The organism is Paraburkholderia sp. 40 (assembly GCF_050434105.1).
GTDB lineage: Bacteria > Pseudomonadota > Gammaproteobacteria > Burkholderiales > Burkholderiaceae > Paraburkholderia > Paraburkholderia tuberum.
In genome coordinates this window covers 1,153,057-1,268,399 of the sequence record NZ_JBNPVY010000002.1, presented here as the reverse complement: position 1 = coordinate 1,268,399, position 115,343 = coordinate 1,153,057, and the positions used below count along the sequence as shown (strand labels likewise).

Annotated in this window: 98 protein-coding genes and 11 pseudogenes (1 of these 109 running past the window's edge); 63 read left to right on the top strand and 46 right to left on the bottom strand. The window is 63.2% G+C overall.

The annotated features are described in order from the left end of the window. The 5 genes from OKW28_RS07060 to OKW28_RS07040 all read right to left on the bottom strand — a co-directional run. A protein-coding gene (locus tag OKW28_RS07060) for a M20 family metallopeptidase (protein ID WP_429444335.1) crosses the window boundary here: on the bottom strand, positions 1–1,188 show its 5' portion. It extends 81 nt beyond the left edge of the window; the window shows 1,188 of its 1,269 coding nt (coding positions 1–1,188); its start codon is at positions 1,186–1,188; the stop codon falls past the left edge of the window. A 56-nt stretch (positions 1,189–1,244) separates the two neighbouring features. Further along, positions 1,245–1,700, bottom strand: coding sequence for a MarR family winged helix-turn-helix transcriptional regulator (locus OKW28_RS07055; RefSeq protein WP_429444334.1), 456 nt, complete (start codon positions 1,698–1,700; stop codon positions 1,245–1,247). A 108-nt stretch (positions 1,701–1,808) separates the two neighbouring features. Continuing rightward, positions 1,809–3,143: an MFS transporter gene (locus OKW28_RS07050; protein ID WP_429446882.1), complete on the bottom strand. Its 1,335-nt coding sequence runs from the start codon at positions 3,141–3,143 to the stop codon at positions 1,809–1,811. A 57-nt stretch (positions 3,144–3,200) separates the two neighbouring features. After that, positions 3,201–4,685 (bottom strand): amidase, encoded by a 1,485-nt coding sequence (locus OKW28_RS07045; RefSeq protein ID WP_429444333.1) that lies wholly within the window; start codon positions 4,683–4,685, stop codon positions 3,201–3,203. 170 nt (positions 4,686–4,855) lie between these two features. Next, positions 4,856–5,551, bottom strand: coding sequence for a GntR family transcriptional regulator (locus OKW28_RS07040; protein WP_187610619.1), 696 nt, complete (start codon positions 5,549–5,551; stop codon positions 4,856–4,858). A 333-nt stretch (positions 5,552–5,884) separates the two neighbouring features. Here OKW28_RS07040 and OKW28_RS07035 point away from each other — a divergent pair, with 333 nt between their 5' ends. After that, the gene (locus tag OKW28_RS07035) at positions 5,885–7,438 is read left to right on the top strand and encodes a hypothetical protein (RefSeq protein WP_429444332.1); all 1,554 of its coding nucleotides are present in this window, start codon (positions 5,885–5,887) and stop codon (positions 7,436–7,438) included. Between the two features lie 212 nt (positions 7,439–7,650). Here OKW28_RS07035 and OKW28_RS07030 read toward each other — a convergent pair whose 3' ends face one another. From OKW28_RS07030 to OKW28_RS07020, 3 genes are read right to left on the bottom strand one after another with little or no spacing between them, the layout of a single operon-like run. Next, complete coding sequence (locus tag OKW28_RS07030; protein WP_429444331.1) at positions 7,651–7,929, bottom strand: 2Fe-2S iron-sulfur cluster-binding protein; 279 nt, start codon at positions 7,927–7,929, stop codon at positions 7,651–7,653. A 52-nt stretch (positions 7,930–7,981) separates the two neighbouring features. Continuing rightward, entirely contained in the window at positions 7,982–8,302 is a 321-nt protein-coding gene (locus OKW28_RS07025) for a hypothetical protein (RefSeq protein ID WP_187610618.1), read from the bottom strand. Further along, complete coding sequence (locus tag OKW28_RS07020) at positions 8,299–8,607, bottom strand: 2Fe-2S iron-sulfur cluster-binding protein (RefSeq protein ID WP_187627150.1); 309 nt, start codon at positions 8,605–8,607, stop codon at positions 8,299–8,301. Before OKW28_RS07020 ends, OKW28_RS07025 begins: the two co-directional genes overlap by 4 nt. A 328-nt stretch (positions 8,608–8,935) precedes the next feature. Between OKW28_RS07020 and OKW28_RS07015 the strand changes: the two genes are divergently transcribed. From OKW28_RS07015 to OKW28_RS06990, 6 genes are all read left to right on the top strand, one after another. Beyond that, positions 8,936–9,667, top strand: coding sequence for a TenA family transcriptional regulator (locus tag OKW28_RS07015; protein ID WP_429444330.1), 732 nt, complete (start codon positions 8,936–8,938; stop codon positions 9,665–9,667). A gap of 105 nt (positions 9,668–9,772) precedes the next feature. Continuing rightward, entirely contained in the window at positions 9,773–11,233 is a 1,461-nt protein-coding gene (locus OKW28_RS07010) for an aldehyde dehydrogenase family protein (protein WP_429444329.1), read from the top strand. 56 nt (positions 11,234–11,289) lie between these two features. Beyond that, positions 11,290–11,769, top strand: a complete 480-nt coding sequence (locus tag OKW28_RS07005; RefSeq protein ID WP_090807607.1) for a GlcG/HbpS family heme-binding protein — start codon at positions 11,290–11,292, stop codon at positions 11,767–11,769. Between the two features lie 66 nt (positions 11,770–11,835). Next, on the top strand, positions 11,836–12,852 hold the full coding sequence (locus OKW28_RS07000; RefSeq protein ID WP_429444328.1) for a 2Fe-2S iron-sulfur cluster-binding protein: 1,017 nt from the start codon (positions 11,836–11,838) through the stop codon (positions 12,850–12,852). Between the two features lie 52 nt (positions 12,853–12,904). After that, positions 12,905–13,849, top strand: coding sequence for an ornithine cyclodeaminase family protein (locus OKW28_RS06995; protein ID WP_429444327.1), 945 nt, complete (start codon positions 12,905–12,907; stop codon positions 13,847–13,849). A 6-nt stretch (positions 13,850–13,855) separates the two neighbouring features. Then, entirely contained in the window at positions 13,856–15,484 is a 1,629-nt protein-coding gene (locus OKW28_RS06990) for an MFS transporter (RefSeq protein ID WP_429444326.1), read from the top strand. 13 nt (positions 15,485–15,497) lie between these two features. Here OKW28_RS06990 and OKW28_RS06985 read toward each other — a convergent pair whose 3' ends face one another. Both OKW28_RS06985 and OKW28_RS06980 read right to left on the bottom strand, forming a co-directional pair. Continuing rightward, positions 15,498–16,025: an N-acetyltransferase family protein gene (locus OKW28_RS06985; RefSeq protein ID WP_429444325.1), complete on the bottom strand. Its 528-nt coding sequence runs from the start codon at positions 16,023–16,025 to the stop codon at positions 15,498–15,500. After that, a complete protein-coding gene (locus OKW28_RS06980; protein ID WP_429444324.1) occupies positions 16,022–16,609 on the bottom strand; it encodes a helix-turn-helix domain-containing protein in 588 nt (195 codons plus the stop codon). Before OKW28_RS06980 ends, OKW28_RS06985 begins: the two co-directional genes overlap by 4 nt. 398 nt (positions 16,610–17,007) lie before the next feature. On the opposite strand from OKW28_RS06980, the gene OKW28_RS06975 reads away from it, so the two are divergent. Then, complete coding sequence (locus tag OKW28_RS06975) at positions 17,008–19,224, top strand: beta-glucosidase (protein ID WP_429444323.1); 2,217 nt, start codon at positions 17,008–17,010, stop codon at positions 19,222–19,224. Between the two features lie 60 nt (positions 19,225–19,284). Here the strand turns inward: OKW28_RS06975 and OKW28_RS06970 are convergent, their stop codons facing one another. Continuing rightward, complete coding sequence (locus OKW28_RS06970) at positions 19,285–20,607, bottom strand: amidohydrolase family protein (RefSeq protein WP_429446881.1); 1,323 nt, start codon at positions 20,605–20,607, stop codon at positions 19,285–19,287. Between the two features lie 654 nt (positions 20,608–21,261). On the opposite strand from OKW28_RS06970, the gene OKW28_RS06965 reads away from it, so the two are divergent. Next, positions 21,262–22,128 (top strand): MipA/OmpV family protein, encoded by an 867-nt coding sequence (locus tag OKW28_RS06965; RefSeq protein ID WP_429444322.1) that lies wholly within the window; start codon positions 21,262–21,264, stop codon positions 22,126–22,128. A gap of 84 nt (positions 22,129–22,212) precedes the next feature. Here the strand turns inward: OKW28_RS06965 and OKW28_RS06960 are convergent, their stop codons facing one another. The 3 genes from OKW28_RS06960 to OKW28_RS06950 all read right to left on the bottom strand — a co-directional run bounded on the left by OKW28_RS06960 (position 22,213) and on the right by OKW28_RS06950 (position 24,615). Continuing rightward, entirely contained in the window at positions 22,213–22,752 is a 540-nt protein-coding gene (locus tag OKW28_RS06960; protein WP_429444321.1) for a thioredoxin family protein, read from the bottom strand. A gap of 1 nt (position 22,753) precedes the next feature. Then, positions 22,754–23,470 carry a cytochrome c biogenesis CcdA family protein gene (locus OKW28_RS06955; RefSeq protein WP_018423741.1) on the bottom strand — a complete coding sequence of 239 codons (717 nt, stop codon included), beginning with the start codon at positions 23,468–23,470 and terminating at the stop codon, positions 22,754–22,756. Positions 23,471–23,643: 173 nt separating this feature from the next. Beyond that, positions 23,644–24,615: a LysR family transcriptional regulator gene (locus OKW28_RS06950; RefSeq protein WP_429444320.1), complete on the bottom strand. Its 972-nt coding sequence runs from the start codon at positions 24,613–24,615 to the stop codon at positions 23,644–23,646. A 300-nt stretch (positions 24,616–24,915) separates the two neighbouring features. Between OKW28_RS06950 and OKW28_RS06945 the strand changes: the two genes are divergently transcribed. The 4 genes and pseudogenes from OKW28_RS06945 to OKW28_RS06930 form a co-directional block, all read left to right on the top strand. Then, on the top strand, positions 24,916–25,959 hold the full coding sequence (locus OKW28_RS06945; RefSeq protein ID WP_429444319.1) for an alpha/beta fold hydrolase: 1,044 nt from the start codon (positions 24,916–24,918) through the stop codon (positions 25,957–25,959). A gap of 377 nt (positions 25,960–26,336) precedes the next feature. Next, positions 26,337–26,684: a DUF4148 domain-containing protein gene (locus OKW28_RS06940; protein ID WP_429444318.1), complete on the top strand. Its 348-nt coding sequence runs from the start codon at positions 26,337–26,339 to the stop codon at positions 26,682–26,684. Between the two features lie 40 nt (positions 26,685–26,724). Continuing rightward, positions 26,725–27,072, top strand: a complete 348-nt coding sequence (locus tag OKW28_RS06935; RefSeq protein WP_429444317.1) for a DUF4148 domain-containing protein — start codon at positions 26,725–26,727, stop codon at positions 27,070–27,072. Positions 27,073–27,475: 403 nt separating this feature from the next. Then, positions 27,476–28,086 (top strand): annotated as a pseudogene (locus OKW28_RS06930) (LysE family translocator); the annotation flags it as partial. Positions 28,087–28,409: 323 nt separating this feature from the next. Here OKW28_RS06930 and OKW28_RS06925 read toward each other — a convergent pair. From OKW28_RS06925 to OKW28_RS06900, 6 genes and pseudogenes are all read right to left on the bottom strand, one after another. Further along, positions 28,410–28,634: pseudogene (locus tag OKW28_RS06925) on the bottom strand (SDR family NAD(P)-dependent oxidoreductase); the annotation flags it as partial. A 105-nt stretch (positions 28,635–28,739) separates the two neighbouring features. Next, positions 28,740–28,895 carry a DUF3309 family protein gene (locus OKW28_RS06920; RefSeq protein WP_429444316.1) on the bottom strand — a complete coding sequence of 52 codons (156 nt, stop codon included), beginning with the start codon at positions 28,893–28,895 and terminating at the stop codon, positions 28,740–28,742. A 224-nt stretch (positions 28,896–29,119) separates the two neighbouring features. Then, positions 29,120–29,326: a hypothetical protein gene (locus OKW28_RS06915; protein ID WP_429444315.1), complete on the bottom strand. Its 207-nt coding sequence runs from the start codon at positions 29,324–29,326 to the stop codon at positions 29,120–29,122. A gap of 346 nt (positions 29,327–29,672) precedes the next feature. Beyond that, positions 29,673–29,891, bottom strand: a complete 219-nt coding sequence (locus OKW28_RS06910; protein WP_429444314.1) for a hypothetical protein — start codon at positions 29,889–29,891, stop codon at positions 29,673–29,675. 195 nt (positions 29,892–30,086) lie between these two features. Further along, the gene (locus OKW28_RS06905) at positions 30,087–30,389 is read right to left on the bottom strand and encodes a hypothetical protein (protein ID WP_090807592.1); all 303 of its coding nucleotides are present in this window, start codon (positions 30,387–30,389) and stop codon (positions 30,087–30,089) included. 91 nt (positions 30,390–30,480) lie between these two features. Continuing rightward, positions 30,481–30,747, bottom strand: coding sequence for a hypothetical protein (locus tag OKW28_RS06900; RefSeq protein WP_429444313.1), 267 nt, complete (start codon positions 30,745–30,747; stop codon positions 30,481–30,483). Between the two features lie 433 nt (positions 30,748–31,180). Between OKW28_RS06900 and OKW28_RS06895 the strand changes: the two are divergent. After that, a pseudogene (locus OKW28_RS06895) lies at positions 31,181–33,371 on the top strand (protein kinase domain-containing protein). 28 nt (positions 33,372–33,399) lie between these two features. Here the strand turns inward: OKW28_RS06895 and OKW28_RS06890 are convergent. Continuing rightward, positions 33,400–35,442: an SUMF1/EgtB/PvdO family nonheme iron enzyme gene (locus tag OKW28_RS06890; protein ID WP_429444312.1), complete on the bottom strand. Its 2,043-nt coding sequence runs from the start codon at positions 35,440–35,442 to the stop codon at positions 33,400–33,402. 311 nt (positions 35,443–35,753) lie between these two features. On the opposite strand from OKW28_RS06890, the gene OKW28_RS06885 reads away from it, so the two are divergent. The 9 genes from OKW28_RS06885 (at position 35,754) to OKW28_RS06845 (ending at position 48,453) form a co-directional block, all read left to right on the top strand. Further along, the gene (locus OKW28_RS06885; protein WP_429444311.1) at positions 35,754–36,257 is read left to right on the top strand and encodes a DUF4399 domain-containing protein; all 504 of its coding nucleotides are present in this window, start codon (positions 35,754–35,756) and stop codon (positions 36,255–36,257) included. Positions 36,258–36,303: 46 nt separating this feature from the next. Continuing rightward, on the top strand, positions 36,304–36,741 hold the full coding sequence (locus OKW28_RS06880; protein ID WP_429444310.1) for a DUF4399 domain-containing protein: 438 nt from the start codon (positions 36,304–36,306) through the stop codon (positions 36,739–36,741). Positions 36,742–36,992: 251 nt separating this feature from the next. Continuing rightward, the gene (locus OKW28_RS06875; protein ID WP_429444309.1) at positions 36,993–37,274 is read left to right on the top strand and encodes a hypothetical protein; all 282 of its coding nucleotides are present in this window, start codon (positions 36,993–36,995) and stop codon (positions 37,272–37,274) included. A 313-nt stretch (positions 37,275–37,587) separates the two neighbouring features. After that, entirely contained in the window at positions 37,588–39,000 is a 1,413-nt protein-coding gene (locus OKW28_RS06870) for an efflux transporter outer membrane subunit (protein ID WP_429446880.1), read from the top strand. 239 nt (positions 39,001–39,239) lie between these two features. After that, on the top strand, positions 39,240–41,852 hold the full coding sequence (locus OKW28_RS06865; RefSeq protein ID WP_429444308.1) for an FHA domain-containing protein: 2,613 nt from the start codon (positions 39,240–39,242) through the stop codon (positions 41,850–41,852). Next, complete coding sequence (locus OKW28_RS06860) at positions 41,830–43,203, top strand: HlyD family efflux transporter periplasmic adaptor subunit (protein ID WP_429444307.1); 1,374 nt, start codon at positions 41,830–41,832, stop codon at positions 43,201–43,203. Before OKW28_RS06865 ends, OKW28_RS06860 begins: the two co-directional genes overlap by 23 nt. Before the next feature lie 37 nt (positions 43,204–43,240). Continuing rightward, complete coding sequence (locus OKW28_RS06855) at positions 43,241–43,993, top strand: peptidylprolyl isomerase (RefSeq protein ID WP_429444306.1); 753 nt, start codon at positions 43,241–43,243, stop codon at positions 43,991–43,993. 39 nt (positions 43,994–44,032) lie between these two features. Next, entirely contained in the window at positions 44,033–47,101 is a 3,069-nt protein-coding gene (locus tag OKW28_RS06850) for a peptidase domain-containing ABC transporter (RefSeq protein WP_429444305.1), read from the top strand. Beyond that, positions 47,098–48,453 carry a sigma-54 interaction domain-containing protein gene (locus tag OKW28_RS06845; RefSeq protein ID WP_429444304.1) on the top strand — a complete coding sequence of 452 codons (1,356 nt, stop codon included), beginning with the start codon at positions 47,098–47,100 and terminating at the stop codon, positions 48,451–48,453. Before OKW28_RS06850 ends, OKW28_RS06845 begins: the two co-directional genes overlap by 4 nt. 45 nt (positions 48,454–48,498) lie before the next feature. Here OKW28_RS06845 and OKW28_RS06840 read toward each other — a convergent pair whose 3' ends face one another. Together OKW28_RS06840 and OKW28_RS06835 are read right to left on the bottom strand one after the other, a co-directional pair. Next, positions 48,499–49,269: a PP2C family protein-serine/threonine phosphatase gene (locus OKW28_RS06840; protein ID WP_184005175.1), complete on the bottom strand. Its 771-nt coding sequence runs from the start codon at positions 49,267–49,269 to the stop codon at positions 48,499–48,501. A gap of 5 nt (positions 49,270–49,274) precedes the next feature. Continuing rightward, a complete protein-coding gene (locus OKW28_RS06835; protein WP_090807566.1) occupies positions 49,275–49,562 on the bottom strand; it encodes a hypothetical protein in 288 nt (95 codons plus the stop codon). 451 nt (positions 49,563–50,013) lie between these two features. On the opposite strand from OKW28_RS06835, the gene OKW28_RS06830 reads away from it, so the two are divergent. Together OKW28_RS06830 and OKW28_RS06825 are read left to right on the top strand one after the other, a co-directional pair. Then, entirely contained in the window at positions 50,014–50,535 is a 522-nt protein-coding gene (locus tag OKW28_RS06830; protein ID WP_429444303.1) for a lecithin retinol acyltransferase family protein, read from the top strand. A 40-nt stretch (positions 50,536–50,575) separates the two neighbouring features. Next, positions 50,576–50,827 carry a hypothetical protein gene (locus tag OKW28_RS06825; protein WP_429444302.1) on the top strand — a complete coding sequence of 84 codons (252 nt, stop codon included), beginning with the start codon at positions 50,576–50,578 and terminating at the stop codon, positions 50,825–50,827. Positions 50,828–50,831: 4 nt separating this feature from the next. Here the strand turns inward: OKW28_RS06825 and OKW28_RS06820 are convergent, their stop codons facing one another. Next, a complete protein-coding gene (locus tag OKW28_RS06820) occupies positions 50,832–51,710 on the bottom strand; it encodes a LysR family transcriptional regulator (protein ID WP_429444301.1) in 879 nt (292 codons plus the stop codon). Positions 51,711–52,050: 340 nt separating this feature from the next. On the opposite strand from OKW28_RS06820, the gene OKW28_RS06815 reads away from it, so the two are divergent. Further along, on the top strand, positions 52,051–52,542 hold the full coding sequence (locus OKW28_RS06815; RefSeq protein WP_429404199.1) for a DUF4126 domain-containing protein: 492 nt from the start codon (positions 52,051–52,053) through the stop codon (positions 52,540–52,542). Between the two features lie 65 nt (positions 52,543–52,607). Here the strand turns inward: OKW28_RS06815 and tehA are convergent, their stop codons facing one another. From tehA to OKW28_RS06795, 4 genes are all read right to left on the bottom strand, one after another. Further along, positions 52,608–53,630, bottom strand: a complete 1,023-nt coding sequence (gene tehA, locus OKW28_RS06810; RefSeq protein ID WP_429444300.1) for a dicarboxylate transporter/tellurite-resistance protein TehA — start codon at positions 53,628–53,630, stop codon at positions 52,608–52,610. Positions 53,631–53,809: 179 nt separating this feature from the next. After that, positions 53,810–54,160, bottom strand: a complete 351-nt coding sequence (locus OKW28_RS06805; RefSeq protein WP_429444299.1) for a response regulator — start codon at positions 54,158–54,160, stop codon at positions 53,810–53,812. A gap of 6 nt (positions 54,161–54,166) precedes the next feature. Continuing rightward, complete coding sequence (locus OKW28_RS06800) at positions 54,167–55,702, bottom strand: RAD55 family ATPase (protein WP_429444298.1); 1,536 nt, start codon at positions 55,700–55,702, stop codon at positions 54,167–54,169. Continuing rightward, complete coding sequence (locus OKW28_RS06795) at positions 55,650–56,117, bottom strand: hypothetical protein (RefSeq protein ID WP_429444297.1); 468 nt, start codon at positions 56,115–56,117, stop codon at positions 55,650–55,652. Before OKW28_RS06795 ends, OKW28_RS06800 begins: the two co-directional genes overlap by 53 nt. A gap of 92 nt (positions 56,118–56,209) precedes the next feature. Between OKW28_RS06795 and OKW28_RS06790 the strand changes: the two are divergent. Both OKW28_RS06790 and OKW28_RS06785 read left to right on the top strand, forming a co-directional pair. After that, a pseudogene (locus OKW28_RS06790) lies at positions 56,210–57,258 on the top strand (phytoene/squalene synthase family protein). 184 nt (positions 57,259–57,442) lie between these two features. Next, a complete protein-coding gene (locus tag OKW28_RS06785) occupies positions 57,443–57,691 on the top strand; it encodes a hypothetical protein (RefSeq protein WP_129961873.1) in 249 nt (82 codons plus the stop codon). A gap of 274 nt (positions 57,692–57,965) precedes the next feature. Here OKW28_RS06785 and OKW28_RS06780 read toward each other — a convergent pair whose 3' ends face one another. After that, positions 57,966–58,280: a DUF4148 domain-containing protein gene (locus OKW28_RS06780; RefSeq protein ID WP_184024579.1), complete on the bottom strand. Its 315-nt coding sequence runs from the start codon at positions 58,278–58,280 to the stop codon at positions 57,966–57,968. A 738-nt stretch (positions 58,281–59,018) separates the two neighbouring features. Between OKW28_RS06780 and OKW28_RS06775 the strand changes: the two genes are divergently transcribed. The 3 genes and pseudogenes from OKW28_RS06775 to OKW28_RS06765 all read left to right on the top strand — a co-directional run bounded on the left by OKW28_RS06775 (position 59,019) and on the right by OKW28_RS06765 (position 63,200). Continuing rightward, on the top strand, positions 59,019–60,254 hold the full coding sequence (locus tag OKW28_RS06775; protein ID WP_429446878.1) for an ABC transporter substrate-binding protein: 1,236 nt from the start codon (positions 59,019–59,021) through the stop codon (positions 60,252–60,254). Next, positions 60,251–62,848, top strand: a pseudogene (locus OKW28_RS06770) (bifunctional diguanylate cyclase/phosphodiesterase); the annotation flags it as partial. The gene OKW28_RS06775 and the pseudogene OKW28_RS06770, both read left to right, overlap by 4 nt. 52 nt (positions 62,849–62,900) lie before the next feature. Next, positions 62,901–63,200, top strand: a complete 300-nt coding sequence (locus OKW28_RS06765) for an EAL domain-containing protein (RefSeq protein WP_429446877.1) — start codon at positions 62,901–62,903, stop codon at positions 63,198–63,200. A 1,057-nt stretch (positions 63,201–64,257) separates the two neighbouring features. Here OKW28_RS06765 and OKW28_RS06760 read toward each other — a convergent pair. The 7 genes from OKW28_RS06760 to OKW28_RS06730 all read right to left on the bottom strand — a co-directional run bounded on the left by OKW28_RS06760 (position 64,258) and on the right by OKW28_RS06730 (position 71,676). After that, positions 64,258–65,802 (bottom strand): alkaline phosphatase family protein, encoded by a 1,545-nt coding sequence (locus OKW28_RS06760; protein WP_429444296.1) that lies wholly within the window; start codon positions 65,800–65,802, stop codon positions 64,258–64,260. A 151-nt stretch (positions 65,803–65,953) separates the two neighbouring features. Continuing rightward, the gene (locus tag OKW28_RS06755; RefSeq protein WP_090807513.1) at positions 65,954–66,646 is read right to left on the bottom strand and encodes a hypothetical protein; all 693 of its coding nucleotides are present in this window, start codon (positions 66,644–66,646) and stop codon (positions 65,954–65,956) included. Next, positions 66,646–67,128 (bottom strand): glycoside hydrolase family 108 protein, encoded by a 483-nt coding sequence (locus OKW28_RS06750; protein ID WP_429444295.1) that lies wholly within the window; start codon positions 67,126–67,128, stop codon positions 66,646–66,648. Before OKW28_RS06750 ends, OKW28_RS06755 begins: the two co-directional genes overlap by 1 nt. 54 nt (positions 67,129–67,182) lie before the next feature. Beyond that, positions 67,183–68,658 carry a tetratricopeptide repeat protein gene (locus tag OKW28_RS06745; protein WP_429444294.1) on the bottom strand — a complete coding sequence of 492 codons (1,476 nt, stop codon included), beginning with the start codon at positions 68,656–68,658 and terminating at the stop codon, positions 67,183–67,185. A gap of 284 nt (positions 68,659–68,942) precedes the next feature. Next, positions 68,943–69,806 carry an ABC transporter permease gene (locus OKW28_RS06740; protein WP_429444293.1) on the bottom strand — a complete coding sequence of 288 codons (864 nt, stop codon included), beginning with the start codon at positions 69,804–69,806 and terminating at the stop codon, positions 68,943–68,945. 16 nt (positions 69,807–69,822) lie between these two features. Continuing rightward, positions 69,823–70,617: an ABC transporter ATP-binding protein gene (locus OKW28_RS06735; protein WP_026226392.1), complete on the bottom strand. Its 795-nt coding sequence runs from the start codon at positions 70,615–70,617 to the stop codon at positions 69,823–69,825. 39 nt (positions 70,618–70,656) lie between these two features. After that, positions 70,657–71,676, bottom strand: coding sequence for an ABC transporter substrate-binding protein (locus OKW28_RS06730; protein WP_018423693.1), 1,020 nt, complete (start codon positions 71,674–71,676; stop codon positions 70,657–70,659). A gap of 268 nt (positions 71,677–71,944) precedes the next feature. On the opposite strand from OKW28_RS06730, the gene OKW28_RS06725 reads away from it, so the two are divergent. The 7 genes and pseudogenes from OKW28_RS06725 (at position 71,945) to OKW28_RS06695 (ending at position 78,174) form a co-directional block, all read left to right on the top strand. Continuing rightward, positions 71,945–72,622 (top strand): response regulator, encoded by a 678-nt coding sequence (locus OKW28_RS06725; RefSeq protein WP_018423692.1) that lies wholly within the window; start codon positions 71,945–71,947, stop codon positions 72,620–72,622. A gap of 2 nt (positions 72,623–72,624) precedes the next feature. Further along, positions 72,625–74,010, top strand: a complete 1,386-nt coding sequence (locus OKW28_RS06720) for a sensor histidine kinase (protein ID WP_429444292.1) — start codon at positions 72,625–72,627, stop codon at positions 74,008–74,010. A gap of 126 nt (positions 74,011–74,136) precedes the next feature. Beyond that, positions 74,137–75,177: an ABC transporter substrate-binding protein gene (locus OKW28_RS06715; RefSeq protein WP_429444291.1), complete on the top strand. Its 1,041-nt coding sequence runs from the start codon at positions 74,137–74,139 to the stop codon at positions 75,175–75,177. A 50-nt stretch (positions 75,178–75,227) separates the two neighbouring features. Beyond that, positions 75,228–76,610 (top strand): sensor histidine kinase, encoded by a 1,383-nt coding sequence (locus OKW28_RS06710; RefSeq protein WP_429444290.1) that lies wholly within the window; start codon positions 75,228–75,230, stop codon positions 76,608–76,610. A 32-nt stretch (positions 76,611–76,642) separates the two neighbouring features. Continuing rightward, positions 76,643–77,338: a response regulator gene (locus OKW28_RS06705; RefSeq protein ID WP_429444289.1), complete on the top strand. Its 696-nt coding sequence runs from the start codon at positions 76,643–76,645 to the stop codon at positions 77,336–77,338. A gap of 189 nt (positions 77,339–77,527) precedes the next feature. Continuing rightward, a pseudogene (locus OKW28_RS06700) lies at positions 77,528–77,845 on the top strand (porin); the annotation flags it as partial. A 182-nt stretch (positions 77,846–78,027) separates the two neighbouring features. Continuing rightward, positions 78,028–78,174 carry a hypothetical protein gene (locus OKW28_RS06695; RefSeq protein ID WP_429444288.1) on the top strand — a complete coding sequence of 49 codons (147 nt, stop codon included), beginning with the start codon at positions 78,028–78,030 and terminating at the stop codon, positions 78,172–78,174. Between the two features lie 196 nt (positions 78,175–78,370). On the opposite strand, the gene OKW28_RS06690 is transcribed toward OKW28_RS06695, so the two are convergent. Beyond that, on the bottom strand, positions 78,371–79,210 hold the full coding sequence (locus OKW28_RS06690) for a DNA-binding transcriptional regulator (RefSeq protein ID WP_429444287.1): 840 nt from the start codon (positions 79,208–79,210) through the stop codon (positions 78,371–78,373). A 220-nt stretch (positions 79,211–79,430) separates the two neighbouring features. On the opposite strand from OKW28_RS06690, the gene OKW28_RS06685 reads away from it, so the two are divergent. From OKW28_RS06685 to OKW28_RS06650, 8 genes and pseudogenes are all read left to right on the top strand, one after another. After that, positions 79,431–81,293, top strand: a complete 1,863-nt coding sequence (locus OKW28_RS06685) for a bifunctional 3-(3-hydroxy-phenyl)propionate/3-hydroxycinnamic acid hydroxylase (RefSeq protein ID WP_429444286.1) — start codon at positions 79,431–79,433, stop codon at positions 81,291–81,293. A gap of 1 nt (position 81,294) precedes the next feature. Beyond that, complete coding sequence (locus tag OKW28_RS06680; RefSeq protein WP_429444285.1) at positions 81,295–82,245, top strand: 3-carboxyethylcatechol 2,3-dioxygenase; 951 nt, start codon at positions 81,295–81,297, stop codon at positions 82,243–82,245. Between the two features lie 18 nt (positions 82,246–82,263). Next, positions 82,264–83,073, top strand: coding sequence for a 2-keto-4-pentenoate hydratase (locus tag OKW28_RS06675; protein WP_429444284.1), 810 nt, complete (start codon positions 82,264–82,266; stop codon positions 83,071–83,073). Positions 83,074–83,098: 25 nt separating this feature from the next. Then, a complete protein-coding gene (locus tag OKW28_RS06670) occupies positions 83,099–84,049 on the top strand; it encodes an acetaldehyde dehydrogenase (acetylating) (RefSeq protein ID WP_429444283.1) in 951 nt (316 codons plus the stop codon). A gap of 13 nt (positions 84,050–84,062) precedes the next feature. Further along, a complete protein-coding gene (gene dmpG, locus OKW28_RS06665; RefSeq protein ID WP_429444282.1) occupies positions 84,063–85,094 on the top strand; it encodes a 4-hydroxy-2-oxovalerate aldolase in 1,032 nt (343 codons plus the stop codon). A gap of 101 nt (positions 85,095–85,195) precedes the next feature. After that, on the top strand, positions 85,196–86,458 hold the full coding sequence (gene mhpT / locus OKW28_RS06660) for a 3-(3-hydroxy-phenyl)propionate transporter MhpT (RefSeq protein ID WP_429446875.1): 1,263 nt from the start codon (positions 85,196–85,198) through the stop codon (positions 86,456–86,458). Between the two features lie 81 nt (positions 86,459–86,539). Beyond that, the gene (locus OKW28_RS06655; protein WP_429444281.1) at positions 86,540–87,424 is read left to right on the top strand and encodes an alpha/beta fold hydrolase; all 885 of its coding nucleotides are present in this window, start codon (positions 86,540–86,542) and stop codon (positions 87,422–87,424) included. Between the two features lie 12 nt (positions 87,425–87,436). After that, positions 87,437–87,644, top strand: a pseudogene (locus OKW28_RS06650) (type II toxin-antitoxin system PemK/MazF family toxin); the annotation flags it as partial. 3 nt (positions 87,645–87,647) lie between these two features. On the opposite strand, the gene OKW28_RS06645 reads toward OKW28_RS06650, so the two are convergent. Then, a complete protein-coding gene (locus tag OKW28_RS06645) occupies positions 87,648–88,721 on the bottom strand; it encodes a LacI family DNA-binding transcriptional regulator (protein WP_429444280.1) in 1,074 nt (357 codons plus the stop codon). Between the two features lie 121 nt (positions 88,722–88,842). Between OKW28_RS06645 and OKW28_RS06640 the strand changes: the two genes are divergently transcribed. Further along, the gene (locus OKW28_RS06640; RefSeq protein ID WP_429444279.1) at positions 88,843–90,138 is read left to right on the top strand and encodes an MFS transporter; all 1,296 of its coding nucleotides are present in this window, start codon (positions 88,843–88,845) and stop codon (positions 90,136–90,138) included. Between the two features lie 400 nt (positions 90,139–90,538). Continuing rightward, a complete protein-coding gene (locus OKW28_RS06635) occupies positions 90,539–92,767 on the top strand; it encodes an NADP-dependent isocitrate dehydrogenase (protein WP_429444278.1) in 2,229 nt (742 codons plus the stop codon). 188 nt (positions 92,768–92,955) lie between these two features. Here OKW28_RS06635 and OKW28_RS06630 read toward each other — a convergent pair whose 3' ends face one another. After that, complete coding sequence (locus OKW28_RS06630) at positions 92,956–93,183, bottom strand: hypothetical protein (RefSeq protein WP_187634427.1); 228 nt, start codon at positions 93,181–93,183, stop codon at positions 92,956–92,958. Between the two features lie 360 nt (positions 93,184–93,543). Then, positions 93,544–94,356, bottom strand: a pseudogene (locus OKW28_RS06625) (LysR substrate-binding domain-containing protein); the annotation flags it as partial. On the opposite strand from OKW28_RS06625, the pseudogene OKW28_RS06620 reads away from it, so the two are divergent. The 3 genes and pseudogenes from OKW28_RS06620 to OKW28_RS06610 all read left to right on the top strand — a co-directional run. Further along, positions 94,357–95,544, top strand: a pseudogene (locus tag OKW28_RS06620) (CitMHS family transporter); the annotation flags it as partial. It lies immediately after the preceding pseudogene. Between the two features lie 25 nt (positions 95,545–95,569). Next, the gene (locus tag OKW28_RS06615) at positions 95,570–96,928 is read left to right on the top strand and encodes an acyclic terpene utilization AtuA family protein (protein ID WP_429444277.1); all 1,359 of its coding nucleotides are present in this window, start codon (positions 95,570–95,572) and stop codon (positions 96,926–96,928) included. A 1-nt stretch (position 96,929) separates the two neighbouring features. Beyond that, a complete protein-coding gene (locus OKW28_RS06610) occupies positions 96,930–97,235 on the top strand; it encodes an AtuA-related protein (protein WP_429444276.1) in 306 nt (101 codons plus the stop codon). Between the two features lie 55 nt (positions 97,236–97,290). Here OKW28_RS06610 and OKW28_RS06605 read toward each other — a convergent pair whose 3' ends face one another. Next, positions 97,291–98,001 (bottom strand): FadR/GntR family transcriptional regulator, encoded by a 711-nt coding sequence (locus tag OKW28_RS06605; protein ID WP_429444275.1) that lies wholly within the window; start codon positions 97,999–98,001, stop codon positions 97,291–97,293. A gap of 417 nt (positions 98,002–98,418) precedes the next feature. Between OKW28_RS06605 and OKW28_RS06600 the strand changes: the two genes are divergently transcribed. Beyond that, positions 98,419–99,750 (top strand): MFS transporter, encoded by a 1,332-nt coding sequence (locus OKW28_RS06600; protein ID WP_429444274.1) that lies wholly within the window; start codon positions 98,419–98,421, stop codon positions 99,748–99,750. A 130-nt stretch (positions 99,751–99,880) separates the two neighbouring features. After that, positions 99,881–101,230 (top strand): glucarate dehydratase, encoded by a 1,350-nt coding sequence (gudD, locus tag OKW28_RS06595; RefSeq protein ID WP_429444273.1) that lies wholly within the window; start codon positions 99,881–99,883, stop codon positions 101,228–101,230. A 136-nt stretch (positions 101,231–101,366) separates the two neighbouring features. Here gudD and OKW28_RS06590 read toward each other — a convergent pair whose 3' ends face one another. After that, complete coding sequence (locus OKW28_RS06590) at positions 101,367–102,875, bottom strand: MFS transporter (RefSeq protein ID WP_429446873.1); 1,509 nt, start codon at positions 102,873–102,875, stop codon at positions 101,367–101,369. Between the two features lie 286 nt (positions 102,876–103,161). On the opposite strand from OKW28_RS06590, the gene OKW28_RS06585 reads away from it, so the two are divergent. The 5 genes from OKW28_RS06585 to OKW28_RS06565 all read left to right on the top strand — a co-directional run bounded on the left by OKW28_RS06585 (position 103,162) and on the right by OKW28_RS06565 (position 107,127). Then, the gene (locus OKW28_RS06585; protein WP_429444272.1) at positions 103,162–104,334 is read left to right on the top strand and encodes a porin; all 1,173 of its coding nucleotides are present in this window, start codon (positions 103,162–103,164) and stop codon (positions 104,332–104,334) included. 292 nt (positions 104,335–104,626) lie between these two features. After that, on the top strand, positions 104,627–105,334 hold the full coding sequence (locus OKW28_RS06580; protein WP_429444271.1) for a dienelactone hydrolase family protein: 708 nt from the start codon (positions 104,627–104,629) through the stop codon (positions 105,332–105,334). A gap of 96 nt (positions 105,335–105,430) precedes the next feature. Continuing rightward, positions 105,431–105,727 (top strand): hypothetical protein, encoded by a 297-nt coding sequence (locus OKW28_RS06575; protein WP_429447004.1) that lies wholly within the window; start codon positions 105,431–105,433, stop codon positions 105,725–105,727. Further along, positions 105,660–105,881 carry a helix-turn-helix transcriptional regulator gene (locus OKW28_RS06570; protein ID WP_429444270.1) on the top strand — a complete coding sequence of 74 codons (222 nt, stop codon included), beginning with the start codon at positions 105,660–105,662 and terminating at the stop codon, positions 105,879–105,881. Before OKW28_RS06575 ends, OKW28_RS06570 begins: the two co-directional genes overlap by 68 nt. A 4-nt stretch (positions 105,882–105,885) precedes the next feature. After that, positions 105,886–107,127 carry a Zn-dependent hydrolase gene (locus tag OKW28_RS06565; RefSeq protein WP_429444269.1) on the top strand — a complete coding sequence of 414 codons (1,242 nt, stop codon included), beginning with the start codon at positions 105,886–105,888 and terminating at the stop codon, positions 107,125–107,127. Positions 107,128–107,135: 8 nt separating this feature from the next. Here OKW28_RS06565 and OKW28_RS06560 read toward each other — a convergent pair whose 3' ends face one another. Continuing rightward, entirely contained in the window at positions 107,136–107,441 is a 306-nt protein-coding gene (locus tag OKW28_RS06560; RefSeq protein ID WP_090807469.1) for a panthothenate synthetase, read from the bottom strand. Positions 107,442–107,575: 134 nt separating this feature from the next. Beyond that, on the bottom strand, positions 107,576–108,199 hold the full coding sequence (locus OKW28_RS06555; protein ID WP_429444268.1) for a methylated-DNA--[protein]-cysteine S-methyltransferase: 624 nt from the start codon (positions 108,197–108,199) through the stop codon (positions 107,576–107,578). Positions 108,200–108,498: 299 nt separating this feature from the next. Here OKW28_RS06555 and OKW28_RS06550 point away from each other — a divergent pair, with 299 nt between their 5' ends. From OKW28_RS06550 to OKW28_RS06535, 4 genes are all read left to right on the top strand, one after another. Further along, on the top strand, positions 108,499–109,878 hold the full coding sequence (locus OKW28_RS06550) for a leucine-rich repeat-containing protein kinase family protein (RefSeq protein ID WP_429444267.1): 1,380 nt from the start codon (positions 108,499–108,501) through the stop codon (positions 109,876–109,878). Further along, entirely contained in the window at positions 109,875–110,855 is a 981-nt protein-coding gene (locus tag OKW28_RS06545) for a substrate-binding domain-containing protein (protein WP_429444266.1), read from the top strand. The genes OKW28_RS06550 and OKW28_RS06545 overlap by 4 nt, the downstream gene beginning before the upstream one ends. A 275-nt stretch (positions 110,856–111,130) precedes the next feature. After that, positions 111,131–111,775, top strand: a complete 645-nt coding sequence (locus OKW28_RS06540; RefSeq protein WP_429444265.1) for a LysE family translocator — start codon at positions 111,131–111,133, stop codon at positions 111,773–111,775. Positions 111,776–111,798: 23 nt separating this feature from the next. Further along, positions 111,799–112,230, top strand: coding sequence for an NUDIX hydrolase (locus tag OKW28_RS06535; protein ID WP_429444264.1), 432 nt, complete (start codon positions 111,799–111,801; stop codon positions 112,228–112,230). A 24-nt stretch (positions 112,231–112,254) separates the two neighbouring features. Here the strand turns inward: OKW28_RS06535 and OKW28_RS06530 are convergent, their stop codons facing one another. Beyond that, positions 112,255–112,482 (bottom strand): hypothetical protein, encoded by a 228-nt coding sequence (locus tag OKW28_RS06530; RefSeq protein ID WP_429444263.1) that lies wholly within the window; start codon positions 112,480–112,482, stop codon positions 112,255–112,257. A gap of 56 nt (positions 112,483–112,538) precedes the next feature. Here OKW28_RS06530 and OKW28_RS06525 point away from each other — a divergent pair. Then, a pseudogene (locus tag OKW28_RS06525) lies at positions 112,539–113,685 on the top strand (branched-chain amino acid ABC transporter substrate-binding protein). A 102-nt stretch (positions 113,686–113,787) separates the two neighbouring features. Here OKW28_RS06525 and OKW28_RS06520 read toward each other — a convergent pair. Next, a pseudogene (locus OKW28_RS06520) lies at positions 113,788–115,180 on the bottom strand (short-chain fatty acid transporter). Positions 115,181–115,343: the final 163 nt, after the last annotated feature.

The window sequence follows — 115,343 nt, the reverse complement described above, 5'->3', positions numbered from 1 at the left end:
GAGCACCGGTGCAAACTTCGGGGAGTGATTGCTCGGAATCTCGTTGAGTTTTTTCGCGGCGAGCGCTTTGCGGAACACCTCGGGGTCCGTGCCGCCGACGAACCAGAACGAGTACGGCACGTTCCATTCGCGGCCGAACACGCTGAAGTCTTCGCTCGCGGCGGCCGGCGGCGATTCGTACGCGCGCTCGCCGAACTGCGCCTCGAACGCGCTGCGCACACGCTCGGTGGTCGCGGCGTCGTTGATCGTGAGCGGATAGCTCGATAGCGTCGTGAATTCGGGTTCGCGCGGCGCGTTCGACGCCGCGCACTCGGCGCAGCAGATGCGGCGGATCGCGCCGAGCATGTACTCGCGCACGTCTTCGTCGTAGGTGCGCATGTTGAGCTTCAGCGTCGCATCGTCGGGGATGATGTTTTCTTTCGTGCCGGCCTGCAGAGAGCCGATGGTCAGCACGGCGCTGTCGCTCGGCGCGATTTCGCGCGACACGATGGTTTGCAGACGCAAGGTCGTCGAGGCCGCCATGATGACCGGATCAATCGACGTCTGCGGTTGCGAGCCGTGCGCGCCGCGGCCGAACAGCTTCACCTTGATGCTGTCACCGGCCGACAGGATCGTGCCGCAGCGATAGCCGACCGTGCCCGCCGCGCCGACCATCACGTGCTGGCCGAGAATCACGTCGGGCTTCGGGAAGCGCGTGGTCATGCCGTCGTCGAGCATGCTGCGCGCGCCGCGGCCGACTTCCTCGCCGGGCTGGAACACGGCCATCAGCGTGCCGTGCCATGCGTCGCGATGCGCGGCCATCAAACGCGCGACGCCGAGCAGCCACGTGACGTGCATATCGTGACCGCATGAATGCGCGACGCCGACTTCGATGCCGTCTTCGTCTTTGGTCCTGACCGTGCTTGCGTAGGGCAGACCGGTCGCTTCGGCCATCGGCAGCGCGTCCATGTCGGCGCGCAGCATCACGGTGGGACCGTCGCCGTTGCGCAGCAGCGCGACGACGCCTGTCACGCCGACGTTGCGCGTCACGTCGTAACCCAGCTTTTCCACGTAGTCGGCGACGATGCCCGCTGTGCGCACCTCCTGCATCGACAGCTCGGGGTGCGCGTGCAGATCTTTGTAGATCACTTCGAGTTCAGGCAGCAACGCGTCGATCGCGGTCGCCATCGTTTCGATCAGCTTCGACATGGAGGGCTCCTTGTTAGCGCGAGCGCAAGGGAAAGCGGCGCAATGCGGATCGTCCGTCAGGATCTCGCAGGCGGCGCGCTTGCGGACCCGCTTTCGAGCAGGCTGTGCGAAAGCTTGCGGAGCAGACGCTCGAGCGTCTTGCGCTCGTTCTCGCTGAGCGCCTTCGTGAGTTCGACTTCAAGTTCGGTGCCGACCGTTTCGGATGCCTGCGCAACTTCGAGGCCTTGCGCCGTGGCGCGCAACGCGATGCTACGGCGGTCAGACGCATGCATGCCGCGCGCGATCAGTCCGCGCGTTTCAAGCTCGGCGAGGATCTTGGAAAGCAGCGTCTTTTCGATCAGCGCGCGTTGCGAAACGGACTTGGGGGTGATGTCGGGCTCCGCGCAGACGAGGCGCAGCACGCGCAGCGCACGCAGGTCGAGATCCCAGCGCTCGCGGTAGACCAGGTTCGCGCGGTTGATCAGCAACGCGCTGGTCAGATCGAGCCTGAAAGTCAGGAAGTCCGAATACAAGAATTTGCTCCGCTGTCTGCGTCATACGCAGTGCAGGCATTATAGGCAAGTAGTTGAAATTTTCAAATACTTGCGTGGACGCCGCCCTGGTGCGAGACAGGGGAAGTGTTAGCGAGCGTCGCGCCCGGAGCCGGATTGGGCCACGCGGGCGGCGACACCCATCGGTTCGATCGAAGCGCTTGAATCGGTCTGCTCGCCGCCGAGCGAATCGAGGCTGATGCCGTTGGTCTCGGGCAGAATCCACGCGGTGACGATCACGCATAGATAACCGACGCCCGCGACCAGCGGAATCGCGGAGTCGAGCGCCATATGACCGGTGCTGAGCCAGCCCACGCCAAGCGGGAACAGCGAGCCGATGACGCGCCCCATGTTGTAGGCCACGCCGTAGCCGGTCGCGCGGATTTCGTTTGGGTAGCTCTCCGAGATCGTCGCGGCGATGCCCGAGAACGTTCCCTGCATCAGCACGCCGAGCAGGAAGCCGAGCACGAGCATCGCGCCGTTCGACGCGGGAATCGCCATATAGGCGAGCGCCATGGAAAACGCGCCCGCCGCGAACACGATATACGTGAGGCGTCGGCCGATGCGGTCCGACGAAAACGCACCGAGCACGTAGCCGACGAACGAGCCGAGGATCATGATCGCGAGATAGGTGCTCGTGCCGAAGATCGACAGGCCGCGTTCGAGCTTCAGATAGGTCGGCATCCACGTCGCGATCGCATAGTAGCTGCCGAGCATGCCGCCCGACAGCAGACTGCACAGGATCGTCTTGCCGGCGAGCGGCCGCGCGCAGACACGGCGTAGTCCTTCCAGCGCGGCGGGCGAGTGCTGTCTTCCGAGCGCGCGCGAGAACGCTTTGGGCTCCTTCAGATCGCGCCGAAGATACACAACCAGCAGCGCCGGCACGATGCCGATAAAAAAGCAGCCGCGCCACGCCCACTCCGCCGGCAGCCACGAAAACAGCACGCTATAGACGATCGCCGCGGCGGCCCAGCCAAACGAATAACTGCTCGCCGCGAAGCCGGAGAATTTGCCGCGATGCGCGGGATTCCTGATGATCTCGGTCACGAGCACCATGCATAGCGACGATTCGCCACCGAAGCCGAGCCCCTGCAGCATGCGAAACAGCGCGAGCTGTAGTGGCGAGTTGGCGAAACCGCACGCGAAGCATGCGAGCGCGAATAGCACGATGGTCCAGCGCAGAATGCGCACGCGCCCGAAGCGGTCGGCGAGCAGGCCCGCGCCGATCGCACCGACGAGCGACGCGATCAGCGTGTAGGTGACGATGCTGCCCGCGACGGCCTTGTTCATGTGCCAGGTCGCGGCGAGCACGGGGATCAGGAACGAGTAGATCATGAAGTCGTACACATCGACGGCATGACCCATGAACGCGCCCGCAAAGGCTTTCTTCTCGTTCTTCGACAGCGATTCGAACCAGACCATGATGGAGGACTCCGGGCGAGGATGAGGTGGCGGCTGGCGCCTCGAGAATGCGAGTAGGTGTTATAGCGGTGGCGCGACGAACGACAGTCCCGCCTGCTCGAGCAGCGCGGCCACCCGCAGCGAACGCAGGTCGTGATAGAGCGGCCCGACGATCTGCACGCCGATCGGCAGGCCGTCCGCGGTCGTGCCGGCGCGGGCCACCGTCGATGGCAGGCCGCACAGACCCGAGTGGCCGGCCCAGAACAGCTGGGTCGTCATCGGCTGCGGGCGGCCGTTGACGTCGAGCGTGCGCTGCCACGGCGCCCCGGTTTCGTCGAGCGTGAAGGCGGCGGTCGCGGCGGCGGGGCACAGCAGCACGTCGATCGTGCCGAACAGCTCGCGCCATGCTTCGCAAAACGCGTCGCGCTGCTTTTGCAGCAGCAGCCAGTCGCGGTGACGCAACGCGGTGCCCGCGTATTGCAAGGCGGCGTACGACGACGCGTCGGCGGCCACGGCGGCGCTTGCTGTGAGCGCGGCGGCGAAGGCGTCGTCGTCGAGATAGTGCGAGGTCGACGCGCGCAGCAGCAGCACGTAGGCGCGCATCAGTTGCGCGGCGTCGAGCGCGGGGCGCGCGTCCCAAACCACCGTCGCACCGGCGTCTTCGAGCTGCCGGCCAAGACGCGTGAGGCACGCCTCTACCGGGCCGTCGACGTCGGCGAGCGGATGATTGGCCAGTACGCCGAAGCGGAATTCACGCAGGTCCGTGCGCTCGCAGGGTGGCAGTGCGAGCCTCAGCGCGCTCGCGGCTTCGCCGGCCGGACCGGCGATCGCGCCGAGCACGAGTTCGAGGTCGCGCGCCGAGCGCGCGAGCGGACCCGCGACGTTGATGTCGGGCTGCGCCATGCCGCCGCCGATGCCATGGCCTTTCAGCGACACGATGCCATGCGTGGTCTTGTGCGAGAAGACGCCGCAGAAATGCGCGGGGTTGCGGATCGATGAGCCGACATCCGAGCCGACGTCGAAGAATGACATGCCCGCGCAGACGGCCGCCGCGCTGCCACCCGACGAACCGCCCGGCGTGCGGGACGGATCGCGCGGATTGCGGGTCGTGCCGTAGAGGTCGTTATAGCTTTGCCAGTCGCGCAGAGAGATCGGCACGTTGGTCTTGCCGAGCAGCACCGCGCCCGCGTCGAGCAGGCGTTGCACGACGTCCGCATGGGCACTCGCGATGTTCTCGCGATGCGCGGGGTCGCCAAGGGTCGTCGGCCAGCCGCGGACGTCGAAAGATTCCTTGATCGTAAACGGAATGCCGTGCAAGGGGCCGCGCAGCCGCCCCGCGCGCCGTTCCTCGTCGCGTGCTTCGGCGGTGGCGTAGGCGGCGTCGAAATCGGATACGACGACCGCGTTCAGCAGGCCGTTGTCGACCTCGAATGCGGCTTCGCACGCGGCGACGAGCGAGACGGCGTCGATCTCGCCGGCGCGCATGTCGTGCGCGGCCTGCTGGACAGTGGCGTAACGGTAGCGCTCCGCCTGACTGGCGGCGGGTGGGGAGGAGCTTGGCGTCATGAAAGGCCTGAGAGGGCGATTGATGAGCGGTATGTTGTATACCGTCTATCGCCAAATTCAGCCTGTCAAGTGGCTTGCAGCGTAGTCGACGAAATTATCGGGTGGCGTGAGGCGAGCGCGGTGGCGTGTGCCGCGCCTCGCTTCCTATGCCGCGCGTTTCAAAGGCCGTTTCAACGCGCATTGTTCGCCAGATAGTGCTGGGCGGCGCGCATCACATGCCGCTCGGCGAGCAGCGCCGACAGCGTCGCATCGCCCGACTGCACCGCGCGCAGGATCGCGGCGTGTTCGTCCCAGGTCTGGCGGACTTCCGCATCGCTCGCGTTCGTGAACAGCATGCGCGTGCGGTCGCGCAACGAGCGCATCAGGTCGCTCAGAATCGTATTGGCCCCGGCCGCGTAGAGCAGGTCGTGAAAACGCGCGTTGAGTTCGAGCAGGCCGGCCGTCTCGCCGGCGTCGACTTTTGCCTTGCCTTCGGCGAGCACCTGTTCGATCTGGCCGACCAGCTCGGGCGTTCGATGTTCGGCGGCGAGCCGGGCGTTGAGTCCCTCGAGCGTCGCGCGGATCTGGATCATTTCGCGTGCCGCCGACGGCTGCAGCGACGCGACCACCGCGCCGTGCCGTGGCCGCACTTCGACGAGGCCTTCCGAGGCGAGCGCGCGCAGCGCTTCGCGTACCGGCACGCGCGAGACGTCGAGCTCCTGGGCGATGCGTCCTTCCACCAGCCGCTCGCCGGGCGCGTACGTGCCCGAGACGATTGCTTCGCGCAGCCGCGCGGTGACGAGATGCGACAGCTGCTGATGCATGATCGGCGCGCTCGATTGCCCCTGTGCGCCGCTTGCCGCGGTCGTGTCCGCTTCGGTCTTCATAAGGATCTCCAACCTGTGTTGCTGATGGCGTGTGATGCAAGCGATTTTACCTCAGTGCACGTGGCGAATACTGTAGACCTTATACGGAAATACCCGGCTCGGCCTTGTCTGGCGGGGCATTGAAGCACGCGCCGCGCTTCCTCGCGGCTACCGGGAAAGGCGGGATTTCTGCTGCCGCTCGATTCTTCTGCTTTGAAATGCCCCAGCGAATGCGGGTAAACGTCAAGCAAACAGCCGTTGATCCGGTTTTATTTCGTACATAGTATACCGAATGGTTATCTCAAATCAGCCGCATCCACCCGCGCTCGCAGGTCCGCGCAGTCAGGAGAAGCAATGGAATCTCACGTCGTTCTAACGTCGGCGCACTGGGTTTACCTGTGTGGTGTCGTCTCTATCATCGCGACGCTGGTGTTTCGCGCCAATGTCGTCGCGCCCGCGATTCTCGCGACCTTCGCCACCGTCTTCGCGTTTTCCGGCCAGGTGTCGACCGCGATCGAAGCGGTGTTCTTTGCGCCGCTTACGGCGGCGCGCGAGCTGTTCAATATCTTCCTCGTGATTTCGCTGATGACCGCGTTGCTCAACGCGCTGAAACGGATCAACGCGGATGTGCGCATGGTCCAGCCGTTTCGCGCGGTCATGGTCAACGGGCACGTCGGCTTCTTCGTGCTCGGCTTCGTGAGCTACGTGTTGTCGCTGTTCTTCTGGCCGACGCCGGCCGTGCCGTTGATCGCCGGCATTCTGCTGCCGGCCGCGATTTACGCGGGCGTGCCGCCGCTGGGCGCGGCGTTGTGCATCGGCATCGCGGGACTCGGCACGGCCTTGTCGTCGGATTACGTGATCAAGGTCGCGCCGGGCATCAGCGCGAAAGCGGCCGCGGTCGCGATGCCGGACGTTGCCGACAAGGCGCTGCTGCTGTCGCTGATCACGGGCGGCATCGCGTTCCTGATCGCCTATCTGCGTATCCGCAAGCAGATCCAGGCGCCCGATGCGCGCCATCTCGAACGCTGGGAAGCGACCCAGGTCACGGCCAATGCCGTTGTCACGCCCGCGGCCGGCACGGGTCGCGCGCGCATCCGGCGCGGCAAACCGCAGCATGCGTCGGTCGGCGACGGCGGCCAGGTCAGCGGCGCGAGCGGCTCGCGGGCGTTGTTGTCGTCGCGCGACCTGTTGACGCCGTGGCAGGAGCGCTGGTCCCGCTGCTTCGCGATCGTGATCCCCGTCGCCTTTCTCGCGATCGTCGCCTATATGGTGTTGCCGCATCTGATCCCCGGCTTCAAGGGCGCGAGCGGTGCAGCGGCCGCGGCGCTCGTCGGCGGCGTCTCCGCGTTGCTGATGGTGGCGGTAGCCGCTGCGCGCGACTATCGCGCGATCTGCCGCAGCACGGCCGAGCACGTCACCGAGGGCTTCGTGTTTTCGTTTCGCGCGATGAGCTCGGTGCTGCCGATTGCGGGCTTCTTCTTCATCGGCGTGGCCGGCACCGCGGCGCCGATCCTCGGCTTGCCCGCCGGTACCCATGCCCCCGGCCTGCTTGCCGATCTCGTGAAAGCGGGCGAGGTCTACATTCCGCACAATGCGTTCTTCGTCTCGTACGGCATTCTGCTGGCCGGCATGGTGACGGGCATCGACGGCTCGGGCTTCGCCGGTTTGCCGTTGACCGGTGCGCTGGCGGGCGCGCTCGGCCGCACGGTGGGCTTCGACGTGTCGACGCTCGCGGCGATCGGCCAGATGGGTTCGGTGTGGACCGGCAAGACGCTGACCGCATGGTCGGCGCTCGCGGCGGTGGCGAGCTTCGCGCGTGTGCCGGTGTTGCAGGCGGTGCGCTATCTGTTGCTGCCGGTGGTGTCCGGCCTGGTGGTGTCGACGTTGGTGGCGATTCTGATCTGGTGATGGGGGGCGGGACGCGCGTGTCGTCCGCGCGGTTTTTGCCGGGCCTTGCGCGTTGGTTTGCCGATGCGCAAGGCCTTGGCGGTTTGATCGCCGGCGCGCTTTGCCCGCGAGTTGCGGCCTACGTTTTACGCCTCGCAACGACAAGCAAAAACGCCGGCTTCAGTGCATCGAAGCCTGCGTCCCGGTTTGACTCACTACGTTGTGTTGCTAACTCACCATGACACGCTGACGTTGCCATTGACGAAAGTCTGACAGGCCATCCGATAGCCAGCTTTGATTTCGTCTTCGCTCAGATGGCGTTTTTCCTTGTCCTTCACGTTATCGGTATGTTCGATGCCGTGTTCGACCTTGCATTTGCAGGTGCCGCACAAGCCGCCGCCGCATTTGAACGGAATGCCGCCTTTTTCGCGCAGCGAGACGCGCAGCAGATTGCTGTTGGGCGGCGCGCTCACCGACTTGCCGTCGTTGCTGAGGAAAGTAATCTGGATCATTCGGAGGCTTACGTATTGGGTTCGGAGAGGAGGGGATGAAACGGCGCGGCAACTAGCGCGGGGTCAGTTGCGCGGCGCCGTTGCCGTGGCCCGCGAGCTGCCGCAGCGACTCGAGCGCGGCTTCAGGCGTCGCGAATTTTTCGAGGAACCTGGTGGGAACGAGATTGACCGCCGACGGTGTGGCTTCGTCGATCACCCTGATCTTCGTTTCTTTCATGAGCGCGGCGATGACGAACGTGGCGATATGCCGGCCGCCGTAGAGGTAGTCGAAGGTGGCGAGCGGCACGATGCCTTCGGTCGCCTCGGTGCGGTACTGGCCGGGCTTGCTCGTCAGGATCACGTGCGTGCCGGCCGCGACGGAGCGCGTATTCATGCTGCCTGCTCCAGATCGTCCTGCGCGAGTTCGATGTCGTGCTCGATCCATAGTTGGCACGCGAGGCGATAACCCTGCGCAAGCCGCTCGCCGAGCTGTTTTTTTTCCTTCCAGTTGGGCTCGGGCAGATACTGCGCGCCGGACATCACGCGGCACGCGCACTTCGAGCACTTGCCCATGCCGCATTCGTAGCGCAGATGCGGAAACGGGAATTGCTTGATGCCGGCGCGCACGACGAGGTTGGTGTTCTCCTTGACCTCGCCCTGATGGGTCGCGCCGTTTTTGTGAAATACCACTGTTGGCATAACGCTCTCCGTGATTCACTCGGATCTAGTGTAGTCGAAAAAAAGAGAATATAGTATACCGTATACTACCGGATGGTGCCTCGGCGAGTGCCGAAGACAGCGGCAGTTGGCGCGCATATAGGTCCGCTTTTCCCGGGTTTCCGCGGAAAGGCCGCAATGAAGCGGCGCGTAGACGGAGCGCTTTCCCTCGAACGATTTGCGCAATTCAGGCATTGTAGTATACAGTATTCATTAACCGAGCTACACTAGCTCAACTATTCCTTCCGTGCCCGACGGCATTCGGGCTTTCGACAACGCCAACCTTTTCCCTACCTGTCAGGAGCTTGAAATGGCTGAATTGATGAACCGTGATGACTTCCGCGCCGCGCTCGAGGAAGCCATCAAAGGCAAGAGTGCGAACAAGGCGCCGTTCAGCATCGCGTGGGCGAGCGGCAAGCTGAGCCGCGCGCATCTCGCGCGCTGGGCCGAGAACCACTATCACTACGTGGGCCCGTTCGCCGACTATCTGGCCTATATCTATGCGCGCACGCCGGACCGCTTCACCGAGGCTAAGGACTTTCTGCTCGCCAACATGTACGAAGAGGAAATCGGCGGTGACCGTCATACCGATCTGCTGATCCGTTTCGCCGAAGCGTGCGGCACGACGCGCGAGCGCGTGATAGATCCCGACAACATGTCGCCGACCACGCGAGGCCTGCAGGCATGGTGTTATTCGGTGGCGATGCGCGAGGACCCGATCGTCGCGGTCGCGGCGCTCGTCGTGGGTCTGGAATCGCAGGTGCCGTCGATCTATCGCAAGCAGACGCCGACGCTGCGCGACAAATACCAGTTCACCGACGAGGAAGTGGAGTTCTTCGATCTGCACATCGTGTCGGACGAGATTCATGGCGAGCGCGGCTATCAGATCGTGCTCGAACATGCCGACACGCCCGAGTTGCAGCAACGCTGCCTGAAGATCTGCGAGATCGGCGCGCAGATGCGTCTGCTTTATACGACCGCGCTCTATTACGACTACGTCGAGCAGGACCTGGCGCTGCCCGAACTCGAACTCGCGAGTTGAACCCGCGGCGGCGCGCGCAACGCGGCGCCGTCTTCCGTTGGCATCGCCGCGAGCCAGCCGGCCGGCATGGCGCCGGCCATTGCGGCAACAGCACAGGTACCCGTCATGAGCAATCCGGCAACACCAGAGTTCAAGAATCTCATCGCGGGCGAGTGGACCGCCAGCGTGAGCGGCGGCACGTTCGACAACGTGAATCCCGCCGATACGCGCGACATCGTCGGCCGCTTCCAGGCGTCTTCGGCCGAGGACGCGCGCGCCGCGCTGGCCGCGGCGGCTGGCGCGTTCGCCGCGTGGCGGCGCACGCCGGTCGCGCAGCGCGCGGCCGTTCTCCATCGCGCGGCGGCGTGGCTCGAACAGCATGCGGACGGATTCGCGAACGAACTCACGCGCGAAGAAGGCAAGCCGCTCGCGCAGAGCAGGGACGAAATTCTGCGCTCGGCGCAGGTGCTGCGTTTCTATGCGGTGGAAGGTCAGTCGTATTCCGGCGAGACGTTCCCGAGCGACGATCCCGACATGACCGTCCACACGCAGCGCGAACCCCTCGGCGTCGTCGCCGTGATTACACCGTGGAATTTTCCGATCTCGATCCCGGCGCGCAAGATCGCCCCGGCGCTGATCGCCGGCAATACGGTGATCTTCAAACCGTCGTCGGATGCGCCGCTGATCGGCTACCGGCTCGCCGAAGCATTCGCGCAGGCGGGAATTCCGTCGGGTGTACTGAATTTCATCACGGGACGCGCGTCGGAAATCGGCTCCGTCATTACCGCGTCGCCGGTCGTCAGGGCCGTGTCGTTCACCGGTTCGAGCGCCGCTGGCGAACAGATTCATCGCTCCCTACCGCTGACCACGCGCACGCAGATGGAACTCGGCGGCAAGAACCCGCTGATCGTGATGGACGACGCGGATCTCGACCGCGCCGTCGACCTGACGATCAAGGGCGGCTTCTCGCTGACGGGCCAGGCCTGCACCGGCACGAGCCGCGTGCTGGTCATGCAGAGCGTGCGCGATGCGTTCAGCGAGAAACTGCTCGCTAAAGTGAAGACGCTCAGGATCGGCAGCGGCCTCACGCCCGGCATGGACATCGGCCCGCTCGCGACCCGGACGCAGCTCGACACCGTGCTCGACTACGTGGCCTCCGGCAAGGCACAGGCCACGCATCTGTACGGCGGCGAGCGCCTGAGCGGCCCCGATTACGAGCACGGCTATTACGTCACGCCGGCGATCTTCACCGACGTGACGCAGGACATGCGTATCTGCCGCGAAGAAATCTTTGGGCCGGTGATCGCGATCGTCACCGTGACCAGCTACGAGGACGCGATCGCGAAGGCGAACGACACCGAGTACGGGCTCTGCGCCGCGATCGTCACGTCGAATCCCCGCCACATGCATCGCTTCGCGGACGACATCGAGGCGGGCACCGTGAAGATCAACCGCACGACGACGGGCAACGCGATCAACGCGCCGTTCGGGGGGCTCAAGCGTTCGAGCACGTCGACGTTTCGCGAATCGGGGCGTGGCGGTCTCGAGTTCTATACGCAGATCAAGACGGTCTATCGCGGCATCTGAGCGCGGCGAGATCAGCTGTCCGAATCAATGAATCAATCAACAATGAGGGGGTTGCAATGAAACAGATATTTCGCCTGGAACTGGCCGAAGCGCGCGAAATGATCCGCGCGGCCATCGGCCGGGCGCAGCAGATCGACGTGCTCGAATCGGTCTGCATCGTCGACGAGGGCGGCTATCCGCTCGCGCTCGAACGGATGGACGGCGCGCGCATCACTGGGCCGCAGATTGCGTGGAACAAGGCGTTCACGGCAGCCGGTCACAAGCGCTCGACGCATCTGTTCACCCAGCCGCCCAACGGTCCCGCGTTGCCGGGCAACGAAGCGTTCGGCATTCAATGGAGCTTCGAGGGTAAGTTCGCGGCATTCGTCGGCGGCTTTCCTGTTGTCGTCGATGGCCAAGTGGTGGGTGGTGTGGGCCTGAGCGGCGGCAACGGCGAGCAGGACACGCAGTGCGGCCTCGCCGCTTTGCAGGGGCTGCACGATCTGCTCGCGGCGCAAGGGCATAGCGTGCTCGTGGAAGCCGACATCAAGAAATGATGCCACGGGCCGCCGGTGCATGCCGGCGGTCCTGCCGTTCGCATCGCATCGTCATGAGGTGGCGTCATGTCATACCGGATTCAGGTGCTCGAAACAGGAGCGTGCTTCAGCGCCGAGCGCGACGAATCGCTGCTCGCCGCCGCGCTACGCGCGGACGTGCCGCTTGCGCACGATTGTCAGTTCGGCGGTTGCGGCACGTGCCGCGTGAAAGTGCACGAGGGGACGCTCGACTACGAGGAGTTTCCGCTCGGACTCACCGAGGAGGAGGCGCGGGCGGGATTTGCGCTCGCGTGTCAGGCGCGGCCGCGCAGCGACATTGTGATCGGCGCGGGCCATGCCGGTGCGCCGACATCGGAGCCGGCGCGTCATACGGTGCGCGTCGAAGCGGTACGCTTGCTGGCGCACGACGTCACGCACCTCACGCTCGCGCTTCCAGAGGACGCCGAAATGATTTACCGGCCCGGTCAGTACATGAACGTGATGCTCGAAGACGGTAGTCATCGCAGCTTTTCGATGGCATCCGCCGCGCGCGCGGGCGGCCTCGTCGACTTTCATGTGCGGAAGATCGCGGGCGGCCGGTTCACCGATCGAGTAGTGGCGCAGCTCAAACCGGGCGACCGCCTCGACGTGGAGCTGCCGCTCGGCGGATTCCGACTGCACGAAGAGGACTATCGTCCGTTGCTGATGGTCGCGACCGGCACCGGCCTGGCGCCGGTGAAAGCGATGCTCGAATCGCTGATGGATGATCCCGATTGCCCGCCCGTCACGCTGTACTGGGGCGCGAGAACGGCCGACGGCCTGTATCTGCATGACGAAATCGGCCGCTGGGCGGAGCGTCTCTACGAGTTCCGCTATGTGCCGGTGTTGTCGCGCGCGGACACAGCATGGAGCGGGCGGCGCGGCTATGTGCAGCATGCGGTGTGCGAGGACCATGCGGACCTGTCGGAGCACGCGGTCTATCTGTGCGGCTCGCCCGCGATGATCGCAGAGGCGAAGGCCGCCTTCATCGCGAAGGGCGCGAGCGTCGATCATCTGTACTCGGACAGCTTTACGTTCCAGCACGCCGCAGCGGCGCTCGTGTAGCGCGCGGCGGCGCGCCATCCAGTCATCAGATTCGCACAAGGAAGCATTCTCCATGATTCATCTGAACGACGCGCAGATCGATGCGCTCGTGGGTTTCGACGAAGCGATCCCGACGCTCGAGCAGGCGTTTCGCGCACTGTCGCGGGGACGCGCGGCGGTGCAGCGGCGCGTGCGCACCGAAGCGGGCGGCTTGAAGCTATCGACGCTCGGCGCCGTGTTGCCCGAAGCTGGCGTGACCGGCGCGAAGGTGTACACGACGATCAACGGCCGTTTCTCGTTCTCGATCGTGCTGTTTTCGACCGACGACGGCCGCCCGCTCGCCACGCTCGACGCGAACGCGCTCACGCGAATCCGCACGGCCGCGACCACGGTGCTCGCGGTGCGAGCGCTCGCCCGCGAAGATGCGCGCGCCGTCGCGATTTTCGGCACCGGCGTCCAGGGGCGCGCGCATGCACAGGCGCTCGCCGCGCATACCGGTTTGCAGTCGTTCAGAATCGTCGGCCTCGATAACGTGGTGCAGGTCGTCGACGAACTCAACGCGCGTCACCGTGCGCGCGGCGTGAAGGCCACCGCAGGCGAAGCCGCCGAGGCGGTGCGTGATGCCGACGTGATCGTCACCGCGACCCGCGCGACCGGTGCGCTGTTCGATGGCGCGACGCTTGCGCCCGGTGCGATGGTCGCGGCCATCGGGTCGAGCCTGCCCTACACGCGCGAGCTCGACGATACGACGCTCGCGCGCGCGTCGCGCATCGTGGTTGAACTGCATGAACAGGCAAGGGAAGAGGCCGGCGACCTGGTGCAGGCCGCGCCCGGCACGTTCGACTGGCGCAACGTAGTCGAACTCGGCGACGTGCTGGAAGGGCGCGCCAGCGGACGCGTGCGGTCCGAGGACATCGTCGTCTACAAGGCGGTCGGCATCGGCTTGCAGGACGTTGCGCTCGCCGGGCTCGCGTGGCGCAAGCATGTCGCTCGCGAAGCGGCCGCACAGCGCGCCTGAACGCCGATGAGCAACGGCACGCCACCCGGCGCCATACCGCACGGGACATCGCCGCCCACCACGGCCCGCTCGTTCCGTCAGTCGCTCTTTGCGATGCTTGGCTTGTCGAGCGTCGTGATGATGGTCGCGATCGATCAGACCGTGGTCGGCACCGCGTTGCCTACCATCGTCGCCGAGCTGAAGGGCTTTAATCTCTATGCGTGGGTCGCGACCGCGTATCTGCTCGCCTCGGTCATCACGGTGCCGATCTTCGGGCGGCTCGGCGACTGGTTCGGACGCAAGCCGTTGATCGTGATCGCGATCGTCGTGTTCACGGCCGCGTCGGTGCTGTGCGGTGCCGCGCACAGCATGCAGGCGCTGGTGCTGTTTCGCGCGTTGCAAGGGATCGGTGGCGGCATGCTGGTGGGCACCTGCTTCGCGTCGATTCCCGATCTGTTTCCCGATCCCGTCGTGCGTTTGCGCTGGCAGGTGCTGTTTTCGAGCGCGTTCGGCGTCGCGAATGCGGTAGGGCCTTCGCTGGGCGGCTTTCTGAGCGAGCACTACGGCTGGCGCTCCGCGTTTTTCGTCAACCTTCCGGTCGGCGTGCTCAGTCTTTATCTGACTGCCCGACATCTACCGAACATTCGCCATCAACTGCGCGGCAAGCTGAGCCCGGACTGGCGCGGCGCATTGTTGATCGCCGCCGGACTCGGTGCGTTGCAACTGCTCGTCGAATCGCTCGCGCAGCAGACGCTGAAGGTTTCGACGATCGCGTTCGGCGTGGTGGCATTGAGCGCGGGCGCGCTGCTCATGCGCGAGGAACTGCGCGCGGCCGATCCGATTCTGCCGCCGGCGTTGCTGCGCGAGCGGGCCATCATCGCGTTGCTCGCGTTGTCGATGCTGATGGGCTTGGCGATGTTCGCGCTGCTGTTCTATGTGCCGTTGCTGCTGCAAGGCGGCATGGGTCTCAACGCGGATCGCGCCGGGGTGATGGTGACGCCGCTCGTGCTATGCATCACCGTCGGCACGATCGCGAATACGCGCGTCGTCACGCGTCTGCGTAAGCCCAACTTGCTGCTGTACGTCGGCTTCGCGTTGCTGGGCGTGGCGTGTTGGGGCGTCGCGGCCGAACGCATGGAGACCAGTCATGCGTTGATGGCCGCATTGACTGCGGGCGGCGTAGGGATCGGTCTCGTGATGCCGAATCTGACCGTGTTTGCGCAGCAGGTGGCGGGCAAGCGTCAGCTTGGCATTGCGACCGCTATGATCCAGTCGGCGCGGATGGTGGGCGGCATGATTGGAACGGCCGTGGTCGGCACAATCGTGCACGTGCTGTATCGCCAACGCGTGGCCGATGTTTTGCAAGGGCACGGTATCGATACGGACGCGCCGTGGGTTGCGCCCGCCGCGCACAGCCCGCAACTACTGCTGACGTCTCGCGACGTCGCGACCTTCATTCGCGATGCTCACGCGGCAGGGTTCGACGGCGACGCGCTGATCGCCGCGGCGCGCGTCGCGCTCGTGCAGGCCATCGACCACGCGTTGCTCGCGGTGAGCGCGGCAATGGTGCTCGCATGCCTCGCCGTGTCGCTCGTGCCGCTGATTCGCGTGCAGCGATTGGGACGCGAGGTCGCGTCAGTCGCAGTAAGCGAATGAGCGCTGGTGCGGGTCAAAGTTGCTTGCAATAGAAGGTCGTGTCGCAGAACGCACCGTCGGGCATCAGCGCGTAATTCGGCACACTGCCGACGCGTTGCCAGCCGGCGCGCTGATAGAGCCGTTCGGCATCGCCACCGGTCACGGTGTCGAGCACCAGAACCGATTTCTTCTCTTGCCGCGCGAGCCGATCGAGCTCGCTCATCAAAGCGTGAGCGACGCCGCGCCGGCGTGCCTTTCTATGCACGAGCATCTTCGCGACATCGGCGCGATGCGGCTGATTTTCGGGCTGCGCGGTAATCAGCTGTACGGTGCCGACGATGCCGCCGCCGCGATCTTCGGCGATCAGCAATGCGCGCTCGCCGCGCGCCACGCCTTCCGCGATGTTGCGCCAGAACGCGAGCGCGGAGGCGCGCGAGATCGGCAGCATGAAGCTGACCGATGCTCCGCCTTCCACGCAGTCGATCAGCACGTCGGCGAGCGCTTCGACGCAGGCCGAAGCTTCGTTCGCGCCGACGCGCCGTATGGTCACGTTATCGCTCATCCGTTTCTCCGTTCGTTGACTGGCGATGTGGTCAGCGCGACGAGATAGCGCGCGCGTTTGCGAGTGGGGTTACGGAACACGATCGGGCTGTCGAGCCGCATTGCCAGGCAGTCGCCGGTCTTGAGCCGCCAGCTGGCGTCGCCGACCGTGATTTCCATCGACCCGTCGAGCATCCACACCTGTTGATGAATGTCCGCGTCGCGCGCGCCGGTTTCGTAACTGACGCGCTGACCGGCGGGAAAGTTGACCTCGACCAACTGGATCGCCGAGCGCGCGGTCGGCGACAGATGACGTCGCACATACCCCGAGCTCGGATCGGTCCACACCGCCTGCTCGGTTGCGCGACTGAGCGGCGATGGCTCGGCAGCCGGCGCGCCATCCTGCTCGAATAGCGACGCGAGCGGCACGTTCAACGCGGTCGCGAGTTTATCGAGCACGGTCGCGGTAGGGCTGCTCTGACCGCGCTCGATCAGCGAGATATTCGAGCGGCTGACCGTGCTGCGCTCGGCCAGTGCATCGAGCGACCAATTTTGAGCGTCGCGCAGTTCTTTGATCCGGCGCGCGATCAGGGCATTGATGTCCATGTAATCCAGTTTAAGGGATGCGGTTTCCAGTAAACTAGACGGCGACTGTTTTGTTGTCAATGCGCAAATGCCCACTCACCAATTTGAATAGAAACCCGCACAAAATTGCCGACTCTTTATTCGCCTTGAATCGATAACTTTCAATTAGCCTGTTCGGAAAAGCCTTACACCCCATTACGCATAAAATTACACGTATTGGTATAAATACCGATGCTGTAGTCAGACTACATTCCTACATTACTCACCACGGAGAGTCGCTACAGCCCATCCAGTTGCGCCGATTCTTCTTCCCACAGGCAAACGTTTGCAGTCATCGCTGCATGCCTGTTTTCGCGTCCGTTTCCCACCCCCCGACGCGCTCCGTTGCCCCAGAAAAGCACAATTTCGGAGAGACACCTATGCAGAAGAAACTATGGCCGGCCGTCGCGATTGCGGCGGCCGTGAGCGCCGCTGCGCACGCGGAAATACCCACTCCCGGTCTCGACTTCGCGCCCATGTCGACGGTGCTGAACGCGTTCGCGTCGGCTGCGGCGCATCGGCGCGCGGAAACGCTCGTCAACCAGATGACGATCGACGAAAAGCTGCAGTTCATTCACTCGCAGTACGCGATGTCCGCCGTGCCGGGCGGCGGCGCGGGCTACATTCAGGGCGTGCCGCGTCTCGGCATTCCCGACCTGAACATGGTCGACTCGGCCACGGGTTCGGGCAGCACCAACCAGCCATCGACGACCTTCCCGGCGACGCTCGCGGTAGCGGCGAGCTGGGACCGCGCGCTGTCGTGGAACTTCGGCAAGCAGATCGCGATCCAGTTGCGTCAGCAGGGCTTCGGCATGGGGCTCGGCGGTGGCACCAACCTCGCGCGTGAGCCACGCGGTGGCCGGCTCTTCGAGTATCTCGGCGAAGATCCGGTGCTTGCCGGCGAGATGCTCGCCGAGCGCACCGACGGCACGCAAAGCCAGAAGGTCATCGCGACGATCAAGCACTACATGGGCAACGAGCAGGAACATAACCGCGGCGGCGGCAATAGCCAGATCGACGAGCGCACGATGCGCGAGCTCTATCTGCTGCCGTTCGAAATCGCCGCGCGCCGCGCGCAGCCCGGCAGCGTGATGTGCAGCTACAACGAGGTCAACGGCATCCAGGCCTGCGAGAACCCGCACATTCTCAACGACGTGCTGAAGAACGACTGGCACTTCGAAGGTCAGGTGCAGTCGGACTGGGGCGCGACGCATAGCACGGCACCGGCGATCAATGCGGGTCTCGACGAGGAGGAAGACGTCGGTTCGACCGTCTATCTGACGCCCACGCTGGTCAAACAGGCGATCGCGAACGGCTCGGTGTCGACCGCGCGCCTCGACGACATGGTCGAGCGCAAGCTGTATGTGATGATCCGCACGGGCGTGATGGACGATCCGCCGAAGGGTGGCGCGACCATCGACTTCTCGGCCGCGAGAGCCTTCACGCAGTCGGTCGAAGAGCAATCGATGGTACTGCTGAAGAACGCCAGCAATCAGCTGCCGCTCGCCGCTGGTTCGCTGTCGCGTATCGCGGTGATCGGCGGCCATGCCGATGCGGCGGTGCTGACGGGCGGCGGTTCGGGCAACACGCGCGATCCGGTGACGGGCGCGTTCGCCGGTTGCGGCGGCTTGACGTTCGGCACGGAGACGGGCTGCAGCTGGTGGACCAACCCGTGGCTGAAATTGAATACGCCGATCGTGTCGGCGATCAAGGCGCTCGCGCCGCAGGCCACCGTGACCTTCGCCGGCAACAGCGATCAGCAGTCGCCGTTTGCCGCCTACACGCAGCAGCAGATCACCCAGGCGGCCACGCTGGCGGCCAACTCCGACGTCGCGATCGTCGTGGTCGCGCAGCCGGCCGGTGAGGACATCGGCGATCTGCCGAGCCTGGGCCTCGCGAATCCGACCAACCAGGATGCACTCGTCGAAGCGGTTGCGGCGGCCAATCCGCACACGATCGTCGTCGTCGAAAGCGGCAACCCGGTGCTGATGCCGTGGAAGGATAGCGTGTCGGCGATCATCGAAGCATGGTATCCGGGCGAAGGCGGCGGCAACGCGATTGCGAACGTGCTGTTCGGCAAGGTCAATCCTTCCGGCAAGCTGCCCGTCACGTTCCCGGTGCGCGACCAGGATACGCCGACGTGGGGCACGAATGGCGCGTTTGCGGCGAACCCGGTGTACGCCGAGAAGCTCGATATGGGCTATCGCTGGTACGACTCGCAGAACATCACGCCGATGTTCGAGTTTGGCTATGGCCTGTCGTACACGCACTTCGCATACTCGGGTCTGTCGGTTCAGCATCTGCCGGGCGGCCTGATCGACGTGTCGTTCAACGTGCGTAACGATGGTCGCGTCGCCGGTGCGGAAGTGCCGCAGGTGTACCTCGGCGTGCCGTATCAGGGTGAACCGCCGCGGCGTCTCGTCGGCTGGGACAAGGTGGGTCTGAACCCGGGCGAATCGCGTCGTGTGCACGTTGTCGTGACGCAGCGCATGCAGAGCGTGTGGGATACGACGAGCAACCGTTGGCTCTATGTGCCGGGCAGCTCGGTGTACGTCGGCGCATCGTCGCGCGACATCCGTCTGCAGGGGCACGGCTAAATAGTGTGACGGTGTAGCGAATGCGGGCGCGCCAGGTTGCGCGCCCGCCTGTATTGCTGATTACGCTTTCAGCGTGTTCTTGTAGAACTTTCCATCCTTCATCACGATGCGCAGGTTCTGCTCCGGGTTCGCGATCAGGTCGAGATTCTCGAGCGGATTGCCGTCGACGAGCAGCAGATCGGCGTACGCACCTTCCTCGAGTACACCGAGCTTGCGCGGGTACGGATTGCGGTGCCCGGACAGCGCGAGTAGTTGGCCATTGGTGCCCGTTGCGATGCCCAATGCTTCGGCTGCGCTATACCACCCCTTCATATGCGTGAGCATCGTGCCTTGCCGTGCGGCCACGGCCTGCGAAAAGATCAGGTCCGTGCCGAACGCGACCTTGATGCCATGCTTGCGCGCGAGTTTGAAAACCCTGTCGGTGCCCGCGATCACTTGAAGAAATTTTTCGCGGATCGGTGGGGCGAGCGGACCCACGTCGTCTTCGTTGACGAACGGCTGCGTGCTCAACCACGTGCCGTTCTTCGCCATCAACGCCGCGGTCCTGTCGTCCATCAGATGACCGTGCTCGATGCACTGCACGCCTGCCGCAACGGAGCGCTGAACCGCTTCGGGCGTGTACGCATGCGAGAGGATATAGGTGCCCCAGTCGGCCGCTGTTTCGACGGCCGCGCGCAACTGCTTTTCGGTAAACGTGAGCATGTCGAGCGGGCTGCGCGGCGTCGATACCCCACCGGCTCCGACCAGCTTGATCTGCGTCGCGCCCTGAATGAACTGCTCGCGCACCCGCAAGCGGATTTCGTCTTCGGTGTCGGCGATCGCGAAGCCACCGTCCCGTTCCAGTTGGGTGACCTGGCTGCCGGTGCGCGGCAGATCGCTCAGCGCACGAAAATCGCCGTGACCGCCGGTGGTCGTGATCATCGCGCCGGACGGATAGATTCGTGGCCCGGAAATCATGCCGCTATCGATCGCCTGCTTCAGGGCGAATGACGGGCCGCCCGCGTCGCGTATCGTTGTGAAGCCGCGCAGTAGTGTACGTTCGGCTTCAGCGCTTGCCGCAAGATGAACGAATGCAATGTCGGATTGAAGGATGACCTGAATCGGCACTGCCGCGAGCAGCGCGTGCCAGTGCATGTCGATCATGCCGGGCATCATCACCTTGCCACCGCAATCGACGAGCGTTTTGCCGTCGATCGAAGCCGGTTGACCCCGACCCAACTGGCTGATGCTGTCACCCTCGACAACCACATAGAGACCGTCACGCAACGTCGACGATTTGCCATCGAACAAGCGGAAGTTCGTGAACAGCACCGGCTTGGCCGGCGGTGCTGGCGGTTGGGTGGTTTGAGCATTGCCAAGACCGGGCAGAACCAGGCTCAGCATCGAAGCGGCGAGACCGGTGACGAAGCCGCGCCGCGACAGATCGGCACTGATACGGCGGTTGGCATACTGCGCTTGAGACTTGTCACAAAGACATGAAAACGACGGACTGACTGTTTTATTGCCGATGTACTTTCCTGAAGGCATAGCTCACCCGTAACGTAGATCACCGTGCATCGAAAGCCGCCATCTAACTACATTTCACACTTGGCGACGCGAAAGTCAAGCCCGCACAGATTATCGCCTGCGAACGAGGATGGCAAATTCCGCGCCGCTTGATACAAGCATTGAAATTGCATCTATTACTCGATTACGCGGTCGCAGCATGTAATTAGAAAAATATGCTTGCGACGGGCGAAAAGAACGGGCTATGCTCACGCCACGTATTCTGTAAGTGAATCCCCCGAAATAAGGCGCGATTCCCTACCCTGCTTGGGGGGAGAGACGTGCCAAACCAACGTCCCAATAAAGCGGATGCATCGGCTATTACAAACGTATCTTCTATCATCGCCATTATCGAGCGAGGCGACCGGTCATTCTTTTAACGCCGCTGCAATTAGAAACTCAACTATTTCACAATTTCGTCGCCACTCCATGAATGCCGGGATCGGAAAAATCGCATTCAGTCTTTTTTAATTTTTTCACGGAGAAACAGAAATGATCGATGTGTCAAAGCCGCGTATGCTCAAGGTGCTGGCGGGGGCTGGTTTGTCGCTGTTTGCCGTCACCGCGATGGCCGACGATACGCTCGGTTTGTCGGAAAGCCTGTTCTCCATCGGCGCGCCGGAAGTGACGCAGGCGCCTGGCGCGAGCGCGAGCCCGTGGCGCTTTGCGGTTGGCGCAGGGGTCGTGAACATGCCGAAATTTCCGGGCGCGAGTGGCACGAAATGGGAGGTGGTGCCGTCGGTGAGCGTGAATTACGACCGCTTCTTTATCGGCGCGAATCCAGACGCGGGGTCGGTGCTATCGCTGGGCGCATATCTGTACCGTGATAGTAACTGGCGCGTCGGCGCGGCGGTGACCTACGATTTCATCGAACCGCGCAGCGAGTCCGACGACTCGCGGCTGCACGGACTCGGCGACGTCAAACGCACCGCGCACGCGGAGCTGTTCGGTGTTTATACGTGGGATTTCGTCACGGCACGCGCGAGCGTTTTGACCGATATTGCCGGCAACGATCGTGGCACCGTCGCGACTTTCGATCTGTTGGGACGCTATCAACCCATTCCGCAACTGACGCTCAGCGCAGGCCCGGGCCTGACGTGGGGAAGCGACAAGTACAACGAAACCTATTTTGGCGTGAATTCCGGGCAGAGCGCGCGCTCGGGATTGCCGACCTACTCGGCCAGCTCCGGTGTGAACCAGTTGCGCTTCTCAGTCAACGGGGCTTACCGGATCGCGACGCGTTGGAACGTCGGCGCGAGCGTGTCGTTCGCGTGGCTGCGCGGCGACGCGACCGACAGTCCCATCACCGAAAAGACGAGTCAGATTACGTACGGCCTTTTCGCCAATTACCTCTTTTAGTCGTCCGCCAAAAACGAAGACCCGCTGCACCCGATCGCGTGGGTGTAGCGGGCTCTCCCGTTCTACGAGTCAGCAAACGCTTCGTCAATTCTTCTGCGCGAGCAGCGCCTGAATCCTGGCTTCGGTCTGCGCATAGTCGCCTTCTCCAAAGTGTGTGTAGACGATATGACCTTGCTTGTCGATCAGATAGAACGCGGGCCAGTACTGATTGTTATAGGCATTCCAGGTGGCGTACTGGTTGTCCTGCGCAACCGGATAGCTGATACCGAGCCGTTTCAGGGCGGTCTTCACGTTGCCGGTGTCGCGTTCGAACGGATATTCCGGCGTATGCACGCCAATCACCGTGAGCCCCTGATCCTTGTACTTCTGGTTCCAGCTTTTCACGTAAGGCAGCGTGTTGGCGCAATTGATGCAGCTATAGGTCCAGAAGTCGACGAGTACCACTTTGCCGCGCAATTGCTGCAATTTGAGCGGCTCGCTATTGAGCCATTGCGTGATGCCTGTGAGCTCGGGTGCGGGCGAGCCGCTTTCCTGCGGCGCGGCGATGGCGACCGTACCCGTCGCGATCAACGCGCAGGCGGCAAACGCGGTGGACAGTGCGAAGGTTTTCAAGCGGGTAGTCATGTCAAAGTCCTTTGAGTGAGGGGAAAAGACCGGCGAGCCGCGCGTACAGCAGCACGTCGTACTGCAAATAGATGGCGAGGGCGGTCAGCATCACCAGTACGCCGAATACCTGTTGCAGGCGCTCCGCGTGACGTGAGACCACACGTACATGACGCGTCACGTAATGGCCGCCGTAGATGATCGCGAGCATCGGAATCGCCGCGCCGATCGCATACAGCGTGAGCAGCAGAGCCGACCAACCGAGATCCTGAGCCTTCACGACGAGCACCAGAATCGACGCGAGCACGGGGCCGGCGCAGGGCGTCCATACCGCGCCTAGCGACATGCCGAGCACGAAGCCGCCCGCGTTGCCGCTGCCGGGTTGCGTCCCTGGCGCAATGGCCGCGCCGATGCGGTCGAGCGGCCCTTGCAGTTGCGCGACGAGCCAGTCGTAAGGTCGCGGCCAGATACGCAGAAGCCCGGACAGTGCGAGCAACGCAATGCCGGTATTGCGCAGTACCTGTTGCGCGACGTGCACGGTGCTCGACACCGCGCCCAATAGCAGCGCGAAAGACGCGAAAGTCAGAATGAAGCCGGCGACGATGAACAGTGGCCGCGTGCGGCTCGGTCGTTCGACGGAAGTGCCGAGCAGGATCGGCATCACCGGCAGCACGCAGGGAGAGGCAATCGTCAGCAGCCCGGCGAGCAGGGCGAGCGGAGTTTCGAGAGTACTGTGCATGATGGGCGTTCCGTTGGCTGGGATGGCCGTATTGGAACGCCCGCACGTATCTGGTTTATGTCGGGATCAGGCGCGCTTGCAATGTAGTGTGTCTGCGTATGGCGCGGATACATTGCGACACAAATCGGTTGAGGAACCGATGCGCGCGGAGGCGGCGGTAGCCGAACGCCGGATCAGCGCGCCCTGCGCTTACGCACAGCGGTTCCGGTCGCGGCTGAGACGCTATTTGCGCTGGACGTGGAGAACATCGGCATACGCTCCTCGATCCAGCGCAGCAATTCGAGAGGTCCGGGTGCGAGCGGCCGGCCGGTCTTGACGAGCACACGCGCCTGCGCGCCGGAAAACAGCGGATGCGCGATCGGTATCGTCGTCAATTCGCCGCTCGCGATTTCGCGGTAGGCAGCGAATTCGCCGATCAGCGTCATGAAGTTGTCGACCGTGACGAAGCGCTTCAACGCGCTCAGTGAGTTGGTGGTCAGCGTCGCGGGAATCGACACGTTTTCGGCGAGTTCCGTCATCTTGACGACATGACCGATCCCAAAGGTCGGTGGCATCAACGCGAGCGGCCACGCGCGCAGGTCGTCGAGCGTCGCGGGTCGTTTGCGCTTCGCGAGCGGATGGTCGCTTCTTAGCAACAACACGACCGGCTGCGGCGAACTCGCGCGATGCTCGAGGCGCGCATGAGGCGGCGGATTGTACGCAAGCCCGATATGCGCACGACTTTCGGCGACTTCTTCCTGGATCGCGTCGACCGCGAGCATATCGAGGCCGATTTCGAGTTCTGGATATTGGACGCAGAATGGCGCGAGCACATCGTCGACCAGCATATCGACGAAGCCTTCGCTGACCGCGAGCCGGATCTGCCCTCGCTGCAGGCCTTTCAACGCATGCAATTGATCTTCGAGCTTCTCCTGCTGCGAACGGTAGCCGCGCCAGAATTCGAGCAGATGCGTGGCCGCTTCGGTCGGCCTGACTCCGCGCGGCTGCCGCTCGAACAGCACCGCGCCGAGTTCGTCCTCGAGCAGCTTGATCTGCCGCGTGATCACGGAGGGTGACGTATTGATGCTTTCGGCGGCGCCGCGGATGGTGCCGTGCGTGAGCACCTCGTTGAAGTAGCGAAGGCGTTGCTGGTTGATCTCGCGCATGTGATTTGTCGATTGCAATTAATGTGTTGCCTACAAGGCAACGATATGTGAACTTAGTTGCTCTTGCTGATGAAGGCTTGCGCTGTCACTATCTATCTCAAGCGGTGCGACAGCGGTAAGCCAGTGGTTCAGTCGTCAAGGCATCTTCGTTTTCAGATTCGTTCTACCCGTCTCGTTCGATTCGTTTCAGATTGCCATTGAAGTCTGCTCTCCCTGCGCGGCGCTCGCATGCGGCTGTGCGATATCGCGCGAGCGGACCCGATCAATTCCGTATCAAAGCCTTCTTGAAGGAGAACAACCATGTCGGATCAGATCAATAGTCGCCGCCGCCGCTTTCTCGGAACGGCGGTTGCCGGTATCAGCCTGCTCGAATTGGGACTGAGCGGGCTCGCGCATGCGCAATCGGCCGATGCGGCCGGCAATGCGAAAGCGGGCGCGCGCGTGGCGTCGTTCGAGAACATTCGCTCGATCAATGCGGGCACGCTGAACGTCAGCTACGCGGAAGCGGGCCCGCAGAACGGACCGGTGGTCATTCTGCTGCATGGCTGGCCTTACGACATCTACAGCTTCGCCGAAGTGACGCCGTTGCTGACGGCGGCCGGTTATCGCGTGATCGTGCCTTACCTGCGCGGCTACGGTGGCACGCGTTTTCTGTCGGCGGATACGCCGCGCAACGGTCAACAGGCGGTGGTCGCGGTCGACATCATCAACCTGATGGACGCGCTGAAAATCGACAAGGCCGTGCTCGGCGGCTTCGACTGGGGCGCGCGCACGGTGAACATCATCGCCGCGCAGTGGCCGCAACGCGTGAAGGCGATGGTGTCGGTGAGCGGCTATCTGATCGGCAGCCAGGACGCGAACCGCGCGCCGTTGCCGCCGAAGGCCGAGCTCGCGTGGTGGTATCAGTTCTATTTCGCCACGGAGCGCGGCCGCGCGGGCTATGAAGCGAACCGTCACGACTTCAACAAGCTGATCTGGCATACCGCCTCGCCGAAATGGAATTTCGACGACGCCACGTTCGAGCGCTCCGCCGAATCGTTCAATAACCCGGACCATGTTGCCGTGGTGATTCACAACTATCGCTGGCGTCTGGGACTCGCGCAGGGCGAGCCGCAATACGACGAACTCGAAAAGCGCCTCGCCTCCGGACCGACGATCGCGGTGCCGACCATCACACTCGAAGGCGATGCGAACGGCGCCGCGCATCCCGAGCCCGCAGCATACGCGAAGAAGTTTACCGGCAAGTATCAGCACCGCAATATCAGCGGCGGCATCGGCCATAACCTGCCGCAGGAAGCGCCGAAAGCCTTTGCGGATGCGATTCTCGACGTCACCCGCCTTTGATGGAGCCGGCGCGCGCCCGGCTTCTTCTGAACGGAACCCCAGCAGTCGAACGTACGGCTGCTGGGGTTTTTTCATGAGCGGGCCATTTGCAACACACCTGCAACCCGCACGACGCATGCGACGCCGGCCCTGCACGGCATGTTCGGAAGTGGGTTTTTGTATCGCAATGTATCAACGGCATACGCAGACAAACACGCTTGCAGAAATGGGGGGTGACGAAAACATTGCAGATACGTTGGAGCGTTCTAATGTCTTCACGCAAGGTTGATTCACAACGTTGCGTGTGAATCAGGCGGGACGTCACAGTGTATCTGCGTCGATGGCTTCGCGTCCCGCTCAATCCTCATCCCTGATGGTTCGATACCCGGAGAAGACTCATGAAACTCGTTCAATCGCTGATCGTCGCCGCACTCGTTGCCGTTCCCGTCGTTTCGTTCGCGCAATCGCAACCGCAACAGGGGCTCACGCGTTCCGAAGTCCGCGCGGAGGTGGTCCAGTTGCAGAAGGCCGGCTATAGCCCGGCCAGCGACAACGCGCAATACCCGCGGAACATCGAAGCGGCAGAAGCGCGCGTCAGCGCCGGCAGCGACGCTACCGCCTACGGCGGTGTCGCGAATGGCAGCTCGGCTTCCAGCTCGCGTGTGCCGATGAAGCATGCGGCCGCGAATGGCGCCAACGACGGCTCGAACGTCGTCGGCCTCGGCGCGATCTACGCGCACTCCTGATTCGTTGATCCCTGAATGTTTTGATACCCGGAGAAGACTCATGAAACTCGTTCAATCGCTGATCGTCGCCGCACTCGTTGCCGTTCCCGTCGTTTCGTTCGCGCAATCGCAACCGCAACAGGCACTCACACGTGCTGAAGTCCGCGCGGAACTGGTCCAGTTGGAAAAGGCCGGCTACAACCCGGCCAGCGACAACACGCAATACCCGCAGAACATCGAAGCGGCCGAGGCGCGCATCAGCGCGGGCCATGACGCGGCCGCCTACGGTGGCGTCGCGGACGGCAGTTCCGCTTCGGGCTCGCACGTGCCGATGAAGCATGCGGCGGCGGATCGCGTGTACGACGGCTCCCGCATCGTCGGCCTCGGTTCCATCTACGCGCATTCGTGATCGATGCAAATGAGCAGGCGGTCCGCGTGCATCGGCTCACGTCGACGCGCGGACTCCTTATTTAACTCAACCTGTCGGGACAAAAACGATGACCACGCCAATTATAGGTGAAGAGCGTTCCGATAGAGCCGCATAAGATGGCACGTTTAAGAAGCCTATCCAGTGGGGCTCCCGGTATATTTTCAGCGTGCATTCATACCCGGGACAACCGCCCGGACCGCAGGCCTCGCGCCGGCGATCCTCCGTGGCCACAAGCCGCTTTTTCGGTGTCCCGCCGCCTTCACGGGAAGGCGGCAAGCGGGCGAATTCCGGCGTTACCCACGCCAGAAGGCGCGCTCGCCGGGCATGGACGCATGTCGCCACATGTGTCTATCGCAACCCTCTTTTGCCCGCTGATTTGCCGATGCCGATCCACTTGTACGTTTCGTTTTTTCTCGCTTCCGCCGTACTCGTTTATTCGCCCGGCCCGGTCAATGTTCTGACGATGAGCCGGGCGCTCAACGCCGGATGGCGCGCGGCATTGCCCAGCGTGTGGGGAGGCACCTGCCGGTATTGCTGCAACTCGCCTTTATGGCGTTGTGTCTCAATTCGTTGTTGCTGATCGATGAGCGCGCGCTAATCGTATTGCGCTGGGCCGGCGCGATTTATCTGGCTTATCTGGGCTTCAGACAATGGAGATGCGGCACGTTTGCGGCTTCACCGGTTCTGTCCGATAGCGCCGGACAACGCGGTTTGTTTTGGCGCGGCTTCGCGACGTCGGGCGTGAATCCGAAAACGCTATTGTTCTTTCCGTCTTTCTTTCCACAGTTCATCAGTACCTCGTCGAATGAAGCGCATTGGTCGGCCAATCATCAGTACCTTTTGCTGGGCAGTACTTTTGCGCTGATATTCGCGTCGGGCGTGGCATCGGCGGCAATCTTCCCGCACCGTCTGCGTACGGCTCTACAGCGGCCGACGCGGCTGCGCATCGTGAACCGTCTGATGGGGAACTTGCTGGTAGGGATGGGCACGCTGGAACAACGTCATCCTTATCGTCTGTACCCCGCGCGATATCAATGGAAAATGAGGTACAGGATGATCAGTACGATCACTGGAACGCCGAGCAGCCAGCCAAGTAGGTAAGGCATGATGTCATCTCCTTTCGTATTGAAGTTCGAATACGCAGGAGTTTCAGCAGGCAGCGTGCCTGGCTCGAAGATGTCGTTCTATTCGAGCAATCGATCGACGGCAACGCCGATGGTCGGCGTATCGGGCTTTAGCCATTGTTCGAAAATCCCAGAGACATGCGGCCGCCTTGCCGATATCTTCCACGGCGCCGACCCGTCCGTATGGAATCGACTCGTCGGCCTGCGTCGGCGGAATTCCTTTACCGGGGCCTGGCAGGTCAGAAACTGGCCCGTCAGATTCGTCGACAGTACGTGCTGCCAATCGTCGAGCGTCATGTCGGCGAATTTGCCGTCCTTCTGTAGCCCGGCATTCGCGACCACGATATCGATGCCATAGCCGATTCCCGAACTTGCGCCGGTAACCAGCGCGACCTGATTGGCCAGTAGCTTTTCCATCGAGTGCTCCGGCAACGACGAAAAAGCGAAGCCGCCACCTACCGGCACGCGACATCGCGCGGATAGACGGCGGCCCGCCTCATGTTCCAGTCCACTACGCGTGGTCTATATCACACCGGCAACCAGCAGAACGATCACCACGATCAGTACGATGCCGAGTCCACCGGTCGGACCATAGCCCCACGATTGGCTATGTGGCCACGCTGGAAATGCGCCGATCAGCAGCAGAATCAGCACGATTAGAAGAATGGTTCCTAGCATGTTATGACCTCCGCCTGGTTGAGAGACCTGCTTATCTACGTTGGCCACAAGGCCGCAGGGTAATCCCCAAGGAGCAAACCTTGTGCCCAAGGTCGATCCTTTAATCAGATCACTGGGGCGGCGCGCGGCGCGCGCGGAAATTCTCGAGCCAATTGAAACGGCACCCGTCGCGCTCAAAACCTGAGCAGGGTGCCGTTTTTCCAATTGCGGACACGTCGCGCGTCCTATAGATAGGTTCCGCTGATGCGGCCTTCGAAGATCGCGGTGTTGATGTCCCAATTGTCGACGCTACCCGTGCCGCCGCCGTCCACCTTGACGACTACTGAGCGGCCGCCGCGCAGCATCTTCATCTGTTCGGCGGTCAGCGTTTTCTCGTCGGATGGCTCGTCCGCGCCGGGCGGCAGGTCTTTGATGATCACAGTGGCTTTCATGGCATTTCTCCTTGACGTGGAAAGGCGAGCACAGTGCGGTGCCCGCATAGATTTCTGCAAGGCCTATGCCAATGTGAGGGAACGTGCGCCGCAACATGGAGCGGAGGCCGCTATGCGAAGCCTGGCAAGGATCCGCGCGATAGCCGCGTTGAATCGCACTGAACACGAACGCGATTGCGCGTCGAAGTGTTTGCGCGCGTCCCTCGAGTCACGCGCGAATGGTTGGGGCGCAGCGCAGCGTCGCGCGTGGCGAACTCAGGCGTCCAACACTCAATCGCAAGCGCAAACAGAAACGGCACGCGCCATATGCGCGTGCCGTGATGGTGAAACGCCCCGGCGAGGAATGCTAGCGGCGCTGGCGTCTAAGCGGCGAGGCTGCTTCCGCGATACGCAGATGCGCGGCCGGAAAGCCCGGCGGGTATTCGACGACGCGCATCGCGGCCGGCACCAGCGGCGCGGCGAGACTCGAGCGCGCGCCGACATGGGCGCCGCCGACGATCGCGGCCATCGCCTCGCGGTCCAGTTCGACGCTTTCGGTCAGATCCTTGATGCTCAGCTTGGCCATGATGGCTCCAGAAAAACGCTCCGGCGGCCAGACCCGTTCGGGTGCCGGCCGCCGTGCCCGGAATGTGTTCGGCGTGTCATTCGTTGTACTGAGGTCTCAACGCACTATCAGTATAGGAAATCCATTCGCGGCGCGCATGGCCGTGGTGTTGCCGCGGCAGTGAAGGAACCCCCGGTCCCCCGCTGCTGCCCCGGCTTACACGGCGGAGTAATTGGCGCCAGACAGGATAGGGTCGACTTTCAGCTTCAGCGGCAGCACGACGCCCGGGCCGATCGAACCGATGTCATTGAGCGCTGCGACGTTGACGATTTGCTGCTGAGCCAGATTCTGAGTGACGTTGACGTTGACGTTGACGTTGGCGATGCCGGCAAGGCTGCCGAGACCACCAAGGCCCGATGGCATGGGCACGTTGCTGCCGGTGCCGCCGGCGATCCCGGACATGGCCCGGCGGTCGAGTTCGCGCGTGCCGGACAGATCGCGAATCATGAGGGATGACATGGCGTTTCTCCAAAGACGTACGGAAAGCGGACATGAATGGCAAGCGGCGAAGCGGCCCGCGGCTGCGGGCGCCTCGCCGCACCACGCACTATTAGTGGTTGCTGTTGCTCGAATTGATATACGGCGAGAAGTCCGACGTGATGCCGGTGGCGAGTGCAACATCGTTGCCGTTGGCGTTCTGGAAGTTCAGTTCGTTACTGATCAGTTGCGTGGTGGTGCTGTTCTTGACGCTGGTCGGCGCATAGACCGGGGCGAAGCTGTAGTACTTGCTCGCGCCGAAGCCGCCGCGTACGGCTTGCATGGCTTTGCTGTCGAGTTGTTCGGTGACGGACAGGTCTTTGATCATCAGCGTTTTCATGGTGAGTCTCCTGAAAGAAGTTTTCGCAGTGTTGCGAGTGGTTTCGAGCAATTCGTTTGCTCGGGCATCACTAATGCACAGGTTGTGCCAGTGTTAATCAAGGATCCTGAGGAAATCGGCGAAGCCCTATCGTATAAGGGTTTTGCGCGTGGAAGGACCATCGTGCCGGTCAGGTCGAAACACGCTGACGCGCTCGGAGCGGTGGCCGCCGTCCGACATCGCGGGGGACCCTGTTGGACGGCGCACGACATTGCGCGAGCCAGCACGCGGCGCGGCGCACGGCTCATGCCTGGTTTGCCTGGTTTGCGAAAGCGCGGACCGGGAGCTAGTATCGAAACGGCACATGTAACTGGATACGACAGGTTTTCTATCGACCCGCGTGGCGTCGGTCGCATGCGACACGGTCCAGCGGCAACGGCGGTGCTTCGCACAAATGGCTAGCCTTGCGCGTGTGATTCTCGACTTCCAGAGCGGCGAGCTATCGCGTGACGAGTTCGTCGCGCAGCTCGACAGCGCGTTGGCGACCGAGCAACTCGGTCCGACGCGGCTGCTGGAGATGCTGTACGCCGCGCATCATCGGTCGCCGTTGCCCGACGATCTCTATCTGGAAGTGCGGCGGCGCATCGAGCTGCTGCGCGTGTCGAACGTCGCGGCGGGTGGCGAGGAAACCGGCATCCAGACCACGGTCGATCCCCCGTCGCGGCGTTCGTCGAGCGCTGGCAGTGCGGGCGCCGCGAGTACTGCCGGAAGCGCCGCGCACGAGACCATCAAAGGCATCGGCGATACGCTGAACAACCGCTTCGTGCTCGAGGAGTGCCTCGGCGTGGGCGGCATGGGCACCGTGTACAAGGCGCTCGATCTGCGCAAGCTCGAAGCGTCGGATCGCAAGCCCTATCTCGCGATCAAGGTGCTGAACGTCCAGTTTCGCGGCAATCCGAATTCGCTCGTCGCGCTGCAGCGCGAGGCGCGCAAGGCGCAGGTACTCGCGCATCGCAACATCATCACCGTCTACGACTTCGACCGCGACGGACCGATCGTCTATCTGACGATGGAGTACCTGAGCGGCAAACCCTTGAGCCAGCTGCTGCGCACGCCGGGCTATCAGGGTATGCCGGTGCGGGCCGCGCTGCCGATCGTGCGCGGCATGTGCGCGGCGCTCGCGTACGCGCACGAGCGCGGCTTCGTCCATTGCGATTTCAAACCCGCGAACGTGTTTTTGACCACGAATGCCGAAGTGAAAGTGATCGACTTCGGCATCGCGCGCGTATTCCAGCGGCCTGAAGAGGAGAGCGACGCGACGGTGTTCGATCCCGGCAGTCTGGGCGCGTTGACGCCGGCCTATGCGAGCCCGGAGATGATCGAACATCGCGAGCCGGACCCGCGCGACGATATCTACGCGCTCGGCTGCATCACGTACGAGCTGTTGACGGGACATCATCCGTTCGATCGCCTGTCGGCCACGCAGGCGCGCAATGCCGATTTCAAGCCGCAGCGTCCGGCGAATCTCGATGCGCGACAGTGGCGCGCGTTGCGTGCCGCGTTGTCGTTCGATCGCAATACGCGGATACCGAGCGTCGTGCGCTTTATCGCCGAGTTCGACAATGAAGCGCGCGCGGAGAAGTCGGGGACGCTCGCGTGGGTCGGGCTCGCAGGCCTCGCCGTCGTGTGCGCGGTCATCGTGGGCGTGTTCGCTTTTCGCTCGGGGTCCAGCCGGCAGCAAGCCGCGCAAACCGAGGCGGCGGGATCGCAGGGCGATCAGGTCGATCGGGCGGCTGGGGCGTCCGCTGTCGCGCCCGCAACGAATGCCGCGCAGACAACGCCTTCTTCGGCTGGCGCGCATGAAGGAAGTACTACAACGGGTGGCGCGGCCGCAACCGCGACTCCGGCACCGCCGGTTTCGTCGCCGCAAGCGCCTCCTCCGGCGCCCGCGCCGAAGCCCGCGTTGACGCTCGCCGCGATCACGCCCACGCTTGCCCAGGTGCCTTGTTCGGCTTTATCGGGCGCGGTGCAGAACCACGCACTGACGGTACGCGGTTTCCTGTCGCAGCGATACGGTGCCGCGCATCTGAAGGAGACGTTGGCGGCGCTGCCTGGCGTCGATACGGTTTCGCTAGACGTGCGGCCGCTCGCGCGACGATAAATGCGACTTCGTCAAAACGCTCGCGCCGTTTCTGGTGCGCAACTGGCAGGCGGGGCGCGTGGCGTCGCTGCAGATGCGTCCGCCAAGCGGTTTTCTGACCGAGAACGACTCGCTGGTGGTCGACCTGAAAGCGCCGCCGTTCGATTCCTTTGCGACCGTCGACTACTACCAGCTAGACGGCCACGTCGTGCACATGGTGCCCAGTCGTCTGTGGCCGGACAATCAGATGCAGTCGAACGGCGGTCCGTACACGATCGGCAGCAATGCGGGCGATTGGACCGTATCGAAGCCGTTCGGCTCGGAAATGGTGGTGCTGATGGTGACGCCGGTGCCGCTGTTCGACAAGCTGCGCCCGGAAAGCGAAGCGCGCGCCGATTATCTGCGCGCGCTCGAGACCCGGCTCAAGCAGATTGGCGGTCAATACGGGCAGGATCGCCTGTTGGCGGACTTCGCCCCGATTACGACCAAGCCCGCGACGCGATGATCCGTCAGGGAGCCAATCGACACGGCTTTTAGTGCAGATCCTTGACGACGCGAAAACCGTTCTGCGATTGGCGCACGCCCGCGCTGTATTTGAAGCGCGTCGCGCTGAGCATGTAGTCGCCGCCTTCGCGCCATGAGCCGCCGCGAATCGCGCGCATCTCGCAGCCGGGCGAGTCCCACGCGTGGCCATCGACGGGCGCGCCCTGATAGGTGTTGTGCCAGCAGTCGGCGGTCCACTCCCAGACGCCGCCGTTCATGTCGTACAGACCCAGCGGATTCGCGGCGAACGTGCCGACGTTTTCCGGGCCTTCCTTGTGCCACGGGTCGCCGCAGTCCTTGCAATTAGCGTTGCCCTTGCGCATCTGCTCGCCCCACCAGTACGCGGTCGTGGTGCCGGCGCGGTCCGCGTATTCCCATTCGGCTTCGGTCGGCAGACGGTACGGTTTGCCGGTCGTTTTGGCGAGCCACTTGACGTACTGCTGCGCGTCGTCCCAACTGAGATCACGCGCGGGTGCGGTCTTGATGCTATTGCTCTCCGGCGTCAGCTTCTGGCAGGCGCCGGCGGCGACGCACGCATTCCATTGCTCGACTGTCACGGGGAATTTACCGATCGCGAAGGGCGCGCCAATGCTCACGTGATGCACGGGCTTTTCCGACGGATCGTCGGTATTGCTGCCCATTGCGAACGAGCCAGCGGGTACCGCGACCATGACCGGACAGGCCGCGCAGTCGCGGATTTCACCGGCCGTCGGTGGATGAGCGACGGTCTTTTCGGCGAATGGCGCCGCGGCGGCCGTGGCGGGCGGCGTTGGCGATGGCGCGGCAGCGGAGCGCGGTGGTGGCGGCGGCGCGGCTGCGCTGGCTTGCGTCGCGGGATGCGTGACCTGAGCAGGCGGCGTGGGTGGCGCGACGTGACTGCTCTGCGTCGCGGGCGCGGCTGGCGGTGCAGCCGGCGCGGCACTCACCGCGGGAGTCGATGCCGCCGCGCGCAATCGATCGATACGCGCATGCGCGAGTGTGGCGAAGCGGCCATTCGGATAGGCCTTCAGATAAGCCTCGTAATCGGCTGGGTAGTTGCTGTCCTTGATCGAATCCCAGAACGTGATTTCGTATTGTTCGCCGCTTTCCTTGGGCATGATGCCGCGACTGTGCGGCGTGATGGCGCGACGCTCTGACGTATTCGACGACTCGTTAGCGCTTTCGCCACTTGTGGGAATGGATGAACGCGCGACAGAGAGCCACGGTTGCTGCGTTCCGCGTGTAGCGGCGCGTACGTCGGCGCCGACGTGTCGGAACAGCGCGGCGAGCGATCGCGACGATGCGTCGGCGTCGTTGAGTGCTTGCAGCAAGGCATCGGTATAGACGCCATGCCGCGGACCGTCCGCCGCGAAACCGCCCGGTGCGGTTGCATAGGCAATCACGGTGTTGGCAGCGATCTTCGGTTTATCGATCGCAACCGCGGCGGGCGCAAATGGATTGTCGAGGCACGTATCGAGAATCACGAGATTGAGCCGGCCGGCACGGGCGGATTGCATCGCATGCAAAACGGTATTCAGATCGACGCCGTTATTCAGTAGCGACACCGGCGCGCGGATATCGCCTCGCGCATTGAGTCCCGCCGGCAAAAGCAGCGTTTGTGCGCCTACCTGAATGCCGTGTCCGGCGAAATAGAACAGTCCGATATCGCCTGTTCGCAATCGTCGTTGAAATTCGCCGATGGCCGCGCGCATTTGCGGGGGCGTAGCATTCGTGCGCATGATGACTTCGAAGCCACGCGCACGGAGCGCAGCGCCGATTGATTCGGCGTCGCGCGGCGCGTTGGCGCGGATCGGGTCAGTGGCGTCACCGTACTCGCCATTTCCGATCACGAGCGCGACACGCCGTAAATGCGTGTCGTCGCGTGACGAAGCAAAGGGTGAAAGGAGCAAAGCGGTGTCCGCCGGCTGCGCCGGATGACTCGCTACCCACGCCGGGCTCGGCTCGATGTTTTCACGTTGCGTCGCGGCACCGGCACTGTCCCACTGCGCCTGGATTGCCCCAACCATGCACACCAGCAGGAATCGTCTCCACATCTTTATATCCTGTTTGTACCGGACAGAGTTCAGGCATTCGTGAACCACGCTCGCCTGCCTGCGCTCTTTATTAACGATAGCACGCGCTTTGCGTCACAACTGTCCGGGAGTCCTTAACGCGTCATACGGTTAACGAGCATGGCGTATCTTTTTGGCAAGTTACGTCCTAAGCTGATTCACAAAGTCACGTCACACGGCCGTTTTAACCAGGTGGCTGCCTGCCGGTTTCGACCCGCGACATGCCGTTCGAACACCCGGAAGGTCATCGATAGCCGGGCCCCAGCCATGACTCCTGTTCGGGAGAGTGCGCTATGCGAAGAACCCGTGTTTCCTTTCTTTTCGGCAGTCGTGATCCGGCGCAAGCGCGTTGCGGCGGATTACGCGCGGCGGTGTGCGCGACGCTCGTCGCGGTCTGCCTCGGTATCGGCACTGGCGGCGTTGCGCGCGCCGAGCAGACGCCGTCACCGCCGGGGGCCGAGGAGTACATCATCTGGCCGTCGGATGGCGCGGTGATTCACGGCGGCAAGCTGTGGGTGCGCATGGGGCTGCGCAATATGGGCGTGTGTCCGAAGGGCGTCGCGTTTCCGAATACCGGCCACCATCATCTTCTGATCGACACGGATTTGCCCGCGCTCGATCAGGAGATTCCATCGGATCGCCAGCACCTGCATTTCGGCGCGGGCGAAACCGACGCGCGCATCGAGTTGCCGCCCGGCAAGCACACGCTGCAGCTGATTCTCGGCGACCATCATCACGTGCCGCACGTACCGCCCGTGTATTCGAAGAAGATCACCATCACCGTGCTAAAAGACTAACGCGATCCGTTCGTTAGAACTGGTCAAGCCGGAACGGAGAGTCCTGATGAACAAGATGATTGCGGCCGCGGCATTCGTCGCAGCGGCGTTGGCGACATCGACCGCGCCGCAGAGCGCGTGGGCAGCGACGCCGTCGCCGCCCGGCGCCTACGCGTACATCGGCTATCCGAATGATGGCCAGGTGGTGCCCGCCAATAAGCCGTTTCGCGTGTGGTTTGGTCTGCGTTTCATGGGTGTCGCGCCGAAAGGCGTCAAGTACCCGAACACCGGCCACCATCATCTTCTGATCGATAGCGATCTGCCGCCGATGGATCAGGAGATACCCTCGGATCGTCATCATCTGCATTTCGGCGCGGGCGAAACGGAAACGATGATTCAATTGCCGCCGGGCAAGCATACGTTGCAGCTGTTGATGGGCGACGACATGCATATGCCGCACAACCCGCCGGTATATTCGAAGAAGATCACGGTGATCGCGCGCTGACTGTTATCACGCAGCCAACAATGTCGCGTGCGCTGTTGGCTCCGATCCACCATTCACTGGTCTCGCTTCGCCGCTCGTCAGCGTCGGGACAGCGGGTGCGATCTTCCTGGCCTTTGCTAGAAGGCGTTCAGGACGCGAATGACAAAAGCAAGGCACTCCTGGCATAGCCCATGCATCAGTAGCGCCCGAGCAGACAAGTTGCTCGAACCCGACGCACCACGATGCGCTTTCCGATTCCCAGGAGATTTGCCATGAACACGCTGATGATCAAGGACCTGTCCAACACCGAACAACTCGACAGCAAGGCGATGAGCACCGTGCGCGGTGGCAACGGCTACTACTGCCCGATGCCGTCGTACCTCAGCTATGCGCCCGTCTATGCGCCGAGCAGCATCAAGAACGTCTCCACGACGCAGATGATCAACACGGAAATGAACATCCAGAGCGCGAACGGCAACAACTCGGCGCTGGTCAGCGGTACGACCACCTACATCCAACCGACCATTTACTCGAGCAACGTCAACAACGGGTAGTGAGCGGCGCACGCGCGGCCCGGGCGGCCGCGTGTGCGTGCCCCAACACGCGCGTCGCTCAAAAAGACCGCTAATCCAATCGTCCTTTCCACGCATCCTTCGCGTATCCGCCGCTCCCCGCTTCGACTTTTCCGCCGCTTCATTGCCGAAGCCGCGCGGAAGCGGCTCGGGCTGAAAAACCGGGCATCTCGCGCGAAACAGGCGGGTGCAACTGGAGACCACCGTGTCAGCATTGCCGGAATCAGCGTTCGCTTCGTCGTGCGATTCGCTGGACCTTCAGCGGGTTCCTGCTGAAGCCAGGACGCCTCGCCGCATAGCCCGTGTGCTAAGCGGGATCTGCGCGGCAACGCTGTGCGCTTTGGCAGTGAGCGCGTGCGTCGACGTCAGCATGCCGGCTTATCAACGCCCGGACACGCCGGCCAAGACATCGTGGTCGGATCGCAATGGCGCGCCGGTATCGGCCGCGGAGACGATCGAGCGCGACTGGTGGAAGGGCTTCCAGGACCCGTACCTCGATACGCTGATCGACAAGGCGATTGACGGCAACTTCGATATTCGGGTGCTGGCCGCGCGTATCGAAGTCGCGCACACGCAGATCAGCGAGACAGGCGCGGCCGCATTGCCGACGGTGGACCTCGGTGCCGGCGCCGACTACACGAAGACGACTGGCCAGCCTTTGACGAAGACGTACAACCTCGCGCTGCAGGTGAACTGGGACATCGACATCTGGGGCAAGGTCGAAAAAGGCGTGCAGGCGCAAAAGGCCGAATTCCACGCGAGCGAGGCGGATTGGCGCGCGGGGTATCTCGAACTCGTCGCGAATGTGGCCAGTATCTATTTTCAGATCCTGCAATTCGACGACCAGATCGCACAGCAGCAAAAGACCATCGCCACGAACCGGCAAATCCTGGCGATCTACGAAGGCCAGGCGCGCAATGGGCTCGTGCCGCAAACGCAGGTGTTGCGCCAGCAGGCGGAGATCAACCGGCTCACCAACGATCTCTATGATCTGCGCCGATCGCGGGCGGTCTCCGACAACGCGGTATGCACCTTGCTCGGCGTGCCGGCCGGCGAATTCCATGTGCCGCAGGGGCATTTACAGGAGCGCGTGAAATTGCCGAGCGTGCCCGATGGTTTGCCCGCGCAATTGCTGTCGCGCCGCCCCGACGTGGTGGCGGCCGAATTCAGGGTGCTCGAGGCCTATGACCTCGTCGGTCAGTCGAAGCTCGCGCAATTGCCGAGCATCGGCCTCACCGCGCAAGGCGGCACGGCAAGTTACGCGCTTAACCAGCTGCTGAAGTCGTTCACGTTCGGCCTGATGCCGAGCATCAATTTTCCGCTGTTCGATCCGGGCGTGCGCGCACATGTGAAGGTGACCGAGGCGCAATCGAAAGTCGCTGAGCAGCAATATAGCGTGGCCGTGATGGGCGCATTCGAGGAAGTGGAGAACGCGCTCGTCAATCTGAGTGCGCATAAGGCGCAGCACGCGGAATTGCAGCAGCAGGTGTCGCGCCTGCAGATCGTCGCTGATCAGATCCAGTCGCAACTGCGCCTTGGCGTCGTGTCGCAACTCGAAGTATTCGAAGACGAGCGGACCTTGCTAGAGGCGCAACAGGCGTTGCTGGAAAACCACCAATTGATTCTGTCCGACACGGTAACGCTGTATAAGGCGCTCGGCGGCGGATGGCCGGGTGTCGACGTGCAAGCGCAGGTCAAAGAGAAGTAACGAAACATTGAGCTAATCCACCGGTTGGCGTACCGCGCGGGTATTTCGTCGGCTGACGGCTTATCCGCGGTCTTCTCATCCGGCGATATCCAAATTGACACTCTCGATGCGTGACTTACAATCCTTTAGGGGTCAGCGTTTGCGTGGCTCTTCACGACAATATCGTTGCGCCGTTGTTCTTCGTCCAGTTCGCCCCGCGTTCCCGCCGCGGCAGGTAAACGCTTAGCGATCCAGATAAAATGGCCACCGGCGAAGCTCCGATTGCTGAAATGCGCGTGACAGTGGACGCTGCCTTCGACGTGGTGTTGTCACCGGTTGCCTGCGCGCAGCGCCCCGCGCTCGACACCATTCGCATCGTCGACAACCTGTTCGCCATCGGCCGCAGCGAAGCGCCGTTCAGCGACTATCCCGCACAATGGACCGCCGCTCTCTCGCGCCGACATGCGCGCATTTTCATCGAGCATGGCGCGATTTATGTTGCCGATCTCGGCAGCAAGAACGGCACGACGGTCAACGGCATCGCGGTGCGACAAACCCCCGCGCGGGTACGCGCCGGCGATGAACTCTGCTTTGGCGGTGAACTGCGCTATCGCGTCGGCATCGAGCCGCGCGCGCGCGTCGTCACGGGTGGAAGTGCTTCTCCCCTCATTCATCTATTGCTGGTGCCGCAACGCGATGACCTGGGTCTGCAACCGGTCGACGTGCTGGCTTTTCCATTTCTGGTCAGTAAGACGGACGAGGTCTTCTCGCGCTACAAAGACCGTTACCCGCACCAGGTCAATTACATTTCCCGGCGCCATGCGCACCTGTTTCTGAAGGGCGGCGAGCTCTATGTCGAGGATCTCGGCAGCACCAACGGCACGTTCGTGAATGGACAGCGGATCGGCGAATCGGCGCTTGCACTGGCGGACGGCGACGTCGTTGCATTTGGCGGCGACCACTTCGTCTACAGGGTGTCGCTACAGAACTCCGCCGACGTCGATCCCACCGTGACCCAACTCTCTCTTCAGCCCGCTGTCGACAGTGCCGCCGATGCCGACAAGACAACCTTCGTCGGCGCTGCGCATTCGTTTCTCGACATCTTTTGCGTCGATCCAGCGCTGCAACGCGAAGACGAAGTGAATGAAGCGGCGCAGCCGGGCTCCGCGCGCGCGAAGCGTGACGGAGTAGGGACGGCAAATGGCGCGCAAGGCGCCAAAGGTGCGCAGGCGGGGCATCCCGCCGATACGAGAGACGGCGCGAACGAAAGAAGCGGCAAAGCTAAAAGCGCGGCAAGAGGTAAGCCGCGTCGCTGGAAGATGGTCGCCGGCGAACTCCACAAGGCGTTAGCGGACGGCGAGCGCACCAATGTGCGGCGCGCGGCGGCATGGGGCGGAGCGGGTATCGCGATCCTGGTTGCGCTTGGCGTGGGCCTTTATCTGCACGGTTCATCGGAACGGGAGTTGAAGAGCCTGCTCGCGAGCGGTGATTACTCGAGCGCTCTCACGATGGCGCGCGGCTATCTGGCCACGCATCCAGCGGACACGAAAATCAGCGCGCTCGCGAGCGAGGCGTTGTTGAAAGCGAACTTGCCGGGCTGGATCGAAGCCGTGCAAAAAGCGCAGTTCGACCAGGCCGACATGCTGCTGAAGAACATGAGGGCGCTGAGCGGAAATGACGCCGATGCCGCGTCGCTGGTCGGCGAATTGCAATGGGTCGGCGATCTCGAACGCTTCGTCGCGGCGCGTGGCGGCGTCGACGCGCCGATCCGCATGTATACGGACGAAGCGACGATCAACGGGCTGCTGCACCGCTGGGACGACGACGCGACGAGTCACCAGCGCGCGCTCGATCGGATTGCGAGTTACGTGCCGGTCTTCGCGGAGCCCTACGCACACACGCTCAGCCATCTGCGCAAGCTCGAAAGCGATGATTCGGTGTACGTCGCCGCGATCGATCGGCTCAATGGCGTAATTCATACCGAACTTTCGCGCGACAAACCCGACGCGCTGCCGCCGGTACTCGACGATTACGCGCAGCGTTATCCGCGGCTCGCGGGGCTCGATAGAGTGCGCGACGATTTGCGCCAATACACCGGGTTGCTGAATGCCGCGTTGAGCCGTCAATTGACGTCATTGCTGGCCATGATGAAAACGGTGCGCTTCAGCACGCCGCCCTTTCAGGCGCAATTCCAGCAGCTTGCGTCTACACGCTTGCCGTCGGCGGACATCGTTCAACGGCAGGACGCGGTCGATGCCGCGTGGCAGCGCGGCGACGCGCAGCAGGCGCTGAACGATTTGCAGTCGATGCCGGCGAGCCCGTGGTCCGATGTGCTCGCGGCCGAAGCGACGCACAAGAAGGCGTTGTTCGATCAATACAACGATCTGCGGAAAACGCGTGGCGGGAAAGATTACGACCAGCGTCTGCTGTCGTTCTACGCGAGCCTCGATCCGCGGACCGACGAATGGTTCGTGCAGGCGATCCAGAAAGACGTGGCCGCATTGCATGACAAGGCACTCGCGCATGCGCAAGATCTGCTGGTGCGCGCGCAAAGCCTGTGGAAAGAGTACCGCGCGAACGGCCCGATCGGCGGCACGCAGCGGCTCGAAGCCGGCATCTCGCCGGGCTTTCGCAACGAGGCGCGTCTGCTGAGCGACGCGCAGACGGCGGCACGCCAGGGCATGCGCATCTATACGCAGTTGAAGGCCGATCATCCCGCCGACTTCGATCGCCTGCTCGCGGATATCGAAGCCGAAGCGGGTTTGCAGCGCCGCTCGTTGACCGAGTTGCGCATGGTGCTGGACCCTGGGCTGCTGAAAGCGAAGCTCGCGTTGATTGGAGGCGATCAGAGTGAAACGCGATCCTCACCCTAGACCATTGTCGGAGGCGCTCGAAGATCATAGCGTCGAAGGCATTGCGATTCTGACGTCCGAGCCGGTGCGGATTGCGCGCGCGCTGATCTGGGCGATGGTCGCGCTCGTCGTGTCGGGTTTGCTGTGGTCGTTCGTCGGCCGCGCGGATGTGATCGTTAGTGCGCCCGGCACCTTGTCGCCGGAATCGGAGGTGCGGCGCATCTATACGCCAATCGACGGCGAACTCGCGGATCTGTATATCGCCGAGGGGCAGCCGGTGTCGAAAGGCGACGTGCTCGCGCGGCTCAATGCGCGCGGTGTGATCGAGGCAGCGAGCAACGCGTTACAGGCACAACTGAAACTCGAAGACGCCGAACGCGAATGGAAGCAGTTCCCGGAGAAGAAGGAGTTGATGGAACGCAAGGCAGCGTCGTTGAAGGCGCAACTCGAAGTCGAGGAGCGCTTGCACGAGAATCGCGTTTCAGAAGGCACGACGAAGCTTGCCGAAGGGCAGAAGGCCGAACTCGACGAAGCGCGCAGCTCGCTCGACAACGCGCGCCGCACGCGCGAAGCGGCGAATCAGGAACTCGATCGCTATTCGCGGCTGTTCGCGCAGCCGGGCGGCGGTGGCATTGCCGAATTACAGGTCGAGCAGAAACGCACGGCCGCGCTCGAAGCGGATAACGCTTACCGTGTCGCGCAGTCGAAGCTGGCCGAGCTCGACTTTCGTCTGAGCCATGAATACGCGCAGGCCAATGCGCAACTGGCGACGAGCGGCCAGCAAAGCACCGATTTGCAGCTGCAATACGATCAGGCGGTGCGCGACATCACCGATGCGGAAGACAAACTGCGCGTGCAACTGCAAAGCGCGCGCCTCGAAGCCGATGCCGCCGCGCGGGTGCGTTTCGAGAACATCGATAAAGACAATTTTTTGCTGATTCTCGCGCCGGTTTCAGGCGTGATCACCGACGTCACGTCGACGCAGCGCGGCGACAAGATTCAGGCGAATGCACCGCTCGGCGGCATTGCGCCAAAAGACGCGCGGCCCGTGCTGAAGATCGAAATCTCCGAACACGACCGCGCCTTTCTGCACGTGGGCCTGCCCGTCAAATTGAAGTTCAACGCGTTTCCTTACCAGCGCTACGGGTTGATCAGCGGCACGCTCGCATATATCTCGCCGGCCACGAAGCCATCCGCGCAGGACAAGCAACCGGTCTACGAAGGCCGTGTCACGCTGGACAAGGACTACTACCAGGTGGCCGGCACGCGTTATCCGCTGCGTTACGGCATGACCGCCAATGCGGAAATCGTCGTGCGCGAGCGGCGCCTGATCGACCTCGGTCTCGATCCGTTCAGAGAGGTGGCGGGTTGAGCGCGCGAATCAAACATCCACGAAAGGAGCCGGGCAAATGACCGCGATAGTGCGTATCGATGACGAAGTCGTGGACGTGGACGAGTTCATTCGTCTTCTGAAACTGACCGGCCAGTTCGAGAGCCTGATCGAGCAGATCGTGCGCGACAAGCTTACCGTCCATGCGGCGAAGAAGCAGGGCGTCGCCGTCAGCGCCGACGAAATCCAGCAGCGCGCGGACCAGTTTCGCCGCGTGCGCGGGCTGCATCGCGCGGCGGACATGAATCATTATCTCGACGCGCTGCACGTGAGCCTCGACGAATTCGAGGCGTTCATTACCGACGGGCTTTATCAGGAGAAGATGCTCGACGACATCGGTAACGACGCGGCGATCCATGATTACTTCGCGCTGAATTCACCGAAGTTCGACGCGATCGAAGTCAGCCATATCGTGCTCGATAGCGAAGGCAAGGCGAAGGAAATGATCTCGTACCTGCACGACGACCCCGACGCCTTCGGCGAGATGGCGCGCGAGCATTCGATTGCCGATACGCGCGAGTCGGGCGGCGTGATCGGCAAAGTACTGCGCGGTTCGCTGAAGCCCGATATCGAGGCGAAGATCTTCAATGCGGCGGTGGGCGATCTGCTTGGGCCGTTTCCGTCGGCCGACCGTTCGTGTTTCGAGATCTTCGCTGTCACGGCCAAATATCCGGCCACGCTCGATGCCGACGTGGCCACCGAAATCCGCCGTTTGCTGCGCGAGAGCTGGCTCATTGCCCGCGCCCAGGAACACGTGATCGAAGCGCGCTAGTGCCCGACCAGCGCCCGATGAAGCGAGGCTCACCGATACATGGACGCCCTCCAGACCGCGCCATCCGCGCCTTCCACCGCCGAATTTCTCGCTTCGGTGGAGATCCTGTCGCCGTTCTCGCGCGACGAAATCGAGCGGCTTGCGGAGTACGCGCAGGCAAAGTTCTTTTCGTTTGGTGAAACGGTGTGCTCGGCCGGTGAAGTGGCCGAAGGTCTCTATGTGATCCGCTCGGGCACCGTACGTATCTTCACCGAGGAGCACGGCAAGGAAACCAGCATGGGCGTGCGCAAGTCGGGCGAGATCTTTGCCGACATTGCGATGTTGCGCTCGTACGTTCACGAAGCGTCGGTACGTTCGTCGGGCAAGACCGAAGTGCTGTTCATTCCGCGCAGCGCGATCGAACCGGTGATGGCGGGCAACGCCGCCGCGTTGGCGTTCGTCGCCAGCTATGTGGCGATCAATTCGGCCGGGGGCTTCGTCGCGCAATTGTTCGATCTGCGCGGCAAGCTGAACAAGGCGGAACTCGAAGAGTACGTGCGCAGCGTCGGCGCAAAACGGGTCGCTGCCGGCAAGGAGATTCTGAAACAGGACGGCCGCGACGACAGGCGGCTCTATGTGGTGCGGCAAGGCCAGGTGCGCATCGTGCGGCAGGAGGAGGGCCACGCCTATACGCTCGCGACGCTCGGCAAAGGGGAGATATTCGGCGAGAAGGCGTGCCTGATGCGCCAGGAACAGATGGCATCGGTCGTTGCGACCACCGACACGCGGCTGCTGGTCATCCCCGAGCGCACCGTTCATTTCATTCTCGAGCGCAATCCGAAACTGCGAGAAGTGCTCGACGAGCGCATCCGCTATGGCGACCGCGAATTGCAGCGGCAAAAGCGGCTCGAACAGCGGCGCAAGCTGCCGTTGATGCTCGACCTGCAGAGCAAGCCGGAACTCGGCGAGAAGATCATCCGGCGTTTCGCGCTCGTCGAGCAGGCCGAGGAGATGGATTGCGGCGCCGCGTGTCTCGCGATGATCTGCCGCCATTACGGCATTCCGATGACGCTCGGCAAATTGCGCGAACTCGCGAACGTGACGACGCAGGGTGCGACGCTCGACAGCCTCGCGCGCGCGGGCGAGTCGCTCGGCTTCACGACGCGCGGCGTGCAATGCACGTTCGATTCGCTGCGCGGCTTCGATCTGCCGTTCATCGTGCATTGGGAGGGCTATCACTATGTGGTCGTGTACGGGCTGTCGAAAGACTATGTCTGGGTGGCGGACCCGGCACTCGGTTTCAGAAAGCTGAGCGTCGAAGATTTCGAACGCGGGTGGAGCGGCACCTGCCTATTGTTTACCGGCGGATCGCAGCTGCTGCAGATGTCGGCCGAGCGCTCGCCGTGGATTCGCTTTGTCGGCTATCTGAAGCCGTACCGCACGATACTCGGCTATCTGTTTCTGGCCACCTTCGTGATTCAGGTGCTCGGCGTGATTCCACCGCTGATCATTCAGAACATTCTGGACGGCGTGATCGTGCATCAGAATGTCAGTCTGTTGCATATGCTGATCGGTGGGCTCATCATCTCCAATGTCTTCACGCAGTTGATGTCGACGATTCGCGCGTACCTGGCGAACTTCATGGTTCGCAACATGGACTTCGCGATGATGTCGCAGTTCTTCAAGCATACGTTGTCGCTGCCGTTCTCGTTCTTCGCGAAGCGCAAGACCGGCGATATCTTCGCGCGCTTTCAGGAAAACCAGACGATCCGCGCGTTCCTGACCGAATCCACCGTGACGACCGCGCTGAATCTGCTGATGATCTTCATCTACTTCACGATCATGTTCGTGTACAACGTGAAGATGACGCTGGTGTTGATCGCGTTCGTAATTCCGATCATGGGACTCACGGTGATCGCGACGCCGAAGATCAAGGGCTACGCACGCGAGGTGTTCACGGCGTCGACCGAGGCGAAGTCGTTCCTGATGGAAGCTCTGTCCGGCGTCGAGACCGTCAAGGGCATGGGCATCGAGCGGCCGGTACGGTTGCGCTGGGAGAAGAAATACGCAAAGGCGCTCGAATTGCAGTATCGCGCGCACGCATTCAATATTCTGGTCAGCTTCGGCAGTCAATTGCTGAATGCGGCAACGACGATTGCGATTCTTTGGGTCGGCGCGAATCTGGTACTTGCGCGTGAATTGACGATCGGTCAGCTGATCGCGTTCAATGCATTCATGGGCAGCGTATTGAGTCCGCTGATGGGTCTCGTCGGCTTGTGGAGCATGCTCAACGATGCGGGTGTCGCGATGGAACGGCTCGGCGATGTGCTCGATATCGAGCCCGAACAGAAGCCGCAGGATTTGCCCTCGCGCGTGATGCTGCCGGAGCTGCAAGGCGAAATCAGCCTGCAAGGCGTGTACTTCCGCTATGGCGAAGAGGATTCCGCTTATGTGCTGGAGAACATCAGCTTCGATATCAAGCCGGGTGAACTGGTCGCGATCGTCGGGCGCAGCGGGTCGGGAAAGACCACGCTCGCGAAGCTGCTGGTTGGCTTCTATCAACCGAGCGAAGGGAAAATAACGATCGATGGCTATGACTCCGGCGTGATCGACAAGACTTATTTCCGCGCGCAAATCGGCTACGTGATGCAAAGCAATCTGCTGTTCTCGGGCACGATCGCCGAGAACATCGCAAGCGGGGACGACGCGCCGGAGCGCCGCCGCATCGAGGAAGTCGCGAAAATGGCCGACGCGCACGGCTTCATCAGCAAGATGCCGCTCGGTTATGAGCAGATCGTCGGCGAGCGCGGCATCGGTTTGTCGGGAGGTCAAATCCAGCGGCTTTGCATTGCGCGTGCGCTGTATCACGATCCGCGTCTGCTCGTGTTCGACGAGGCGACGTCGGCGCTCGACTCGCAATCGGAAAGCAATATTCTCGGCAATATGCACGACATCCTGAAGGGCCGCACGGCGGTGATCATCGCGCATCGGCTCAGCACGATCATGCGCGCGGACAAGATTCTCGTGCTGTATGAAGGCGCGATCGTCGAACAGGGCCGTCACGAGGAGCTGATCCAGCGCGGCGGCATGTACTATCAGCTCGTGCAGAAACAGTTGAGTGCATCATGATGAAGATACTCGACCAGATTGAAGAGGCGAGCCCCGCGATATCGTACGCGGGACTGATCGAGCGGATCGAGATCCTGCGCTCCACGTTGCGCTGGTCGTCGCGGCTCGAACGCGCTGATATCGACAAGCTGCTGAGACAGGCCACGTCGTTGCGCGACGAAGTGATGCAGCTTTCGCACAAGGAGCGCTTCGTGCAGGCGGCCACCGCGGGCGAGCCGCAGACGAGCGCGGAGCAATCGCGCGGTGCGCGCCGCAAGGCACTACTCGAACGCAGCTTCATTTTCGAGGGCACGTTCGGCGACAACCCGCGTTTGCTCGAATCGCTCGAAATCGCGGAAAAAGCGGCGCCAACCGATTTGCCGGTGTTGATCGATGGAGAAAGCGGCACCGGCAAGGAGCTGATGGCGAAAGTGATTCACGCGAATGGCGCGCGTGCGGACAAGCCGTTCATTTCGGTGAACTGCGGCGCGATTCCGGAAAATCTGCTCGAATCCGAACTATTCGGGCATCGCAAGGGCGCATTCACCGGCGCGTCGAACGACCGCAAGGGCAAATTCGAAAGCGCGCATACGGGCACGATCTTTCTCGACGAAATCGGCGAGTTGCCGCTCGCGGGCCAGGTCAAGCTGCTGCGTGTGCTCGAGGCGCACGAGATTCAACGCGTCGGCTCCGACGAAACGATCGCGGTCGATACGCGCATCGTCGCGGCGACCAATCGCAATCTGCGCAAGCTCAGCGAGGAAGGCCGGTTTCGCGAGGATCTGTTCTACCGGCTTAGCGTGATTCACGTGACATTGCCGCCGCTGCGCGAACGGCGCGACGAAATTCCGTTGCTGATTGCGTGGTTCGGCGACGAAGCGGCGGGCACGCTGAAACGCCGGCCAGTCAGGTTGACGCCGCGTTTGCGGGACTTTCTATTGAGCTACGCGTATCCGGGCAACATTCGCGAATTGCGCAACGTGATGTACCGCATCTCATGTCTGGCTGCAGACATGGCCGACGTCGAGCATTTGCCGCTCGATATGCGACCCGCCGCACCCGGTTCGGCGGCGGTGCAGGCGGAGGGCGGACAGGCGAGCGGCGAGCAGCCGATCAGCGTCGCGAATCTGATGTCGTTGAGCGACGCGAAGCGGGCGGCCAGCGACGACGCCGAGAAAGCGTTCCTCGAACGCGGACTGCGTGAAGTCAGCGGAACCGTCGCCGAACTGGCGCGGCGCATCGATATGAATCGCTCGCACTTGCAGATGCTGCTGAAAAAGCACGGCCTGCACTCGAAGGATTTCCGCAATTGCAATGCGCCGCCCACGAAGAACGGCGCGAACGAGCGCGACGAGGAAGACGACGAAGGCTGAGTGAAGGACCACTGAACGCTCGGTGAAACGCGCGCCTGAAGATCATCAAGGCGCCGGGTTCAGCAAGGTCTTGTCCGCCGCATTCGGGTCCTGCGCTTCGACGACCACTGCGGTGATGTTGTCGCGCCCGCCGCGCGCGAGCGCGAGGTCGACGAGTTCGCAACATGCGTTTTCGCGCTCCGCCGTGGTTAGCACGTCGGCGATCTCGTCGTCGCTCAGTTCGTTGCTGAGACCGTCGCTGCACAACAGGAACACGTCGCCGTCGGCGACTTCGATCGCGTCGTCGTCGAGTTCGAGCGAATCCGTTGCCCCGACCGCGCGCGTGATCATGTGCTGCGCGGGATGATGGCGCGCCTCTTCGTCGGTGATGACGCCGAGAGAGCGGAGCTCCTCGACCTGGCTGTGATCGCGCGTCAGTTGGCGCAATTGCCCCGCGCGGTACAGGTAGATGCGGCTGTCGCCGGCCCACACGTAGCCGCAGAAGCGATCGCATGCAAGCAGCACGACCACGGTGCTGCCGATGCGCTGCACCTGGCGGCGCGCGGCTTCGTCGCGCAATTGACGGTTCGCGGTTTGCAGACGCGCGCGTACATCGGCGATCAGCATTCTGAGGCCGTGCGGCGCCGCCAGTTGAGTCAACGCGTCGATCACGGTGCGGCTGGCAACGTCGCCGACCGCGTGACCGCCCATCCCATCGGCGACAGCCCAGCGTCCCGCTTCGGGCTCGTCGAGGCAGGCATCTTCGTTGATTTCGCGGACCCGTCCCGTGTCGGAACGCGCGGACGACGTCCAGCGAAATTGGCTCTCGCATGTCACAACGGCTACACCATATCGTTTCGGTTGCGTGCGTCCGGAGACACGGTGAGGTTCGCGTTCGCGCCGGTGTTGCGTACGTCGACCGACTGGAACTGGTTGATCATCTGGTTAGCATAGAAGTTGTTGGAGACCTCGTACAAATTGACCACCGGCCCAATGCTCGGCGTTTGCGGCACGTACGGCTGAATCCAGCCATAGATCCATGGTGCGCCGCCGCCGCCGCGAATCGCCGCCATCGCTTTGCGATCGAGCGCGAGGTTCAGCGAGAGGTCGTTCAATTTGATGCAGGACATGTCGTTCTCCGGTTGGCCGCGTGCGCAATGCGCGCGGCTGAATGGACTCTGCACCACACGGTGCAAACGCCATGCCAATCGGGGGCGGATTCGACGCGGAGCCCGCGGCGCGTTGACTGGCGCGGCTTGTGCGGATTTAACCACGAACGCGGTCGATGCGATCGGTCGGCTCGCGGCCAACAAGCCCACGTTCGAACAGGTGTGAGACCCAACACATTCAGCGGCGTCCCACGAGTTCTCCATCCAGTTGAAATCAATGCGCGACACGGCTCGCAAATGAGCGTCGCACACCAACAGAGCTGCGCGATTTCTGTTGGTCGCGTCCTGACATCTACCTCTTCAGAAAACCGCTCGATCGGCCGACAATCCTGTAAACAGGGGTTTTCCGGCGCCTGGCCCGGATGATGCAAAAGCTGTCGCAACAGTGTTGGAAATGCGAACGAGGCCAGCCATGAACACCCAAACGCTCGATACACGCGACGACGACCCGCAATCCGCAGCCGCTTGCGACACCGCATCATCGACGATCGATCTGCCGATCGGCGCGCACCTGGTCACGCAACGCAACGGCTACGAACATCACGGCATCTATGTCGGCAACGGCCGCGTCGTGCACTACTCGGGCTTTGCGGTCTCCGCGCATCGCGGACCGGTCGAGGAAGTCGAACTCGCGCGCTTCGCCGCCGGCCATTCGCTGTCGGTTCGCGCGACGCCGAGCGCGATCTACGTCGGCACCGATGCGGTGCGCCGCGCGCGCTCCCGCCTCGGCGAAAACCGCTATCGCCTGCTGACCAACAACTGCGAACACTTCTGCGCGTGGTGTCTGCTCGGCGAAAGCCGCAGCGAACAGGTGCATTGCTGCTTGCGCCATCCGAGCACGGGCATGCGCGCACTGCTGTGCTTCGTGAAGGCGTTTGTCGAGAGCGGGGCGAGGAACGAACACCGCGTGGCGCAACTCGCGCAACTCGCGTGAACGCAGCGCGTCAGGAACGGGACGATTCGAGGAGAACATCATGGTAGCCGCAGAAAAAAGCTTGCACTGGGCCGTCGACAAATGGCTCGCGCCCACGCCGTCGATGCCCGCGCGCGTGGTGCGGTTCTGCCATCGCGCGTCGCAACAGCGACGCTATGTATGTGTGCAGGCGTTGAAGCCGGAAGGATTGCTGTCGATTTTCTTCTTCCGCCACGGCGACGGTTCGTGGAACGTGTTCCCGCCGCAAGCCGAGCGGCCCGCGATGAACGGGTATTGCCGCACAGCCGCGTAGGAACTCATGCGTGACCCGCCGCGGCCGCTTCCTTGGCGAGCCACTGACTGAACAGCAACATCGCCGGCGTCATCGGCTTGCCCTTCAGGCAGGTCAGCCAGTAACTGCCCGCCTTGACCTCGACGTCGAACGGGCGGACCAGACGCCCGGTATTGATCTCCCTTTCGAACATCAACGCAGGCACGAGCGCGATGCCCGCGCCCTGTATCGCCGCTTCCACCATCAACCGCGACGAATCGAACACCGGTCCGCGCACCGGCCGCGGCGCGATGCCCGCGGCCGCGAACCAGTTCATCCAGTCGTCCATGCGGTACGAGCGCAGCAGCGTTTCGTTGGCGAGATCGTCGGGCCGTGCGAGGCGCGCGGCGATCTCGGGCGTGCAGAGCAGCGCGAGCGGCGCGTCGAGCAGTTTGGTGGCGAGCGAGCCGGGCCACGTGCCGTCGCCGAAACGGATCGCGAAATCGAGGCCCTCGGTCGCGAGGTCGACGAGGTTGTTATTGGTCAGCAGCCGCAGCTCGACGAACGGATGCGCGTCGCGAAACGACTTCAGGCGCGGCATCAGCCAGCCGACCGCGAACGTGCCGACCACACCGACCGTCAGCACCTCGTGAAAATGGCCGCCGTCGAACTGCTTGAGCACCGCCTCGATACGATCGAACGCGTCGGACAGCACGGGGCGCAGCGCGAGCCCTTCGTCGGTCATCGCGAGGCCGCGCGGCAAGCGCTTGAATAGCGCGGTGCCGAGCCGCTCCTCCAGCGAGCGGACCTGCTGGCTGACCGCGGCTTGGGTCACGTTCAGCTCTTGCGCCGCGCGCGTGAAGCTCAGATGCCGCGCGGACGATTCGAACGCGCGCAGCGCGTTGAGCGGAAGATACGGTCTCATGGTGCAGATACAAGATTTTCTTGTGAGTGGGCTAACTTATCACCATCGGCCCACTTCGCCGACTCCCTGTCTGTTATTCGCCAGTCGAATTGTGCGACACTAGGGCCACATCGACGGGGGCAATCGTATGCCCGGCGCCGCGCCAGACGTGCGGTGGCGAGTCGGCAATGAAGAGCCGGCAATTGTGAGCAACGGTGAACGGCCGCCACGGATTGCCTCGATGTAGGTGGTGAGAAGTTGACTGTCCAGATGGAATGCTCGACATGTTCTGCCGACGTTCGTCCAGGTAAGCCGTCGGCTCGTGCAACCTTGCATCATTGCCCTCGATCGGGAGTCCGCTATGTCCGTGTATGTTCTGGCCTTGCTGATTGGCGTCGTCGCCGGCCTTCGCGCGATGATCGCCCCCACCGCCGTCAGTTGGGCCGCGCGTCTGGGATGGCTGCCGCTGCAAGGCACATCGCTCGCCTTCCTCGGCTTCGCGGCCACGCCGTATATCTTCACCGTGCTGGCGGTCATCGAACTGATCACGGATCAATTGCCCGAAACGCCGAGCCGCAAGGTGCCGCTGCAGTTCGGCGCGCGAATCGTGCTCGGTGCGCTGAGCGGCGCGGCGATCAGCGGCGCGCATGGCGGCCTGGCGGGCGGCATGATCGTCGGGGTGGTGGGCGCGGTGGTCGGCGCAGTAGGCGCGGTGATCGGCACGCTCGGCGGCGCGAAGGTGCGCAGTTCGCTCGCCAGCATGTTCGGGCGCGATGCGCCCGCGGCGTTGATCGAGGACGTGGTCGCAATCGTCGCGGCTGCGTTGATCGTCGTGTCGTTGCACGGGTTCTGACATAAACGCAAAAACGCGGCGGGACGCTTTGCGCGTCGCCGCCGCGTTCGGTCGCTGCCCGCAGCTTATCGAACCCGGGCGATTCGCGCGGCCGTCGTGACCTGCGCGACCGGCGCCGCCGCCGTCGAACTCGCCGCCACGGGCGGCATCAGCTTGCCTTGCACGAGCAGCTGAAGCGTCTTCACGACCAGAATCGCGATGATCGCGTTCGCCACCAGGAACAGAACCGGTGCCGCGAATTCGATCGGACCCGTCGCGCCGCGTTCGACGAGACGCAGCGCCATCGTCGGCAACGCCGCTACGCCGAAGCTGAACGCCCAGTAGCCGGCCACGAATGCCTGTTGGCGGATCCACGGCAGCAAACGCAGCAGCATCAGCGCCTGATAGAGACCGTAGCCGAGCAGCGCGTAGGCGAACAGATTGGGCGTGCCGCTGGTGAGGCTCAAATACGCGACACCACCGACGACTGGCGGCGCGAGTTGCACGCCGAGGGTCGGGCGCAGCGCTTCGGGCAGCGGTTCATGCACGGCGGCGCGATGCAGGATCATCGATTCGAGCGCGAGCCACGCCAGCATGCCGCCGCCGAAAAACAGCTCGCCCAGTTGATGGAAGCCGAATGCGGCCGAGCTCGTCGCCGCGACGAAGCCCGCTCCGACCGTCGGCAGATAGATCGCCGGCGTGGTCAGTTCGGGCTTGCGGCCGCCTTGCCACAGCTTGCCCTGTAGATAGGCGCCGAGCCCAAGTTGCGCGATCGCCGCGATGCCGTACAGCGTCAGCGCGAGGGTATGCGCGTACGGCTGCAGCAGTTGCGCGACAAGCAGCGTGGAGATCGGCGCGAGCGCGACGAACGAAGACTGCACCGGATGGTCCAGCTCGGCGCGTGCATCGGCGGTCCGTGCGAACCACTTGTGCGCGTAGGCGAACAGAATGATGACCCAGACGGCGAGCGCCGCGATCGTCACCACGCTGCCGGCGACGGCCGGCAAGTGCCACAGGCGGATTGCTACGCGCCACAGGTTGGCCAGCGCCAACGAACCCACCGCGATGCTCAAGAAGCCAGCGGGAACCGCACCACGATTGCTGTTCATGACGACCTCCGAAAGTTGCGTCGCGCTGCGGGTTGCTGGCCATGCGCGATCGATGGCCTACTGTAAAAGGCCACGGAGAATCGCAGAACGCTGCAAGCGCTCGACAAATGGCGCGAGCGTCTCAAGCTGTGTTTTAGCGGGGGGAAGGGGCAGAGAAGGCGGGGGAGGAAGGGCGGCCGTCAACCACCCATGCGCACCAGCATCGCCAGCAGCTGGTCGAACGAAAGCGGCTTGCGCGTGTAGGCAAAATGTGGATTCGGCTGCACCGGAATGTCCGATGCGGCACTGCACAGGATGATCGGAATGTCGCGCAGCTCTGGGTCCTTATACAGCGCCGCGCACAACTGGATGCCCGACATGACCGGCATCATGCAATCGGACACGATGATATCGGGCCGGCTCGAACGGACCAGTTCGAGCGCGACGGAGCCGTTCGACGCCGTCCGTACCGCATAGCCGTGTCGTTCCAGCAGCAGCCGCCACACCGTGAGGATGTCGAACTCGTCGTCCACCACCAGAATGGTTTTCATGGGCGGCTAGGTTTTTCGCCGCAATTGCAGCGTGGCCGACAGGCCCGGCGTCGATTGGATGCCCGCGGCGCCGGGCGAGCCGTCGATGACGTCGAGTCCTTGCGACGAAATCGACAGCTCGCGCAGTGACGTGTCGTGCGCGCTTTCGCGTTGCTTCACCACCGAAATCACGCGCCGCAGTCCGCCTTCGGTCTCGGCGTAGCGCAGCAGCACGAGGTTTTCGGTCAGCGCCGACACGCGCACGGCCTTCGCGTGACCCGGATCGCTGTACAGCGGCAGCTCCTCCGTGACGAGCGTCGTGATGGCCGCTTCGCGCAACTGATGCAGCAGTGCGTTCAGGAACAGGCCGAAGCGCTCGGTACGCAACGCCGAATCGCGAAAGCCCTCGACGCCGTCGATCACGATGCGCGTCGCGCCGGTCTGCTTGACGGTGGCGAGCACTTTCGACGCGATTTCATCGACCGCGAGTTCGATCGCCGGCTGCCAAAGCACCATCAGACGACCGTCCTGCCACGCATCGGCAAGCGCGATCGACACCGCTTCGGCCTTGCCGATGAGTCTCTGCGGACCCTCGTAGAAGCCGAGATACACGCAACGCTCGCCGCGTGCGAGACCGGCCGCGAGGAACCGCAGGCACAGCAGCGTCTTGCCGACGCCCGACGGGCCGATCAGCGTGGTCGTCGAGCCTTGCGCGAAGCCGCCGCCGAGCAGGTTGTCCAGATGCGGCAAGCCAAAGCCGAGCCGCGCTTTCAGATCGACGGGGCCCGCTTGCTCCGCGCACTGCGCTTCGAGGCGCGGGAACATCAGCAGCCCGCTGCTGGCGATGCGGAAGAAGTGCTTGCCCATCAGATGATCGCGCGCGCGCATCTTGTGCACTTCGATTTCGCGCGCGCGCCGCATGCCGTCGTGATAGCGGTTCAGCTCGATCAGACCGTCCACCAGCGTGTGCTCGGGATGCGACTCGTTGCCCGACAGCGGCGCGAGCAGCAGCGTCGTGCAGTCCATCGCGGCGACCAGCGCGTTCAGCTCGTGGATGAACTTCGACAGCGATAGCTCGGTTTCGCTGAATTCGCGCGCGCTGCGAAAGCCGTCGATGATCATCAGGCTCGGCCGGTAGTCGTAGATGCTCGACGCGATCAGCTTCAGGAAACCGTCGAGTCCGTCCTGCATCAGCTCGTGATAGCCGGACACGAACAGCATCTGCTGCGCGACCGCGGCTTCGTCGAAAAAGCTCAGGCCTTTCAGGTGACCGAGCAGCTTGTCGTGCGATTCGGCGATCAACGTCATGTACAGCACTTTCTCGCCTTGCCGCACCCGATGAAAACCGATCTGGCTCGACAGGATCGTCTTGCCGGCGCCGGCCCTGCCCTCCAGTAGATAGACGCCACCGCTCACCAGACCGCCGCCGAGGATCTCGTCGAAACCGGGCACGCCGGTTTCGACATTGCGTCGCGCCGCGTCAGGCCGGGCCGCGTCAGGCCGGGCCGCGTCAGGTCGCGCCGCGTCGGACGGGCGAGACGTGTTGGATGCGTCGGTAGTCATTGTCGATGTGTCGTTCAAAGTGCAAGCGACGGCCTGGTCGTAACCGTCCTGTGCTCAACCCCGTGGTGGCAGCAATCCCCATTCCCGATCGCGAGCGACAGTGTCCCGCGGCGTGAAATGCGGGGAGTCTATCCGGCAACGCGTGCCCGGCGAACGGCGTGTGCTCGACAGGGCCGCGTGAGAGGGCGAAAAAGGCCGGCGGTGAGGAGCCCGGTGGATGCGGTATGAGTGGGGAGTGAAGTGCGGTGGCCGGTCGAACTTGCAAACCGATGCAATGAAACGGAAAGGCGAGCGCTTCGCTCATACGGCGCCGCAGGATGCGGTCGAGGCTGCCGATCACATAGGTCAGGTGCAGGTTCGAACGGCGGCTGCGAATGGCGCCGGCTTCGGCGGACGGCTTCTGATGCTCGTTCATGGTGCACCGGGTGACGCGCCTCGCCGTATACAATTCGGCAGCGCCCGATCCCAGCGGGCTTTCACCCGCCTATTTGCCAACCGATCCAACCCATGCCGAATCCGACCCGGGCCTTTCTTCTCGGCCCGCTCCTGAAAGGCGTTTCACGCTCCTTCTATCTGACCCTGCGCGTGCTGCCCATCGGCATGCGCGATCCGATCGGCCTTGCGTATCTGCTCGCGCGCGCTGCCGATACGATTGCGGACACCTCGCTGATCGCGCGCCGGGCCAACGCCTCGAATTGCTTCTCGCGTTGCGCGATCAGGTCAATGGCGTGGCCGTCGACAGCGCGCCGTTCCAGCGCATCGCCGCGGAAGTCGCGGGTCAGCAGGCGCAGTCGGATGAAAAGCTGCTGCTCGAATCGTTGAGCCCCGCGCTCGACGTGCTCGCGCAACTGAGCGAGTCCGACCGCCACTCGGTGCGCGCGATCGTCACGACGCTGACCGAGGGCATGGAATTCGATCTGCGCACGTTCCCCGACGAACGCTCCGGCCAGATCGCGGCGCTGCGCGAATACGACGAACTCGATCGCTATACGTATCTGGTCGCGGGCTGCGTCGGCGAGTTCTGGACCACGATGACTTACGCGCACATGCCGGGCACGCTGAAAGAACAGCCCGACACGATGACGCAGCGTGGCGTGCGTTTCGGCAAGGCATTGCAGATGACCAACGTGCTGCGCGATTGCGGAAAAGATTTGCGCATCGGCCGCTGCTATCTGCCGCAGAGCATGCTCGAGCGCCACGGTCTGAGCGCGCGCGATCTGCTGCAACCGGCCAATTCGATGCGCGCGCGGCCGCTGCTCGTCGAACTGCTGCGCAAGACGCTCGATCATTTCCGCGCGGCGCTCGACTATACGCTCGCGATTTCGGTGAGCGCGGTGCGTTTGCGGCTCGCCTGCCTGTGGCCGATCCTCATCGGCCTCGACACCTTACTGCTGCTCGCGGATAACGACGCGTGGCTCGATCCGGCGAAAGTGTCGAAAGTGACGCGCCATGACGTGTATCGGATCATCGCGTCATCGTTGCTGCTGGTGCCGTCGAATGCGCTGGTGCGCCATGCGATCAATAGCCGCATCGCGCGGATCGAAACTCGGCTGTAGGCGTAAACGCCTACGGTTGCGCGCACAGTCACGCGCATCGAATAAAACTGAATCGCTTCAATGCACTACGAATCGCCCGCAGTAGCCGCGATTTATTCTGGATCATTGAATCTTCAACAATCGGGAAAGCCCCAGGCCACTGCATTCGCGCTTCACGTTAGTCTCTTCGAAAAGGAGGCGACCCATGCGACAAGCGTTCAATATTGCGTTGGTGCTTTTGCTTGGCTATCTGATGGCGGATCGCGCGTTGATGCGTGCGCAGGCGGGCGAGGTCGGCACGATTACGTGTCACCAGGGCGCGGCGCTCGTCAAATCGGACGCGTTGAAAAAGGGCTTTGGTGACGCTGGCGCGAGCGCGCAGAGCGAGAGCTTCCTGTCGAGTTGCCTCGTGACCGGGCGCGGCCAGGTCGGCAATCTGATCGCACGCGACTGAGCGCGGGCAGCTGAGAATTCATCGCGGCGCATGCAGAGCGGCGCGAAAAAGCGCCCAGACCGTGAAGGCCTGGGCGAAGTCATCGGGAGCCCGATGACGGAGGTAACCACATATGAACTGGCCCGCGCTCGGAGATACCCGAGTCGCGGGCCAGTTCATTTGAATCGGGGTGCGCGTCGCAAGGACGCGCTATTTGGAAGTGCTCGCGGTTCGTTTCGCCGCAGGGCTTCGTGGCCGCACAGCTGCGCTTGACGAACCGCCTGCCATCTACCGCTTACTGACCGAAGTAGACCGACTTCGGGCCACTCGTCGGAGCCGCATGGCTCGTTTGCGACGTACCGCTCACCACACCACCGAAGCCGGTAGCGGCCTGACCGACGCCGTTTTGCGCGTCGACGCGGGCTTGCGCAGCCTGGATGTCAGCCGGGTAGTGCGGGTCGGCGTGACCAGGTTGATAGCCGGCCTTTTCCAGTTGGATCAGCTCGGCGCGTACTTGAGCGCGGGTCACGGGCTGGTTGGCTTGCGCGAACGCGGCGACCGGAGCGGCGACAGCGACGGCGATGACAACGGCTTGAATCAGCGATTTCATGATACTTACCTCCAGTTCAGGGTTTTATCTTGCTGCGAACTTGCTTGTTCGTAGTCAGTGATTGCATTGTAATTTGGCGAACTGGACAGAGTAAGTCGTGAGATAGGTAATGTTTGTTGCGAAAATTGATATAAAGCGACGGAGCTTTTAGGGTTAACACGTAAACGTGTGTCCGGTGTCACAGGACATGAAAACTATGCGAGGTCGGTGAACGACTGCTGCCACAGTTCGTGATTGATCCGGGCGGTCGAGTACAGGGGCAAATCCAAATCGCGTCATCGACGACGTGACGTCTGAGCCGGTCCCCTCGTATCGGCGACTTCCCGTCATGCCGGCGAGATTCGGGCACCCTGCAGTTAAAGTATCTGCGTCTGTTGCCGATATGCCGTGTGAGTGCCGACCCGTCAAGAGCTCCAAGCAGCCCTGTTTTATATGCATTCCGGTGCCGATCGATAGGCGTCGTCGATGACAAAAGATTGGCCGGCAGCGAGAAAGATTTGTGATGAAATGCGCAGCGGCATGCCGGGCTTCGTCACAACTTACCGCTGCAGGGACGCCGCCATGGTTATGCAAGTGATTCGACCGCGATGAAAGTTTCACCGGTTTGCCATCGAATGCGCCCATAGCCTCTGCCGAGGGCCGCCCAATCCATGCCGAACCTGAAAAAGTGAACCCCACGTGCGACAAACCGAGTTTGGCTCCTTGCTGTCGGTCCTGGCCTGTTTCATTCTTTTCTCGTTGTGCGGTTGCCATCAGCGAGACCACAATTCTTCGAGCACGAGCGGGCCGGCCAGTACCACCATCACCGCCTTGGTCTGGGCTCCTGACTGGCCGGAAGAAATGCTTCAGATTGCTGCTGAATTCAGCAAGCTGAATCCGGACATACACGTGGATGTGCAGTTCATGATTGGCAATTCGGTGGAAGAAAATATCAAGCCGCGGATCGCCTCCGGCAACTTGCCCGATCTGGTGAGTATCAACCCGAATGCCTACGCGGCCGACCTGGCCGATCAAGGGCTCCTCGCCGACGTTAGCAGGACATCCGCCTGGAACAACATGCTCGATCCTCTCAAAAAGGACTGGACCAGTCGCCAATCCAGGCACTTTGGAATAGCGGGGGGAATGGCTACGACTTTGATCTATTACAACCAGGACATGTTTGCGAAGGCGGGGATCAGGGAACTGCCGACCAATTTCAACGAATTTCTGGCGGTTTGCGAAGAGCTCAAACGTGCGGGCTATACGCCAATAATGTGGAACGGCGGCTTCCCAAATATGCTCGGCAACGGCCCCTTCAGTTCAGGCTTTGCTAACAATGTGGTTGCGCGCGAGCCAGACTGGAAGGACAAAATCAGCGATGGCACGCTGGATTTGAACACCCCCCAGGTAGCGGATATTTTCGCCAGGATCAGGCTGATGCCGGAACGGGGTTTCGTACAGGAATCGTTCACGACAACTGGCTACGATGATGGCATACGGCTATTCAAGGAGGGCAAAGTCGCGATGGCTTTTCACGGTAGCTGGGCAGCCGGTCTGTTGCTGCACGGCAATCCGTTTGAAGTTGGCGTGCTCATCCCGCCTTGGAACGCGCCAGGCGAGCAGGTGGTGCCCGTGATCGGCAGCGAAACCGGGTTTGCGGTGTCGGAAACGCCCAACAAGGCCGCGGCAATGCGTTTTCTCGAGTTCGTCGCTGGGCAGGGGTTTTCCATCCTCCAGACTAAGCGCCAGAACATTTCCCCATTCAAGCAGTTCCCGGGGACGGTGGTGAGCGATCAGAAGATTGTTGACTACACAAACATGGTCAGTCGCTATGCTGTGACCGGCAGCCCGTACTATTCGTTTCTACCCTCCAATTCCATCGAGCGCTTGCATCGATTGATGCAGGATGTGCTGTTCAGGAAAATCACGCCAATGCAGGCTGCAAAACTCCTGGACGAGTCTGTTAAGAATGAAGCGAAGATGCACTACAAATGAGCCCACTGATCGCCTGGCTGCGAAGCGCATTCGCCTACTTCTCGTTGGATCTGCTGCGCCGGGTCGAAATTCGCTACCGGCTGGTAACCGCGTTTATCCTGCTTTCGCTGATACCGATACTTGTCTCCAGCTACATATCGTATGTGGAGTCAACAGCAGAGTTCAAGCAGAAAGCGGAGATATTTTCCAAAGAGGTAGTCAAACAGGTATCCAAAAACATCTCGTTGCGGATGGAGCAGATCGAGACGGAGAGCAGCCTTCTGGTGCTCTCCGATCAGGTTCAAGACGCGCTGACCCGCGTCGCACACGGCAATGAAAAGGAGCAGAGCGAAGCTCGCCAGGATCTGACCCGACTGCTCCTGGAGCACTACGGCGCGGTTGATTTCATCAACCAGAAATATTTGCTCGACAAGGACAACCGGATCACGGACACCCAGGCGTTCGCGCAATTGACGCGGAGTGTGGTGCATCTGGTCCAGCAGGCTCCCGATCGAAATGGCCGGCCTTACTGGGGTAGCTATGACAACGGGGCCGGTCAGCAAGATCTCGGGATGGTGCGCGCCATCATCGGCAAGAGCGACAATCGGCAGATCGGTAATCTGGTTCTAGTGATTCGCCCCGAGTATTTCTCAACGATTTTCAATGACGTCGCCGTGGGCAGTGGAACAGAGATCTATGTACTTGACGCCAGCAGCGACAAGCTGATTGTTCGTGCCGACGGCTCTTCAATGAGCACCGACGGAAAGGCTGAACCGGGTCTGCTCGAAAGAATCACAAACGCCGATCCGCACGGCGAGCCAAATGGCTTCGTCGACTTCCATGGCAAGAATGGCGGCCGATATCTCGCTGCATACACAGGTATCGCCGGCACAAAATGGTTTGTGGTCAGTACGATCCCGGAGAAGAAGTTGACGGCGGAGGCACAGTCCGTACGCGATCAGATCATACTGGTGGGCATTTCGGGGTTTCTGCTTTCGATCTTCCTCGCCAACTTCATTTCACACAGCATCTCTGTACCGCTCAAAGATCTGGTGCGAAGGATGGACGACACCGGTAGCGATGCGGGCGCAGAGGCGGAGGCATCGGTGGACACGCGCAGTGAGATTGGCGTAAAGGATGAATTGGGCAGATTGGCGCACAGGTTCGAACGAATGAGTGCGGCGATCGGGCAGAAGATCCAGAAGATCAACGAGATCAACGCTTCCTTGGAGCAGACGGTCATCGAGCGAACGGCCGAGCTCGTCGCCAAAGAGCAGGAGTCGCGCACGTTGATCGAGAATTCACCTGATACGATCACGCGCTACGACCGGGAGCTGCGCCGCACCTACGCCAATCCGGCTTTCTGTGTCTCGGCGGCCCGCAGCCTTCGCGAATCGCTCGGCAAACGGCCCTCAGAGATACCGGGCGGTGCTAACGCGCTGGCTTACGAGAAGAAGATCAGCGAAACCATTACAACCGGGAAAAGTCGCCAATTCGAACTGAGATGGCTCAGTAAGGACGGACAGGAACAGTGCAGCCATATCAGGCTCACTCCAGAGATCGACGCGTCGGGCGAGGTGAACTCCGTGTTGGCGGTCGGCCGTGATTTGTCGGACCGGATGGCATTCGAGGCGACGATATGGAAACAGGCTAATTACGATGCGCTGACCCATCTCCCGAACCGCCAGATGTTTCATGCCCGTCTCGAGCATGAAGCCGGCGTGTCCCATCGCTCCGGGCGGCCGGTGGCCTTGATGCTGATCGATCTCGACCGCTTCAAGGAGGTCAACGACTCGCTCGGACACGATATGGGCGACATCCTGCTGATCGAGGCCGCGAGGCGCATTACCTCGTGTGTGCGTGAATTCGACACGGTCGCTCGACTTGGCGGTGACGAGTTCACGGTGATTCTGCCCGAGTTGGACGACACCGGGAGCATCGAACAGATCGCGAAGACGATCATCGCCACGCTCGCCCAACCCTTCAAGCTTGGTCCGGACGAGGCTTTCATTTCTGCGAGTGTCGGAGTCACGCTTTACCCTAACGACGGGACAGAACTGGATGTTCTCTTCAAGAATGCCGACCAGGCCATGTACGCGGCCAAAGCCGCGGGGCGCAACTGTTTCCACTACTTTACGCCCGGGTTGCAAGTGGCGGCAGAAAAGCGCCGGCGTCTCACGAGCGATCTACGTACCGCCCTGCAAGCCGAACAGTTCCGTGTTTATTACCAGCCTATCGTCAATCTGGCGACTGGCGAAATTTACAAAGCTGAAGCGCTAATTCGCTGGCTGCACCCTGTGCGCGGCACGATCAGTCCATTGGATTTCATCGCATTGGCCGAAGACACGGGGCTCATCGTTCCGATCGGCGATTGGGTGTTCAAACAGGCCGTGCGTCAGGCGCATCAATGGCGCCGACGATTCCATCCATCGTTTCAGATCAGTGTCAACATTTCACCGGTGCAGATTCGCCAGGACAATCTGGTGTGTATCCAATGGTCGGAATACCTCATTCGGCAAGGCATGCCTAGACAGAGCGTGGCAATTGAAATAACCGAAGGGCTGTTACTGGACGCCGAATTGAACGAGAAGTTGCTGAGTTTCCGCGAGGCAGGAATCGGGATTTCGATCGACGACTTCGGGACCGGGTTACTCGTCCTTAGCCTATCTGAAGCGCTTCGACATCGATTATCTCAAGATCGACCGTTCATTCGTACAGAACCTCGGCTTCGACGGCGGCAATCAGGCGCTCTGCGAAGCAATGGTCATGCTCGCTCACAAGTTGGGATTGCAGGTTATTGCCGAGGGGGTCGAGACGACGGATCAACGTGATTTTCTCGCCGCCGTGGGTTGTGACTTTGCGCAAGGCTTTTTGTATTCGGAGCCGGTTCCGTCTGATCAATTTGAGGAGCGGGTGTGGCCGACAGCCAGGGAGGCGGCTCACCAGGAGGTGCGCGACGAATCGTGAGCTATCGCCGAACGAGTGTATGCCAGGTATCGAGAAACGAACCCCGGTCACGGTAGTCTCGAACGGTCGAAAACAGTTCGACCTCAGTCCTCCGAGTTTTCGGGAGCAGCCATTGGACAGGCTGCGATCGGACGGGGCGCCAACGGCCGCAAAGGCCGGGCGGAGCAGACAGTCGGAAAAGTCGTTCGGAGGGAGGCACGAGCGATGCGCTGGCGTGGGCGCTACACTCATATCTGTACTCCGACTGCGATGACGATGGAGACGGCGAGGACCCACAGCTCGATGGCGGTGAAGCGGGGGTATCCAAACTTTTTCATCGTATTCCTCTCCTTATGCCCCGCAGCTCGAACTTCATTGGGCAATCCTGGCCGGCCAGTACCTGGCTCTGGCCGTCGTCGATGTGCAACAAATCAATGGCTTGTACCTCAGCCGACGTTGAAACCTCGGCCCGAGGTCGAGGTCGACGCGCCGTACCTGGCCGGGGTCTGCGCCTGTCTACCGGTGGCAGGCGCTTTCCGCCGCTCGCTGACCGCTCGGTAAAAAAAGCCGGCGGAAGCCGGCTTCGAAGGAGGTTCCGTTTTTCCCAGGGGTGGGGAGGCAGGAACCTGAGGAGACTCATTGTGTCAACGCGTTGGCCGGGTGATGTCCTACAACAGTTCACAAGCGTCCAAACTAAGACCTGCCGATTCGATCCTCGCCTGCTAAATGACAATCGCACCGTCCATGGAACCATGATATGCGGATGGTCCCAAGACGGCCATTCTACGAACGGTTGCCGCAGTCGTACGTGAGCGTCGAGCTCTTATACTCGTGTATATCATCGAGACGATGAAGCGGGCCGGGCGTCGAACAAACATATCGCAGTACAACAAGACGGAGCCGGCCTGCCCGAGCGGCGGGTACTGCGGGCGGATTCAACCGTCCGCTTCACTGATACCGTCACTGCCAACCGGCCACTGCGTCAAGACTATTGAAATCGTCGAAGAAATCCAAGGTCCCCGATTTCACGAACTCTGGCATCCGGCAACGTTCCGCACTACCACCGCTTTGCGGCGTGCTATTTCTCCGAGACCGGATTGACGGACGAGGCCGTTTCTTCCGCATCGTTTCGCGCGATGCCCGGCGTCGCCTCACGGACCGATTGCCGCAAGCGCGTGAACGCCTGGCTCGTGCGTGCATCGCGTTGGTCGCGTGCGTCGTAGAAGTCCTTGCTGAGCCACTGGCCGAGACTCATCATCAGCGAGCCCAACGCGCTCTTGAAGCGCACCCATGCGTTGCCGGTGCGTGCCAGTTGCGCGGCCGCCTCGACCGCCTCGGCGGCGAGCCGGTCCAGTTCCGCGTGCAGATAGTCGGCGAAATGATGCAGGCCATGTTGATTGCCATTCGACGATTTGCGCTCCAGTTCGACGTGCTGCGCAATCAGCGATTGATTGGGCACGCGAATAAACGGCGGCGTATCGGTGCGCGCGGCGCCGCCACGGCGAATCGCCACACCGAGGTTCGCGGACGCCTCGGTGCGCTTGCCGAGCGGTGGCATTTGCCACTTGTCGCACAGGTACTTCAGCAGGCTGCAATGATCGAATCGTTCGTTGCACACGCCGGCTTCGCACCACGGTGACACCAGGATGGCGGGAACACGCACGCCGAGTCGTTTGAAATCGAAGCTCGCGGTGTGGTCGTCGGGTGCGAGCACGTCGGCCGGCGGCGATACGTGGTCGTAGAAACCGCCGTGCTCATCGTAGAGGACCACCAGTAACGTGCGCTCCCACAGCGCCTGATTCGAGCGCAGCGCATTGTAGGTATCCGCGATCAGCTTCTCTGCCTTCATGATGTTGTGCGGCGGATGATCGTCGTTCTGCGCTTCGCCGAAGTACTTCGGCTCGATCAGTACGAATTGCGGAAACTGACTGGCGGGTCCCGCTGCGTCCTCGAAGAATTTATCGAAAGAGCGGTAATTCGCGAGGTTTTCCGCGCGTCGCTGGTTCTTCAGCAGCAACGAGGCGGGGAAGTCGTAGAAATAGACGCTCCACGTTTTGCGCGCGGCGTTCAGCCGATCGAAAATCGTGTCCTGATCCTGCTCGGTGTACCAGTGCGGATTGAGCCCGTCGAGTCCCGAAGGCATTTCGATCTCGCCTTTCGACGTACCCGTCAGCGCGAAAAAACGGTTGGGCCACGTCGGCCCCGGCAATGACGAGAACCACCGGTCGCACACGGTGAATTGCGAACCGAGCGTGTGCAGCGCGGGCAGAAAGCCGAGCGGGTAATAGCCCATCACGTCTTGCCGCGCGGCGAGGCTACTCTTCGGGTAGTCGTTCACGAACGTACGCACGAAACCGCTGTTGTCGGCGGCGATCTGTTCCATCACGGCCTTGTGCTCGTGATTCGGATCTTGCTTCATCTGCCGCTCGCGCGTTTCACGCGGATAGAAGGTGTGGCCTTGACCGTCGGCGTTCGATTTGCCGGCCGCGTTGCGTACGCCGTCCAGTTTGTCGTGCACGGCGTCGAGGCAGCCGAGCATCTGGTCGAACGAATGATTCTCCATCAGCAGCAGCACGACGTGTTCGATCGGATCGTTCTGCGTGTTCTGCTTGACGTCACTCATCTTTTATCGCTCCACTCGGGATGGGATGGACTTCGCTTTGCCAACTTAGCGCAAAACGCGCGCTGGCGAAAGAGCCCTGCTTTGATGCGGACATGCACGCGACGGTCAATGTACTTCGTCGCGTGCATGATTCGCTTAACGTAGCATCGACTCAACTGCCGCCCGAGAAGATCGGACCTTGTCCGCCCGGCGCGAACGATGGGAAGTGGTCGCCGGACGGCGCGGCCGCCGCCGGTGCGTGCGCTCCCGACTGCGACGCCGGTTCGCGCAACGTCAACGCGCTATCGGCCGTGATCGGCACGCTCGGCTTCGCGAGCAGCTCGGTCTTGCGCATCGAGCCGACCGACGTGCCGAAGTAATAGCCGATGATGCTGATCCACGCGGTTCCCAACGCGCCGACGATCACGTTGACGAGATCCTTGTTGGTACCCGGCAAAGGCTGGAACGCCATCAGCAGCAAAATGCCGAAGAAGCCGGTGGTGACGGCCATCGCGAGCACCTTCGGGACCCAGTCGCGATTGGCGACACCCATCGCGCGTGCATTCGCGGTGTCGCTCGTGGCGATGCGGGCCATGTCGGCGTCGTGCGCGAGGCTCGACTGCGCGGCCGTCACCATCAACTGCTGCAATTGCAGCGAGTTCGCGCTTTCGGCCTGGCGAAGTTTTTCGAGTGCGCCGGGGTCGTTCAACGCGGGTTCCACGAAGGCCGGGTCGCTCGGCGTGCCGAGCGCGTGCGAGATGATCGCGGCGGCAGCGGTCACGCCGAGGCCGACCGGCCCCCCTACGAGCCCGGCGAGAAGCGGGGCGGTGCTGTTGATATTTTTGGCTACTTTAGACCAGTCCATCATGCTGCTCCCAGGAGAAGATTGGCTGCCATGCGTTCGGTCCAGCCGCGGCTGAAATTCGGCCACGAATGCAGGTTCCGCAGGTACCGCAGACGATACGCGGCGAAGCGCATCACGAACTTCATCGGATCGGCGTTCTTGACCGCATCGAGCGTGTCGGGGCCGAACTTGCCGTCTTCCCTGGCGCCGGCCGCTTTCTGCATCCACAGCACGACGAGGCCGCCGTTGTAGTTCGCATCGAAAATCTGGAAAGCCACGCGCGGATCGAGTTCGTCGAGATGCAACGGGTCCCAGTACCTGCGCTTGGCGATCTGATGGGCGGTATCGAGCGGCAGGTCTTTCATCGCGCCGTTATAGCCCTCACTGCGCGCGACGCGCGCTGTCACACCCCACATCGTTTCGCCGCCGGGATCGGCCGGATTGAAACTGTACCCGCCTTCGTTTCCGATCAAGGCTTTGAATGCATCTTCGAAGCTGTCCATCGAACTGTCTCCTGTTCGGCTGTGTTGCCAACTCAAATGGCGAATGCGCGCGGCTCAGGCCGCTCGCATCGCCCGCCCTACGGCGTCGCGTACCGTATCGAGCGATGCCCGAAGCGGGTACGACGTCATGGGATTCGAAACGGGCTTGACGCGCAGGTCAGGCCTCGATGTCCGGGTGTCGGCTTCGTCGGGCGATGCGTCCGTCGAGAGCGCCAGCTCGCGTTCGCGCGCCGACAACGTGCCGGCGTCAAGCTGCAATGCCTGTGCATACTTACGCGCGGCCTCGCGCAGCGCGCCTTTGTGTTCCAGCGCGTGGCCCCATTCCACATAGGACGGCGCGAGATCGGGACGCAACGCGACGGCGTGCGACAGCTTGTCGATCGCTTCGTCGTCGTGGCCGGTTTTGACGAGCGCCTCGGCCCAGTCGTGCAGCGTGTCGACGGAGTCGGGGTTCATCTTGGCAGCCTGCCTGAATGCTTCGAGTGCTTCGCGATCGTGCTTCTTCGAATGCAACAGCACGTCGCCGAGCAGTCGCAGGTTTTCAGCGGTGCGCGACTTTTCCTTCGCGCCGGCCCGCAGTTCCTTTAGCGCATCGTCGATGCGGTTCTGCTGTTCGAGCGCAATGCCGAGACTCGCGCGCAGCACCGCCGAGTGCTTGTATTGGGTCAATGCTTCACGGATCTGCTGCTCGGCTTCATTCGAGCGCTGCTGACTGTCGAGCAACCACGCCTTGCCCGCGACTGCCCATTGGGCTTGCTCGGATGAGGGCAACGCGAGGACTTCGTCATAGATCCCGACGATCTCGCGATAGTCGCATTGCGCGAGCGAGCATTTGGTCTTTTGCACCTGCGTGAACAGATGACTGGCGAGGATGTTAGGTTCGGCGAGGCGCATCGCCGTGATTGCGATGTCGCGCACGAGCTTTTCGAGGTCGCGCCCTTCGAACGGCACCGTGCTTTCGCGGCCGTTGAACGGTCCGTGTTCTATCTGCACGTGCGCGACGTATGAATCCGCGCTGCTATTCGTCTTCGTGATGCCGATGTGCACGGCGACATCGTCGCGTTGGAGCACGCCTTTGATGAAGCGCACCGTCGTCGCATACGACATTTCCTGACCCGGAATCTGGATGTCCTGCTGCGCGTCGTTGCTGGTCATCGTGTCGTGCGGAATCGATTCGGCATCCTGGCCGATTTCCTTCATCGCCGACATGATCCGCTCGGCGAGAAAGTTCGCCGTATAGCCGCGCTCGGTCAGCGTTTGCGGTGTCTCCACCGGCGGTACCAGCAATTGACGCGTGAGCACGCCGCGCACGACGAGGCAGATGGAACCGATCGTCAGTAGGAGAAACAACCAGGGCAGGACATACGGCCAGAGGCGTTTCGGTCCGCGGCCGATCACGCCGGCGGTGTGCAAGCCGAACAGCACGAATCCGCTCGAATGACGACGATCGCGGCGATTCGCGGTGTTGGCGCGCATGAACGGGCCGCCGTACCCGTTGGTTGACCGACGTTGACTCTGTGCACTCGACATGACTCACCTCGCTTCGATCCGCGTTCGATGTTGGCAATCGCCTGACTTGCGCGGTGGTACGCATCGAGCGTGCCATAGCGCATGGAACGGGCTGGCAGCCGGATGTTGGCTTCTGGTGGGGGATTGAAAGAAGAAAGTGTTGCGAGGTGGCCAACGTATTGCGAAAAACAGTTTGCTGGCGGGAGACAGGATGTGCGTTAGCAAATAAAAATGCCGCTCAGTCCAGAAGACTGAGCGGCATCGGTGAAGCGAACTACTGTTTGTGGTCTCTGCGCTGCCGTGGCTTAAACCGAACTCGGCCGCCACTTCAACAATCGATTCTCCACCGCGGTCAGCAGGTAGTCGGCGGCAAGCGCGACCACCGCCAGCACGATCATCGCCGCGAACACGCCGGCCGCATTGAACGCGCCCTGCGCGGTGGAGATCAGCAAGCCGATGCCCTGCTTCGAGCCGAGAAACTCGCCGACCACCGCACCGACCAGCGCAAAGCCGAAGCTCACGTGCAGGCTCGCGAGAATCCAGCTCAGCGCTGACGGAATCACGACCGAGGTCGTCACCTGACGGCGCGACGCGCCGAGAATCTGCGCATTCGCGATCATGTAGCGATCCGCTTCGCGCACGCCCTGGAACGCGTTGGCGAACACGACGAAAAACACCATCACGACCGCGAGCGCGACTTTCGATGCCATGCCGAGCCCGAGCGCGATCACGAACACCGAGCCGAGCACGACGCGCGGGATCGAGTTGGCGATCTTGATGTAGAGACTGAACACGTCGGAGAGCAGCTTGTTGCGGCCGAGCACGATGCCGCAGAAGATGCCCCCGATCGAACCGATGATGAAGCCGAGCCCCGTTTCCTCGAGCGTGACCCACACCTGCGTGAGCAGCGGTCCTTGCGAGGTACCGTTCACGAACCAGTCGACGATCTGCGCGAAGATCTCGCTCGGCATCGAGAAAAAGAAAGGGTCGATCCACTTCAGGCGCGCGGACAGTTCCCAGCCGCCGAGCACGACCACGAGCAGGAGAATGCGCAGCGAAATCACCAGAACCTGGCGCTGGCGGATCTTCTTCTGCGCAATACGCTCGACGTGAGCGAGCGACGCGGCGTCGATTCCCGAGGGCATCATCTGTTGAGAGGTTGTAGACATGTTTGCCGTTCCTTGATTAACCGATCTGCACTTCTTCGCGCAGGTCATGCCAGATATCGCGCGAAATTTCGATGAAGCGTGAGTCGTAGCGGACCTCCGATGTGACGCGCGGTCGCGGCAGATCGATTTCGTAGACTTTCTTCAGCGTGGCGGGGCGGGCAGTTAGCACGAACACGCGGTCGGCGAGCGCAATCGCTTCTTCGAGGTCGTGCGTGACGAACACGACCGAGCCGGCGCCGCCCCACAATTGCAGCAACTCGTCCTGCATCAATGTGCGCGTCTGCATGTCGAGCGCCGAGAACGGCTCGTCCATCAGCAGGATTTCCGGCTTGTTGATGAAAGTCTGTGCAAGCGCGACGCGCTTGCGCATGCCGCCGGACAGTTGATGCGGATAGTGCTTGCCGAACTTGTCGAGGCCCACGCGGCGCAGCCATTCGTTCGCTTCGTCGTAAGCGGCCGATTTCGAGCGGCCGCGATACAGCGGACCCGCCGCGACGTTGTCGAGCACCGAGCGCCACGGAAACACCGCATCGGCCTGAAACACGAAACCGATGCGCGGATCGATGCCGTCCACCGGCGCGCCCATCACGCGCACTTCGCCGGTGGTTGGCTTCAGCAAGCCGGTGATCATGCTGAGCGTGGTGGACTTGCCGCAGCCGGTCGGGCCGACCACCGCGACGAATTCGCCGCGTGCCACCGACATGCTGAAGTCGCGCAGCGCGATCGTGGCCTTGCCGTCCGGGGAAATGAAACGGCACGACACTTTGCGCATTTCGATCGCTGGCGTCTCGCGTGACATAGGTTGATTCATCGGCGGGTGCCTCGCAGTTCTGTGAATATGAAAGAAGCGTTACTTCGACGCGGTCTTGACCGGCGCCGACACGTAGTCGTTGGTGTAGGTCTTGGCGAGATCGATATGCTTGCCCTTCACCGACGGATTGAATGCTGACAGTACCTTCAGCACCGTATCCGGGCCGTCGGCGGGCATCTTGCCGTCCTTCGTGAACATCGGCAGCGACGCCTTCAGCGCGTTCACGTACAGGTCCTTGTTGTTGCCGTAGTAGTCTTTCGGCATCTGCGCGGCGATGTCCTCGGCGCTATGCGTCGCGATGTAGTTCAGCGTCTTCGCGAACGCATGCGAGAGCTTCGCGGCCTCGTCCTTGTGCGCTTCGGCCCACGCGCGCTGCACGTAGAAACTCGAAGCGGGGTAGGTGCCGCCGAGCGCGGCGCGCGTGCCGTCCACGTTGCGCATGTCGACCAGCACCTTCGCGTCGCCAGTCTTGAGCAGTTGCGAGACGGTCGGCTCGGTGGTCATGCCGGCGTCGATGCGGCCTTGCTTGACGGCGGCGATGAAGCTGTTGTCCGCGCCGACCGGCAACATCGTGTATTGCGTCGACGGCACGCCCGCGCGCTGCGCGAGGTACTGCGTGAGGAAGCTGGTCGACGAACCGAGGCCGGTCACGCCGAGCGTCTTGCCTTTGACGTCGGCCATGCTCTTCAGCGAATCGGCCGCCTTCGTCGAGACCATTTCTACTTCGCCCGGCACTTGCCCGAAGACGACGAGCGCCTGCACTTCCTTGCCCTTGCTCTGCAGGTCTATCGTATGATCGTAGAAGCCGACCACGCCTTGCACCGCGCCCGCGAGCAGTTCGTTCTCCGCATCGACACCGGCCGGCTGCGACAGGATCTCGACGTCGAGGCCTTCGTCCTTGAAGTAACCGAGCTGCTCGGTGAGCTTGGCCGGCAGATAGATGATCTTGGTGGCGCCGCCGACCATGATCGTGATCTTCTCGGCGTGAGCGGCGGCCGATGCGGCGGCAAGGGCGAACGCAACTCCTGATACAGCGGCAATCTGGCGCAAGGTACGCATGAAGCAGTCTCCTTAGGTGGGTCGCCGCGACCGTGGTGCGCGGCGCTTTTCTGGGTCAATGGGGGTGATTATAGAAACGCTAAACCTTCTGCCAGCTTTCGGGGTTTGGCGCAAAACATGGGTGTTAACCCGAAAATGCGCCGAAATTGCGCGCGGATCGGCACTGCGCTCGTGGCGGGCACTGGACGTATGCGGCAAACCACACGGTATGCGCGCAGCCCCCTTGTTTTAAGGCACAATCGACGACCTGACTCTTGCCGTTGCCGCCATGAAGCTGCTGCTGATCGAAGACAACCCCACGCTTGCGCACTGGCTCGCGAAGATGCTGGAGCAGGAAGCCTTCGCGCTCGACGCCGTGCAGGACGGCGATGAAGCCGACCGCCTGCTGCGCACCAATCACTACGACGTGATCCTGCTCGACCTGAACCTGCCGAAGCTGTCGGGCAAGAACGTGCTGCGCCGGCTGCGTCAGCGTGGCGACGCGACGCCGGTGCTGATCCTCACCGCGAGCGGCTCGATCGACGAGAAGGTGGAGCTGCTCGGCGCCGGCGCCGACGACTATCTGGTGAAGCCGTTCGAAGTGCGCGAGCTGATCGCGCGCATCAAGGTGGCGATTCGGCGGCAGTCGCCGTCGAAAGCGGGCGAGGTGGTGTGCGGCGATCTGTCGTTCGACATCGACACGCGCCAGTTCACGCTGAAGGGCGCGCCGCTGAACGTGACGCCGCGCGAGCGTTCGGTGCTCGAAGCGCTGATCCTGCGCCTCGGCAAGACGGTGACGAAGCCGGCGCTCGTCGATGCGATCTTCACGCTCGCCGACGAGCCGAGCGAGGATGCGGTCGAGATCTACATTTCGCGTCTGCGCAAGAAGCTCGATGGCAGCTCGGCCGCGATCGTCACGCTTCGCGGGCTCGGCTATCTGCTGCGCAAGCGGGAAGACGACCAGTAACGATGGCCAATAGCCTACGCATACGCCTGCTGTGGTGGCTGCTCGTACCGCTTGCGCTTTACGTGTTCGTGACCGGCAAAACCGAGTACGACAACGCGCGGCACACCGCGAATCTGGTGCAGGACAATCAGCTGGTCGCGTCGGCGCGGATGATCGCGGGCGAGGTCGAATGGAGCGACGGCTTTCTGCGTGTCGATGTGCCGCCCGCCGCGCTCGAGATCTTCGCATCGCCATATCGCGACCAGGTGTTCTATAGCGTGCGTGTCGACGATGGGCGGCTGCTCGCGGGTACGCCTGATTTTCCGCCGCGTCCGCTGCGGGCGCCCGACGTGCCGGATTCGTACTACACGCAGTTGCACGGCCAGCAGGTGCGCGCTGTCGACATCGTGCGGCTTATGTACGACAACGGCGCGACGCGGCCCGTGCGCGTGACGGTCGGCAAGACCGTGCGCTCGCGCGATGCGATGACGCAACAGCTGTGGCGGCCGCAACTCGTGCGCCAGCTCGAAATGATCGCGCTGGCGGTGGCGCTCGTTTGCATCGGGCTCACGTTCGAGTTGCGGCCGTTGATGAAGGTGAAAGACGAGGTGGCCGACCGCGATCCGATGCAGCTCGAACCGATTCGCGTCGAGCGTCTGCATACGGAACTGCGGCCCATCGTCGATGCGATCAACCAGTGCATCGCGCGGCTCGGCGTGCAGGTGGCGGCGCAGCGGCGCTTTATCGCCGACGCCGCGCATCAGTTGCGCACGCCGCTCACGCTGCTCGGCACGCAACTGCAATTCGCGCGGCAGCAGGAAGGCCTCAATCCCGCGCTCGACGAAGCGCTTGCCGCGATGCATCGAAGCAACCGCTCGATGGTCGGGCTCACCAACAAGCTGCTTTTGCTCGCGCAGGCCGAGGCCGCCGACAACTCGCAACTTGCAATGGAACGCGTCGATCTGGTGCCGCTCGCGATGGAGGTCGTCGAAGATCTCGGCCTGCTCGCGCAGGCACGTGAAATCGATCTGGGCGCGGAATTGCACGGCGCGGCGCCGGTGCTCGGACATCGCGGCTTGTTGCAGGCACTGATCGCGAATCTCGCCGAGAACGCGATTCGCTATACGGGCAGCGGTGGTCACGTGACGGTCGCCGTGAACGCTGATACCGCGGCCAATGCGGTGACGGTCAGCGTGACCGACAACGGCCCCGGCATTCCGGCCGAATCGCGCGGCCGCGTGTTCGAGCCGTTCTTTCGTGCGTCGACGGATACCGAGGGCACGGGCCTCGGTCTTGCGATCGTGCGCGAAATCGCGGACTCCCATCACGGCGAGATCACGCTGAAGGCGGGCGAGGGCGGCAAGGGTGTGCATATCGCCGTGACGTTTCCGCGCGCGACGCCGAAGTGATCGGGATAAACCCGAGGTTCGCGCAACATGCACAGCCGTGAAAGCATCGGGAAGGGTTCGCACCTTCAAAATCACGGGCAGGCGACCCGCGCGGCGCCCAGACACAAGATAACGGAGACACCCCCAATGAAGCTTTCCTTGACGCGTTTCTCGCGCGCGGCCTATGCCGCCGTCGCGGCGTCGCTCGCGCTGTGCACGCTCGCGAGACTCGCGACGCCTGCGCAAGCCGCCGCGCCGGAGAAACTCGCGATCATGGTGGGCGGTACCAACAAGCTCATCTATCTGCCCGCGCGTCTTGCCGAACAGCTCGGCTATTTCAAGGCCGAAGGGCTCGACGTCGAACTGCTGTCGCAGCCGACTGGAATAGACGGCGAAAACGAAATGCTCGCGGGCGCGGTGCAGGGCGTGGTCGGCTTCTACGATCACACGATCGATCTGCAGACACGCGGCAAGGAAGTGAAGACGATCGTCGTGTTCAGCCAGGTGCCCGGCGAAGTGCAACTGGTCGCGGCGAAATCGGCCGATTCGATCCGGAGCATGGCCGACGTGCGCGGTAAAACGCTCGGCGTGACGGGGCTCGGCTCCTCGACGAGTTTTCTCACGCAGTACCTCGCACAGCGCGCGGGCGTGCGGTCCACGCAATACACGCTGCTGCCGGTCGGCGCGGACAGCAGTTTCATCGCGGCGATGCGGCAAGGACGCATTCACGCGGGTATGACGACCGAGCCGACCGTCACTCAACTATTGAAAGCGGGCGACGCCAAAGTACTCGTCGACATGCGCAATGTCGATGGCACGCGCGCCGCGCTCGGAGGCATGTATCCGGCGTCGAGCCTCTACGTGCAAAGCACGTGGCTCGACGCGCATGCCGACGAAGCCGCGAAACTCGCGCGCGCATTCGTCAAGACGCTGCGCTATATGCACACCCACAGCGCGGAACAAATCGCCGCGCAGATGCCAAAAGAAGACATCGGCAACGACAGGGCGCTGTATATCAGCGCATTGCAGGCCTCGCTGCCGATGTACACCGTCGACGGCAAGATGCCAGCCGACGGTCCGCAGACGGTGCTGAAGGTACTGTCGAGCTTCAATCCGGCGGTGAAGGGGCGGCATATCGATCTGTCGCGCACGTTTACCAATCAGTTCGTCGATGACGTGAAGCCTTGAAAGCGGGCTGACCGCGTGGGTGGCTTCGAGCACAAGAGGATCGGCACATCGTGTTTTCAGGCAGTTTGCGCGGACGCTTGTTGTGGTGGCTGCTGTTGCCGTTGGCGGCATTCGTTTCCATTTCCGTCGTCATTTCATACCGGTTCGCGCAGAACACCGCGGACCTGGTTCAGGACAATGCGTTGCTGTCGTCGATGCGGATCATCGGCGAGGATATCGACTGGGACAACGGCTCCGTGACGATCCAGATTCCGCCGGCCGCGCTCGAACTGTTCGAATCGCCGGAACAGGACACGGTTTTCTATCGGGTCGAGGCAAGCGGCCATCGTCTGCTCGCGGGCATCCCCGACTTGCCGCTGCCGCCGCAGGTGAGCGACAAACCCACGCTTTATTCCACGCATTTCGCCGATGGCCGCGCGGCGCGCGCGGTCGCCTACGCGCGGCAGCTCTACGACTCGGGACATACCGAGGAGGTGATCGTTGCGGTCGCGAAGACGGAAGGCTCGCGCGATGCGATGGTGTGGCGTCTGCTGCGGCCGCAATTGTCCGGCGAAGTCCTGACGCTGGTACTGGCGATGGTGTTCGTCTACCTCGGCCTGACCTTCGAACTGCTGCCGCTGATGAAGGTGAAGGACGACGTCGCCGATCGCAATGCGTCGCAACTCGAACCGATTCGCGTCGCGCGTCTGCACGTCGAACTGAGGCCGATCGTCGAGGCGATCAACCAGTGCATCGCGCGAATGGGCCAGCAGGCCGCGACGCAGCGCCAATTCATCTCCGATGCCGCGCATCAGTTGCGCACGCCGCTCGCGCTGCTGGCCGCACAGATCCAGTTCGCGCGGCAACGCGATAGCCGCGACGCCCCGCTTGCCGAAGCGCTCGCGGGCATGCACAAGAGCAGCCGCAAGTTGACCACGCTGACCAACAAACTGTTGCTGCTGGCGCAGGCCGAGTCGGCCGCGCCGCTGAACGTGCGCGAGCGGATCGATCTGAGCGCGTCGATCGCGTGCGTGCTCGAGGAGCTGATCGCGTTTGCGCAGTCGCGAGAAATCGACCTGGGCGCGGAGCTGGAAGACGGCCTGTACGTGACCGGCGACGAGGCATTGACCGCTGCGCTGGTGACCAATCTGGTCGACAACGCGCTGCGCTATACGCAGGCGGGCGGTCGCGTCACGGTGCAGACGCAGCGGCGCAACGGGATGGCGATTGTGCGCGTGATCGACAACGGACCCGGCATCAAGGCCGATGCGCGCGAACGGGTGTTCGAGCGCTTCTATCGCGCGTCGAGTCATGCGGAAGGCACAGGGCTCGGCTTGCCGATCGTGCGCGAGATTGCGCATCGGCAGGGCGGCAGCGTGATGCTGGAATCGAATGAAGGCGGCGCAGGCCTCGTCGCGACCGTCGAGATGCGCCTATGGATCGGCGCAACCTGACGTCGCTCGACTCGCAAAAGAGGGAGACAAGAATGAAACTGCTGCTCGTGGAAGACGACGCGGACCTCGCGCGCTGGGTGATGAACCTGATGCAGGTCGAGCAATTCGCGATCGACTGGGCGCAGAACGGCGAATGCGCGGAAACGCTGCTCGGTCTGCAATGCTATGACGCGGTGCTGCTCGATCTGCGCCTGCCCGGCATGGGCGGCAAGGAGCTGCTCGCGAGGCTGCGCCGCAAGCGCGACAACGTGCCGGTGCTGATGCTGACCGCGAATGGCTCGACGGACGACAAGGTGGCCTGCTTTTCGGCCGGTGCCGACGACTATGTCGTCAAGCCTTTCGACGCGCGCGAACTGGTGGCGCGCATCAAGGCACTGATTCGCCGTCAGGCCGCGGGAGACAGAGGGCAGTCGATCGAGTGCGGCGATCTGCGGTATCTATTCGACTCACGCGAATTCGTGCTGCGGGACGAACGTCTGCCGCTGCGCCGCCGCGAACACGCGATCCTCGAAGCACTGATACTGAAGCAGGGCAAGACCGTATCCAAAGCAACGCTGATGGACAAGATCTTCACGCTCGACGAAGAGCCGAGCGCCGACGCGATCGATATCTATATTCACCGGCTGCGCAAGCATCTGTCGGCATCGACCGCGAATATCATGACGCTGCGCGGACTCGGTTATATCTTGCGCGAAGAAGAACCGCGCGAAGCGTTTGCGTCGACCTAAAAGTGACAGCTCCACAAAAACGCCTCTGATCGACTCGTGTTCCGTCGTCAATTTCACGCGGCTTCAGTGTTTTCACCGACTTCAACCGCTCTTTCGCGAATGAGGCGTGAAGGGTTGCTCTGACTATTCTTGGCTTCGCTATGCAAGCCGATGTCGGATCAATTCAACACAGAAGGAGCGGAGGAGAAGATGGGGGAAAAGACCAGGTGGTGGCTGGTGGCGGGTGGTAGTGCCTTGGCGATGAGCAGCGTTCACGCGCAGTCGAGCGTGCAGCTTTATGGCTTGATGGATCTGAGCGTGGTGACGTATCAGACCAATGCGAATGCCGACGGCAAGCACGCCATTTCGATGGGTATCAACGGCGAGCCGTGGTTCAGCGGCAGCCGCTTCGGCATGAAAGGCGCGGAAGATCTCGGCGGCGGACTGAAAGCGATCTTCCGCATCGAAGCGGAATTCCGGGTGAGCGACGGCGCGATGGAAGACCCGGGTCAGCTCTTCGACCGCGACCGCCGCCAGTTCAGCGGCGGTCACGCCTTGCGCGGGTCAATGGTTGGCGTAGTTAGCCGGCCTTGACCGCAGTCTCCCTGGCGAGCAGGTGTTGAGCCTGACGATCGCCCTTTGCCGCTTCCTGTGCGGTTTGAACCGAGGTCTCGCTGGATTCCGCGAGCAGGGCACGCGCCGCGCTACTGATGCTGACGGTGTATGACGACGAGGTGGTGCCGCTCGTCGATCCTGCTGACGATGAACCGCTCGTGCTGGATGTCGGCACCGTCGATGTCGCTGTCGAACCGGAACTCGACGTGACTGCCGCGCCCATGGCCCCTGCCGTGGTTTGAGCAACCGCCTGAATAGACATCTTTTCTCCTGGTAAAAGACGAGTACTGCGCTCTGTCTATCGGCGTCGTTCAAGAGTGCTTGAGAACTATATTTCTTCTATTTTTCGCGCGCCTTAAGTGGCTGTTAAGGTTTTGCCTCGCAGGATGCTTTAACGGATGAATCTCTTAAGATTTTGATAAGGTTGCGAATGCCGCCTCACGACTTCCGTTCGCGTCCCGCACGCGTCTTGCCCGCTCCGCTCCTCGCGCGGGTCTGCGTCGCGAGTTCCTCGACCATCTCCCGCGCGGCCGTCTGCAACTCGGGCACATAGCGCCGCTTCGCTTCCGCGAGCGACACCGCGCGCGACAGAAACACGACGTTCAAGCTCGCGAGCACGCGTTCCTCGAACACGATCGCGACGGCAACCGCGCCGATCTTCCCCTGGTCCGCCCAGTCGCCGTGATTCGAGCCGAACCCATCCGCGCGCACGCGTCGCACGAGGCTGCGGATCAACGCGTCGTTCGACGCGAGCGCCTTCTGCTCCTCGCCGCCGGCGCCCGCGCGCAGCAGATCGAGAATGTCCTCGCGCTCCTCGTCGGGGCACATCGCGAAGTACGCGCGACCCGCCGCGGTCAGCAGGATCGGCAAACGGCGGCCCACCATTGCGCGATGAAACGATAGCGGACTGAAGCGGTGCGTGGTCTCACGGACGATCATCGCGTCGCCGTCGGGCGTGGTCAGATCGGACGGCCACGCGACGCGTTGCAGCAGACGCCCCATCACCGGCGGCGCGATCGTCGCGATGCGTTCGTCGTCGGTGAAGCCTTCGCTCAGCGCGCGCACCTTCAGCGTGAGCCGGAAGCTGTCGTCCGACGCGCTGCGCCTCACGAAGCCTTCCTCCATCAACGTTTCGAGCAGCCGCCGCGCGGTGGTGCGATGCAGGCCGGTCAGCTCGCTGATCTGCTGGCTCGTCGCGCGGCCGCTGTCCATCGAGTTGAGCGCCTGCAGCACCTGCAAGCCGCGCGACAGACCTCGCACATTCGTGTATCTGGTCACTTAAAACCTCAATCAAATCAACTATGTGCATTCTATGCACAATTTCCAGATTTTGTTGAGCGGGCAGGTGGCCGGTCCTAGACTGCCAACAAATCAACGATTTCATGGAGACGCAAGCTGTTGCCCGCAGGCGATTTTTCGCCATGGCGACAGCCGGTTCCCGCCGCTGCGCTCCGTGAATATCTCGACCCGGTCACTCTGGTCGACATACGGAGACAACATGCCCCAACCGCTCGACCCGGTGGCCGCGCAAGGTCACAGTGGACCCGTCACCACCGACGTCGCGATCATCGGCGCCGGCCCGGTCGGTTTGATGATCGCCAACTATCTCGGCCTGCAGGGCGTGCGCGTCGTGCTGATCGAAAAGCTCGACAAGATCATCGACTATCCGCGCGCAATCGGCCTCGATGACGAAGCGCTGCGCGTGTTTCAGTCCGTCGGCCTCGCCGATGCATTGCTGCCGCACACGACCCCCGATCACTGGATGCGCTTCGTCACGAGCAACGGTCACTGCTTCGCATCGATCGAGCCGCGCACCGACGAATTCGGCTGGTCGCGCCGCAACGCGTTCATTCAGCCGCTGGCCGATCGCGTGTTGTGCGACGGCCTGCAACGCTTCCCGCACGTCGAGGTGCTGTTCGGCCACACGGTCAACTCGTTCACGCAGGACGGCAGCGGCGTCACGATCGAAGTGGAACACGCGCAGAGCGGCCGCCGCACGATCCGCGCGTCGTATATGGTCGGTGCGGACGGCGGCAACAGCTTCGTGCGCCGCATCCTCGACGTGCCGTTCGAGGGCCGCACGAAACCGAATCAGTGGATCGTCGTCGACGTGCGCAATGACCCGATCGGCTCGCCGCACGTGTACATGCATTGCGATCCGCGGCGCCCGTATGTGTCGGCCGCGCTGCCGCACGGGATTCGCCGCTTCGAATTCATGGTGATGCCCGGCGAGACCGAGGAAGAGCTGTCGAAGCCGGAGAACATGGCCGCGCTGATCCGCAAGGTCGTCGCCGAGCCGGAGAAGGTCGACTACATCCGCAAGCGCGTCTATACGCACAACGCGCGCCTCGCGAGCAGCTTCCGCGTGAAGCGCGTGCTGCTCGCCGGCGACGCCGCGCACATCATGCCGGTGTGGCAGGGCCAGGGCTACAACAGCGGTATTCGCGACGCGAGCAACCTCGGCTGGAAACTCGCGATGGTGGTCAAGGGCGTCGCCGGCGATGCGCTGCTCGATAGCTACACCGCCGAGCGCCGTTCGCATGCGCGCTCGATGATCCACCTCTCTGAGGTCGCGGGCGACATCTTCGCGCCGACGAGCCGCTTCGGCATCAAGTTTCGCGACGCGTTCGTGCGTACGTTCAACTGGTTCCCGGCGGTCAAGCGCTACTTCGTCGAAATGCGTTTCAAGCCGATGCCACGCTATGAGAGCGGCGTCGTATTGCTGGCGCGCACGCCGCGCAAGCGTGGCTGGCTCGCGCGCGCGCTCGAACGCTCGGGGCATTCGGCGCCGGGCCGCCTGCTCGGTCTGATGAGCGAGAAGCGCGAGTCGCGGCTCGGCCGTCTCGTGTATGGACGCGACCCGCATTGTCATTCGCCGGTCGGCCGCATGTTCATTCAACCGCGCGTGCGCACGGTGAGCGGCGAGGTCGTGCGACTCGACGATGTGCTCGGCAACCGCTTCGCGATCGTCGGCTGGGGCGCGGAACCGACCTTCGGTTTGTCGGAGCAGGCGCGTGCGATCTGGCAGCGGCTCGGCGGCTGCTTCGTGGTCGCGAAGCCGGACACGCAGCTGTCTTTCCATGACGACGTGCCAGAAGACGTCATCGCGATCGGCGATGTGAACACGCGGCTAAAGGACTGGTTCACGCGAGTGCCGGAATCGGTCGTGCTGTTGCGTCCCGATCGTTTCGTCGCGGGCATGGGCTCGCCGCAGCAGGTGTCGCAACTCGTCGTCGAACTCGCGCAGCAGCTGCATCTCGACGTGGCGGGGCGGGCCGACGTGACCGGTTCTCGCAACGAAGCAGCGTTCGCGCCCGATGCCGTCGCCACTTTCGTCACCGCAGCAACCGCCGGAGCCTGATATGCCGATGCTGCTCGAATGCCTTTCGCACACGCCGTTGCACGGCTATTACGATCCCGCGCCCGAAGTCGTCTCGGAAGTCGAGCGCGTGCATGCGGCAGCGCGTGCGCGCGTCGTCGAGTTCGATCCCGAACTGGTCGTCGTGTTCGCGCCCGATCATTACAACGGCTTCTTCTATGACGTGATGCCGCCATTTTGCATCGGCGCATCGGCGAGCGCGATCGGCGACTTCAAGAGCCTCGCCGGTCCGCTGGACGTGCCCGCCGATACCGCGCTCGACCTTGCCGAAGCGGTGCTCGCGAGCGACGTCGACGTCGCCATCTCGTACCGCATGCAGGTCGATCACGGTTGCGCGCAAGCGCTGGAGATTCTGACGGGCGGCCTCGATCGATATCCGGTCGTGCCGGTATTCATTAATTCGGTGGCCGCGCCGATGGCTTCATGCCGCCGCGCGCGTCTGCTCGGCGATGCGTTGGGTCGAGCGCTCGCACGCTCGAAGCAACGCGTGCTCGTGATCGGCTCGGGCGGCATCTCGCACGAGCCGCCGGTGCCGGAACTCGCGGGCGCGAGCGAGGAAGTCGCCGAGCGTCTGATCGCGGGCCGCAATCCGTCGGCCGAATCGCGTGCGGCGCGTGAGGCGCGCACGATCGCGGCGGCACGCGCGTTCGCCGCGGGCGACAGCCGTCTGCATCCGCTCAATCCGGAATGGGATCGCGCGTTCCTGAAGCTGCTCGAAGACGGCGAACTCACCGCGCTCGACGGTCTGACCAACCGCGCGATCACGCGCGAGGCCGGCAAGTCCGCGCACGAAATCCGCACGTGGATCGCCGCGTTCGGCGCACTGAACGCGAGCGGTCCGTATCGCGCGTCGCTCGATTACTACCGTCCGATCCCCGAATGGATCGCGGGCTTCGGCGCGATGCATGCCCGACCCGTGACTTCCCATGTCTAACCGAATCAGGAACCCGCTATGACCACTCAAAGCAATATAGACGCGCTGGCCCTGCGCCTGCGCGAATCGGAACGTACGCGCGCGACCATCGCGCCGTTGCGCGACGACCCGCGTTTCGTCGAACTGTCGAACCCGGCCGACGCCGAGGAGCTCGCGTACGCGGTGCAGCAGGCCAACGTGGCCGCGCGCATCGCGGCGGGCGAGCGCGTCGTTGGCCGCAAGATCGGACTCACGTCGCCGGCGGTGCAGCGTCAACTCGGTGTCGACCAGCCTGACTTCGGCGCGCTGTTCGCGTCGATGGCGTATGGCGACGGCCAGCCGATTCCTCTCGATCAGTTGATTCAGCCGAAGGTCGAAGCGGAGATCGCGCTCGTGCTCGAACACGATCTGCTGCACGAGCGCCACACGTACGCCGATCTGATGCGCGCAATCGCGTATGCGGTCGCGGCGATCGAAGTGGTGGACAGCCGCATCGAAGGCTGGAACATCCGTTTCGTCGATACGGTCGCGGACAACGCGTCGAGCGCGCGCTTCGTGCTCGGCAGCCGGCCGGTCCTGCTGCGCGATATCGATCTCGCGGCCTGCGCGATGACGCTATCGAAGGATGCGGAAGTCCTGTCGCGCGGCAATGGCGCCGCGTGTCTCGGCAATCCGCTGAATGCCGCCGCCTGGCTCGCGGATCGCATGGTCCGGCTCGGCACGCCGCTGCGTGCCGGCGACGTGCTGATGACGGGCGCTTTGGGCCCGATGGTCGCCGTCAAGGAGCCCGGCACCTACTGCGCGCAGATCGAAGGTCTCGGCAACGTCCGCGCGACTTTTTCCGCATAAAGCATGCACTCGATTGGGAACTCATATGGCAAGCGAAAAACTGAAGGCCGCGATCATCGGCTCCGGCAACATCGGCACCGATCTGATGATCAAGATCCTGCGTCACGGCAAGCATCTCGAAGTCGCGGCGATGGTCGGCATCGATCCGAACTCCGACGGCCTCGCGCGCGCCGCGCGGCTTGGCGTCGCGACCACGCATGATGGTGTCGAAGGTCTGACTCGTCTGCCCGTGTTCAACGACATCGACTTCGTGTTCGACGCGACCTCGGCGGGCGCACACGTCAAGAACGATGCGCTGTTGCGAAAGCTGAAGCCCTCGATTCGCGTGATCGATCTGACGCCGGCGGCGATCGGCCCGTACTGCGTGCCGGTGGTGAATCTCGACACGCATCTCGACGCGCCGAACGTGAACATGGTCACGTGCGGCGGACAGGCGACCATTCCGATGGTCGCGGCCGTGTCGCGCGTCGCGAAGGTCCATTACGGGGAGATCGTTGCGTCGATCAGCAGCAAGTCAGCGGGCCTAGGCACGCGCGCGAACATCGACGAGTTCACCGAGACGACTTCGAAGGCGATCGAAGTGGTCGGCGGCGCCGCGAAGGGCAAGGCGATCATCGTACTCAACCCGGCCGAGCCGCCGGTGATGATGCGCGACACCGTCTATACGCTGTCCGACCTCGCGGATCGCGCGAAGGTCGAGGCGTCGATCGAGCAGATGGCCGCCGCGGTGCAGGCGTACGTGCCCGGCTATCGCCTGAAGCAGAAGGTGCAGTTCGACGAAATCAGCGCGAGCGCGCCGCTGAACATTCCGGGCCTCGGCCGCTTCAGTGGTCTGAAGACCTCGATCTTCATCGAGGTCGAAGGCGCCGCGCACTATCTGCCCGCCTACGCGGGCAATCTCGACATCATGACTTCGGCCGCGCTCGCGACCGCCGAGCGCATGGCGCAGGCGCTCGTGCAGGCATCAGAGGCTTAAGGAGACTTCCCGCATGGACAAGAAACTCTATATCTCCGACGTGACGCTGCGCGACGGCAGTCACGCCATTCGTCACCAGTACTCGATCCAGAACGTGCAGGACATCGCACGCGCATTGGACCGCGCAAAGGTGGACAGCATCGAAGTTGCCCACGGCGATGGCCTGCAGGGTTCGAGCTTCAACTACGGCTTCGGCGCGCACAGCGACCTCGAATGGATCGAAGCAGTCGCCGACGTGGTCGAGCACGCTCGGATCGCGACCCTGCTGCTGCCTGGCATCGGCACGATTCACGATCTGAAGGCCGCATACAACGCGGGCGCTCGCGTGGTGCGCGTGGCCACGCATTGCACGGAAGCGGACATCTCGAAGCAGCACGTCGAATACGCGCGCGAACTCGGCATGGACACCGTCGGCTTCCTGATGATGAGCCACATGACCACGCCGGAGAGCCTCGCCATCGAAGCGAAGAAGATGGAGAGCTACGGCGCGACCTGCATCTATGTGGTCGACTCGGGCGGCGCGCTGACGATGAACGACGTGCGCGACCGCTTCCGCGCGGTGAAGGCGGTGCTGAAACCCGAAACGCAGACGGGCATGCACGCGCACCACAACCTGTCGCTGGGCGTGGCCAACTCGATGGTCGCGGTCGAAGAGGGCTGCGACCGTATCGATGCATCGCTGGCGGGCATGGGCGCCGGCGCGGGCAACGCGCCGCTCGAAGTGTTCATCGCGGCGGCCGAGCGCATGGGCTGGAATCACGGCACCGACCTCTACACGCTGATGGACGCCGCCGACGACATCGTGCGTCCGCTGCAGGACCGGCCGGTGCGCGTCGATCGCGAAACGCTCGCGCTCGGCTATGCGGGGGTGTATTCGAGCTTCCTGCGCCACTCGGAAGTGGCCGCGAAGAAATACGGTCTGAAGACCGTGGACATTCTCGTCGAGCTGGGCAAACGCCGCATGGTCGGCGGCCAGGAAGACATGATCGTCGACGTCGCACTGGATCTGAAGCGCGCGCACGCGACCGACGCAGTGGCTTCATGACCCGGACGCTGCGCGACGGCACCGCATGCCGCGCGCGCAGCGTTCATTTCATCCAGCAAGGTCGCCGCAAGAGCGACGCTGACTCAACATTGGAGACTTTTATGCGGCAGTCAACGCGAACAACGCAAACAACACGGTCGACGAAACCTCTTGCCGGCGGCGCGCTGACGATCGGGCTCTGCCTGATCGTCGCACTGCTCGAAGGCGTGGACCTGCAATCGACCGGCCTCGCGGCACCGCGCATGGCGCGCGAATTTCATCTCGCGGTCGCGCAGATGGGCTGGGCGTTCAGCATCGGCGCGTTCGGGCTGCTGCCAGGAGCCGCGATCGGCGGACGTCTCGCCGACCGGCTCGGGCGCAAGCGCGTGCTGATGTGGTCGGTCGCGCTATTCGGCATCTTCTCGCTCGCGACCGCGCAGGTGTGGGACCTGAACAGCCTGCTCGCCGCGCGCTTTCTGACCGGCCTCGGTCTTGGCGCAGCGATGCCGAATCTGATCGCGCTGTGCTCGGAAGCGGCGCCGCCCCATCAGCGCAACACCGCGGTCGGCGCCATGTATTGCGGCATGCCGTTCGGCGCGGCGCTCGCGGCGGTGGTCGGCATCATCAGTCCGGGCGACGCGGGCTGGCGGCATCTCTTCTACGTCGGCGGCTTCGGGCCGTTGCTGGTGCTGCCGCTGCTTGCGCTGTTCCTGCGCGAGTCGGCGCAGTTCGTCGCGGCGCGTGCAATCAAAGGCGCGCGACGCGATGCGTCGGCTAGCGTGACGCACGCGCTGTGGCGGGAAGGACGCGCGGGCACGACGATCGCGTTGTGGATCAGCTATCTCGGCACGCTGATCGTGCTGTATTTCCTGATCAACTGGCTGCCGTCGCTCGTCTTGACGCGCGGTCTGACGCGCGTGCAGTCCGGTGTCGTACAGATGATGTTCAACATCGGCGGCGGCATCGGCGCGATCGTGATCGCCGGCATGATGGACCGGATGGGCCGGCGCCGCACGGTCGCGGGCATGTATGTCGGCATCGTCGTTGCGCTTGGCGCGTTGCTGAGCGCGAATGGCGGTACGTCGATGGCGTGGGGCGGTCTGCTCGCGGGGCTGTTCCTGGTCGGCGGGCAGTCGGTGTTGTATGCGCTGGCAAGCAGCCTGTACCCGACCGACGTGCGTGGCACCGGCGTCGGCGCGGCCGTGGCGGTGGGCCGTCTCGGCTCGATCCTCGGACCGTTGATCGCGGGGCAACTGCTCGCGATCGGTCAGGGTGCGAGCGTGCTGCTCGGCGCGAGCATTCCGCTGATCGCGGTCGCCGCGATTGGCGCGTGGCTCGTCGTGAATCGCTCGACACTTCGTTATACCCCGGTGGCCGCGCAGTAGTTTGGCAGCTCGAAACACTGAGCGGGTCCGCCGTCAACGGCGACTCGCGGTCACTTAATCCGTGAAACAAAGGAATTCGACATGAGCAACACCAACACGCAAGTAGCGGCGATCACCGAGGAAGCGACCAGCCGATTCGTTCGCATCACCGAAGACGGCCGCGAGATGCAGCTCCACTACAACGACGTGGGGCAGGGTGCGAAAACGGTCGTGATGCTGCACGGCTCGGGACCGGGCGCGACCGGCTGGGCCAACTTCAATCGGAACGTCGAGCCGCTCGTCGCGGCGGGCTATCGCGTGATCCTGATGGACTGCCTCGGTTGGGGCAAGAGCGACCCGATCGTCTGCAAGGGCTCGCGCTCGGAACTGAACGCGCGCTGCCTGAAGGCGCTGCTCGATGCGCTCGATATCGAACGCGCGCATATCATCGGCAACTCGATGGGTGGGCATAGCGCGGTCGCGTTCGCGCTCGCCGAGCCGCAACGCGTCGGCAAGCTCGTGCTGATGGGCGGCGGCACCGGCGGCCCGAGCCAGTTCGTGCCGATGCCGACCGAAGGCATCAAGCTGCTGCAAGGGCTGTACCGCAACCCGACCATCGAGAACCTGCAGCGCATGATGAGCGTCTTCGTGTTCGACACGAAGGCGTTGACCGAAGACCTGATGCAGGCGCGGCTCGCGAACATGCTGGCGCGCCGCGATCACCTCGAGAACTTCGTCGCGAGCCTCGCCGCGAATCCGAAGCAGTTCAACGACTACGGGCCGCGCCTTGGCGAAGTAACCGCGCCGACGCTCGTGATCTGGGGCCGCGACGATCGTTTCGTGCCGATGGACATCGGCCTGCGGCTCGTTGCCGGGATGCCGAACGCCGATCTGCATGTGCTCGGCCGCTGCGGGCATTGGGCGCAGTGGGAGCATGCGGACAAGTTCAACCGGATGGTGGGGGAGTTTCTCGGACGCGGGTATTAAGCAGGGTTGTCGTTGTGGGCGACTGGTGCGTCGTTGCGGCGGCGGGCTGGTTGCCTCATCCCGGCGCCTGGCAAGGAGCAGCAAGGCGATTTCAGTCCCGCGCTGGTTTTGTCGCCTGCCGCATTCAATGCTCTTGGGGTCGCGCTCGGTGCGCCGATCACGCAGGGGGGAGTTCGCTCGATACGCTGGGTTCGCGGTACCGCTCTCGGGTTCGGGGACCCCATCACTCCGCCGCCGGCATCCGGGTCACACTCTTCGGCACCCGCCCATCACCACCCGCGGCGTCGTCCGCTGCCTCTCCCAACTCCCGCCTAACCGTCGACTCCCGCACCACCAGATGCGGATCAAGCATCGAATAACCCGCGCTTTCTTCGCCCTTACCATGCAGTTCGTCGATCAGCTTCATCATCGCGAGCTCACCCATCTTCTCGCTCTGAAAGTCTACCGAGGTCAGCGCCGGCGACGCGTACTCGCCATACGGCACGTTGTCGAATCCAGCGATGGAAACGTCGCGCGGCAACGAGAAGCCCAGCTCGCGCGCTTCCTTGATGAAGCCGAGCGCGATCAGATCGTTGTAGCAGATCACGGCGTCCGGTCGTTTCGGGCCGAGCATCAGGCCCGAGCAGGCGCGCTCGCCGGCCGCCGCCGACGGGCTTTGTGCGTCGTGAACGTGCAGCGACAGCCCGTATTCGTCGAGACAATTGCGAATGCCGCGAATCCGTTCGTCGTTCCAGCGTGAACGGCCAAAGCCGAGATACGCGATGCGCTTGTGACCGAGCTTGATCAGATGGTTCGCGAGCATATAGCCGGCGAGATTGCTGTCGGTGCCGACGCTCGAAATCTGAAAGCGCGAACTGCGCCCAAACAGCACGACCGGCTTGCCGAGATCGAGCAGCCATTGCACCGAATCGTCGGGCATGCGCGAGCTGACGATCATGCCGTCGACGCGTTGCGCGAGCGATTCGATCAGCGTCTTTTCGCGTTCCTGGCTCTCTTCGGTATCGACGAGCAGCAGCGTGTAGTCGTGCTGAAGCGCGACGCGATTGGCGCCCTTCACGATGTTGGTGAAATGCGGATTGCGGATGTCGAGAATCGCGAGACCGATAGCGTGTGTGCGCCCGGTGATCATCGAACGCGCGAGCGGATTCGAACGGTAGCCGAGCTGCTCGATCGCCTTCTTGAGACGCGCCTCAACGGCGGAGGTAAAGCGCTGGGTCCCATTCACGTACTTCGATACGGTTGCGACCGACACGCCGGAGGCGGCCGCGACGTCGCGAATGGTGGCACCCTTCTTCATCGGTAGGATAGCGTTTTCCAGTGAGTTTTTAATAGTATCGGGTATCGCAAAACGCGTAAAGGCGAAACGTCGCGCGCTATTCGCCTGACCCGGCGCGATCAACGCATACACATGGGGACACATGAGTATCAAGGTAAAAGGCCTGCGCTGGTGGATGATCGGGCTGCTCACGCTCGGCACGATCACCAACTATCTCGCGCGCAGTTCGCTGAGCGTCGCGGCGCCGACGGTGCTGCATCATCTGAACATTTCGACGCACGAATACGGCTGGATCACGGGCGCGTTTCTCGTCATGTATCCGGTCGGCGCGCCGCTGACCGGCTATCTGATGGATCGCGTGGGCTTGCGAACGGGCTTTCTGCTGTGCGGCGTCGCGTGGTCGCTGATCTGCATCGCGCATGGTTTCGCGTCGGGCTGGATCGGGCTGTTCGTGCTGCGCGGCATGCTCGGGCTGGTGGAAGCGGCGTTCATTCCCGGCGGCATGCGCGCGGCCGCGCACTGGTTTCCGTCGCACGAGCGCGGCACGGCCGCCGGCGTGTTCAACCTCGGCACCTCGACCGGCGCGATGCTCGCGCCGCCGCTGATCGCGTGGTCGATCCTGCACTACAGCTGGAACGTTGCGTTCATGATCGTCGGCGGGCTGGGGCTCGCGTGGGCCGTGCTGTGGTTGCTGCTTTATCGGCATCCGGACCGTCATCCGGCGCTGTCGCGCGAGGAGGCGGACTATATCGGCGCGACGCAGGAATCCGGTTTGCGCGCCGCGAAAGACTCCGGGCCGAGGGTGTTCGACATCCTGAAGCAGCGCAATTTCTGGGGCATCGCGCTGCCGCGTTTCTGCGCCGATCCGGTGTGGGGCACGCTGGTCTACTGGATGCCGCTCTACCTGTACCAGGCGCGCGGCTTCGATCTCAAGGCGATCGCGCTCACCGCGTGGCTGCCGTTCGTCGCGGCCGACCTCGGCTGCATGGTCGGCGGTCCGCTGTCGGCGTGGTTGAAGCGCCGCTTCGACGTGCCGATCGTCAACGGCAAGCGCATGGCGTTCACGATGGGCGCGTTCCTGATGATCGGCATGGCCGGCGTCGGCTTCGTCCACGATCCGGCGATGGCGGTGTTCCTGCTGTGCCTCGGCGGCTTCGCGCATCAGACGCTGTCGATCACCGTGATCTCGATGTCGGCCGACCTGTTCCCGCGCGTCGAAGTCGGCACGGTGACGGGACTCGCCGCGCTCGTCGCGGGGCTCGGCAATTTCGCGTTCACGATGACGATGGGCTGGTTCGTGAGCCGCGTCGGCTATACGCCGTTTTTCGTCGCGCTCGGCTTTGGCGATCTGATCGGCGCGAGCCTGCTATGGACGCTCGTGCGCCGCCCGTCGACGACGCCGGCGCAGGGCGTTGTGACGCGCGAAGCGCGGGCGTGAGGAGCCGGCGGCGGAAGCGCATCTTCGAGGCGCCCAATCGTCGGCAAGTGGAGGGCAGCAGTCACGGCTCGGTGGCGGCATTTGCGGCTCGTCAATGCGACCAATTCGCACTCGTCCAAAAATAATATTCCGCAAGTCATCTATAAGATATCTGTCTTAAGACCGGGGTAATCGGCCGCAAACCCTTGCCAGTCATGGATCGACTCGTTTGGGTAGGGTCTCGCGACCTGTTTGTTTAGTCACATTTAGTGGAAAACGCGCATATACTCTCGGTCGTATCGCAAAACGAAGGTCGCGGGGTTGCGTCGTGCCGAACTGACGCCGTCAGCCGTCGCGCTACGATTTGCGCTGGCTTCGACTGCCAACGCTCTGTCTATCACTTTCTAGCAAAGCATTAATCATGTCCACACCGCCGAAGATCATCTACACCCTGACCGACGAAGCGCCCGCACTGGCGACGTACTCGCTGCTGCCGATCGTCAAGGCGTTCACGCGCTCGTCCGACGTGCTCGTCGAAACGCGCGACATCTCGCTCGCCGGCCGGATCATTGCCGCATTTCCGGACTACCTGAGCGCGGAGCAGAAGGCTTCCGACGATCTGGCGGAGCTCGGTGGACTCACCATGCGCCCGGAAGCGAACATCATCAAGCTGCCGAACATCAGCGCGTCGGTGCCGCAGTTGAAGGCCGCGATCGCCGAGCTGCGCGACCAGGGCTATAAGCTGCCGTCGTACCCGGACGTCGCGACGACCGACGCCGAGAAGGACGTCAAGGCCCGCTACGACAAGATCAAGGGCAGCGCGGTGAACCCGGTGCTGCGCGAAGGCAATTCGGACCGCCGCGCGCCGTTGTCGGTGAAGAACTACGCGCGCAAGCATCCGCACAAGATGGGCGCATGGAGCGCGGACTCGAAGTCGCACGTCTCGCACATGAGCGATGGCGATTTCTACGGCAGCGAGAAGTCGGCGCTGGTCGCGCAGGCCGGTAGCGTGAAGATCGAACTGGCCGCCGCCGACGGCACGATCACGGTCCTGAAGGCGAAGACGCCGGTGCAGGCAGGCGAAATTATCGACGCGTCGGTGCTGGGCAAGAACGCGCTGCGCAGCTTCATCGAAGCGCAGATCGCCGAGGCGAAGGCGAACGGCGTGCTGTTCTCGGTGCACCTGAAGGCCACGATGATGAAGGTCTCGGACCCGATCATCTTCGGTCACGTGGTGTCGGTGTTCTACAAGGACGTGCTCGCGAAGCATGCGGAAGCACTGGCCAAGGTCGGCTTCAACCCGAACAACGGTATCGGCGACCTGTACGCGCGTCTGAAGGATCTGCCGGCTGAAACGGCCGCGGCGATCGAAGCCGACATCAAGGCGCAGTACGAACAGCGTCCGCCGCTCGCGATGGTCAACTCGGACAAGGGCATCACGAGCCTGCACGTGCCGAGCGACGTGATCGTCGACGCATCGATGCCGGCGATGATCCGCGAGTCGGGCAAGATGTGGGGCGCCGATGGCGCGCTGCACGACGCGAAGGCGGTGATTCCGGACCGTTGCTACGCCGGTGTGTACCAGGCGGTGATCGAAGACTGCAGGAAGCACGGTGCGTTCGACCCGGTCACGATGGGCACGGTGCCGAACGTCGGGCTGATGGCACAAGCCGCCGAAGAATACGGTTCACACGACAAGACGTTCCAGATCCTGGCGAACGGCGTGGTCCGCGTCACCGACGAAGCCGGCGCGGTGCTGCTCGAGCAGCCGGTGGAACAGGGCGACATCTTCCGTATGTGCCAGACCAAGGACGCGCCGGTCCGCGACTGGGTCAAACTCGCGGTGAACCGCGCCCGCGCTTCCAACACGCCGGCCGTATTCTGGCTCGACGCGGCGCGCGCGCACGATGCGCAGATCATCAAGAAGGTCGAGCAGTACCTGAAGGATCACGACACGAACGGTCTGGACATCCGCGTGATGACGCCGGTCGAAGCGACGAAGTTCTCGGTCGAGCGCATCCGCGCCGGCAAGGACACGATCTCGGTCACCGGCAACGTGCTGCGCGACTACCTGACCGACCTGTTCCCGATCATGGAACTGGGCACCAGCGCGAAGATGCTGTCGATCGTTCCGCTGATGGCCGGTGGGGGCATGTTCGAAACCGGCGCGGGCGGTTCGGCGCCGAAGCACGTGCAGCAGCTGGTCGAGGAAGGCTTCCTGCGCTGGGATTCGCTCGGTGAATTCCTCGCGCTGGCGGCATCGCTCGAGCATCTGGGCACCGCGTATCACAACCCGAAGGCGCAGATTCTTGCGAAGACGCTCGATCAGGCGACTGGCAAGTTCCTCGACAACGACAAGTCGCCGGCGCGCAAGGTCGGCGGTATCGACAATCGCGGCAGCCACTTCTACCTCGCGATGTACTGGGCCGAAGCACTGGCCGCGCAAACCGACGATGCCGCGCTGCAGGCGCAGTTCGCGGGCGTCGCGAAGGCGATGGCCGACAACGAGGCGAAGATCGTCGCGGAACTTGGCGCGGCCCAGGGCAAGCCGGTGGATATCGGCGGCTACTACCGTCCGAACGTCGAGCTGACTAGCAAGGCGATGCGCCCGAGCGCGACGCTGAACGCAATCGTCGATTCGGTGGCTTGAGCTCGCGCGGGCGACTGATGCGGTAAGCGCCGCGGCCGCACCTGCGCTGGCCCCGAAAGCCGCGCGGTAAGCACGCAGCACAACCGCGGACAAAGCCGCAAGCAGGACCGCAAATACGACAATGGCGCCTTCGGGCGCCATTGTCGTTTCTACTGTCACTGCTACGTCGCCGTCGGTCATACCCGTCCTTATACGTGAACGATTTCCCAATCGGCGAGCTTCTCCGGAATCTCGAGCGTCGACGTGTCGAGCTCCGACAGATGCTCGCAGCTCAGACCGCGCGCGAGGTCGTCGGCGGCCTGTTGCGCGCTCGAGAATTCTCCGAGCGTTTCGTTGCCGTAGGTGGCTTCCCAGCCGTCCTGACCCGGCAGAATGTAGAACGCTCCCTGCGTCGAACCAAAGCGAAAGCCTTTCATTTTTAGTCTCCCAGTTCCAATAAAAAAAGCCGCGATTCGTGACGGCTTCTTCGCAATCTGCGGGATTTGGGTGGCCGTGTCGTGAGGCCCCTCGAATCCGACTGCGTGAAGCGCGTGCTCTTGTGAAAGAGTCTACGTCAGCGAATCGGCGGGCAATTGGGCGTCGAATCGGTCTTTATATTAAAAATATGCATGTAAAAACAAAGGCTTGCGAGATCCGTTTTGCGATGTGCAACGCCGCCGGGCATCGTGAAATGGCCGCTTTGTGCCACGCAACATGATTTTTTACGACGCGCGGCATCGTTTCGTATCGTGAAAATTAGGGGCTGCGCGCGACGCGCAAAAGGACGCTGTGCGGACCTATGACGCGTCGAGCCGTTCGATCAGCATCGCGACGAAGGTCTCGGTCACCGGCGGCAAGGTTCGGCCGCGCTTTTTGATCAGCGCGATGCGCCGCGTGAACGCGGCTTCGTCGATCGGTCGCGCGACTAGCTCGGGCTCCGCGCGCACCTCGCGCGCCGACGCCGGCAGGATCGTGATGCCGAGCCCGGCGCGCGCCATCGCGACCGCGCTCATCATGTAGGTCGGCTCGCAGGCGATGCGCGGCTCACACTGCGCGTCGGCGAACGCGCTGTCGACGACCGCCCGCACGCTCGTGCCCTGCGCGGTCAGCACGAGCGGCTCGCTGGCGAGATCGGCGAGCGTGACGGGCCGGCGCCGCCGCGCGAGCGCGTGCTGCTTCGGCAGCACGGCGATGAGCCGGTCGATGCCCGCATGCAGTACCTCGAGCCCGCTGTCGTTCAACTCGCCGCCAGTCAGTCCGATATCGGCTTCCTCATTGCGCACCAACGTGTTGACCATGCTCGCGACGACATCGCGCACCTCGAAGCCGACGCGCGGCACGGCTTTTCTCAGCGCGTGCACGAGCTCGGGCAGCGCGCTCGCCGCGAAGGTCGGCAGACACGCGATGCGCACCGTGCCGCTCCCGCCTTCGCCGAGCGCGCGCGCATCGAGCAGCACGTGCTCCATGTCGTGCAGCGATTTCTGCAGCACGGGCAGCAGCTCGCGGCCGGTCGGCGTCAGGGCGACGTTGCGGCTGTTGCGATCGAACAGGCGCAGGCCGACCGTTTCCTCGAGCCGGCGAATCTGCACCGTCAATGCCGGCTGTGACAGGGCTTCGGCTTGCAGACGAGCAAGTTCGTCGTCGATGGCCTCAAGAGCCTCGCGCCCGTCGTCTGCATGTTCGTATTCGCGATCCTGTACTTCGGCACGATCACCGACGCCGGTACGCTCGACCCGATCATCGAGCGCATCCTGCGCGCGGTCGGCACACGGCCCACGCGCATCGTGATGGGCACCACGCTGCTCGCGCTGCTGATCCACCTCGACGGCTCCGGCGCCGTCTGCTTCCTCGTCACCATTCCGGCGATGCTGCCGCTCTACGACCGCCTGAAGATGGACCGGCGCGTGCTCGCCGCGGCGGTATCGATGGCGGCCGGCATCAATTTCCTGCCATGGACGGGGCCGATGATTCGCGCGTCCGCGTCGCTGCATCTGCCGATCTCGGCGTTGTTCAATCCGCTTATTCCGGTGCAGGCGATCGGCCTCGTATTTGTGTTCTCGATGGCGTACTGGCTCGGGCGGCGCGAGGAAAAGCGCCTCGGTCTCACCGCCGCGAGCGGTTCCGTGCCGATGCCCCAACGCGAACTGACACCGGAACAACAGGCGCTGCGCCGCCCGCAAAACTTCTGGTTCAACATCGTGCTGACGCTCGTCGTGCTCGGCACGATGGTCGTGATGGGCGAGAAGATTCCGCCGGCGATCATGTTCATGGTGGGCCTGTGCATCGCATTGATGGTCAACTATCCGAATGTGGACATGCAACGCAAACGGATCGACGCGCATGCGCGCGCCGCGCTGATGATGGCCGGCATCCTGCTCGCGGCCGGCGTGTTCACCGGCGTGATGCAGGGCAGCGGCATGCTGAAGGCGATGGCGCTGGCGGCCGTCGGCTTCGTGCCGCCGGCGATGGCGAGTCATATTCCGATCGTGCTCGGCCTGCTGTCGATGCCGCTCAGCATGCTGTTCGATCCCGATTCGTTTTATTTCGGTGTACTGCCGGTGATCGCGGAAGTGGCGGGCCAGCTCGGCGTGCCCGCGGTGCACGTCGGTCAGGCCGCGTTGCTTGGACAGATGACCACCGGTTTTCCGGTCAGTCCGCTCACGCCCGCGACGTTCCTCGTGGTCGGGCTGTGCGGTATCGATCTGGCCGATCATCAACGATTCACGTTTCCCCTGCTGTTCGGCGCGTCGGTCGTGATGACGATCGCGTGCGTCGTGCTCGGGATCTTTCCACTGTGAGCTTCACTGAAGGAACGGGAGCACCATGACAGCCACTGAACCTCGACGCGTCGTGCGCATCGGCGCGGGCGCGGGCTATTCGGGCGACCGCATCGAACCCGCGCTCGAACTCGCGGAACACGGCCAGCTCGACTATCTCGTGTTCGAATGCCTCGCCGAACGCACGATCGCGATCGCGCAGCAGGCGCGCAGCAAGGACCCGGAGCTCGGCTACGACCCGCTGCTCGAAGCGCGCATGCGCGCGGTGCTGCCCGTCGCGGCGCGCAACGGCGTGCGTATCGTGTCGAACATGGGCGCGGCCAATCCGCTCGCGGCAGCGCGCCGGACCGCGCAGATCGCGCGCGAGTTGGGTCTCGGCGACCTGAGGATTGCCGCAGTCACCGGCGACGACGTGCTCGACGTCGTGCGCGCGGGCGACTTCCATTTCGTCGAATCGGGCGAGGCGGTGGCCGCGTACGCGGACCGGCTGATATCGGCCAATGCGTACCTCGGCGCGAGCGGCATCGTCGAGGCGCTCTCGGCCGGCGCGCAGATCGTGCTGACCGGGCGCGTCGCCGATCCGTCGCTGTTCGTCGCGCCGCTGATCCACGAATTCGGCTGGCGCATGGACGACTGGCCGATGCTCGGCCAGGCGACGGTAATCGGTCATCTGCTCGAATGCGCGGGGCAGATCACCGGCGGCTATTTCGCGGACCCCGGTTTCAAGGACGTGCCGAATCTCGCGCGGCTCGGCTTTCCGATCGCCGAAGTTGCGCGGGACGGTTCAGTGGTGGTCACGAAGCTCGCGCAAAGTGGCGGGCTCGTGACCGAGGCGACCTGCAAGGAGCAGTTGCTCTACGAGATCCACGATCCGCGTCGTTATCTGCAGCCCGACGTGGTCGCCGATTTCTCGCAGGTGCGCGTCGAGCAGGATGCCGTGGACCGTGTGCGCGTCACCGGCGGTGGCGGCACGGAGCGCACCGCGACGTTGAAAGTGTCGGTTGCGTATTTCGACGGCTATATCGGCGAGGGGCAGATTTCGTACGGCGGACCCGGCGCGCTCGCGCGGGCGCGGCTCGCGCTCGATATCGTGCGCGAGCGTCTCGCGCTGACCGGCGTGCAGACGCGCGAGTTGCGCTTCGATCTGATCGGCGTGAACGCACTGCATGGTGACGCGGTGGCGGCCGGTCATGGCGAGCCGTACGAAGTGCGCGCCAGGGTGGCGGGACGCACGGCGTCGCTCGCGCAGGCGCTGAGCATCGGCAACGAGGTCGAGACGCTGTACACGAACGGACCGGCGGGCGGCGGCGGCGTGACGAAGGCGGCGCGCGAGGTGGTCGCGGTGCAATCGGTGCTGCTGCCGCGCGAGCATGCGGCGCCGGCTTTCTCGCTGATGGAGGCTTGAGATGAAACTACGAGAACTGGCCCACTCGCGCACCGGCGACAAGGGCAATACGCTCAATATCTCGGTGATCTGCTACGACGCGCTGCATTACGAGCGGTTGCGCGATGTGCTGACGCCAGAGCGCGTCAAGACGCATCTGCGCGATGTGGTGCGCGGCGAGGTGGTGCGCCATGAGTTGCCGTGCATTGCCGCATTCAACTTCGTGCTCGGCGACGCGCTCGGCGGCGGCGTTACGCGTTCGCTCGCGCTCGACGCGCATGGCAAATCGCTGAGCTCGGCGTTAATGGATCTCGACGTGGGGCAGTGAGGGCATTGCCGGCGGCGTGTCATATTGCGGAGCGGCCGCTCAGCCCCGCATGTGATCACACGCCAGCCTTCGTCAGGTCATGCGCGCGGCGCAGTCGCTCGCGGCTGTTGCTCAGATGCATGCGCATCGCGGCGCGCGCGTCGTCGGCATCCTGACGCTCGATCGCGCGATAGATCATCAGATGCTCGCCGAGCACGCTGCGCAACACCTCGATATGGTCTAGCTCCGCGATCTCGGCCGAACCGAGTCGGGTGCGCGGGCTGACCGAGCGGCCGAGCTGGCTCAGCACGTCGAAGAAATAGCGGTTGCCGCTCGCGCGCGCGATCTGCAAATGGAACTCGATGTCGTGTGCGAGCGTGTCGGTGCTGCCGCGCTCGAGTTCCGACTCGAATCGATCGAGCGCAGTGCGGATCTGCTTCAGGTTCTGCTCGGTGCGCCGCGATGCCGCGAGCGCGGCCGCGGCCGCTTCGACGTCGATCCGGAACTCGATGATCGCCATCACGTCGAGCATGCTGGTGAGATCGGCGGTGGGAAGCTGCATCGGCTTTTCGGCGGCGGGCGCGAGCACGAACGTGCCAATGCCATGGCGCGTCTCGACGATCCTCGCTGCCTGCAGACGCGAGATCGCCTCGCGGATCACGGAGCGGCTCACGGACAGCTGCTTCATCATCGCGACTTCGGTGGGGATGCGGTCGCCTGGCCTCAGCGCCCCGCGGCGAATCTCGTCGGAAAGGGTGGCCACCACCTTTTCAGTTAGGCTGCTCATTTTTGTGGCTGGTTGACTGATCCTGCAAAGTATCGCACAGGACTGTACTCGATTCTGCCGCGTTCGGCGGCATCGGCGCGGGCTATATTTTGTGTGCGGATGCGCGGTGGGGGCGGGGATGAGGCGGACATTTGCGCAAACGCGTGGGCTGCTGACGACAGTCGGTCAATTGGAGACATCAGACGTCTTAGTTCGAGGCGTATTCCGGGTTGGTCAACAGGGCTCTGAATCTTTGAATCTGCCGTTATTTCAAGGCGGTCTCTCTGGAACCACAGGGTAAACACCCCACTGGATTTGACAAAAGTAACGCGGTAGACTGTCGTCCGACAACATAACAGGCGTAGAGCAGGATCTTGCACCCACCGGGTGCGCCGCACTGCGTTCCACCAGGCCTCGTGGCCGACAGGGAGACACAACTTGACATCAGTTCTGACCACCGCGCTCGACCCGCTGGAATCGGCGGTCGCGAAGGTGAAGCGCAACGTGTTGCCGCTTTTCCTGATCATGTTCATCGCGAACTATATCGACCGCGTGAACATCGGCTTCGTCAACGCGCACATGAAGGCCGATCTCGGCATCGGCGCGGCCGCCTACGGGCTCGGCAGCGGGCTGTTCTTCATCGGCTACGCGCTGTTCGAAGTGCCGTCGAACGTGCTGATGCAGAAGTTCGGCGCGCGCGCCTGGCTCACGCGCATCATGGGCACGTGGGGGCTGGTGGCGGGCGCAATGGCGTTCGTCTGGAACGACACGTCGTTTTACGTGCTGCGGTTCCTGCTCGGCGTCGCCGAGGCGGGCTTCTTTCCCGGCGTCGTCTTTTACTTCACGCAGTGGCTGCCGCAAAAGGAACGCGGCAAGGCGATGGCGATCTTTCTGTCGGGCTCGGCGCTCGCGTCGGTGCTGTCCGGTCCGATCACCGGCTCGCTGCTGTCGATTCGTGGCCTCGGCCTGCAAGGCTGGCAGTGGATGTTCCTGATCGAAGGCGCGTTCTCGATCGCGCTGTGCGTCGTCAGCTGGTTGCTGTTGAAATCGCACATCCGCGACGCGCACTGGCTCACGGCCGAAGAACAGCGTGTGCTCGAACAATCGATCGCGGCCGAACAGGGCGAGCGCGAAGCGCAAGGCGGCGCGCATCTGCCGACGGTGAAGCTGCTGAAGGACCCGCAAATCGCGCTGTTCTGCTTCCTGTACTTCGCGATCCAGCTGACCATCTACGCGGCCACTTTCTGGCTGCCGACCATCATCCGCAAGATGGGCGGCCTTTCCGACTTCGAGGTCGGCATGTTCAACGCGATTCCGTGGCTGATCTCGATGGTCGCGATGTACGGCTTCGCGGTCGTATCGGCGAAATGGCGTCATCAGCAGGGCTGGCTCGCGGTCGCGCTCGTCATCGCGGCGGTCGGTCTGTTCGCGTCGACGTCGGGCAACCCGGTGTTCTCGTTCGTCGCGATCTGCTTCTCGGCGATCGGTTTCAAGGCGGCGTCGTCGCTGTTCTGGCCGATTCCGCAGGGCTACCTCGATGCGCGCGTCGCCGCCGGCGTGCTCGCGCTGATCAATTCGCTCGGCAACCTCGGCGGCTTCTTCGCGCCGGCCACCTTCGGCTATCTGCAGCAGCACACGGGCTCGATCGCGGGCGGGCTGTACGGTCTCGGCGTCGCGTCGCTGCTCGCGGCGGCGGCCGGCTTCCTGACGCGCAACAAGCCCGGCAATCGCGAGCCGTTGCCCGATTCGTTGCACGGCAATGCGCATTGACTACACTGACGGCTCGCATGCGGCCGTCAATTTTTCTGTATTCGAGTTCTCATCCGGTCCGGTCGAACACGCACGCAGCGCGCGGCGGCTTCCGCCGGCCGGCCTACTTCATCACACAGGTGCTTTTCCCATGTCCACCAAACCTACCGAATCGAACGCCACGCCGGTCGTCACCGAACTGCGCGTCGTGCCCGTCGCCGGTCGCGACAGCATGCTGATGAATCTGAGCGGCGCGCATGGTCCGTTCTTCACGCGCAACATCGTGATTCTGCGCGATAGCGCGGGCCATGCCGGCGTGGGCGAAGTGCCGGGCGGCGAGAACATCCGCAAGACGATCGACGACGCGCGGCCGTTCGTGGTCGGTCAGTCGATCGGCAATCTGCAGGCGATCCTGAACAAGGTGCGCACGCAGTTCGCCGATCGCGACGCTGGGGGGCGTGGCCTGCAGACCTTCGACCTGCGCACGACGATTCACGCGGTGACCGCGCTGGAAGCCGCGCTGCTCGACCTGCTCGGGCAGCATCTCGGCGTGCCGGTCGCGGCACTGCTCGGCGAAGGCCAGCAGCGCGACGAAGTGGAAATGCTCGGCTACCTGTTCTATATCGGCGATCGCAACAAGACCGATCTGCCGTACGCGAACAACGCCGGCGCGCGTGATGACTGGGAGCGCGTGCGCACCGAGGAAGCGATGACGCCGGAGATGGTCGTGCGTCTTGCCGAGGCCGCGAAGGCGCGCTATGGCTTCAACGACTTCAAGCTGAAGGGCGGCGTGCTGCCAGGCGACGCCGAGATCGAAGCGGTCACGGCACTCGCCGAGCGCTTCCCCGAAGCGCGCGTGACGCTCGATCCGAACGGCGCATGGTCGCTCGCGGACGCGGTGCGCCTGTGCCGTGACAAGCACGATGTTCTCGCCTACGCGGAAGATCCATGCGGCGCGGAGAACGGCTATTCGGGCCGCGAAGTGATGGCCGAGTTCCGTCGCGCAACCGGCCTGCCGACGGCGACCAACATGATCGCGACTGACTGGCGTCAGATGGGTCACGCCATCCAGCTGCAATCGGTCGATATTCCGCTCGCCGATCCGCATTTCTGGACCATGCAGGGCTCGGTGCGCGTCGCGCAGATGTGCAACGACTGGGGCCTCACGTGGGGTTCGCATTCGAACAACCACTTCGACATTTCGCTCGCGATGTTCACGCACGTCGCGGCCGCGGCGCCGGGCAAGATCACCGCGATCGATACGCACTGGATCTGGCAGGATGGTCAGTTCCTGACGCAAGATCCGCTGCAGATCGTCGGCGGTAAGGTCAAGGTGCCGCGGAAGCCGGGGCTCGGCATCGAACTCGATATGGATGCGCTCGAGAAGGCGCACGCGATGTATCAGCAGCACGGCCTCGGCGCGCGCGACGACGGCATTGCCATGCAATATCTGATTCCGAACTGGAAGTTCGACAACAAGCGGCCGTGTCTCGTGCGTTAAGGACGATTTAACTCAATCCAAAAGCCTGGCGGGCTGCACGAAAGATGCGGTTCACCAGGCTTTTTTGTTTCTTTTTGCATTGCACGGTGCGAGATAGCCGCACCGCGGATATCGGCGGCCATCATCGCGCCACTTGTCAGCTCTTGCGAAACACCACATGCGAAATCCGCTGCACCAGCAGCGCGGCCGCGAGCGATGCCACCGCCGTCAGCCACACACCGATATGAATCGACTGCACGAGCGCGTCGCGTGCGCTATCGATCAGCGTGAGCGTATCGAGTCCCGACTTCTTCATATCCGCAATCAGTTGTATGCGCGACGCGTCGTCGATCAGGATGCGCAGATCGACGAAACGCGGCCGCCATTGCGATGCGGCCGGCTCTCCGAGCACGCTCATCGTGCGCGTGACGACATTGCGATAGTGATGCTGCACGACAGTCGCGACGATGCTGGTGCCGAGCATGCCGCCGACCATGCGCGTCGATTGCAATAGCGCGGTCGTGATGCCGAAGCGCTCGCGTCCGGCGATCTCCTGGCCGAACACGTTCAGGTTGTTCAGGATGAAGCCGAGGCCGATGCCGACCGCGCCCATCGGCAGCACGATGCGCCAGTGCGGCGTGTCCGGATTGGCGAACGCGAGCGCGATCGACGCGAACATCAGCAGCCCGAAACCGATCGTCAGAATGCGGGTGGGCTTCTTCATGTGAATCACGATGCGCGTGTTCAGCACACTGCCGAGTGCGATGCACGCGGCGATCGGCGTCGCGAGCAGGCCGGCCTGCTGCGGCGAAAGACCGAAGCCGCCTTGCAGCAGCAAAGGCGCGAAGAAGATCAGCGAGAACATCACGAACCCGGACAGCATGCCGAGCGTGAATAGCGTGACGAGCTGCGCGTCCTTGAACAGATCGAGCGGAACGATCGGATGCGTGGCGCGCTTTTCGCACGTGAAGAGTGCGATGGCGCCGGCGATCACGCACGCGCCGAGCACGAGATTGCCCACGGTGAGGCCGTGCTTCGGCACCGCTTCGATAAACGCCTGCAAGCCGCCGAGCACGCACGCGACGAGCCCCGCGCCGAGCCAGTCGATCTTTACTTCGCCGTCATGCGGCCGCCGGAAATTCGGCAGATGCATCCAGATGAAATAGAGCGCCGCCGCGCCAACCGGCAGATTGACGAGAAACGTCGAGCGCCAGCCGAGGTGCTCGCTCATCCAGCCGCCGAGCGACGGGCCGGCCGCCGTACCGATGCCGTAGGCCGCGGCCAGCACGACCTGCCAGCGCACGCGGGTGCGCGGGTCGGGGAACAGATCGGGAATCGACGCAAACGCGGTGCCGACCATCATGCCGCCGCCAACGCCTTGCAGTCCGCGCGCGATCGCGAGAAACAGCATGCTGTTGGCGAGGCCGCACAACACGGACGCGACCGTGAACGTGATCACCGCGGCGATCACGAAGCGCTTGCGGCCGAAGTAGTCGCCGAGCCGCCCGAACACCGGCACCGTGACGACCGAGGCGAGCAGGTACGCGCTTGCGATCCACGCAAAATATTCGAAGCCGTGCAACTCGGCGACGATCGATGGCAGCGCGGTGCTGACGACGGTCTGGTCGAGCGCGACCAGCATGTTGACGAGGCCGATGCCGAGCATCGCGTAAAGCGCGTGGCGAAACGGCAGGGCGGGGGCGGCGGCGGCGGCGGAACTGGCGGGGGCGGTGGAATTCACGGATCGGGCAGAAGGCGGTTCGGGGTGGACGCTGCACGGCGGATCGCGGTCAGGCTCCCGGCGATTGTACGCAAGTTGTCTGACGTCCTGAGAATTATACGGGTTTCCCCTGATCAAAAGCATTCGTCGCACGAAAAACCACACGGCGCGGGAAAAAAGGTGGTGCCCCCGGGCACGGCGTCGCACACGGGCCGCGCGGGTACGCCCGAACGTGGTAAGTTCGCTCGCGGTATATCCGATCGATGTGTTCGAGGAGGAACTCATCCTGCGTCACGCCATGGCTTTCCTGCTGAACACAGTCCGCGAAGCCTTGACGATCAGCGTCGGCGTGAGAGCGGCTTGGGGAGGTGGCGCGCTTCTGCTCTATGCGCACGGCGCAGCCGCCGTCACCGACATTGATACCGGCACCGGCGCCGCCTCAGGAATCAACACCGGCTTCGTCTCGCTGTATGGCGTGATCGATACGAGCGTCGAAATCACCGACCCCGGTTCGGGCTGGGTCGCGCGCATGGACTCCGGCGCGTATCGCGGCTCTCGGGTCGGGCTGCATGGCGCGGAGCCGCTCGGGGGCGGCAACGCGATCGTGTTCACGCTCGAAAACGGCTTCAGCTCGACCGACGGCAGCTTGCAGGTGCCCGGCTCGATCTTCAATCGTCAGGCATGGATCGGCGCGAGCGGTAGCTGGGGCGAACTGCGCGTCGGCCGTCAGTATTCGCCGATCTATATCCCGTTCAAGGGCGATCTCGACGCGTTCGGCGCCGGCACGATCGCCTCGGGGCTCAACAATCTGTCGAAGATCACGCCGTATGCGAACAACGCGGTTGCGTATCTATCGCCGAGCATCGCCGGCTTCAGTGCGACGCTGATGATGGCGATGCGCGATCCGTCCGAGGCCGACGGCAACGGCATCGACGGGTATTACGTGACCGCGTCGTATCGGCTCGACCACCTGCATCTGCTGTACGCGCGCCAGCAGACGCACGGTGCCGGCGCGCTGCGCGCGAACCTCGGCGGCGCGAACTACGCCTTCGGCAAGCTGCGCGTGTGGCTGTCCTTTTTCAACGGCGATGGCGGCACACCGGTCTATCACGGCGCGGGCGGCTCGCTGTCGGCGCAGTACAGTTTTTCGACCAATGCGCGTGCCTCGCTCGGCTATGCGCACGTGCGCGACTACACGACGCCTGGCGGCAGCGCGGACCAGTTCAGCGCGGCGTTCGAATACAGCATGTCGCCGACGCTGCTGCTGTATTTCAGCGCCGCCTATCTCGCGAATCACGACGACTCGCGCTTCACGCTGCGCGGCGTCAACGTGACCGGGCTGCCCGTTGCCTATCCGGGCGCGCCGGTCGCGGGCGTCCAATTCGGTGTAATAGAGCGGTTCTAGCGCGCATCGCAATACGTCAAGCTTTCAGTCGAGTCATTCACCGATTGGATAAAAGCGCTTGAATGCGTGCGCGAAATCACATGTCACGCGAGTCGGAATTGCAAAAGCGTCACGAGTAAAAAAAGCCGACACAATGTGTCGGCCTAAAGATTCTGGCATCCGAGGATGATTGCCAGAGCACATAGCGCGCAGATTCCGCGGGATCACGCTCGCGCGTTGGCACGAATCCGATTGAACAGAAAACGGGGTAGTGGCGCTATGCTAGCGTTTTCGTCTACTCGAGGAACGACCGATGACCCAACACGCAGGTTCGATGATCACGTTCAACCGTCCCGACGGCAAGCAGCTACAGGGCTATCTCGCGAAGCCTGAAAAAACCGCGGGTGCGCCCGCGGTCGTCGTGATCCAGGAATGGTGGGGCTTGAACGACCAGATTCGCGGCGTCGCCGATCGCCTCGCGAAAGCCGGCTACTTCGCGCTGGTGCCCGATCTGTATCGCGGCAAGTCGACGGTCGAAGAGGATGAGGCGCACCACTTGATGAGCGGCCTCGATTTCGGCGATGCCGCAACGCAGGACGTGCGCGGCGCGGTCCAGTATCTGCAGCAGCACGCGGCGAAGATTGGCGTGACCGGCTATTGCATGGGCGGCGCGCTGACGTTCCTCGCGCTGTGCAACGTGCCTGAAGTGGCGGCCGGGGTCGTCTGGTATGGCTTCCCGCCGCTCGACTATATCGACGCGTCGAAGATCAAGGTTCCGGTGATGGGCCACTGGGGACTGCAGGACGAGTTCTTCGCCGCCGACACCGTCGACGCGCTCGAAAAGAAACTCACCGACGCGAAAGTCGACGTCGAGTTTCATCGCTATCTGGCGCGTCACGCGTTCGCGAACGAAACGGCGGTCGGGTCGGGCCGCATCGCGAGGACGCAATACGACCCGGTCTGGGCGCAACAGGCGTGGGATCGTACGTTGACGTTCTTTGGCCGCACGCTTTGGAAATGAGTTGGTGAATGGCGGAAGCGGACGGTTAGTCCGCTTCGTGAGAGTGCCTGCGGTCGTGGTGCTTTCTTGATTCGGCCGTCCGAACGGTGCCGCACGTTGCCCACGATGGACGCGTCCGCGGCTCAGGAAGCGCTCCACACCCGCGCGCTGTTGATGGCGGCGGCGTTCGGCAAGGAAACAGGCTTGACCGGCAGTGCGCGGGCGGTGGCCCGCACCGCGCTGTTCACGGCAGCGCGCCGCTATATCGACGCAAATCTCGGCCAATCTGATCTGACGGTCGACAGCGTGCTGGCCATGTCGCAGCTGTCGCGGCCCACTGTATCGATTGTTCGAGCCGGAGGGTGGGCTTCACGCGTATATCCGCAACCGGCGCCTGCGCGAAGCGGCCGATGAACTGCATCGCCACCCGCGCAGGCCGGTGATCGAGGTCGCGTACGGCTGGGGCTTCAATAGCGCGTCGGATTTCAATCGCGCGTTCAAGCGTGCCTACGATATGTCGCCGGGTGATTTTCGCGCGGCGGCATCCGCAATCAATTCATGGAGATGACAACGTGGTGAAGATCGATCCTGACCGGCTGATGGCCGACCTCAAACGGCTGCGCGGTTTCGGCGCGACCGGTCCCGGCGTGGTCCGGCTCGCGCTGTCGCCGGTCGATCTGGCGGCGCGCGAATGGCTGGTCGGCAGGATGACTGAGGCAGGGCTCGAGGCGCGCATCGACGGCGTCGGCACCGTGTTCGGACGCTCGCGCAATAGCGGTCCCGCGCTCGTGATCGGCTCGCATACCGACACGCAGCCGACCGGCGGCTGGCTCGATGGCGCAATGGGCGTGATGTACGGGCTCGAAATCGCCCGCGCGCTAGCGGAGCATGACGCGACGCGGCACCTCGCCGTCGACGTCGCGTCGTGGATCGACGAGGAGGGCACGTTCTCGGGCCTGCTCGGCAGCCGCAGCTTCGTCGGCGAGGCGGTCGACGACTCGATTCGCGGCGCGACGAACCGGCAGGGCGAACGCCTCGCCGACGTACTCGAGGCCGCTGGACTAGCGGGCCGGCCGCGTGCGCGTTTCGAGGCAGGGCGCCAGGTCGCGTATCTGGAGCCGCATATCGAGCAGGGCGGACGTCTCGAAGCGATCGGCAAAGCGATCGGCGTCGTCACGACGATCGTCGGGTTGCGCGAATCGCGACTGCGCTTCACGGGTCAGCGCAACCACGCGGGCACGACGCCAATGGCGAGCCGCCGCGACGCGGGCGCGGCGCTCGTCGCGTTCATCGCGCGGATGAATGACGCGTTCACGCAGCTGGCGGACGCGGATACCGTCTGGACCGTGGGCCGCATCGATCTCGATCCGGGCTCGATGAGCGTCGTGCCCGGGGCGGCCGACATGTACCTGCAATTCCGCGATGCGAACCCGGCACGGCTTCAGGCCATGGAACGCGCGCTCGCGGAACTGGTGCGCGATTTCAACGCGCACGACGCGGTGAGCGTCGAATTGCAGACGCTCGACGAGCCGATCGAACCCGTCAGCATGGACGCCACGCTCGCGGAGCACATCGCGCGAGCCGCCGAAGCACTCGCGCCGGGCCAGTGGCTGCGCATGCCGAGCGGCGCCGCGCACGACGCGCAGGTGATCGCGCGTTGCATGCCGGCGTGCATGATGTTCGTGCCGAGCATCGGCGGCGTGAGTCACGACTTTATCGAGGACACGGCCGAGGAGCATATCGTGCTCGGCTGCCAGGTCGCGGCGACGGCCGCGGCTTCGATGCTGCTGCAGCTATCGGCTGGGCATTCCTGAGGGCCGCGCTACTTCCACTTGTCGCCGAGCGCGTCGAGCCCGGCTTTCATCAGATCCTCGGGCAGCATCGCGATGCGCAGCTCGCAGTCGGCGTCGAGCGTCAGGAACCACGGTTCGGCAAGCGCGGGGATCGCCGATGCATCGGCGACCTCGACGACCGCCACCGCGCCGCGTTTGCCCTGCTGCTCGGTGAAGTAGATGGCTTCTGGTTTCATGTCCTCGAGGATCTTTCTCATCAGGTCGCCGATTCGGCCTTCGCGCACGAGTGTGCTGAACGGTTCGTTCGGTATTTGTATGTTGAGAAGCATGCGCATGTCATCCTCCTGTTCAATACCCCAAAGGGCATCTTAAGGATAGGTGTTGCATGCGCGGGCGATGGTGCTGATCGCGGATGAAGCATCGGCGATTACGGCCGGTGGGTGGCGCATCGTGCCGGGTGTGCGCTGCTTTAGCTACCGAACAGCGAACCTTGCGTTCCCCGGCTCGGCTGACGATGCGCCGGTTTCGCGGGTCCATCGTCCTTGACCGGTTGCGCCGCGTTTCCCTTCGGCGCCAGCCGATGCGCGTCATCCGCCGCTGCTTCGAGCGAGGTCTGCCCCGCCTCCAGCGAAAGCAGCAGCATCTTGTTGGCGAGGCCGCCGGCGAATCCTGTCAGCTCGCCCGACGCGCCAATCACGCGATGACACGGCGCGACGATCGAAATCGGATTCCGGCCGTTTGCCGCGCCCGCCGCGCGCACCGCATTGAGGTTGCCGATCTGCTGCGCGATCTCCGAGTAGCTGCGGGTCTGGCCGAACGGGATGGTCAGCAGCGCTCGCCAGACCTGCTTCTGGAACTCGGTGCCCTGAAAGTCGAGCGGCAGATCGAAGGCCTGGCGCGTGCCCGCGAAGTACTCGCGCAATTGCCGCTCGGTTTCGACGAGCACCGCGTGTTCGTTCGCTTCGCTCATTTCGCCGAGTCGCACGCGGTTCGGCTTGTCGTGCTCCCACAGAATTGCGGCAAGGCATTCGCCTTTCGCCACGAGCTTCAACTGACCGACCGGCGAATCGATCAACTTGTATGTGTACGTCACTTTCTCAGGCTCCTGACAGGGTGGAGGCGCAAGGTTCGCGAGGCGGCGGCGTTTCTTCGACCGGACGCGGAAAGCTGCATGAAGGCTGCGCCGTTATTCAACAGTGTGTCGCTTGCGTCGCCTGAACGCGCTCCAGATATTGCTGTCTCATTCGCATTCGACATGGCCGCGACGAGCGTGACCATCGCGGCGATCACGTCACTGTACCGCAGAGGACCCCAGATGGCCTTTGACTCAGTAAAATCGACAGCTTCGGTACGACGCGCTGCGGGCGCTACCCGATCTTCTTTCCCACGACTGTGACCACGACTCTAGAACAACTGCGGGCCGGGCGACTGGCGGGTGCGCGCGAACTCAAACTCGCGTGCGGCCTGAGCGAATTTCCGCGCGAGATTTTCGATCTCGCCGATACGCTCGAAGTGCTCGACCTGTCGAACAACGCATTGACGACGCTGCCGGACGATCTGCCGCGTCTGCGCAAACTGCGCATCCTGTTCGCGTCCAACAACCCGTTCATCGAATTGCCCGGCGTGCTCGGCGAATGCGCGCAACTGAGCATGATCGGCTTCAAGTCGAATCGCATCCGCGAGGTGCCGGCGCGCGCGCTGCCGCCGCTGCTGCGTTGGCTGATTCTGACCGACAACGATCTCGAACGCTTGCCCGCGGAGCTCGGCCGCTGCACGCAACTGCAGAAGCTGATGCTTGCCGGCAACCGGCTGCGCGCGCTGCCCGAGGAGTTGGCCGCATGCACGCGGCTCGAACTGCTGCGGCTCGCGGCGAATCGTTTCGATGCATTGCCGAGTTGGTTGCTGCGTCTGCCGCGGCTTGCGTGGCTCGCCTATGCGGGCAATCCGTTCAACGCGGCGCTCGAACAGGCGGCGCTCATCGACACACCCATCAGCGGCATTCGTTGGGATGCGTTGCAGCTCGAACGGCCGTTGGGCGAGGGCGCATCGGGGGTCATCTATCGCGCGGCGCTGCACGCGGACAACGAGCCCGCGCCGCGTGCGGTCGCCGTCAAGCTGTTCAAGGGTGCGGTGACGAGCGACGGTTTGCCCGACTGCGAGATGGCTGCTTGCATTCGCGGCGGCGAACATGTGAACCTGATCCCCGTGCTCGGCAAGGTGATCGGGCATCCGTCGGATACGCATGGCCTCGTGATGGGATTGATCGATACGCGCTTCGCCAATCTCGCCGGCCCGCCGAGCCTCGCATCGTGTACGCGCGACATCTATCGCGACGACGCGCGCTTCGACCTTGCGACGGTGCTCGGTATCGCGAGCGGCATCGCGAAGGTCGCGAGTCATCTGCATCGGGGCGGTGTGATGCACGGCGATCTGTACGCGCACAATATCCTGCACGGCGGCGCGGGGCGCGCGCTGCTCGGCGATTTCGGGGCGGCGTCGTTTTTTGACGCCGGCGATCGCGAGCTCGCTATCGCGTTGCAGCGGCTCGAAGTGAGGGCGTACGGCTGTCTGCTCGAAGAACTGCTCGAGCGTTGCGACGTACCCGGTGGACTCGACGCGCAACTCGCCACCTTGAAGACGCGTTGTCTGAGCGAAGATATCGACAGCCGGCCGCTCTTCGACGAAATTGCCGCCAGCGTCGCGTCGTTCGATCGGCGCGTCCGCAAACGGCACCTCCGCAACCGGCACCTCCGCGAAGGAGTCAAGCCATGACGCAGCACATGCGCCGCCGCGTGCTGCTCGCGAGCGCGCTGGCCGCAACCGGTCTCACTGGCATCGCGCTGTTCGCGGACGATGCCGGCGCCGAAGTGCTGCCTGGCACGAAGCCGAAGATCGCGCTCGTACTCAAATCGATGTCTGACCCGTTCACGGTCGCGATGGTCGACGCTGCGCGCAATTACCAGGACCACTTCTCGTCGCAATTCAGCCTGACGATTCGCGGCACGGCCAACCAGACCGACACCGCCGCGCAGATCCGCATGGTCGACGAGGCGATCAGGGCAAAGGTGAACGCGATCGTGATCGCGCCGACCGACTCGAAGGCGCTGATCCCGGTGATCGCGCGCGCGATCAAGGCCGGCATCATCACGATCACGATCGACAACCCGCTCGACGATGCGGCACAAGCGGCCGCCGGCATCTCGGTGCCGTTCGTCGGGCCGAACAATCGCAACGGCGCGAAGCAGGTCGGCCAATATCTGGCCACGCGGCTGAAGCCAGGCGATCAGGTTGGCATCATCGAAGGCGTTTCGGTGAGCAGCAATGCGCAGCAGCGCACGGCCGGCAGCCGCGATGCGATGGATGCCGCGAGCGTGCAGGTCGTCGCGGTCGAGTCGGGTGACTGGGAGTACGGCAAGGCCCGCGACGTGGCCGCGAAAATACTGGCCGAGCACCCGCAGCTGCGCGCGCTGTTATGCGGCAACGACAACATGGCGATGGGCGCGGTCGACGCGATTCGCGACGCGGGTCGCGGCGGCGGCGTCTATGTCACCGGCTACGACGCGATCGATGCGATCAAGCCGCTACTCGCCGACGGCCGCGTGCTCGCGACGATGAACCAGTTCGCCGGCCGCCAGACCGTGTTCGGCATCGACTTCGCGTTGAAGGCGGTGACCGAGCGGCGCAAGCAGCGCGAGTTGTCGAAGGTGATCGAGACGCCGCTGCAACTGGTGACGGGCTCGAAACGTTGAGGCGGCGCGCGACGTCCGGCGCATCAGCAAGGCCGACGGGCAGGCTCTCGCGATGCACTACATCGAGCGCGTGCGCAATCCCGAGCAGGTGCACTAGTACCCGACGCCACTATCGGGCGGCCAGCAGCGCGTCACGCAAAGTGCGCGTTTGAAGCAGTTCTTGTGTCAGGTCGTGCGTACCGATTAGCGCGCAGCGACGGCGGCAGCGATTTTTTCCGTGGCATGATGATGTCCGGTGTATTGGTATTCAACCACAACGAACCGCTGGGCCTGCCATGTCCTTCCATACCTGGTTGCTTTTCGCCGGTGCCTATCTGCTCACCACCATTTCGCCGGGACCGAACGTTCTGCTCGTGATCCGCAATTCGGTCCGCTATGGAAACCGCGGCGCGGCGGCGAGCGTCGCCGGTAATCTGCTCGCGCAAGGAGTCGTCGTCGCGCTCGTGGCGCTAGGTGTCGGCGCGGTATTGACGACGCTGCCACCGCTCTTCGTCGCGATGAAAGTGCTCGGCGCGGGTTATTTGGTGTATCTCGGCATCAGGCAACTGCGCGGCGGCAACAAAGAGGCATCGCGGGCCGCGCAGCGGGCGGGCGTCGCATCGTCCGCTTATACGTTCGAGCGCAAGAAGGTATTCCGTGAAGCCTTGCTCGTGTCGGGCAGCAATCCGAAGACGATGATCTTTCTATCGGCGTTCATGCCGCAATTCATCGACCACGAGCGCGGCCTGTCGGAGCAGTTCATCGTGATGTATCTGACGATCGCGGTCACCGTCGTGCTCGTGCACACCATTTATTCGCTCGGCGTGCGCGGTATCCATACGCGCGTCGGAGCCAGCCCTTGGGTCGCGGCCATCAAACGCGGCAGCGGGCTAGTCTTCGTCGCGCTCGGCATCAAGCTGCTGACCGCGCAACGCGGCTAGTCCGTCATGGTGCCGGCAAGAAAATGAGCCGAATGCAAAGCATCGTCGATGTGAACGTGCTGTTCCTCAATGGGCAGGGCGAGTGCCTTTTCATCCAGCGCGCGAATACCGGTTTCAGGGACGGCCAGTACGCGTTGATTGCCGGCCATCTCGAACCGGGCGAATCGATCGAGGCATGCGCGATTCGAGAATCGAAAGAAGAAGCCGGTGTGACGATCGAGCCCGGCGCGCTCGAATTCAAACTCGTGATGCGGCGCGACTCGGACACGAACCGCATTAGCTTCTTTCTCGTGTGCCGTTCATGGCAGGGCGAACTGGCGAACATGGAGCCGCACAAGTGCTCGGGCTTCGTGTGGGCGAAGCCGGACCATCCACCGGCACCGGTCGTCGACTACGTGGCGGCCGCTCTCGCGCATATCCGCGACGGTGTGATGCTGGCCGATTTCAAGCCGTGATTCGCAGAGTTCCTGCTTATCTCGTCACTTTTGCTGACGATTTCCTGAACGAATCAAACCCGCAAAATCCCGCTGAATCGAGCGACGAAACGACCGCCAATTGACGCGGCTCCAATCCGGATTGCGCGGGAATCTGTCGCTTGCGCCGGTTTTTGCGTTATTGTGCTGCACCAAAAATGGCGGACCTGGCGAATTGCTGGATTCGCCGGATTTCAATTCATCCGGACTGGATGAATGGCAATGTTCGATCAATAGCAGGAATCCCCAGCCATCCGGTTGGCAAGGTAAGTAAAGAGGAGATGTGTTGTATGTCGTTCAAGCTTCACAAACTGCTGCCGGTCAGCGCGGCAGTCGTTGCATTCGCGGGCATCGCCGGCACGGCGAACGCGGATCAGGTGGTCAAGATCGGTCATGTCGGTCCGCTGACGGGCGGCTCCGCCCACCTCGGCAAGGACAATGAAAACGGCGCGCGCCTCGCGATCGAGGAAATCAACGCGAAGGGTCTGACGATCGACGGTCAGAAGATCACGCTCGTGCTCGACGCCCAGGACGACGCGGGCGACCCGCGTCAGGCAACCCAGGTCGCGCAAAAGCTCGTCGACGACAAGGTCGTCGCGGTGGTGGGCCACCTGAACTCGGGCGCGTCGATTCGCGGCCTCGAAGATCTACAGCGACGCTGGCATCGTGCAGATCTCGCCGTCGTCGACGAACCCGGCGTACACCCAGCAGGGCTTCAAGACGACCTACCGCGTCGTCGCGACCGATGCGCAGCAAGGTCCGGCACTCGCGACCTTCGCCGCGAAGACGCTGAACGTGAAGACCGTGGCCGTGGTCGATGATTCGACCGCCTATGGCCAAGGCCTCGCGAACGAATTCGAAAAGACCGCGAAGGCACTCGGCCTGAAGGTCGTATCGCACGACGCGACGAACGACAAGGCCGTCGACTTCCGCGCGATCCTCACGAAGATCAAGGGCGAGAATCCCGACGCGATCATGTACGGCGGCATGGACGCGACCGGCGGTCCGTTCGCGAAGCAGGCGCGTCAGTTGGGCCTGCGCGCGAAAATGCTGTCGGGTGACGGCGTGTGCACCGAAAGCCTCGCGGACCTCGCCGGTCCGGCGGCGGGCAACGTGGTGTGCTCGCAGGCCGGCATGGCCGTCGAGCGCATGAACGGTGGCGCGCAATTCGCGGCGAAGTACACGAAGCGCTTCGGTCATCCGATCGAATTCGACGCGCCGTTCACGTACGACGCGGTGTATATCGTCGTCGACGCGATGAAGCGCGCGAACTCGACCGATCCGGCGAAGGTGCTCGCCAAGGTGTCGGGCACCGACTACAAGGGCGTGACCGGCGAAACGACGTTCGACGCGAAGGGCGACCTTCAGCACGGCGTGATCTCGCTGTACGACTATAAGGACGGCAAGAAGACGCTGCTCGACGTCGTCAAGATGTAACAGCGAGCGGTACACCGCAAAAGCACAAAGGGCCGATCAAGCATTGCTTCATCGGCCCTTTGTTTTGACGGTAGCGAGATCGTTCGACTCAGGTCATTGTGGTTACGGCACGAGCCACAACGCCACCGCGTAAATCACCAGCGACACCGCGAACGTCACCGCCGTATAGCCCATGACGCGCTGAATCCGGATACCCGCCGATCGCGACGATCGGCACGGCCCAGAACGGCTGCAGCATGTTCGATACATTCTCGGCCATCGCGACGCCCATTGCGGTGCGCGGCACCGACGCATGCAGGCTGAGCGCCGCGGGCAGCACGAACGGACCCTGCACCGCCCAGTGGCCACCGGCGCTCGGCACCAGCAGCGTGATGATCAGCGAGCTCAGATAGCTCCACAGCGGCAGCGTGACCGGTGACGCGATCGTCACGAACGCTTTCGCGATCATCGACGCGAGACCCGTGCCCTTCATGATGCCCATGATCCCGCCGTACATCGGATATTGCAGCAGCATCGAGCCGGTCTGACGCGCGGCGCGGCGAATCGAATTCGCGTACGCGATCGGCGTGCGTTGCAGCGCGAGACCGATCATCAGGAAGATCAGGATCGTGTTGTTGATGTCGAGATCGAATCCTTCCTTGTGCCACGTCAGCGCCAGATAGCCGATGCCGAGCGCGAGCATCAGCAGTGTGCCGAGCATCGACTGTTCGAGGCGCGCCGCGAGCGATGTCTCGCTGCTCGCGCGGGCATGCGGGTCGTCGCTCAACGCGTCGGCGGCTGCTTCGCCGCTCTGACGAAACGCGACGACGTTCTCCGCCTTCGGATGCATCTTGATGAAGATCGCGGTCATCACGACGACGACCAGCACGGTCGGAATGAACACGAACGGCGCGAAGATGGTTTCGCTGAGCGGCACCACGTGGCCGGTCGCTTTCTCGACGAGATTCAGCGCATTGCCGTGCGAGGCCTGTGATAGCGCGATCGAACTTGACAGCCCGCTGTTGCAGATCGACCAGGCCGAATAGCTGCCCGCGACGAGCCATGCGAAGTCGACGTCGACGCGCCGCGCGATTTCCCGCGACAGCAACGCGCCGACGATGAGCCCGAGCCCCCAATTGAGCCACGCGGCAACCGCGACGACCGGAAACACGAGCAGCGCGGCACGCGTCGGCGAGTTCGCATGCGACGCGAGCGCGCGCAGACCGCGTTGCACGATCGGCGCTTCCGCGATCGCGTAGCCGGTCGCGAGGATCAGGATCATCTGCAGCGCGAAGCCCAGAATGCCGAACGTGCCGGTGTACCAGGAATCGAGCAGCGTCGGCAGTGTGCCGGTCGGTGCGATCAGCATCGCCAGCACGGCGACGAAGAACGTCAGGCAGATCGACAGTACGAACGGGTCGGGCATGACCTGCTCGAAAACATAAACCAGCCCTTCGACGATGCCGCGCGAAGCGGCCGGTCGGCCGGCGGCGTGAGGGGGAGTGTCTCGCTTCATGTGTGTGACTCTGTGTAGTGCCCGGCCCTGTGCTGGGCGGAGGGGCGGGTACGGCGCGCCGGCGCGGGGTGCTGGCGCGTATTGGCGGCAAACTTGCCTTACCTGATCTTGATCACAGCGGACAGATTGGCGCGAATCCAGGAGGGTGGGCCCAGGCTTGGGC

What these genes read in the sequence shown, in the direction of transcription:
- OKW28_RS07030 (WP_429444331.1), bottom strand. Translation starts at nt 7,929, where the DNA reads ATGATCCAGATTACTTTCCTCAGCAACGACGGCAAGTCGGTGAGCGCG.
- OKW28_RS06640 (WP_429444279.1), top strand. Translation starts at nt 88,843, where the DNA reads ATGAGTATCAAGGTAAAAGGCCTGCGCTGGTGGATGATCGGGCTGCTC.
- tehA (WP_429444300.1), bottom strand. Translation starts at nt 53,630, where the DNA reads ATGAACAGCAATCGTGGTGCGGTTCCCGCTGGCTTCTTGAGCATCGCG.
- OKW28_RS06785 (WP_129961873.1), top strand. Translation starts at nt 57,443, where the DNA reads ATGCGACAAGCGTTCAATATTGCGTTGGTGCTTTTGCTTGGCTATCTG.
- OKW28_RS06885 (WP_429444311.1), top strand. Translation starts at nt 35,754, where the DNA reads ATGCGAAGAACCCGTGTTTCCTTTCTTTTCGGCAGTCGTGATCCGGCG.
- OKW28_RS06760 (WP_429444296.1), bottom strand. Translation starts at nt 65,802, where the DNA reads ATGAGTGACGTCAAGCAGAACACGCAGAACGATCCGATCGAACACGTC.
- OKW28_RS06705 (WP_429444289.1), top strand. Translation starts at nt 76,643, where the DNA reads ATGAAACTGCTGCTCGTGGAAGACGACGCGGACCTCGCGCGCTGGGTG.
- OKW28_RS06580 (WP_429444271.1), top strand. Translation starts at nt 104,627, where the DNA reads ATGACCCAACACGCAGGTTCGATGATCACGTTCAACCGTCCCGACGGC.
- mhpT (WP_429446875.1), top strand. Translation starts at nt 85,196, where the DNA reads ATGCGGCAGTCAACGCGAACAACGCAAACAACACGGTCGACGAAACCT.
- OKW28_RS06645 (WP_429444280.1), bottom strand. Translation starts at nt 88,721, where the DNA reads ATGAAGAAGGGTGCCACCATTCGCGACGTCGCGGCCGCCTCCGGCGTG.
- OKW28_RS06890 (WP_429444312.1), bottom strand. Translation starts at nt 35,442, where the DNA reads ATGTGGAGACGATTCCTGCTGGTGTGCATGGTTGGGGCAATCCAGGCG.
- OKW28_RS07040 (WP_187610619.1), bottom strand. Translation starts at nt 5,551, where the DNA reads ATGAAGACCGAAGCGGACACGACCGCGGCAAGCGGCGCACAGGGGCAA.
- OKW28_RS06805 (WP_429444299.1), bottom strand. Translation starts at nt 54,160, where the DNA reads ATGAAAACCATTCTGGTGGTGGACGACGAGTTCGACATCCTCACGGTG.
- OKW28_RS06820 (WP_429444301.1), bottom strand. Translation starts at nt 51,710, where the DNA reads ATGAGACCGTATCTTCCGCTCAACGCGCTGCGCGCGTTCGAATCGTCC.
- OKW28_RS07025 (WP_187610618.1), bottom strand. Translation starts at nt 8,302, where the DNA reads ATGAATACGCGCTCCGTCGCGGCCGGCACGCACGTGATCCTGACGAGC.
- OKW28_RS06675 (WP_429444284.1), top strand. Translation starts at nt 82,264, where the DNA reads ATGACCACTCAAAGCAATATAGACGCGCTGGCCCTGCGCCTGCGCGAA.
- OKW28_RS06955 (WP_018423741.1), bottom strand. Translation starts at nt 23,470, where the DNA reads ATGCACAGTACTCTCGAAACTCCGCTCGCCCTGCTCGCCGGGCTGCTG.
- OKW28_RS06990 (WP_429444326.1), top strand. Translation starts at nt 13,856, where the DNA reads ATGAGCAACGGCACGCCACCCGGCGCCATACCGCACGGGACATCGCCG.
- OKW28_RS06900 (WP_429444313.1), bottom strand. Translation starts at nt 30,747, where the DNA reads ATGAAAACGCTGATGATCAAAGACCTGTCCGTCACCGAACAACTCGAC.
- OKW28_RS06655 (WP_429444281.1), top strand. Translation starts at nt 86,540, where the DNA reads ATGAGCAACACCAACACGCAAGTAGCGGCGATCACCGAGGAAGCGACC.
- OKW28_RS06980 (WP_429444324.1), bottom strand. Translation starts at nt 16,609, where the DNA reads ATGGACATCAATGCCCTGATCGCGCGCCGGATCAAAGAACTGCGCGAC.
- OKW28_RS06590 (WP_429446873.1), bottom strand. Translation starts at nt 102,875, where the DNA reads ATGCTCGGCATCGGCCTCGTCAACATGCTGGTCGCGCTCGACCAGACC.
- OKW28_RS06835 (WP_090807566.1), bottom strand. Translation starts at nt 49,562, where the DNA reads ATGTCCTGCATCAAATTGAACGACCTCTCGCTGAACCTCGCGCTCGAT.
- OKW28_RS06695 (WP_429444288.1), top strand. Translation starts at nt 78,028, where the DNA reads ATGCTGACGGTGTATGACGACGAGGTGGTGCCGCTCGTCGATCCTGCT.
- OKW28_RS06635 (WP_429444278.1), top strand. Translation starts at nt 90,539, where the DNA reads ATGTCCACACCGCCGAAGATCATCTACACCCTGACCGACGAAGCGCCC.
- OKW28_RS06995 (WP_429444327.1), top strand. Translation starts at nt 12,905, where the DNA reads ATGATTCATCTGAACGACGCGCAGATCGATGCGCTCGTGGGTTTCGAC.
- OKW28_RS06615 (WP_429444277.1), top strand. Translation starts at nt 95,570, where the DNA reads ATGACAGCCACTGAACCTCGACGCGTCGTGCGCATCGGCGCGGGCGCG.
- OKW28_RS06965 (WP_429444322.1), top strand. Translation starts at nt 21,262, where the DNA reads ATGATCGATGTGTCAAAGCCGCGTATGCTCAAGGTGCTGGCGGGGGCT.
- OKW28_RS06940 (WP_429444318.1), top strand. Translation starts at nt 26,337, where the DNA reads ATGAAACTCGTTCAATCGCTGATCGTCGCCGCACTCGTTGCCGTTCCC.
- OKW28_RS06960 (WP_429444321.1), bottom strand. Translation starts at nt 22,752, where the DNA reads ATGACTACCCGCTTGAAAACCTTCGCACTGTCCACCGCGTTTGCCGCC.
- OKW28_RS06795 (WP_429444297.1), bottom strand. Translation starts at nt 56,117, where the DNA reads ATGAACGAGCATCAGAAGCCGTCCGCCGAAGCCGGCGCCATTCGCAGC.
- OKW28_RS07020 (WP_187627150.1), bottom strand. Translation starts at nt 8,607, where the DNA reads ATGCCAACAGTGGTATTTCACAAAAACGGCGCGACCCATCAGGGCGAG.
- gudD (WP_429444273.1), top strand. Translation starts at nt 99,881, where the DNA reads ATGTCCACCAAACCTACCGAATCGAACGCCACGCCGGTCGTCACCGAA.
- OKW28_RS06865 (WP_429444308.1), top strand. Translation starts at nt 39,240, where the DNA reads ATGGCCACCGGCGAAGCTCCGATTGCTGAAATGCGCGTGACAGTGGAC.
- OKW28_RS06800 (WP_429444298.1), bottom strand. Translation starts at nt 55,702, where the DNA reads ATGACTACCGACGCATCCAACACGTCTCGCCCGTCCGACGCGGCGCGA.
- OKW28_RS07035 (WP_429444332.1), top strand. Translation starts at nt 5,885, where the DNA reads ATGGAATCTCACGTCGTTCTAACGTCGGCGCACTGGGTTTACCTGTGT.
- OKW28_RS06725 (WP_018423692.1), top strand. Translation starts at nt 71,945, where the DNA reads ATGAAGCTGCTGCTGATCGAAGACAACCCCACGCTTGCGCACTGGCTC.
- OKW28_RS06750 (WP_429444295.1), bottom strand. Translation starts at nt 67,128, where the DNA reads ATGGACAGCTTCGAAGATGCATTCAAAGCCTTGATCGGAAACGAAGGC.
- OKW28_RS06815 (WP_429404199.1), top strand. Translation starts at nt 52,051, where the DNA reads ATGTCCGTGTATGTTCTGGCCTTGCTGATTGGCGTCGTCGCCGGCCTT.
- OKW28_RS06545 (WP_429444266.1), top strand. Translation starts at nt 109,875, where the DNA reads ATGACGCAGCACATGCGCCGCCGCGTGCTGCTCGCGAGCGCGCTGGCC.
- OKW28_RS06535 (WP_429444264.1), top strand. Translation starts at nt 111,799, where the DNA reads ATGAGCCGAATGCAAAGCATCGTCGATGTGAACGTGCTGTTCCTCAAT.
- OKW28_RS06830 (WP_429444303.1), top strand. Translation starts at nt 50,014, where the DNA reads ATGAACACCCAAACGCTCGATACACGCGACGACGACCCGCAATCCGCA.
- OKW28_RS06745 (WP_429444294.1), bottom strand. Translation starts at nt 68,658, where the DNA reads ATGTCGAGTGCACAGAGTCAACGTCGGTCAACCAACGGGTACGGCGGC.
- OKW28_RS06740 (WP_429444293.1), bottom strand. Translation starts at nt 69,806, where the DNA reads ATGTCTACAACCTCTCAACAGATGATGCCCTCGGGAATCGACGCCGCG.
- OKW28_RS06630 (WP_187634427.1), bottom strand. Translation starts at nt 93,183, where the DNA reads ATGAAAGGCTTTCGCTTTGGTTCGACGCAGGGAGCGTTCTACATTCTG.
- OKW28_RS06880 (WP_429444310.1), top strand. Translation starts at nt 36,304, where the DNA reads ATGAACAAGATGATTGCGGCCGCGGCATTCGTCGCAGCGGCGTTGGCG.
- OKW28_RS06735 (WP_026226392.1), bottom strand. Translation starts at nt 70,617, where the DNA reads ATGAATCAACCTATGTCACGCGAGACGCCAGCGATCGAAATGCGCAAA.
- OKW28_RS06920 (WP_429444316.1), bottom strand. Translation starts at nt 28,895, where the DNA reads ATGCTAGGAACCATTCTTCTAATCGTGCTGATTCTGCTGCTGATCGGC.
- OKW28_RS07005 (WP_090807607.1), top strand. Translation starts at nt 11,290, where the DNA reads ATGAAACAGATATTTCGCCTGGAACTGGCCGAAGCGCGCGAAATGATC.
- OKW28_RS06730 (WP_018423693.1), bottom strand. Translation starts at nt 71,676, where the DNA reads ATGCGTACCTTGCGCCAGATTGCCGCTGTATCAGGAGTTGCGTTCGCC.
- OKW28_RS06845 (WP_429444304.1), top strand. Translation starts at nt 47,098, where the DNA reads ATGATGAAGATACTCGACCAGATTGAAGAGGCGAGCCCCGCGATATCG.
- OKW28_RS06540 (WP_429444265.1), top strand. Translation starts at nt 111,131, where the DNA reads ATGTCCTTCCATACCTGGTTGCTTTTCGCCGGTGCCTATCTGCTCACC.
- OKW28_RS06605 (WP_429444275.1), bottom strand. Translation starts at nt 98,001, where the DNA reads ATGAGCAGCCTAACTGAAAAGGTGGTGGCCACCCTTTCCGACGAGATT.
- OKW28_RS06905 (WP_090807592.1), bottom strand. Translation starts at nt 30,389, where the DNA reads ATGTCATCCCTCATGATTCGCGATCTGTCCGGCACGCGCGAACTCGAC.
- OKW28_RS07000 (WP_429444328.1), top strand. Translation starts at nt 11,836, where the DNA reads ATGTCATACCGGATTCAGGTGCTCGAAACAGGAGCGTGCTTCAGCGCC.
- OKW28_RS06875 (WP_429444309.1), top strand. Translation starts at nt 36,993, where the DNA reads ATGAACACGCTGATGATCAAGGACCTGTCCAACACCGAACAACTCGAC.
- OKW28_RS06715 (WP_429444291.1), top strand. Translation starts at nt 74,137, where the DNA reads ATGAAGCTTTCCTTGACGCGTTTCTCGCGCGCGGCCTATGCCGCCGTC.
- OKW28_RS06975 (WP_429444323.1), top strand. Translation starts at nt 17,008, where the DNA reads ATGCAGAAGAAACTATGGCCGGCCGTCGCGATTGCGGCGGCCGTGAGC.
- OKW28_RS06985 (WP_429444325.1), bottom strand. Translation starts at nt 16,025, where the DNA reads ATGAGCGATAACGTGACCATACGGCGCGTCGGCGCGAACGAAGCTTCG.
- OKW28_RS06915 (WP_429444315.1), bottom strand. Translation starts at nt 29,326, where the DNA reads ATGAAAGCCACTGTGATCATCAAAGACCTGCCGCCCGGCGCGGACGAG.
- OKW28_RS06685 (WP_429444286.1), top strand. Translation starts at nt 79,431, where the DNA reads ATGCCCCAACCGCTCGACCCGGTGGCCGCGCAAGGTCACAGTGGACCC.
- OKW28_RS06950 (WP_429444320.1), bottom strand. Translation starts at nt 24,615, where the DNA reads ATGCGCGAGATCAACCAGCAACGCCTTCGCTACTTCAACGAGGTGCTC.
- OKW28_RS06670 (WP_429444283.1), top strand. Translation starts at nt 83,099, where the DNA reads ATGGCAAGCGAAAAACTGAAGGCCGCGATCATCGGCTCCGGCAACATC.
- OKW28_RS06855 (WP_429444306.1), top strand. Translation starts at nt 43,241, where the DNA reads ATGACCGCGATAGTGCGTATCGATGACGAAGTCGTGGACGTGGACGAG.
- OKW28_RS06935 (WP_429444317.1), top strand. Translation starts at nt 26,725, where the DNA reads ATGAAACTCGTTCAATCGCTGATCGTCGCCGCACTCGTTGCCGTTCCC.
- OKW28_RS06825 (WP_429444302.1), top strand. Translation starts at nt 50,576, where the DNA reads ATGGTAGCCGCAGAAAAAAGCTTGCACTGGGCCGTCGACAAATGGCTC.
- OKW28_RS06755 (WP_090807513.1), bottom strand. Translation starts at nt 66,646, where the DNA reads ATGGACTGGTCTAAAGTAGCCAAAAATATCAACAGCACCGCCCCGCTT.
- OKW28_RS07010 (WP_429444329.1), top strand. Translation starts at nt 9,773, where the DNA reads ATGAGCAATCCGGCAACACCAGAGTTCAAGAATCTCATCGCGGGCGAG.
- OKW28_RS06970 (WP_429446881.1), bottom strand. Translation starts at nt 20,607, where the DNA reads ATGCTGAGCCTGGTTCTGCCCGGTCTTGGCAATGCTCAAACCACCCAA.
- OKW28_RS06560 (WP_090807469.1), bottom strand. Translation starts at nt 107,441, where the DNA reads ATGCGCATGCTTCTCAACATACAAATACCGAACGAACCGTTCAGCACA.
- OKW28_RS06680 (WP_429444285.1), top strand. Translation starts at nt 81,295, where the DNA reads ATGCCGATGCTGCTCGAATGCCTTTCGCACACGCCGTTGCACGGCTAT.
- OKW28_RS06850 (WP_429444305.1), top strand. Translation starts at nt 44,033, where the DNA reads ATGGACGCCCTCCAGACCGCGCCATCCGCGCCTTCCACCGCCGAATTT.
- OKW28_RS06720 (WP_429444292.1), top strand. Translation starts at nt 72,625, where the DNA reads ATGGCCAATAGCCTACGCATACGCCTGCTGTGGTGGCTGCTCGTACCG.
- OKW28_RS07015 (WP_429444330.1), top strand. Translation starts at nt 8,936, where the DNA reads ATGGCTGAATTGATGAACCGTGATGACTTCCGCGCCGCGCTCGAGGAA.
- dmpG (WP_429444282.1), top strand. Translation starts at nt 84,063, where the DNA reads ATGGACAAGAAACTCTATATCTCCGACGTGACGCTGCGCGACGGCAGT.
- OKW28_RS06610 (WP_429444276.1), top strand. Translation starts at nt 96,930, where the DNA reads ATGAAACTACGAGAACTGGCCCACTCGCGCACCGGCGACAAGGGCAAT.
- OKW28_RS06910 (WP_429444314.1), bottom strand. Translation starts at nt 29,891, where the DNA reads ATGGCCAAGCTGAGCATCAAGGATCTGACCGAAAGCGTCGAACTGGAC.
- OKW28_RS07045 (WP_429444333.1), bottom strand. Translation starts at nt 4,685, where the DNA reads ATGACGCCAAGCTCCTCCCCACCCGCCGCCAGTCAGGCGGAGCGCTAC.
- OKW28_RS06945 (WP_429444319.1), top strand. Translation starts at nt 24,916, where the DNA reads ATGTCGGATCAGATCAATAGTCGCCGCCGCCGCTTTCTCGGAACGGCG.
- OKW28_RS06780 (WP_184024579.1), bottom strand. Translation starts at nt 58,280, where the DNA reads ATGAAATCGCTGATTCAAGCCGTTGTCATCGCCGTCGCTGTCGCCGCT.